111 protein-coding genes, 2 tRNA genes and 1 pseudogene (2 of these 114 only partly in view) are annotated in these 110953 nt (G+C 61.4%); 61 read left to right on the top strand and 53 right to left on the bottom strand.

Annotated elements, in window-relative coordinates; genetic code table 11:
* Positions 1–229, top strand: partial view of an aminotransferase-like domain-containing protein gene (locus tag MEFOE_RS00845; RefSeq protein ID WP_067046934.1) — the 3' portion only. Its footprint begins 944 nt before the window's first position; 229 of the gene's 1173 nt are visible here — the last part of the coding sequence; the start codon falls outside the window, past its left edge; its stop codon occupies positions 227–229.
* 5 nt (positions 230–234) lie between these two features.
* On the opposite strand, the gene MEFOE_RS00840 is transcribed toward MEFOE_RS00845, so the two are convergent.
* The 3 genes from MEFOE_RS00840 to MEFOE_RS00830 are packed head-to-tail and all read right to left on the bottom strand — an operon-like array spanning position 235 to position 2324.
* On the bottom strand, positions 235–1419 hold the full coding sequence (locus MEFOE_RS00840) for a cation:proton antiporter (RefSeq protein ID WP_067046931.1): 1185 nt from the start codon (positions 1417–1419) through the stop codon (positions 235–237).
* A gap of 42 nt (positions 1420–1461) precedes the next feature.
* Positions 1462–1704 (bottom strand): hypothetical protein, encoded by a 243-nt coding sequence (locus tag MEFOE_RS00835; RefSeq protein WP_067046927.1) that lies wholly within the window; start codon positions 1702–1704, stop codon positions 1462–1464.
* Positions 1705–1724: 20 nt separating this feature from the next.
* A complete protein-coding gene (locus MEFOE_RS00830; RefSeq protein ID WP_067046924.1) occupies positions 1725–2324 on the bottom strand; it encodes a 2'-5' RNA ligase family protein in 600 nt (199 codons plus the stop codon).
* A gap of 90 nt (positions 2325–2414) precedes the next feature.
* Between MEFOE_RS00830 and MEFOE_RS00825 the strand changes: the two genes are divergently transcribed.
* Complete coding sequence (locus tag MEFOE_RS00825; protein WP_067046921.1) at positions 2415–2675, top strand: RNA recognition motif domain-containing protein; 261 nt, start codon at positions 2415–2417, stop codon at positions 2673–2675.
* A 245-nt stretch (positions 2676–2920) separates the two neighbouring features.
* On the opposite strand, the gene MEFOE_RS00820 is transcribed toward MEFOE_RS00825, so the two are convergent.
* Positions 2921–5569: a cation-translocating P-type ATPase gene (locus MEFOE_RS00820; protein ID WP_067046918.1), complete on the bottom strand. Its 2649-nt coding sequence runs from the start codon at positions 5567–5569 to the stop codon at positions 2921–2923.
* 68 nt (positions 5570–5637) lie between these two features.
* Here MEFOE_RS00820 and MEFOE_RS00815 point away from each other — a divergent pair, with 68 nt between their 5' ends.
* Genes MEFOE_RS00815 through MEFOE_RS00795 form a run of 5 tightly spaced genes read left to right on the top strand, consistent with a single transcriptional unit; the run spans position 5638 to position 12969 of the window.
* On the top strand, positions 5638–6360 hold the full coding sequence (locus MEFOE_RS00815; protein ID WP_067046915.1) for a DUF432 domain-containing protein: 723 nt from the start codon (positions 5638–5640) through the stop codon (positions 6358–6360).
* Positions 6361–6363: 3 nt separating this feature from the next.
* A complete protein-coding gene (locus MEFOE_RS00810) occupies positions 6364–7239 on the top strand; it encodes a mechanosensitive ion channel family protein (RefSeq protein WP_083523266.1) in 876 nt (291 codons plus the stop codon).
* A gap of 20 nt (positions 7240–7259) precedes the next feature.
* Positions 7260–7757, top strand: a complete 498-nt coding sequence (locus tag MEFOE_RS00805; RefSeq protein WP_235809526.1) for a HEAT repeat domain-containing protein — start codon at positions 7260–7262, stop codon at positions 7755–7757.
* Positions 7758–7788: 31 nt separating this feature from the next.
* Positions 7789–9054 carry a HEAT repeat domain-containing protein gene (locus tag MEFOE_RS00800; protein ID WP_067046912.1) on the top strand — a complete coding sequence of 422 codons (1266 nt, stop codon included), beginning with the start codon at positions 7789–7791 and terminating at the stop codon, positions 9052–9054.
* A gap of 45 nt (positions 9055–9099) precedes the next feature.
* On the top strand, positions 9100–12969 hold the full coding sequence (locus MEFOE_RS00795; protein WP_067046910.1) for a DNA-directed DNA polymerase II large subunit: 3870 nt from the start codon (positions 9100–9102) through the stop codon (positions 12967–12969).
* Between the two features lie 87 nt (positions 12970–13056).
* Here the strand turns inward: MEFOE_RS00795 and MEFOE_RS00790 are convergent, their stop codons facing one another.
* A complete protein-coding gene (locus MEFOE_RS00790; RefSeq protein WP_067046907.1) occupies positions 13057–14343 on the bottom strand; it encodes a Fic family protein in 1287 nt (428 codons plus the stop codon).
* Between the two features lie 344 nt (positions 14344–14687).
* Between MEFOE_RS00790 and MEFOE_RS00785 the strand changes: the two genes are divergently transcribed.
* From MEFOE_RS00785 to MEFOE_RS00735, 12 genes and pseudogenes are all read left to right on the top strand, one after another.
* Positions 14688–14762: transfer RNA gene (locus MEFOE_RS00785), tRNA-Pro, on the top strand.
* Positions 14763–14946: 184 nt separating this feature from the next.
* The gene (locus tag MEFOE_RS00780) at positions 14947–15771 is read left to right on the top strand and encodes a MerR family transcriptional regulator (RefSeq protein WP_067046904.1); all 825 of its coding nucleotides are present in this window, start codon (positions 14947–14949) and stop codon (positions 15769–15771) included.
* A gap of 58 nt (positions 15772–15829) precedes the next feature.
* Positions 15830–16051 (top strand): hypothetical protein, encoded by a 222-nt coding sequence (locus MEFOE_RS00775; protein ID WP_067046899.1) that lies wholly within the window; start codon positions 15830–15832, stop codon positions 16049–16051.
* Between the two features lie 53 nt (positions 16052–16104).
* Positions 16105–16560, top strand: a complete 456-nt coding sequence (locus MEFOE_RS00770) for a GNAT family N-acetyltransferase (protein ID WP_067052811.1) — start codon at positions 16105–16107, stop codon at positions 16558–16560.
* A gap of 60 nt (positions 16561–16620) precedes the next feature.
* A complete protein-coding gene (locus MEFOE_RS00765; RefSeq protein ID WP_067046897.1) occupies positions 16621–16962 on the top strand; it encodes a cupin domain-containing protein in 342 nt (113 codons plus the stop codon).
* Between the two features lie 5 nt (positions 16963–16967).
* Positions 16968–17246 carry an aldolase gene (locus tag MEFOE_RS00760; RefSeq protein ID WP_067052809.1) on the top strand — a complete coding sequence of 93 codons (279 nt, stop codon included), beginning with the start codon at positions 16968–16970 and terminating at the stop codon, positions 17244–17246.
* Between the two features lie 30 nt (positions 17247–17276).
* Positions 17277–17426: a C-GCAxxG-C-C family (seleno)protein gene (locus tag MEFOE_RS14660; RefSeq protein ID WP_328585456.1), complete on the top strand. Its 150-nt coding sequence runs from the start codon at positions 17277–17279 to the stop codon at positions 17424–17426.
* The gene (locus MEFOE_RS00755; RefSeq protein ID WP_235809525.1) at positions 17375–17695 is read left to right on the top strand and encodes a hypothetical protein; all 321 of its coding nucleotides are present in this window, start codon (positions 17375–17377) and stop codon (positions 17693–17695) included. Before MEFOE_RS14660 ends, MEFOE_RS00755 begins: the two co-directional genes overlap by 52 nt.
* A 145-nt stretch (positions 17696–17840) precedes the next feature.
* Positions 17841–18311: a GyrI-like domain-containing protein gene (locus MEFOE_RS00750; protein ID WP_067046894.1), complete on the top strand. Its 471-nt coding sequence runs from the start codon at positions 17841–17843 to the stop codon at positions 18309–18311.
* Positions 18312–18347: 36 nt separating this feature from the next.
* Positions 18348–18650: pseudogene (locus tag MEFOE_RS14725) on the top strand (hypothetical protein); the annotation flags it as partial.
* A 321-nt stretch (positions 18651–18971) separates the two neighbouring features.
* Positions 18972–20078 (top strand): FmdE family protein, encoded by a 1107-nt coding sequence (locus tag MEFOE_RS13190; protein ID WP_235809524.1) that lies wholly within the window; start codon positions 18972–18974, stop codon positions 20076–20078.
* A gap of 114 nt (positions 20079–20192) precedes the next feature.
* A tRNA-Leu gene (locus MEFOE_RS00735) sits at positions 20193–20275 on the top strand.
* A gap of 29 nt (positions 20276–20304) precedes the next feature.
* On the opposite strand, the gene MEFOE_RS00730 is transcribed toward MEFOE_RS00735, so the two are convergent.
* The 4 genes from MEFOE_RS00730 to MEFOE_RS00715 all read right to left on the bottom strand — a co-directional run bounded on the left by MEFOE_RS00730 (position 20305) and on the right by MEFOE_RS00715 (position 24412).
* Positions 20305–21108 carry a 4Fe-4S binding protein gene (locus MEFOE_RS00730; protein WP_067046885.1) on the bottom strand — a complete coding sequence of 268 codons (804 nt, stop codon included), beginning with the start codon at positions 21106–21108 and terminating at the stop codon, positions 20305–20307.
* Between the two features lie 612 nt (positions 21109–21720).
* Positions 21721–22251, bottom strand: coding sequence for a solute carrier family 23 protein (locus MEFOE_RS00725; RefSeq protein ID WP_083523263.1), 531 nt, complete (start codon positions 22249–22251; stop codon positions 21721–21723).
* A gap of 668 nt (positions 22252–22919) precedes the next feature.
* Entirely contained in the window at positions 22920–23321 is a 402-nt protein-coding gene (locus MEFOE_RS00720) for a hypothetical protein (RefSeq protein WP_153015816.1), read from the bottom strand.
* A 392-nt stretch (positions 23322–23713) separates the two neighbouring features.
* A complete protein-coding gene (locus MEFOE_RS00715) occupies positions 23714–24412 on the bottom strand; it encodes a head GIN domain-containing protein (RefSeq protein ID WP_083523262.1) in 699 nt (232 codons plus the stop codon).
* Positions 24413–24639: 227 nt separating this feature from the next.
* On the opposite strand from MEFOE_RS00715, the gene MEFOE_RS00710 reads away from it, so the two are divergent.
* Positions 24640–25731, top strand: coding sequence for a DMT family transporter (locus MEFOE_RS00710; RefSeq protein WP_067046876.1), 1092 nt, complete (start codon positions 24640–24642; stop codon positions 25729–25731).
* A 124-nt stretch (positions 25732–25855) separates the two neighbouring features.
* Positions 25856–26167: a translation initiation factor eIF-1A gene (eif1A, locus tag MEFOE_RS00705; protein WP_067052807.1), complete on the top strand. Its 312-nt coding sequence runs from the start codon at positions 25856–25858 to the stop codon at positions 26165–26167.
* A gap of 21 nt (positions 26168–26188) precedes the next feature.
* On the opposite strand, the gene MEFOE_RS00700 is transcribed toward eif1A, so the two are convergent.
* Genes MEFOE_RS00700 through MEFOE_RS00675 form a run of 6 tightly spaced genes read right to left on the bottom strand, consistent with a single transcriptional unit; the run spans position 26189 to position 29814 of the window.
* Positions 26189–26935, bottom strand: a complete 747-nt coding sequence (locus tag MEFOE_RS00700; RefSeq protein ID WP_067046873.1) for a DUF7289 family protein — start codon at positions 26933–26935, stop codon at positions 26189–26191.
* Position 26936: 1 nt separating this feature from the next.
* Positions 26937–27377: a hypothetical protein gene (locus tag MEFOE_RS00695; protein WP_067046870.1), complete on the bottom strand. Its 441-nt coding sequence runs from the start codon at positions 27375–27377 to the stop codon at positions 26937–26939.
* Positions 27358–27726, bottom strand: coding sequence for a hypothetical protein (locus tag MEFOE_RS00690; protein WP_067046867.1), 369 nt, complete (start codon positions 27724–27726; stop codon positions 27358–27360). Before MEFOE_RS00690 ends, MEFOE_RS00695 begins: the two co-directional genes overlap by 20 nt.
* The gene (locus tag MEFOE_RS00685) at positions 27714–28214 is read right to left on the bottom strand and encodes a DUF7288 family protein (RefSeq protein ID WP_067046864.1); all 501 of its coding nucleotides are present in this window, start codon (positions 28212–28214) and stop codon (positions 27714–27716) included. Before MEFOE_RS00685 ends, MEFOE_RS00690 begins: the two co-directional genes overlap by 13 nt.
* Positions 28208–29245 carry a hypothetical protein gene (locus MEFOE_RS00680; RefSeq protein ID WP_067046862.1) on the bottom strand — a complete coding sequence of 346 codons (1038 nt, stop codon included), beginning with the start codon at positions 29243–29245 and terminating at the stop codon, positions 28208–28210. The genes MEFOE_RS00685 and MEFOE_RS00680 overlap by 7 nt, the downstream gene beginning before the upstream one ends.
* Before the next feature lie 23 nt (positions 29246–29268).
* Positions 29269–29814 (bottom strand): hypothetical protein, encoded by a 546-nt coding sequence (locus tag MEFOE_RS00675; protein ID WP_067046859.1) that lies wholly within the window; start codon positions 29812–29814, stop codon positions 29269–29271.
* Between the two features lie 250 nt (positions 29815–30064).
* Here MEFOE_RS00675 and MEFOE_RS00670 point away from each other — a divergent pair, with 250 nt between their 5' ends.
* The gene (locus tag MEFOE_RS00670; protein ID WP_067046856.1) at positions 30065–30673 is read left to right on the top strand and encodes an FmdE family protein; all 609 of its coding nucleotides are present in this window, start codon (positions 30065–30067) and stop codon (positions 30671–30673) included.
* Positions 30674–30693: 20 nt separating this feature from the next.
* Here the strand turns inward: MEFOE_RS00670 and MEFOE_RS00665 are convergent, their stop codons facing one another.
* Positions 30694–31965, bottom strand: coding sequence for a DUF1015 domain-containing protein (locus MEFOE_RS00665; protein WP_067052805.1), 1272 nt, complete (start codon positions 31963–31965; stop codon positions 30694–30696).
* 78 nt (positions 31966–32043) lie between these two features.
* Here MEFOE_RS00665 and rimI point away from each other — a divergent pair, with 78 nt between their 5' ends.
* Positions 32044–32505, top strand: a complete 462-nt coding sequence (gene rimI, locus MEFOE_RS00660; protein WP_067046853.1) for a ribosomal protein S18-alanine N-acetyltransferase — start codon at positions 32044–32046, stop codon at positions 32503–32505.
* A gap of 214 nt (positions 32506–32719) precedes the next feature.
* Here rimI and hmgA read toward each other — a convergent pair whose 3' ends face one another.
* The gene (gene hmgA, locus MEFOE_RS00655; RefSeq protein WP_067046850.1) at positions 32720–33928 is read right to left on the bottom strand and encodes a hydroxymethylglutaryl-CoA reductase (NADPH); all 1209 of its coding nucleotides are present in this window, start codon (positions 33926–33928) and stop codon (positions 32720–32722) included.
* A 31-nt stretch (positions 33929–33959) separates the two neighbouring features.
* Between hmgA and MEFOE_RS00650 the strand changes: the two genes are divergently transcribed.
* Both MEFOE_RS00650 and MEFOE_RS13555 read left to right on the top strand, forming a co-directional pair.
* Complete coding sequence (locus MEFOE_RS00650; RefSeq protein ID WP_067046847.1) at positions 33960–34886, top strand: class I SAM-dependent methyltransferase; 927 nt, start codon at positions 33960–33962, stop codon at positions 34884–34886.
* A gap of 426 nt (positions 34887–35312) precedes the next feature.
* Positions 35313–35507: a hypothetical protein gene (locus MEFOE_RS13555; protein ID WP_153015815.1), complete on the top strand. Its 195-nt coding sequence runs from the start codon at positions 35313–35315 to the stop codon at positions 35505–35507.
* A 322-nt stretch (positions 35508–35829) separates the two neighbouring features.
* Here the strand turns inward: MEFOE_RS13555 and MEFOE_RS00645 are convergent, their stop codons facing one another.
* From MEFOE_RS00645 to MEFOE_RS00630, 4 genes are read right to left on the bottom strand one after another with little or no spacing between them, the layout of a single operon-like run.
* Complete coding sequence (locus tag MEFOE_RS00645; RefSeq protein WP_067046844.1) at positions 35830–36219, bottom strand: Zn-ribbon domain-containing OB-fold protein; 390 nt, start codon at positions 36217–36219, stop codon at positions 35830–35832.
* Position 36220: 1 nt separating this feature from the next.
* A complete protein-coding gene (locus MEFOE_RS00640) occupies positions 36221–37387 on the bottom strand; it encodes a thiolase domain-containing protein (protein ID WP_067046841.1) in 1167 nt (388 codons plus the stop codon).
* A complete protein-coding gene (locus MEFOE_RS00635) occupies positions 37384–38439 on the bottom strand; it encodes a hydroxymethylglutaryl-CoA synthase (protein ID WP_067046838.1) in 1056 nt (351 codons plus the stop codon). Before MEFOE_RS00635 ends, MEFOE_RS00640 begins: the two co-directional genes overlap by 4 nt.
* Positions 38433–39143 (bottom strand): helix-turn-helix domain-containing protein, encoded by a 711-nt coding sequence (locus MEFOE_RS00630; protein WP_067046836.1) that lies wholly within the window; start codon positions 39141–39143, stop codon positions 38433–38435. Before MEFOE_RS00630 ends, MEFOE_RS00635 begins: the two co-directional genes overlap by 7 nt.
* A gap of 112 nt (positions 39144–39255) precedes the next feature.
* On the opposite strand from MEFOE_RS00630, the gene MEFOE_RS00625 reads away from it, so the two are divergent.
* The 3 genes from MEFOE_RS00625 (at position 39256) to MEFOE_RS00615 (ending at position 41381) form a co-directional block, all read left to right on the top strand.
* Complete coding sequence (locus tag MEFOE_RS00625; protein ID WP_067046833.1) at positions 39256–39924, top strand: DUF120 domain-containing protein; 669 nt, start codon at positions 39256–39258, stop codon at positions 39922–39924.
* Positions 39917–40588, top strand: a complete 672-nt coding sequence (gene ribB / locus MEFOE_RS00620) for a 3,4-dihydroxy-2-butanone-4-phosphate synthase (protein WP_067046830.1) — start codon at positions 39917–39919, stop codon at positions 40586–40588. The genes MEFOE_RS00625 and ribB overlap by 8 nt, the downstream gene beginning before the upstream one ends.
* 142 nt (positions 40589–40730) lie before the next feature.
* Positions 40731–41381, top strand: a complete 651-nt coding sequence (locus MEFOE_RS00615) for a helix-turn-helix domain-containing protein (protein ID WP_067046827.1) — start codon at positions 40731–40733, stop codon at positions 41379–41381.
* 1092 nt (positions 41382–42473) lie between these two features.
* Here the strand turns inward: MEFOE_RS00615 and MEFOE_RS00610 are convergent.
* Together MEFOE_RS00610 and MEFOE_RS00605 are read right to left on the bottom strand one after the other, a co-directional pair.
* Entirely contained in the window at positions 42474–43052 is a 579-nt protein-coding gene (locus MEFOE_RS00610; RefSeq protein WP_067046824.1) for an RPA family protein, read from the bottom strand.
* Positions 43042–44277, bottom strand: a complete 1236-nt coding sequence (locus MEFOE_RS00605; protein WP_067046823.1) for a nucleotide-binding protein — start codon at positions 44275–44277, stop codon at positions 43042–43044. Before MEFOE_RS00605 ends, MEFOE_RS00610 begins: the two co-directional genes overlap by 11 nt.
* 116 nt (positions 44278–44393) lie before the next feature.
* Between MEFOE_RS00605 and MEFOE_RS00600 the strand changes: the two genes are divergently transcribed.
* Positions 44394–44585 carry a DUF1858 domain-containing protein gene (locus MEFOE_RS00600; RefSeq protein WP_067046820.1) on the top strand — a complete coding sequence of 64 codons (192 nt, stop codon included), beginning with the start codon at positions 44394–44396 and terminating at the stop codon, positions 44583–44585.
* A gap of 2 nt (positions 44586–44587) precedes the next feature.
* Here MEFOE_RS00600 and MEFOE_RS00595 read toward each other — a convergent pair whose 3' ends face one another.
* Both MEFOE_RS00595 and nrdD read right to left on the bottom strand, forming a co-directional pair.
* Entirely contained in the window at positions 44588–45493 is a 906-nt protein-coding gene (locus MEFOE_RS00595) for an adenosylcobinamide amidohydrolase (RefSeq protein ID WP_067046817.1), read from the bottom strand.
* Positions 45490–45852 (bottom strand): anaerobic ribonucleoside-triphosphate reductase, encoded by a 363-nt coding sequence (nrdD, locus tag MEFOE_RS00590; protein WP_067046814.1) that lies wholly within the window; start codon positions 45850–45852, stop codon positions 45490–45492. The genes MEFOE_RS00595 and nrdD overlap by 4 nt, the downstream gene beginning before the upstream one ends.
* Before the next feature lie 137 nt (positions 45853–45989).
* Between nrdD and MEFOE_RS00585 the strand changes: the two genes are divergently transcribed.
* Complete coding sequence (locus MEFOE_RS00585; RefSeq protein WP_067046812.1) at positions 45990–47615, top strand: hypothetical protein; 1626 nt, start codon at positions 45990–45992, stop codon at positions 47613–47615.
* A gap of 211 nt (positions 47616–47826) precedes the next feature.
* Here the strand turns inward: MEFOE_RS00585 and pyrF are convergent, their stop codons facing one another.
* From pyrF to npdG (MEFOE_RS00565), 4 genes are all read right to left on the bottom strand, one after another.
* Complete coding sequence (gene pyrF / locus MEFOE_RS00580; RefSeq protein WP_067046809.1) at positions 47827–48462, bottom strand: orotidine-5'-phosphate decarboxylase; 636 nt, start codon at positions 48460–48462, stop codon at positions 47827–47829.
* Positions 48455–49402, bottom strand: coding sequence for a deoxyhypusine synthase (locus tag MEFOE_RS00575; RefSeq protein WP_067046806.1), 948 nt, complete (start codon positions 49400–49402; stop codon positions 48455–48457). Before MEFOE_RS00575 ends, pyrF begins: the two co-directional genes overlap by 8 nt.
* A gap of 316 nt (positions 49403–49718) precedes the next feature.
* On the bottom strand, positions 49719–50867 hold the full coding sequence (locus MEFOE_RS00570; RefSeq protein WP_067052803.1) for an iron-containing alcohol dehydrogenase: 1149 nt from the start codon (positions 50865–50867) through the stop codon (positions 49719–49721).
* Positions 50868–51317: 450 nt separating this feature from the next.
* The gene (gene npdG / locus MEFOE_RS00565; RefSeq protein ID WP_067046803.1) at positions 51318–51965 is read right to left on the bottom strand and encodes an NADPH-dependent F420 reductase; all 648 of its coding nucleotides are present in this window, start codon (positions 51963–51965) and stop codon (positions 51318–51320) included.
* 434 nt (positions 51966–52399) lie between these two features.
* On the opposite strand from npdG (MEFOE_RS00565), the gene nuoE reads away from it, so the two are divergent.
* The 5 genes from nuoE (at position 52400) to MEFOE_RS00540 (ending at position 58024) form a co-directional block, all read left to right on the top strand.
* Positions 52400–52933 (top strand): NADH-quinone oxidoreductase subunit NuoE, encoded by a 534-nt coding sequence (nuoE, locus tag MEFOE_RS00560; protein ID WP_268872598.1) that lies wholly within the window; start codon positions 52400–52402, stop codon positions 52931–52933.
* A complete protein-coding gene (locus MEFOE_RS00555) occupies positions 52914–54788 on the top strand; it encodes an NADH-ubiquinone oxidoreductase-F iron-sulfur binding region domain-containing protein (RefSeq protein ID WP_067046800.1) in 1875 nt (624 codons plus the stop codon). The genes nuoE and MEFOE_RS00555 overlap by 20 nt, the downstream gene beginning before the upstream one ends.
* Positions 54789–54790: 2 nt before the next feature.
* Complete coding sequence (locus MEFOE_RS00550; protein ID WP_067046797.1) at positions 54791–55558, top strand: 2Fe-2S iron-sulfur cluster-binding protein; 768 nt, start codon at positions 54791–54793, stop codon at positions 55556–55558.
* Positions 55559–55726: 168 nt separating this feature from the next.
* On the top strand, positions 55727–56215 hold the full coding sequence (locus MEFOE_RS00545) for a 4Fe-4S dicluster domain-containing protein (protein ID WP_067046794.1): 489 nt from the start codon (positions 55727–55729) through the stop codon (positions 56213–56215).
* A complete protein-coding gene (locus MEFOE_RS00540; RefSeq protein ID WP_067046791.1) occupies positions 56216–58024 on the top strand; it encodes an aldehyde ferredoxin oxidoreductase family protein in 1809 nt (602 codons plus the stop codon).
* A 100-nt stretch (positions 58025–58124) separates the two neighbouring features.
* Here the strand turns inward: MEFOE_RS00540 and MEFOE_RS00535 are convergent, their stop codons facing one another.
* Both MEFOE_RS00535 and npdG (MEFOE_RS00530) read right to left on the bottom strand, forming a co-directional pair.
* A complete protein-coding gene (locus MEFOE_RS00535) occupies positions 58125–59273 on the bottom strand; it encodes an iron-containing alcohol dehydrogenase (protein ID WP_067052799.1) in 1149 nt (382 codons plus the stop codon).
* Positions 59274–59588: 315 nt separating this feature from the next.
* A complete protein-coding gene (gene npdG, locus MEFOE_RS00530; protein ID WP_067046788.1) occupies positions 59589–60236 on the bottom strand; it encodes an NADPH-dependent F420 reductase in 648 nt (215 codons plus the stop codon).
* A gap of 208 nt (positions 60237–60444) precedes the next feature.
* On the opposite strand from npdG (MEFOE_RS00530), the gene MEFOE_RS00525 reads away from it, so the two are divergent.
* The 5 genes from MEFOE_RS00525 to MEFOE_RS00505 all read left to right on the top strand — a co-directional run bounded on the left by MEFOE_RS00525 (position 60445) and on the right by MEFOE_RS00505 (position 65969).
* Complete coding sequence (locus MEFOE_RS00525; protein ID WP_067046785.1) at positions 60445–60930, top strand: NADH-quinone oxidoreductase subunit NuoE family protein; 486 nt, start codon at positions 60445–60447, stop codon at positions 60928–60930.
* Positions 60914–62785, top strand: a complete 1872-nt coding sequence (locus MEFOE_RS00520) for an NADH-ubiquinone oxidoreductase-F iron-sulfur binding region domain-containing protein (RefSeq protein WP_067046782.1) — start codon at positions 60914–60916, stop codon at positions 62783–62785. Before MEFOE_RS00525 ends, MEFOE_RS00520 begins: the two co-directional genes overlap by 17 nt.
* Positions 62778–63542, top strand: coding sequence for a 2Fe-2S iron-sulfur cluster-binding protein (locus tag MEFOE_RS00515; protein WP_067046777.1), 765 nt, complete (start codon positions 62778–62780; stop codon positions 63540–63542). Before MEFOE_RS00520 ends, MEFOE_RS00515 begins: the two co-directional genes overlap by 8 nt.
* Before the next feature lie 127 nt (positions 63543–63669).
* Entirely contained in the window at positions 63670–64158 is a 489-nt protein-coding gene (locus MEFOE_RS00510; RefSeq protein WP_067046774.1) for a 4Fe-4S dicluster domain-containing protein, read from the top strand.
* On the top strand, positions 64158–65969 hold the full coding sequence (locus MEFOE_RS00505) for an aldehyde ferredoxin oxidoreductase family protein (protein ID WP_067046771.1): 1812 nt from the start codon (positions 64158–64160) through the stop codon (positions 65967–65969). Before MEFOE_RS00510 ends, MEFOE_RS00505 begins: the two co-directional genes overlap by 1 nt.
* A 107-nt stretch (positions 65970–66076) precedes the next feature.
* Here the strand turns inward: MEFOE_RS00505 and MEFOE_RS00500 are convergent, their stop codons facing one another.
* Entirely contained in the window at positions 66077–67471 is a 1395-nt protein-coding gene (locus tag MEFOE_RS00500) for an MFS transporter (RefSeq protein WP_067046768.1), read from the bottom strand.
* Positions 67472–67591: 120 nt separating this feature from the next.
* Entirely contained in the window at positions 67592–68815 is a 1224-nt protein-coding gene (locus MEFOE_RS00495; protein WP_067046765.1) for a tRNA(Ile)(2)-agmatinylcytidine synthase, read from the bottom strand.
* 52 nt (positions 68816–68867) lie between these two features.
* Between MEFOE_RS00495 and MEFOE_RS00490 the strand changes: the two genes are divergently transcribed.
* On the top strand, positions 68868–69779 hold the full coding sequence (locus MEFOE_RS00490) for a transcriptional regulator (RefSeq protein ID WP_067046761.1): 912 nt from the start codon (positions 68868–68870) through the stop codon (positions 69777–69779).
* A gap of 59 nt (positions 69780–69838) precedes the next feature.
* Positions 69839–71488 carry a thermosome subunit alpha gene (gene thsA, locus MEFOE_RS00485; protein ID WP_067046758.1) on the top strand — a complete coding sequence of 550 codons (1650 nt, stop codon included), beginning with the start codon at positions 69839–69841 and terminating at the stop codon, positions 71486–71488.
* An 865-nt stretch (positions 71489–72353) separates the two neighbouring features.
* Here thsA and MEFOE_RS00480 read toward each other — a convergent pair.
* Both MEFOE_RS00480 and MEFOE_RS00475 read right to left on the bottom strand, forming a co-directional pair.
* Complete coding sequence (locus MEFOE_RS00480; RefSeq protein WP_067046755.1) at positions 72354–72824, bottom strand: chemotaxis protein CheW; 471 nt, start codon at positions 72822–72824, stop codon at positions 72354–72356.
* Positions 72825–72835: 11 nt separating this feature from the next.
* Positions 72836–74812, bottom strand: coding sequence for a methyl-accepting chemotaxis protein (locus MEFOE_RS00475; RefSeq protein WP_067046752.1), 1977 nt, complete (start codon positions 74810–74812; stop codon positions 72836–72838).
* A 214-nt stretch (positions 74813–75026) separates the two neighbouring features.
* Here MEFOE_RS00475 and MEFOE_RS00470 point away from each other — a divergent pair, with 214 nt between their 5' ends.
* Positions 75027–75398, top strand: coding sequence for a hypothetical protein (locus MEFOE_RS00470; RefSeq protein ID WP_067046749.1), 372 nt, complete (start codon positions 75027–75029; stop codon positions 75396–75398).
* Positions 75399–75401: 3 nt separating this feature from the next.
* On the opposite strand, the gene MEFOE_RS00465 is transcribed toward MEFOE_RS00470, so the two are convergent.
* On the bottom strand, positions 75402–76826 hold the full coding sequence (locus tag MEFOE_RS00465; protein ID WP_067046746.1) for an MFS transporter: 1425 nt from the start codon (positions 76824–76826) through the stop codon (positions 75402–75404).
* 314 nt (positions 76827–77140) lie between these two features.
* Between MEFOE_RS00465 and MEFOE_RS00460 the strand changes: the two genes are divergently transcribed.
* The 10 genes from MEFOE_RS00460 (at position 77141) to MEFOE_RS13905 (ending at position 86745) form a co-directional block, all read left to right on the top strand.
* Complete coding sequence (locus tag MEFOE_RS00460) at positions 77141–77932, top strand: 2-amino-3,7-dideoxy-D-threo-hept-6-ulosonate synthase (protein ID WP_067046743.1); 792 nt, start codon at positions 77141–77143, stop codon at positions 77930–77932.
* Entirely contained in the window at positions 77929–78711 is a 783-nt protein-coding gene (locus tag MEFOE_RS00455; protein ID WP_067046740.1) for a 2-amino-3,7-dideoxy-D-threo-hept-6-ulosonate synthase, read from the top strand. The genes MEFOE_RS00460 and MEFOE_RS00455 overlap by 4 nt, the downstream gene beginning before the upstream one ends.
* Complete coding sequence (locus MEFOE_RS00450; protein WP_067046737.1) at positions 78708–79682, top strand: 3-dehydroquinate synthase II; 975 nt, start codon at positions 78708–78710, stop codon at positions 79680–79682. Before MEFOE_RS00455 ends, MEFOE_RS00450 begins: the two co-directional genes overlap by 4 nt.
* Position 79683: 1 nt before the next feature.
* Entirely contained in the window at positions 79684–80508 is an 825-nt protein-coding gene (locus MEFOE_RS00445; protein WP_067046734.1) for a prephenate dehydrogenase/arogenate dehydrogenase family protein, read from the top strand.
* Positions 80490–81299 carry a prephenate dehydratase gene (locus tag MEFOE_RS00440; protein ID WP_083523259.1) on the top strand — a complete coding sequence of 270 codons (810 nt, stop codon included), beginning with the start codon at positions 80490–80492 and terminating at the stop codon, positions 81297–81299. Before MEFOE_RS00445 ends, MEFOE_RS00440 begins: the two co-directional genes overlap by 19 nt.
* Positions 81290–82555, top strand: a complete 1266-nt coding sequence (aroA, locus tag MEFOE_RS00435; protein WP_067046732.1) for a 3-phosphoshikimate 1-carboxyvinyltransferase — start codon at positions 81290–81292, stop codon at positions 82553–82555. The genes MEFOE_RS00440 and aroA overlap by 10 nt, the downstream gene beginning before the upstream one ends.
* On the top strand, positions 82552–83901 hold the full coding sequence (locus MEFOE_RS00430) for a shikimate kinase (protein WP_067046729.1): 1350 nt from the start codon (positions 82552–82554) through the stop codon (positions 83899–83901). Before aroA ends, MEFOE_RS00430 begins: the two co-directional genes overlap by 4 nt.
* On the top strand, positions 83898–84896 hold the full coding sequence (locus tag MEFOE_RS00425; protein ID WP_067046726.1) for a chorismate synthase: 999 nt from the start codon (positions 83898–83900) through the stop codon (positions 84894–84896). The genes MEFOE_RS00430 and MEFOE_RS00425 overlap by 4 nt, the downstream gene beginning before the upstream one ends.
* Positions 84897–85500: 604 nt before the next feature.
* Complete coding sequence (locus MEFOE_RS00420; protein WP_067046723.1) at positions 85501–86460, top strand: hypothetical protein; 960 nt, start codon at positions 85501–85503, stop codon at positions 86458–86460.
* A gap of 105 nt (positions 86461–86565) precedes the next feature.
* Positions 86566–86745 carry a hypothetical protein gene (locus MEFOE_RS13905; RefSeq protein ID WP_067046720.1) on the top strand — a complete coding sequence of 60 codons (180 nt, stop codon included), beginning with the start codon at positions 86566–86568 and terminating at the stop codon, positions 86743–86745.
* Between the two features lie 49 nt (positions 86746–86794).
* Here MEFOE_RS13905 and MEFOE_RS00410 read toward each other — a convergent pair whose 3' ends face one another.
* Both MEFOE_RS00410 and MEFOE_RS00405 read right to left on the bottom strand, forming a co-directional pair.
* Positions 86795–87565, bottom strand: coding sequence for a winged helix-turn-helix transcriptional regulator (locus tag MEFOE_RS00410; protein WP_160329461.1), 771 nt, complete (start codon positions 87563–87565; stop codon positions 86795–86797).
* Positions 87566–87599: 34 nt separating this feature from the next.
* Positions 87600–88082 (bottom strand): hypothetical protein, encoded by a 483-nt coding sequence (locus MEFOE_RS00405; protein WP_067046714.1) that lies wholly within the window; start codon positions 88080–88082, stop codon positions 87600–87602.
* Positions 88083–88371: 289 nt separating this feature from the next.
* Here MEFOE_RS00405 and MEFOE_RS00400 point away from each other — a divergent pair, with 289 nt between their 5' ends.
* Together MEFOE_RS00400 and MEFOE_RS00395 are read left to right on the top strand one after the other, a co-directional pair.
* On the top strand, positions 88372–88839 hold the full coding sequence (locus MEFOE_RS00400) for a hypothetical protein (protein ID WP_153015814.1): 468 nt from the start codon (positions 88372–88374) through the stop codon (positions 88837–88839).
* Positions 88840–88894: 55 nt separating this feature from the next.
* Entirely contained in the window at positions 88895–89389 is a 495-nt protein-coding gene (locus MEFOE_RS00395; RefSeq protein ID WP_067046710.1) for a hypothetical protein, read from the top strand.
* 80 nt (positions 89390–89469) lie between these two features.
* Here MEFOE_RS00395 and MEFOE_RS00390 read toward each other — a convergent pair whose 3' ends face one another.
* Together MEFOE_RS00390 and MEFOE_RS00385 are read right to left on the bottom strand one after the other, a co-directional pair.
* Positions 89470–90105 (bottom strand): type I 3-dehydroquinate dehydratase, encoded by a 636-nt coding sequence (locus tag MEFOE_RS00390; protein ID WP_067046707.1) that lies wholly within the window; start codon positions 90103–90105, stop codon positions 89470–89472.
* 399 nt (positions 90106–90504) lie between these two features.
* Positions 90505–90846 (bottom strand): carboxymuconolactone decarboxylase family protein, encoded by a 342-nt coding sequence (locus MEFOE_RS00385; protein WP_067046704.1) that lies wholly within the window; start codon positions 90844–90846, stop codon positions 90505–90507.
* 212 nt (positions 90847–91058) lie between these two features.
* Between MEFOE_RS00385 and MEFOE_RS00380 the strand changes: the two genes are divergently transcribed.
* On the top strand, positions 91059–93512 hold the full coding sequence (locus MEFOE_RS00380) for a U32 family peptidase (RefSeq protein ID WP_083523256.1): 2454 nt from the start codon (positions 91059–91061) through the stop codon (positions 93510–93512).
* A gap of 1 nt (position 93513) precedes the next feature.
* Here the strand turns inward: MEFOE_RS00380 and MEFOE_RS00375 are convergent, their stop codons facing one another.
* A complete protein-coding gene (locus MEFOE_RS00375; protein WP_067046701.1) occupies positions 93514–93798 on the bottom strand; it encodes a chorismate mutase in 285 nt (94 codons plus the stop codon).
* A gap of 76 nt (positions 93799–93874) precedes the next feature.
* Between MEFOE_RS00375 and MEFOE_RS00370 the strand changes: the two genes are divergently transcribed.
* Positions 93875–94477, top strand: coding sequence for a zinc metalloprotease (locus MEFOE_RS00370; protein ID WP_067046697.1), 603 nt, complete (start codon positions 93875–93877; stop codon positions 94475–94477).
* Here MEFOE_RS00370 and MEFOE_RS00365 read toward each other — a convergent pair.
* The 7 genes from MEFOE_RS00365 to MEFOE_RS00335 form a co-directional block, all read right to left on the bottom strand.
* The gene (locus MEFOE_RS00365; RefSeq protein WP_067046694.1) at positions 94452–95075 is read right to left on the bottom strand and encodes a flavodoxin family protein; all 624 of its coding nucleotides are present in this window, start codon (positions 95073–95075) and stop codon (positions 94452–94454) included. The genes MEFOE_RS00370 and MEFOE_RS00365 overlap by 26 nt on opposite strands.
* Positions 95065–95682, bottom strand: coding sequence for a flavodoxin family protein (locus MEFOE_RS00360; protein WP_067046691.1), 618 nt, complete (start codon positions 95680–95682; stop codon positions 95065–95067). The genes MEFOE_RS00365 and MEFOE_RS00360 overlap by 11 nt, the downstream gene beginning before the upstream one ends.
* Positions 95683–95690: 8 nt before the next feature.
* Entirely contained in the window at positions 95691–97844 is a 2154-nt protein-coding gene (locus MEFOE_RS00355; RefSeq protein ID WP_067046689.1) for a sensor histidine kinase, read from the bottom strand.
* Between the two features lie 108 nt (positions 97845–97952).
* Positions 97953–98591 carry a peroxiredoxin gene (locus tag MEFOE_RS00350; RefSeq protein ID WP_067046686.1) on the bottom strand — a complete coding sequence of 213 codons (639 nt, stop codon included), beginning with the start codon at positions 98589–98591 and terminating at the stop codon, positions 97953–97955.
* Between the two features lie 12 nt (positions 98592–98603).
* Positions 98604–98945 carry a carboxymuconolactone decarboxylase family protein gene (locus MEFOE_RS00345; RefSeq protein ID WP_067046684.1) on the bottom strand — a complete coding sequence of 114 codons (342 nt, stop codon included), beginning with the start codon at positions 98943–98945 and terminating at the stop codon, positions 98604–98606.
* Positions 98946–98949: 4 nt separating this feature from the next.
* The gene (locus MEFOE_RS00340) at positions 98950–99075 is read right to left on the bottom strand and encodes a desulfoferrodoxin FeS4 iron-binding domain-containing protein (RefSeq protein ID WP_067046681.1); all 126 of its coding nucleotides are present in this window, start codon (positions 99073–99075) and stop codon (positions 98950–98952) included.
* Positions 99076–99092: 17 nt separating this feature from the next.
* A complete protein-coding gene (locus tag MEFOE_RS00335) occupies positions 99093–99317 on the bottom strand; it encodes a zinc ribbon-containing protein (protein WP_067046674.1) in 225 nt (74 codons plus the stop codon).
* Positions 99318–99433: 116 nt separating this feature from the next.
* Between MEFOE_RS00335 and MEFOE_RS00330 the strand changes: the two genes are divergently transcribed.
* A complete protein-coding gene (locus MEFOE_RS00330; RefSeq protein ID WP_067046671.1) occupies positions 99434–100033 on the top strand; it encodes a flavodoxin family protein in 600 nt (199 codons plus the stop codon).
* 385 nt (positions 100034–100418) lie between these two features.
* Here the strand turns inward: MEFOE_RS00330 and MEFOE_RS00325 are convergent, their stop codons facing one another.
* The gene (locus MEFOE_RS00325; RefSeq protein ID WP_067046668.1) at positions 100419–101297 is read right to left on the bottom strand and encodes a cation diffusion facilitator family transporter; all 879 of its coding nucleotides are present in this window, start codon (positions 101295–101297) and stop codon (positions 100419–100421) included.
* A 10-nt stretch (positions 101298–101307) separates the two neighbouring features.
* Positions 101308–101964, bottom strand: a complete 657-nt coding sequence (gene radC, locus MEFOE_RS00320; RefSeq protein WP_067046665.1) for a RadC family protein — start codon at positions 101962–101964, stop codon at positions 101308–101310.
* A gap of 161 nt (positions 101965–102125) precedes the next feature.
* Here radC and MEFOE_RS00315 point away from each other — a divergent pair, with 161 nt between their 5' ends.
* Both MEFOE_RS00315 and MEFOE_RS00310 read left to right on the top strand, forming a co-directional pair.
* A complete protein-coding gene (locus MEFOE_RS00315) occupies positions 102126–102626 on the top strand; it encodes a rubrerythrin family protein (RefSeq protein WP_067052793.1) in 501 nt (166 codons plus the stop codon).
* Between the two features lie 505 nt (positions 102627–103131).
* The gene (locus MEFOE_RS00310) at positions 103132–104283 is read left to right on the top strand and encodes an FAD-dependent oxidoreductase (protein ID WP_067046662.1); all 1152 of its coding nucleotides are present in this window, start codon (positions 103132–103134) and stop codon (positions 104281–104283) included.
* Positions 104284–104286: 3 nt separating this feature from the next.
* Here the strand turns inward: MEFOE_RS00310 and MEFOE_RS00305 are convergent, their stop codons facing one another.
* The 3 genes from MEFOE_RS00305 to tfrA all read right to left on the bottom strand — a co-directional run bounded on the left by MEFOE_RS00305 (position 104287) and on the right by tfrA (position 110023).
* Entirely contained in the window at positions 104287–106278 is a 1992-nt protein-coding gene (locus MEFOE_RS00305) for a cation:proton antiporter domain-containing protein (RefSeq protein ID WP_067046659.1), read from the bottom strand.
* A gap of 665 nt (positions 106279–106943) precedes the next feature.
* Positions 106944–108404, bottom strand: coding sequence for a fumarate reductase (CoM/CoB) subunit TfrB (tfrB, locus tag MEFOE_RS00300; protein WP_067046657.1), 1461 nt, complete (start codon positions 108402–108404; stop codon positions 106944–106946).
* Positions 108401–110023, bottom strand: coding sequence for a fumarate reductase (CoM/CoB) subunit TfrA (tfrA, locus tag MEFOE_RS00295; protein ID WP_067046655.1), 1623 nt, complete (start codon positions 110021–110023; stop codon positions 108401–108403). The genes tfrB and tfrA overlap by 4 nt, the downstream gene beginning before the upstream one ends.
* An 80-nt stretch (positions 110024–110103) precedes the next feature.
* Between tfrA and MEFOE_RS00290 the strand changes: the two genes are divergently transcribed.
* Positions 110104–110953 carry the 5' portion of an aspartate kinase gene (locus MEFOE_RS00290; protein WP_067046653.1) on the top strand. The gene runs 542 nt beyond the window's last position, so 850 of the gene's 1392 nt are visible here — the first part of the coding sequence; the start codon lies at positions 110104–110106; its stop codon lies off the right edge, out of view.

Genomic DNA, 110953 nt, shown 5'->3' with positions numbered 1-110953 from the left:
CCGCACCGAACCTGACGGCGGGATGTTCCTCTGGGTGACCCTCCCTCTCGGCTTCTCCTCAATGGCCCTCTTCGAGCGGGCCCTTGCGGAGCATGTTGCCATCCTGCCCGGCCTGCCCTTCTACGTGGACGGTGGCGGGGAGAACACGGTCCGCCTCAACTTTTCGAACGCCGATGAGGACGGGATCACCGAGGGGATGCACCGCCTTGCGCGGGCTCTCGAAGCATAAGGGGATCAGGCACTTTCCCCTGCTTCTCTGTATAACCAGTTCCGGTAGACGATCGGCGTCACCACCGTCGTCAGGAGACTCATCAGCACGATCGCCAGATAGATGCCCTGGTCGATGAGGTCCAGGTTGAGGCCGATGAGGGCGACGATCATCGCCACCTCGCCCCGGGGCACCATGCCGCAGCCGAGGATCAGGCTGTCCTGCCGCCCTATCCCCATGAGGCTGGCGGGAATGCCGCAGCCGACGATCTTGGTGATCACAGCCATCACTGTCAGGGCGGTGAGGAGGACGAGGATGTCCGGCGTGAGAGCCGAGAAATCGGCGAGGATACCCAGGGACACGAAGAATATCGAGGCGAAGATGACATGGAGATACTCGGCCCCCTCTTTCAGGTCGCGGGAGTTGACGATGTTGACCCCGTGGAAAGAGACCCCGGCGATAAATGCACCGATGATTGCCGATATTCCGACGGCCTCGGCACCGAGGGCATAGAGAAAGGCGAACATCATCGCCGTGATGAAGAGGAACTCGGGGTACTTCCGGGAGAAGGGAGTCCGGTCGATCCATTCGAGGAGAGGGGCGACGACCCTGATCCCGGCATATCCCGCGACGACAACGAAGACGAGATCCTTCAGGACAACTGTTGCGACAGAGGCAGGGGTAAAGGTTCCTGCGACGACGTCGACGGTGATGGAGAGAGCCATCAGGGAGAGAACGTCGTCGATGACCGCCGTGCCGATGATCGCCCGCGCCACAGCGGTGTCGAGTTTTCCCATCTCCCGCAGGACATTGGCGGTGATCGCGATGCTCGTCGCCGTCATTGCCGTCCCGACAAAGACGGCGCTCTCGAAGCCGTAGCCGAGTGCGGCGGTGAGCCAGTACCCACCGATCCAGGGGACGATGACCCCGGAAAGCCCGATCACCGCGTAGCGCAGATCAAGGATGTCCCGGAGATCGAACTCCAGGCCAATGACAAAGAGAAGGATGACGGCGCCGAGAGCGGCGAGGCTCCGCACGAAGTCGGTGTATGTGATCAGGCCGAGGACGCTCGGCCCCACGATGAGCCCGACCAGGATCTCGCCGATCACCGCGGACTGGTTGATCCTGGACGCCACCAGGTAGCCCGCGAGGGCGACGAAGAGGAGAAGACTCATCTGGAACTCGATGGTCGAGGCGATTTCGGCGGACATGGGTTCGATCTCGTTGTCGGCGTTTTTAACCCCGCCGGTTGTTCATCCCTCCCGCCATCCCGGGTTTTCCGAGAGGAATGCCCTCTCTTTCTCTTCCATCTGCTCTACCGTGAAAGACGCGGGCATATGGATGCACCGGTGTTCCCTGAAGACTCCGCAGACGAATGCCCCCTGCCTCTCGTCAGCCAGACAGGCCCCGTAGGTGTCGGCGTCGAAGTCGTGGTAGACATGTTCGAGGCCCTCACGCTCTGCGATCTCCTTCGCCTCTCTCCATGACCCTGCCATACCCTTCCCGTGCGCGGGTATTATATGTACATTTCCCGGAGCACCTGCCGGCAGGCGCCGCCGGTGCCGACGCGGCAGAGGACTGCACCCTCTGCTGTGAAACGATGGGGCAGGGTGAGTGCGGTGTCCCTTTCAGAGGCCTCGCCCCTGCCGAGGGTGATATGGGGAGAGTACCGGGCGCGCAGGAAATCGCGGGCATACGCGGCCATGGACGGTTCGTCCTCCTCTCCGTCCCTGAGGAGGAGGGCAGGTTCTTTGTCAACGGCGATTTTCCTGAGGGCTGTTGCCGCCGCGCGGTGGAGAGCGAGGAGTGGTCTGTCGATGGCGAGGTCGAATCCTGCGACCCTCTGCCCCGACCCGGTTGTCACCGTGGAGATGCCGGTGACAGTGATATCGAGGGGAAAGTGAGGTACGAGGCTCTCCAGAGAGATCCCTGCAAGGTCTCCCTCCGGCACCGCGGCCATCGCCAGGGTGATGTGGGGGATGGCGTCAGGCCCGAAACAGATGGTTCTGTCGCTTGAATGCCCGACGAGGAGACGGTTGATCCTGGCCGCCTCGTCCCTGATCCCGGCAGGGAGGACGACCGCGATATCGATGGCGAGGGGATGCGCATGGTGCATGAAGAAGGGTGGATCGCGGGGGTGATATGCCTGTCTCAGTCGGCAGAAAGATAACCATGTCCAGCATATAGCTAACCACAGGAGTTACCCATGGAAAGCAATACTCTCTATGTCGGGAATCTCAACTACGAGACAACCGAAGAACAGCTCACCGAACTCTTCTCTGAATACAGCGAACCCACCTCCGTCAGGATCATCCCGCGCAAGGGCTTTGGTTTTGTTGAGTTCTCCTCTCCCGAGGAAGCCGAGAAGGTAATGACCGCCCTGAACGGCACCGAGTTCATGGGCCGTGCCCTGCGTATGGATGAGGCGAGGCCGCGCGAGCCCCGTACCGATTCCCGCAGATACTAAGAATACTCCTTGCCGGGGACACCCCGGTCTTTTTTTCCGGGGCTAATCCCCCGGAAAAGTTATTCCTGCGACCTTCAGGTCTCGGCTCTTTCGAGATCGTGACCTTCTTCGTTCATGGCAGGAGACGTATCTTTCATTCTCCGCTCTCTCCTGTTTGTCTTCTCTTCGGGCACGGGAAGGCAGAAGAGACGGTCGCGATGGGGGAGTCTGCCGTCTCTCTCCGTCCTCATTTTCCGACCGTGTTCTCACCCGCTTTTTTCCCGCCGCGCCGCCACCCATTTCCAGCCTTCCCCTGCAGTGAGGAGGGGCAAACCGATGAGGACAAGGAGGACCCAGTCTCCGACACCGAGGGGGACGGTCCTGAAGGCCGCCTGGAGTATAGGGTGGTAGACGGCCGCCGCCTGGAGGGCGAGGCTCACCGAGACCGCTGCGACGAGGTACCTGTTGGAGAAAGGCCCTATCTTGCGGAGGGTCGATGAGAATGACCTGAAGTTGAAGACATTGATCAGTTCGAAGACCACGAAACCGGTGAAGGCGAGGGTCCGGGCTCTGTCGAGGTCGGCCTCCTGGAGGAGGGCGAAGATGAGGAGGACGACCGCACCGATCCAGCCGCCGATCAGGAGGACCGCGGCCATGGCGCGGGAGGAGAGGATCTCTGCACCCGGGTCTGCCGGCGGCCGGCGCATGATACCCCTCTCTGCCGGTTCGACCCCGAGTACGAGGGCGGTCGCGCCGTCGGTCACCAGGTTCACCCAGAGGATCTGGGCCGGCAGGAGGACGAGAGGCAGGCCGGCGACGAGCCCGCCCGCGACGGCGGCGATCTCGCCGACATTCGAGGAGAGGAGGTACCGCGTGAACTTCGCGATGTTGTCCGCCTCCCGCCGCCCCTCCTCGACCCCGGCGACGATGCTTGCGAAGTTGTCGTCCACGAGGACGATGTCGCTCGCCTCTCTGGCGACGTCTGTCCCCTTGACGCCCATCGCGATCCCGACATGCGCCTTTTTCAGGGCCGGAGCATCGTTCACGCCGTCGCCGGTCATGGCGACGATATGACCGTCCCCGGTGAGGAGGCCGATCACCCTGAGTTTATGTTCGGCGGTGACCCGTGCAAGGATATTCGCAGATTTCAGTGCAATAAGGAGGCTGGCATCGTCCATCCGGTCGATATCTGCGCCAGTCAGGGCCTCACCCTGCTCGAGCCCGACAGCCCGGCCGACCGCCGCCGCCGTAAGGGGTGCGTCTCCGGTGATCATGATCACGTCTATCCCCGCTTTTTTCGCCTGTTCCACTGCTTCTCTCGCCTCTTCGCGTGGCGGGTCCTGGATGCCCGCGGCCCCCAGGTAGACCAGGCCCTCCTCCGGGTCTTCGCCGTCGTCGAGGAGACGGTATGCCGCCGCGATCACCCTGAGGCCCTCCCCCGCCATCCTCTCGACCCCGTCCGCCAGCACCTCCCGCGTCCCCGTGTCGAGAGGCCTGACCGCCCCGTCCGCAAGCACAGCAGTGCAGCGGGCAAGGACGATCTCTGGCCCTCCCTTCATGTATGCGACCCGTCTCTCTCCTTCCCCCACAATGACGGTCATCCGTTTCCTCACCGAGGAGAAGGAGAGTTCTTCCTCGATCCCAGGGAGACCTTCGCGCCTGATCCCGGCCTTTGCCGCGGCGACGACGAGCGCCCCCTCGGTCGGACTCCCGACGATCCCGCCGTCCGGCGCGATTGACGCGTGGTTGCAGATGGCGGCGGCCCGGAGAAACGCGGAGAGCCCGGGCATTCCTGCAGGATCGACGGTCCTCTCCCCCGCGAAAAATCCTCCCATCGGGGCGTAACCGGTGCCGCTCACCCTGAGATCCTGGCCTGGCAGGGCGATCGCTGTCACCGTCATCTCGTTCTTCGTGAGAGTGCCGGTCTTGTCCGTGCCGATCACCGAGACCGCCCCGAGGGTCTCCGAAGCCGGCAGGTGACGGATGAGGCAGTTTCTCCCGAGCATCGCCCGCACCCCGATCGCCAGGGTGAGAGTCACCACCGCGGGCAGACCCTCAGGGATCACGGCGACGGCCAGGGACACCCCGGTCAGGACGACCTCGTAGGCCCCGCGCCCCTGGAGGAGGCCGGCGAGTACGACTGCCGCAGCGACGACAAGTGCGATCTGACCGATACGTGTCGAGAGGACGGCGAGCCGCCGGGCAAGAGGGGTCTCGATATCCCTGACCGCGCGGGAAAGCCCTGCGATCCGCCCGAACTCGGTCGCCATCCCGGTGGCGACGGCGACTCCCCTTCCCCGCCCGTTCACGACCGCTGTCCCCATATAGGCCATGTTCGCCCGTTCCATCAGGGGTGTCTCCTCCGGGAGGGGATGGGTGGCCTTGCCCACCGGCACCGACTCGCCGGTGAGCGGCGCCTCGTCAACCTGGAGACTTGTCGCTGAGATGAGGCGGAGATCGGCCGGCACCTTCATCCCTGTATCGAGGACGACGATGTCCCCGGGCACGACCGCCGCCGCATCGATCCCGGTCTCCCTCCCGCCCCTCACGACGACGGCCTGCAGACCGAGCATCCGCCTGAGCGCTTCCATCGCCTTCTCTGCCTGCCACTCCTGGACCGCGCCGAAGGCGGCGTTCATGAGGACGATGATCAGGATTGCGACGGCATCGACAGTCTCGCCGATAATGAGGGAGAAGACGGCGGCGGCGATGAGGATGGCAACGAGTGTGCTCCTGAACTGGCGGAGGACGATCGCCGCCGGCCCCGGCCCCTCCTCTCTGTCGAGGCGGTTCTCGCCGTAGCGTTCCAGCCGTGCACCTGCCTCTGCCGGGGACAGACCCCCATCGCACGACCCGAGGGTCAGGAGGGCCTCGGCCTGATCGCGGGCATGCCAGGGGGCAGAAGAGTCTGCCATTGCACCGCGATTCTCTCCCCCGCTATATAGAGGGATCGACCGTACCCCTTAGATACCCTTAATACCGCATGCCCGAGACATTTACCGTGTACGGCACCTACGACCTTTCCTTCAGGTACGAGAAGGACGGCCTCGATCTCTCGATCGAGCCGGAGGATGGGAAGTATCTCTACCGCCGCACCCTGAACGGGCAGACGAAGACGCGGACCATCCTTTCCTCGGGCGGTCGGCTGATCATCAACCCGGTCGAGCCCCTCAACCTCCCCAAGGAGGTCTGCCGGAGTCTTCTGGTTGAATTCGAACCCCTCTCGATAGAACCGGGCGCCGAGCAGACTATTTACCTCACCTTCCCTGTCGAGATCGGCGTTTTTGTCGCCGGCCGGGGAAATCTCGAACTCCTGGATATTTTCTCCTGGAACAAACAGAAATACACCCTGTACGGGTCGTCGGAGAAGGGGGTGATCGCGCGGTGGTGGCCGAGCACCGCCCGCTCTTCCCCTCCTGATCTCGACCCCCTGAAAGAAGGTCTCTTATCCCTTGAGATCTCCAATACGACGCGGGAATGGGTCGAAGTCTCGAAGGTCGTCCTGGACGGTTTCGGCATGAAGATCTACTATGGCGACCTTGTTTCCGTACAGGCGTGGATGCGTGTCCTCAGCACGATGGTGGCGGAGACCGGTTTTTACGACCGGTCTGCCCGCGAGGGGCAGAAGAAGGCGGTCGAACTCTTCGCGGTGCGGGGACTTGCAGGGGTCGAGCGCCAGCGTTTCCTGATGGACAGGGGGCTGTGAGCAGTGTTCGACTTCGGCCTTGACGACCCCATCTTCTTCTACCCCTCCCTCACCTGGGGACACCTCGTCTACATCGTCCTCGTCATCCTTGTTGCGGCGACGCTGGCAAAGGCGGTGACCCTCTACCTCAGGAAGACCCTCACCGACAAGATCAAGCTGAGCCAGCTCGACCTCCTTCTCAAGGCCGTCAACTACTCGGTGCTCATTATCACCGTCCTGATCATCGTCCCCTTCTTCAATATCAATCTCGGCGGCCTCCTCGTGGCCGGCGGGTTCGCCTCGATCGTCATCGGTATCGCCAGCCAGAGCGTGCTCGGGAACCTCATATCGGGTCTCTTCCTCCTTATCGAGCGGCCGATCACCATCGGTGACAACATCAATATCGGGAACGTGAGCGGGAACATCACCGACATCAACATCTTCTCGACGATCGTGAAGACCTATGACGGCGTCTATGTGCGGATCCCGAATGAAAAGGTCTTCACCTCCGAGATCACAAATTATGTGGCCCACGAGGCGCGGCGGTTCGAGTACGTCATCGGGATCCCGTACGACGACGACGCGAACGAGGCGATCCGCATCATCAGGGAGGTCGTCTGGAGTCATCCCTTCGCCCTGAAAGACCCGTCGCCCTCCATCTATGTCGACGAACTCGCCGACAGTTCGGTGAATATCAAGGTGCGTATCTGGGCGCCGGCCACCGAGTGGTGGGACGTCAGGACCGATCTCCTCTGGAAGATCAAGGAGGAACTCTCGAAGAACGGCATCGAGATGCCCTTCCCGCAGCAGGTGATCTGGTTCCAGAACGAGTTGCAGGGACGGGTCGCGCTGAGGTCGGGCGAAGGTCGGCCGCGGGCCGGCCCTGACGAGCATACCTGAGGTGCATGATGGCAGACGAGATGACAGATCTGATCCTGGCGCTTTCTTCGCAGGATCTCGATAAAAAGCACGAAGCAGAGGAACGCCTTGTGGCGATCGGGGAGGATGCGGTCCTCCCCCTGATCGAGGTGCTGATCGATGAGGACGCCGACGCCCGCTGGTACGCCGGTCGGGTCCTCGCCAGGATCGGCGCACCCGCGATCAGGCCCCTGATCCTCACGATGATCGTGGAGCAGGACACGCAGTTCAGGCGCTACGCGGCGGCGGCCCTCGGTTCGATGGGTGAGACTGCGGTAGAGCCTCTCATCGAGGCATTTTCAAGCGAAGACCGCGAACTCCGCGGCTTTATCGCCCTCGCCCTCTGCCGGATCGGTGAACCGGCGCGGGGGCCGCTGAAGCGGCTTGCCGGCGAGGGTGGCGAGGTGCAGCGGTCCTGCGCCCGCCTCACCCTCTGGAAAATGGGGGAGGAAGGGATCAACGACCTGGTCAGTTCCCTCGATGCCGGGAAGGCCACATAATTTTTTACGTCCTGCAGGCGACTCCGGTGTGATGACAGAGATCACCGGGATACGCCCTGTCCTTCTTGCCCTGGCATGTGCCGGGTCATTTGCCCTCGACGGCATTCTCCATGCAGACCCGGTAGCCGGTGCCGTGTACCCCCACCTCTTCTATCTCCCTATCGTGCTTGCAGCCCTCTGGTACGGGCGTGTCTCCGTCCCTGTCGCGGGCGCCCTTGCTCTCGTGCACGTCCTGGTCTGGTCTTTTGCGCCTGCTGCCGTCCTGCGGGCCGGGATATTCCTTGCCGTCGGTCTTCTCGCCGCCCTCATTGCCGTAATGGCCGCGGCGCCTGTCCCGGCACCTGAGGGCGGCGCCCGCGACCTTGCCCCTCTCCTCAGGAGTCGGAGTCCTGAGAGGCGGTATGGGGCTGCGGTCTCCCTCGGGCGGACCGGCGACCCCGCGGCTGTCCCTGCCCTGGAAAAAGCCCTCTCCGACCCTGATCCCGGTGTCCGCTGGATGGCGCTCGAAGCCCTCGGCGCCATCGGCAACCCGGCCCTCCCTGTCCTCACGCGCCTCCTCGGTTCCGACGACATCGACCTCCGCTGGGGCGCTGCGGTTACTCTCGGTGACATCGGGGATCCCGCGGCAGTCGAACCCCTTGCTCGCGCTCTCGAGGACGGAGACAGGTACGTGCGGACCCGGGCCGCCCTTGCCCTTGCAGCGTTGGGGGTCCCGGCCCTGCCATCGCTTGCAGCCGCGGCAGGACACCGGGACGCCGGAGTGCGGTGGGCGGCGGCCCTCGCCCTCGGAAAGATCGGGTCTCCCGACAGTATCCCGGCCCTCTCCCCTCTCGTCTCTGACACCGACCCGGCCGTCCGCTGGAAGGCGGTCGAGGCCCTCGGCGCCATTGGCGGGGAGGCCGCGGTCGGCCCCCTTGTCATGGCCCTCGATGACAGGGACGAAGAGGTCTGCGGGGTGGCGACCGCGGCCCTGACGGCGATCGGGGAACCTGCGGTCACTTCCCTCATCGACGCCCTGCGGACAAAGGGGCGCTGGTTCCGTGCGGTGTCGGCCCTCAGGGAGATGGGGACGGCGGCGGCCCCGGCCCTCTCCTCGGCCCTCTCCCGGAAGAACAGGTGGGTGCGGATCGGAGCGGCGATGGTCCTGGCGGAGGAAGGGGACAGGCAGGGGACGGACGCCCTTGTCGCCGCCCTTTCCGATGCCGACCCCGACGTGCGGGAGGCAGCGAGAGAGATCCTGGAGGTGGGGCTGAAAAAAGGTTCTGGGAGCTTTAAAGTCCATAATTCGCCCATTTAACCGGCCGGGCAAACCTCTATGTCTCCCCCCGCCCATTGTATCCTCATGGTTGCGGTCTCCCCGGCAATGGCTGAGTACTTCAAAAGACTCGAGGCGAACCTCAACGCGGCCCTGGCAGTCGCGGAGGCGGCGCGTGCAGAGGGGTACGACCCCACCACCGAGGTCGAGATCCCGCGGGCGAACGACATCGGCGACCGTGTCGAGGCCCTGATCGGGATCAAGGGCGTTGCCCAGAGGATCCGGGACCTTGAAGCCGGGATGTCCCGGGAAGAGGCCGCCCTCAAGATAGGCGACGACTTCGTGGCCAAAATGTTCGGGGAGACGACACGCGAGGAGATCGCCGACCACGCCATCAGGACGTCGATGGGTCTCCTGACCGAGGGCGTGGTGGCGGCGCCGACCGAGGGGATCGCGAAGGTCGGGATCGGCAAGAACGACGACGGCACCGAGTACCTGAAGATCTATTATGCCGGGCCTATCCGCTCTGCAGGCGGCACGGCGCAGGCCCTCTCCGTGCTCGTCGGCGACTATGTCCGCCGGGGGATCGGGATCGACCGGTACAGGCCCAGGCCCGAGGAGGTGGACAGGTACGTCGAGGAACTCCAGCAGTACAACAACATCCAGTCGATGCAGTACATGCCGAGCGAGGCCGAGATCAGGCTGATCATCGAGAACTGCCCGGTCTGCATCGACGGCGAGCCGACGGAGAGAGAGGAGGTCTCCGGCCACCGGAACCTGGAGAGGGTGGAGACGAACACGGTGCGGGGCGGCATGTGCCTGGTGGTCGCCGAGGGACTGGCCCTGAAGGCCCCGAAGGTGATGAAGAACGTCAAGAAGATGAAGATGGAGGGCTGGGACTGGATCCAGCAGATCATCGACGGCGCCGCCTCGAAGTCGTCCGATGAGGAAGAGGAACCCGGCGTCCACCCGAAGGACAAGTACATCCGCGACCTCATCGGCGGCCGCCCTGTCTTTTCGTACCCGATGAGGGCAGGGGGATTCCGCCTGCGGTACGGCCGGTCCAGGAACACCGGCTTTGCGGCCGCAGGCTTCAACCCGGCGACCCTCCATATCCTCGGCGACTATCTCGCGGTCGGCACCCAGATGAAGACCGAAAGGCCGGGAAAGGCCGCGGGCGTCGTGCCTGTGGATACGATCGAGGGCCCGACCGTTCTCCTTGCCTCGGGCGAGGTGAAACGCATCGATGACGCCGTGGAGGCAAAAAAGATCGCCCCTCGCGAGATCACCCGTATCCTGGACATCGGCGAGATCCTGATCAGTTACGGCGAGTTCCTGGAGAACAACCATCCTCTCATTCCCTCTGCCTATTGCGAGGAATGGTGGCGGCTGGAGGGCGGCACGAAGACGCCGGAGAATGAGATGGAGGCGATCGAGATGGCCCTCTCGGGCGTGCCCCTCCACCCGGCGTACACCTGGATCTGGGACGACCTCGACCCCGCGGAGGTCAGGGCCCTCGCGGAGCATGTCTCTGCCAGGGGCAGGATTGCGGACGGCGTCCTCAGGGTGAAGAACGACCCCGCGATCAAGCACACCCTTGAGATCCTCCTCATCCCCCAGACAGTGGAGGGCGACGAGGTGGTCCTGCCGACCTACCTTGTCCTCCTTGCCTGCCTGGGCCTGGGCCTCGACCTGAAGATGCGCCCGGCATGGGAGGACGCCCCCGCGGGCCCGTCCCTCCCCCTCGTTTCCCATCTCTCCGGCTTCACGATCCGGTCGAAGGCCGGGACGCGGATAGGCGGACGGATGGGCAGGCCCGGCAAGTCGAAGCCCAGGGAGATGAAACCTGCACCCCATGTTCTCTTCCCTGTCGGCGAGAACGGCGGTTCCCGGCGGTCTATCCTGGAGGCCGGGGCCTATAAGGCGCGGAGCAATGCAGACGGCGGCACCATCAAAGCCGAGGTCGGGGAGAGGCGCTGCCCGCAGTGCGGTGCGGTGACCTTCAAGAACAGGTGCGATGCCTGCGGCACCCATACGAACCCCGTCTATCGCTGCCCTCGTTGCAACAGGGAAGTCGCCGGTGCCGTCTGTCCCCAGTGCGGCGGGCCGACGGTCTGCCTCCAGGAACTGGACCTGAAGATCAGGGACGAGTACGCCACCGCATGCGCCCACCTCCAGATGCGGGAGAACAGCCTCAAACTCGTGAAGGGCGTGAAGGGCATGATCTCGCGCGACCGGACGATCGAGCCTATGGAGAAGGGGCTGATCCGGGCCACCCACGACCTGTACGTCTTCAAGGACGGGACGGTCAGGTACGACATGATCGACCTGCCGGTGACCCATTTCCGCCCGCGCGAGGTCGGCGCCACGGTTGAAAAGTTGCGGGAGATTGGCTATACTCTGGACTACAATGGCGAGGAACTCGTCTCCCCCGACCAGGTGCTGGAACTGCGCTGCCAGGACATCATGGTCTCGGCCCTCTGCGGCGACTGGCTCCTGAAGGTCTCCCGGTACATGGACGACCTGCTGGAGAAGTTCTACGGTCTGCCCCGATTCTACAACGCGGAGAAGCCCGCAGACCTCATCGGCCAGATGCTCATCGGGCTTGCCCCCCACACCTCGGCCGGGGTGCTCTGCCGCCTGATCGGGTTCACGAAGGCGAGCGTCGGCTATGGTCACCCCTTCTTCCACGCGGCAAAAAGGCGGAACTGCTTTGCAGGCGACACCCTGATCCGGGTGCTTGCGGACGGGCGGTGGCAGGAGATGCCGGTCAGGCAGTTTGTCCTCGAAAACTTCGACATCTCGCGGCCAGACCTGGACCATGCCGGCACCCACTGGTCAGAACCGAAATGTCCTTCTGCCGTGCAGGCCGTGGACACGCGGGGCGAGGTCCGTCTCCGCCGGGTGACCGCCGTCTCTGTCCACCGGGCGCCCGACCACCTGCTCAGGATCGAGACCGCCCGCGGCAGGGCCCTGGAGGTGACACCCGACCACACGATGCTCGTCTGGGAGACTGACTACCTCCGGAAGATCATGGCGATGGAGGTGCGTGTCGGCGACCGCGTGCCGGTGGCGGAGGGGGGCCGGGTGATCGCGGACACGATCTCGGCGGTGACCCCTATCAGGTGCCCTGACGAGGCGGTCTACTGCCTCACCGTTGCCGACGACCACACCCTCGCCGCAAACGGGATCTTCTGTGGCCAGTGCGACGGTGACGAGGACTGCGTGATGCTCCTCCTGGACGGGCTCATCAACTTCTCCCGCTCCTTCCTCCCCGAGACCCGAGGCGGCTCGATGGACGCCCCCCTTGTCCTCACCTCCCGCCTCGACCCCAAAGAGGTGGACAAGGAGAGTCACAACGTCGATGTCGTCGACCACTACCCCCTCGAACTCTATGAGGCGGCGCAGCGCTTTGCCCCGCCGAAGGAGCTTGAGAAACTGATCGACCACGTGGACCTCCGCCTGGGCAAACCCTCCCAGTACGAAGGTTTCCGCTTCACTCACGACACCTCGGACATCTCCGCGGGGCCTCTGGAGTCGACCTACACCGTCCTCGGCACGATGTTTGACAAGATGGAGGCCGAACTCGAACTCGGTGACAAGATCCGGGCTGTGGACGTCGATGACGTAGCCGAGCGCGTCCTGAACACCCACTTCATCCGCGACCTGATGGGCAATCTCCGGGCCTTCGCCTCCCAGACAGTGCGGTGCACGAAGTGTACCACCAAGTACCGCCGCATGCCCCTTGCCGGCAAGTGCCCGAAGTGCGGCGGCAAGGTGAACCCGACTGTCCACGAGGCCTCGGTGAAGAAGTACCTCGAAATGTCCCGGAGGATGTGCGAGAAGTACGCCATCTCCGAGTACACGAAGCAGCGTGTCGAGGTGCTGGACAAGGCGATCCTCTCGACCTTCGGGGAGGAGAAAGAGAAACAGCTGGGGCTCGCGGATTTTATGTGAGGCGATTATTTTCTCTTTTCCCCTCTCATCGCGGGGGCCTCATCGGATACAAAAATGTGGATAGGGTGCGAATCCTGGCCGCGGATCTCATCCAGAGGGGCCTGTTCCCCTGTACAGAAATACAAACTCCTTTCCCATCATCCTCTTCTCCACATATCCCTGTTCGACCAGACGCAAAAGGTCGCTCCTCGCCGTCCCATAGGCGACCCGGAAGGTCTCCCTCACCTCCTTGATGGTCACCGGCCTTTCGGGATGCTTCATCATCATCTTCAGTATATCCACCTGCCTGAGGTTCATGTTCCCGGCATGCTCGATTACCCTGAGTGCACTGGCCTGCTCCTCCTGTTTCTCCCGGATATAGGCCCTGACCTCTTCGATGGCCTTTTCGATTACGTCGAGGTTGTACCTGATGAAATATGTCAGGTCATTCCCGTCCGTCTCCGTGTACAGGTAGGCCCTCTTGTACTGCCCTCTGCTATCCTTGATTGCCCGTGAGATTGCCATGTACTCGAAGAGCCAGTAGTCCTGCTTCAGCACGTACCCGTAAAAGACGGTCCGTGCACACCGCCCGTTCCCGTCGTTGAAGGGGTGGATGTACCCTATCAGGAAGTGGAGAATGATCCCCCTGACCACCGGGTGGATGAACTCCTCCCCGTCGTTGTTTGCGAAGGCGCAGAGTTCTTCGACGAGGCCTTCGATCTCTTCGTGAGGGGGCGGGATATGGAGGACGGTCCCGCTGGAGTCGACGACTCGTATTTCGTCGTTCTCCCTGAAATGTCCCTCATAGGCAGGATCGTCGAGCGTGCCGCGGGTGATCATCGCATGGAGTTTCCTGACCCGTGCCGGTGAGAGATCCTCGCCCCTGACCCTGGAGACCTCCTTCATCGTCAGGTAGTTGTTCAGGATCATCAGTTCGCCGCGGCTTTTCGGTTTTCTCTGCTCCTGAAGCATCTGTTTTGCCACGACTCTGGTCGTCGCCGCCCCTTCGATCTGGCTTGAGGCGATCGCCTCTTCCATCAGGGAATTGACAATGTAGCGCTCCTTCTCCCCCCCTGCCGAGTCGAGCATACTTGCAAGGTTTCCTCCGGCTGTTTTATCCAGTACATGAAGTTTTTTCCAGCACTCGTCGTCAAGGATAAAGCGGAAATGACACGGCCCGAATGTGAAATGGCGTGCTCCGTTCTCTCTGAAAGCCTTCATCAGGATCCAGATATATTTCGGGTCTGCTGGTAGTGTCCTGTATTTTATCTCCTCCCAGTGGAGGTATTTTTTGTTGCAGGCGAAGACCGCGTCGATCACGGCCAGATCCCTGGCCATCTCCCAGGCTTTATGCTCGTCCTCGTCTGTATAGGTGGGCATCTGCAGTATCTTCATGGGCCGTTCCTCCTGCTATCATGATCATTTTCCATGATCCTTGATATCATTATCTATCAATATGTGACAAATTGATAGATAGTGATATGCCCCGCGCGACCCCCCGGCCATCGAATTTTGATCCCCATTGGGTTTTCTCACTGGCACCCTGACGCTCCCGCACGCCTGCACCCACTCCTGGCAGAGGGGTGCGGGGCCTCTCTTCCCGACCTGAATCCCTCCTGATCCCGGCCAGACCGGGCCCTCTCCCCACTCACGAACAGAATCCCTCAAATACTGTGAGCACACACCTATGATGCACTCTTTGAGGTGTATGGATGTGTCCTGCACCGCGGGGAGGATAGGGGATCGTAGGGTAGCCTGGTCCATCCTAGGGCGTTCGGGACGCTCTGACCTGAGTTCAAATCTCAGCGATCCCATCCATTCTCATTGATGCCCCCTCTTCTCTGGTGTCCTCTGCCGGTAGCCGTGCCCGGGCCTGTAACGATCCGTTCTTCTTCTGCCGTGCCGACGATACGCGGGAGCGGCGGCGCCGCCCTGATCCTTCCCCGGGGCAGACTGCGGCATATGATGACAGACGGCCGCCCAATCTGAGGTAACACCATGACCATCGACCAGATCCCCATCGGGACATTCTCAAGGACCGTGTACCTCACCCAGAAGGCCCTCCGCCTCTACGACAGGAAGGGCATCCTGGTGCCCGGGGCAAAGGACCCGATCACCGGTTACCGCAACTACACTATCGGCCAACTTGAGACGGCGGTGCGGATCAGGACCCTTTCCAGACTCGGCTTCTCTCTCGAAGAGATGCGGGCGGTCCTCGATGGCGACGACGGCGTGGACGTGGTGGAGAGGCGCCTTGCCGCGGTGCGGCAGGAGATGGCGCACCTCACAAAGGTCGAGGAGGTCCTGCGTGCCAGGCCCTCCCTTCAGGAGTTGTTTGCAATGTCGCTGTCCGAACCAGTCATCAAGGAGATTCCTGCAATGCGGGTGATCAGCACGCGGGAGAGAGGGAGTTATGAGGACGTCTGTCACCGGCTCATCGAGGAACTGATGGCCGCCGTGTTCAGCCCGGAAAACCGGCGGAACGGTGTGCGGATCACCGGGCCGGTGATGATGCTCTGTCACGACGGGGAGTACAGGGAGACCGACGCCGACATCGAGGTTGCGGTCCCGGTCGCCGGCCGGGTCAGCGTCGGTGAAGAGGCGGAAGTGAAAACTCTCCCGCCGGTTCAGGTCGTTTCCGTCCTCTCCACAGGGCCGTATTACAGTCTCAACCTGGCCTACGGCAGGATCCTGGAGTACGCCGGGGCGCACAGCCTCGCCCTCCGTGGGCCAGACCGTGAACTCTACTATAACAGCCCGCACGAGGTCCCGCCTGAAGAGCTCAGGACCGAGGTGCAGTACCCGGTCGTGCGGGCCGACTGAATTCCCCTTTTTCTTTCCCTCCAAAGAATTGATATGCCGCGGCCGCATGAGATGGGCCATGGAAGAGATCACCGGCGCAAAGAAGATGGCGAACGGCGTTCTCGTCGAGTACAGGCGGGGCGGCGTCTCCCAGACTGTGGGATTCCCCTATGATGATCTCATCGCCATGGAGATCAATGTCCTCGACCTCGTCGAACACCCGGGCGACTATGAGGTCGACCCCGAGGGGAAGGCGATCTTCGCAAACCCGGCGAAGTGCGAACAGCCGCCGGCAGGGTAGCGGAAAGGGCCTTCCCCTGCTACGCCCCACGCGTGGGCATGGTGGACGGAGAAATGGCTGGCGCCAGCCTCCGCAGGGCGGTCATGGCCGATGCCGGCATCATTGCCGCATACAATATTGCCATGGCAGAGGGGACCGAAGGGAAGGCCCTCGACCCGGCGACAGTAGGGGCGGGCGTCGAGGCGCTGCTCGCCGACCCGGCAAAGGGCTTCTACCTCGTTGCCGAGATGGGGGGCCGTGTCGTCGGGCAGGCAATGATCACGTATGAATGGAGCGACTGGCGGAACGGCTCTTTCTGGTGGGTCCAGAGCGTCTATGTCCATCCCGACGTCAGGCGGCAGGGGATATTCACCGGGATCTTCCGGGAGATCGAGAGGGAGGCGCGGGAACTATCCGGCGTGGTCGGCCTCCGCCTGTACGTCGATGCGGAAAACCTGCGGGCTCAGGAGACCTACCGGCACCTCGGGATGGATGAGTCGAACTACCTGATCTTCGAGAGAGAGTTTTGACGGCCCTGTCATCTGGCCGGTGACGGCAGTATTTTATCTGCATGCGTGAAAGTGCCTGATATGACTGTGGGCGACGAAAAACGTGCTGAACTGAAAGGAAAGGCTCTCCGCCTCAAGGACCTCGTCGAGTACCAGGACGGGACAGTGGCAAGTCGGATGCTCGTCAACAGGCCGGCAGGGAGCATCACCCTCTTCTCCTTCGACGAGGACGAGGGCCTTTCCGAGCACACAGCGCCGTATGACGCGGTGGTGACGATCCTCGACGGAGAGTGCGAGGTCTGGCTCGCGGGCGAGACCCACCTGATGAAGGAGGGAGATACGATCATCTTCCCGGCGAACGCCCCCCATGCCCTCTCCGCGGTGACGCGGTTCAAGATGATGCTGACCATGATCCGGGAGTGAGAGAGATGCCGGACGAAGGGAGATACTGCACCATCTGCGGCGGCGTCGTGCCCGAGGGCCCGGAGATCAGGACGGTCCTGGTCGACGGCAAGGCGACCGGGATCGATCAACTCGACCGGATCCTCTGCGATGTCCTCGACCTTCACCTCGCAGACGAGGGCCAGGTCAGGGAAGAACTCCTGACGAGGGTGAAGGCCTTCAACTATGTCCCCACAAAGAAGACCGACGCCTACGCCGATGCCTTGATGGCAGAATACAGGCAGGCATCCGCCGGGCGGAAATAAGAATCATGTCTAGATCGATCCGATCGGGCCATACAGGCATTTTCCGGCGGCCTGAACTGTGCCCAGGCGGTCGCCGGGGCGTTTGCCGATGAGTTCGGCCTGGACGAGGCCGTGGTCAGGAAACTGGTGTGCGGGTTCGGCGGCGGTTCGCCCACACGGACAGGGCCTGCGAGGCGGTGAGTGGCGCCGTCCTCGTCCTCGGCCTGGCCATCGGCACCGCCGTGCCGGGGACAGGGAGGGGAAGGAGCGATGCTACGCGCTGGCGCGGGAGTTTTTCCGCCGTTCTGCCGACCGTCACGGTTCGGTGGACTGTACCGCTTCTGGGGTACGACCTCTCGGGTCCCCGGAGCCTTGACGCGGCCAGGGAGGCCGGAGTCTTTTCCGTGCGGTGCACCCTCTATGTTCGGGATGCGGGGGAGATCCTGGAAGAGATTCTGAAGGAATTATGAGTTTGCGGGTGCAGGTGCCCGTCGGGGATGGTACCTGAAGAATTTAGAGATCCTTTTAGCGGATTCCCCGCCGTCTAAGGGCCGCACCTTCGTCCCCTGCGGCACATGTTTATCTCTCTCCTCCTCCTTTTTCCGCGCGAAGACCATGGAAGAGATCACTCTTGTCAATGTCGAACCACTGCATGTTGTCGGCATACGGAAACGCGGGAAGTACGAAGAGATTCCCGACATGATCAGGACTGTGTACGAATATGTCCTCTCGCGGGGCGCCGCATCCCCGGGTTGCCCGATCTTTGTCATGCATGAGACGAGCGAAGAGGAGGCGGTGAAGGCCGATCTCGAAGGTGCCGCCGATATCGAGATCACCGTGCCTGTTACGGAACGACTTGCCCCCGCTGGCGGCATCGCCTGCTACGAGCTTCCGGGAGGCAGGATGGCGCGTGTCGTCCACAGGGGACCGTACCAGGAGTGCGGGCCGACCTATGAGAGACTCTTTGCATGGCTTGCCGAAAATGGGCTGGAGATCACCGGCCCTATTCGGGAGGTCTACCTGAACGACCCGCGTGAGGTTCCCGAAGCGGAGATCCTCACTGAGATCTTTGTGCCGGTGGCCTGAAGACTCGGGTGCGGAAGGGTTATACCCCGGCCCTGCATGATGCCGGTGCGACGATGGTCGGGGTGTGTGCAGGATGACCGGGAGGTCGGTCTGGACGGCGTGCTATCTTGGAGGCCTCGGCCTCCTTGTCTTCCCCCTTCTGTACGCCTTCACACCTCTCCTCTCATTTGCCGACTACCGCCTCCCCGAAACCGCCGGCATCACCATCTTTGCCGCCGCCCTCCTCCTCTTCTGGCGTTCTCACGCCGACCTGGGGAGAACGTGTCGCCGGTCGTGGCCGTCGCCGGTGGGCAGAGGCTCGTCACCGGCGGGGTCTACAGGCGTATCCGCCACCCGATGTACCTGGCGCACCTCCTCTGGGCGCTCGCCCTTCCTCTCCTCCTCTGGAATGTCATGGCCGGGTGGACGATGCTCGTCGCCGTCGTTCCCCCTCGCCCTCCGCCGGATGCCGCGGGAGGAGGCGATGATGCTCGACCACTTCGGGGAGGAGTACAGGGCATACATGGCAAGGACAGGACGGCTCGTTCCCCCTCTCTGGAAATAATACGTTATGTTTATCTCGTAATACTTATAATCCCTTTTTGTAAAAATTCGTATCATTGCTCCGATCATCCCGGTCTGTCTTTTCAGGCCGTGATCGGTCCCGATCAGGTGATTTCTGTGTCAAATGTCAGATATATTCTCTTAATTACTCTCATTGTCGGACTTGTTCCTGGTACAGTGTTTGCCGGGGATGCGACGATGGACGCGATCGGTTCCCGGGCCGCAGCGGTAGCGATGGACCACCTTACCTCCGCGCAGGGCAATGAAAACATGCTGGCCATGACCGATGCCGGTGCCGTCATGTTCGGAAACCAGACCACCGAACGGTGCTTGAAGGGCGTGACCACTGTCAGCGGCTGTAGTATCGGCGACGGCAACCTCCTGATGCCGCAGAGGAGCAAGTTCTCCCCCCTGTGGTTCTTCTTCTACAGGAAGGACACTGGTGAAGCAGTCTTCCTTCAGGTGAAGCCCGAAGCAGTGGAAAAATCCCCTGAAGAGATCAAGGCGCTTCCCCCCGACAGAGTCTTCGGCATCATCGCGAAGGAACGGATAGATGCCGAATACCTCCTTGCGAACCAGAGCGCATGGACAGGAATGCTGGGTAAGAAGGTCTTTGGCGGCAATGAGTTCAGTCTCATCACGATCGCCAATATGTGGGCCGAACCCGGCACCCCTTACGACTTCCTGAGGGCGGCCTCATTCCACAATCACCTCTGTCCCGGCGTGAGCAGCGGATACCTGATCTCCCGGTACGTGGAAGAACGCCTGCCTATCGAAAGCCCTTCCCAGAGTTACAAAGTCATTGCCTGTCCTGTCTGGTGCAAGGACGACCTTTTTCCGGTGATCTGGGACGCCACCCCGGGCAAGAAGAGTCTCTTCGTCAAGGACCTGAGCGCAGCCGAGAAGGAAGCGTTGAAGAAGAGCACAGGCGGAACCGATGTTGCCGGGATCTATGTCCGCTGGGACACGACGACCAACACCGGTGACGGCCTTGTGGTGGGCTATAACTGGAGCCGGAGTAATGAACTGACCGGCACCGCCGACTGGAAGGGGGACCCGGCACTGGCAAAGCTCGTGATGGACCTGGAATTGATCACCTATCGGGACCGGCCTGAAGAGATGGTGACGACAATCCGGGAGTTCAGGTGCGAGGACCCGAACGACTTTGCCGCGCTTGCGTGTGCCGGTGTCAACCCCCTGAAGGTCCTCGGTGTGGAGGCTTAACAGTTCTCTGAAGAGTATCTTGTCCCTTCATTTTTCTTTCTCTCCTTTCCATCTTCCCGTACCCAACCGGCGATAGATATTCAAGGATGCCGAGCGAAAAATCATCTGCACCGTGCGAGAGTAGCCAAGTGGCCAACGGCGAGTGACTCAAGATCACTTCCCGCAGGGGTTCGTCGGTTCGATTCCGGCCTCTCGCATCTGTTTTTATCGGAGGCATTCGCGTCTGTCACTTCGTCCCGTACGACCGCACATGCGCCCATGCCCGACAGAGGTCAGGCCGCAGGGCAGGGTCGCGGTAGATGCCGATATTCTTCCTGCCATAGAGGGTGCGGTCCTTCCCTATCGGGCAGACGCCGACGCAGATGCCGCAGGGAGCGAGACCGCGTTTTTCAAGTATGGCGCTGTTTTCAGCACAGGCCCTTTTGTCGGTGAGGCCGGCGGGGTATCCCTCCTCGCGGAGGGCCGAGGCAGGGCACATCCGCACGCAGGCCATGCAGCGGGTGCAGAGATCCTCCTCCATGAGAGGATCGGGCGGGAGTTCGGCGGCGGTGAGGACAGATCCAAAGCGCACCCGCGGCCCGTAGTCCTGGGTCAGGAGCATGTTGTTCACTCCGAAGGTCCCGAGCCCCGCGAGGAAGGCGGCGTGGCGGTGGGAGAAGAAGGCGACCGGCTTTTCGAGGAGCACGTCGATGCCCGTGTAACCGTCTCGCGGCATAAAGACGGACGGATACCCCTGTTCGGTGAGGTATGTGGCGATCCGGTAGGTGTACTGGTCGAGGAGGGTGTTCATTGTCCGGTAGAGTTCCCTGTACCAGATCGACGGTGCGGTCTCGATGACAGGCAGGGGGACGGGCAGGCCGATCACGATCACCGACCTGGCCTCCGGAAAGATCGATTGCGGGTAAAAGGCCTCTGACATCCAGGGCTGAAAAGGTGGGTTCTCCCACCGCCCGACATCTGCCACCCCCACAAGGGGGATCTCCATCGTCGTGCACCTCTCCCGTACTGCCTGTTTTAGTCCCTCGCTCATAGGCCTCTGGATCTCTTGGTCGGCAGCTGATATGAATGCCCTCTGTTCTCTTCGCTCCCCTCCGACCTGGCAGTCCCTGAGGATCCGGGAACCGTATCGGAATCAGGCTTGCCGGGACAGAAAAAGACAAAAAATATACTCTGTAGAAACCCTTGCGTGAAAGTACTTCCTGAAGTGATAGGGGAAAAAAATCCTGTTCAGAAGTGCCTGGTCCAGGGGGGCTGCCGCCCCCCATACCCCCTGCCATTACGATAGGGGCAGGGATGGCCTCCTCCTCCAGGACTCCGACCTTTTCTTTCCGGGACCAATCCTCGCGCGGGGGTCCGGGGGCAAAATTCCCCCGGCGAATGGGAAGGGGAAGGCAGAGGATCGGCACGCACTATCAACCGACGGAGGAGGATTTTTCCAAAGCCGAAAAATATACTAATATACTCTTCACCGGGAGTGTACTGTAGCGCAAACGGAAGCATGAGATCGTGGCCCACCTGGGTGATTTTCTGGATCCCCTGAACGGCGGTGTATGGGGGGTCGCCGTCCTGAAGGAGGTGGTGACAGACGCGCTGGACGATGGGTGGAAACGGTCTCCGATCAATGTCCCGTCCGCGGGTACCCTCACCAGCCCTTCCCGAAGGTAAAGACCACGAGCGTCGTCAGGAGAGATGCCCCTGCAAGGATGAGGGCTGTCTCGACAGGCACCACCTGGACGCCCCCGTCCATGCCGAGCACCATGCTGACCGCCACCGGCGCCAGAGACAGACCGATGATGCAGATCACCGGGCCGACCACGACCGGCGGGAAGATCCTGGTGGTCACCTCTATGCCGAACACCCTGATGACAGCGCTCAACACCACATAAAAAAGACCTGCCACAGCAAGGCCACAGAAGGTGCTCGGGATGCCCCATGTCGCCCCGCCATAACTGATCGCAGGGGTGAACGCGAAGGACGATGCGAGAAAGATCGGCACCTTCATTCTCGTTACCACCTGGAAGAGCAGGGTTCCGATCCCTCCCGTAAACAGTGCGACATTCGGGTCCAGCCCTGTGAGAAGGGGGACGATGACAAGCGCACCGAAAGCGACGAAAAGGATCTGAACGCCCTGGAACATTCGTTTAATATCAGTAGTCACTCGTTCGATGTCCATAGATAGACCTCTTAATGAATGGAAATGTGTGAATGAAGAACGAGTATGCACCGGCACGACCCGTCGGACGCGGTGCTCCTAACGTCCGTCAAAAATTTTTCTGATTAACGATGAGGTCATCCCAAAACTGATCATACCCTCTGTCCTGTCGATGGAATGATCGGTATGTGGTTCTGAAAAATCCTGTTCTGGTGTCTTGTCCGGGGGGTTTCAGCGAAGACCCGATGGGTCTTCTTGGCTCCCTGCGTTCGCCACTCGAAAACCTACGGTTTTCTCACGGTCGCTATCGCTCCCTCCCCCCGACCCCCATCATTGCGATAGGGGGGGATGGCAGTCTTCTTCGATATACAGGGATTATCCTTCCCCCGTCCTATCCTATTTTCGGGGGTCCGGGGGCGTCAGTCCCCCGGCAGAGAGGTAGGGGAAGACGGTGGTTTCGCACGATTCTTCATGGAATTCGGGAAGATATCGACCCAATCATGATCTTTTCTCCCGATCCCTGCATGCAGAGATAGGGAGAATGAACGAGAGTTTTGGGATGGCCTCGATGAATATGCCTATCCATCCTCTCTCTGAAAATTGGCCGGATTCACCGCCGTGCCGGCGTATCCGGGCTGAAGACGCAGGGCGGCATCGTCTCTCAAATGATGGAATGTAACAAAAGGGTGTTATGGGGGCGGCACTCTTTTCAGCCAGGCCTCCCTCCAGTAGCAGAAGCAGGAGCGGTCGCACCCACCATATGCCGTGCCGTCACAGAGGGCCCCTTCAAGGAAGACGGTCGGTGTCATGATCCTCCTCATCTCGCCTGTCGTCTCCAGCATGATCCTCTCGACCCTTTTGAATACCCTGAACTTCTTTCCACAGAATGTATCCATGCCGCGCATGAAAAAAAGTCCTTTGTGCCTCCCATTCTCGTCGAGTGTGGCCGATATCTCTTCAAGTGGCCTGACCTCAACCCACTCGCCGGGCTGGAGGTTCAGGTTCTCGTCCTGGTATGGGACTGTTCCGGCTCTTCTCGGGCCGGTCAGGGCGAGTGTCACCCCATGGCACATATAGGGCATGTTCTTCATGAAAGGTGCCAGGAACGGATACCTGTGCGTTGCCGTAAGGATCGAATGGTTCCATCTCCGTACCAATCTTTTTTTTGTGTTCGGATCTTCGACGGAAACGGTTGCCGGGATTACGCTCCAATAGGAAAAATGACAATTTACCCCCCTTCTGGTCATTGTATCTGCTCCTCCGTGATTTTTAACGGTGAGATCGAACTGTCCAATAGTTCACGCGCTGAATAGATGATACCAATATATTATTCTTTTTATCGTTCCTGGCGGGGACATCCTGAATGCATGAATTCTCGTATGTTCATGCGACCTCCTGACAGACAGGGTGTGTCCTTCTCTGCAGCGGAAGGAGAGATCCGCCCTGAAGTGAGGGATTGCCGCCTTCCCTGCACTCAAACTCTCTATCCAGCATGAACCAGACCTCCTGACCCCGTGACCTCCTGTGTGATATGTGCCGGGCTGCCCCGGTAGGTGACTGTCCCGCTGCCCGAGACGGTCACGTCCAGCACTTCGGTTGCAAAGACTTCGGCTGTCCCTGATCCCTCTATCGTCACTGTCGATCCTCTGGTCTCAAGGTCGAATGCCGCGACTTTCCCCGACCCGCTGACGACCGCCGTATGATCTGTCGCCGTTCCCTGCAGGGTTGTGCTCCCCGAACCGACAATGGCCGATGCAAGGTCGGTCACATTCACCCGGAGGTCGATGCCCCCTGACCCGCTGACCCCGGTTTCCAGGTTCTCTGACAGGATTTCGTTTTCTCCGACGACAGATCCCGATCCGCTCACCGAGACCCGCCTGACCTCGTCTGTCGTGAGCCTGATGATGATCGGCTGTGTCGTCCTGAAACACTGGCCATTGTGGTCTATTGTTAACACGCCGTCCGTGACTCGCGTCCGCAGGAGGGGGAGGATATTCTCCTCGGCCTCGATCTGTAGAGAGGCCGTCGCATCCTGAGTCAGGTAGACTGTCCCGACTGTGGCGAGGTCCACGCTATGGAATGGTTCGACCGTTCTCGTCTCGGAAACGACATTTCCCGACCCTTCGATGCAGGGTGAGAACTGTGTACACCCTGCGATCAATACTGCCGAGAGGATAAGCATTACTGCACCATACCTGTCCACGTGTCACGCCCCCGCGTAACTCTCCCGGTCTCTCCCCATGATCGTTATCCTGTGAATAATGTTGCCCACTCTGCCCGGCGCCGGTGCGCCCTGCCAGGGTTGGAGTCTCCCTGAAGAAGAATATCCGGCCTTTTTTGGCACTTTGTGGCCGTATCGCCCGCCATCTATATGTCTCTCCCGGACAATGTATGATGATACTATTCCCTATGGTCGCCCCATCACGTCTGCCCTATCTCTATGCCCTCCTTGCCGCCCTGCTCTTCGGCTGCGGCGCCCCTGTCGCAAAGGTCCTCCTCGGTGACATCGGGCCTGTCACTCTGGCCGGCCTCTTCTATGTCGGCAGCGGGAGCGGAGTCGCCGCCTATCTCCTTGCCTGCAGGGTCCTGGGCCGTGACAGGAACGGGTCGGAAGCGGCTCTCAAGTTGAGTGATCTCCCCTGGATTATCGGGATCGTCCTCTGCGGCGGGTTTCTCGCCCCTGTCACCCTGATGCTCAGCCTGCAGTCGACACCGGCGGCGACCGCCTCCCTCCTCCTCAACTTCGAGGCGGTGGCGACCGCGGTCATTGCGGCGATCATCTTTGGCGAAGCTGTCGGGAAGCGGACCTGGGCGGCGCTCGGACTGATCACTGCCTCCTGCCTCATCCTGTCCTGGGAGTCCGGGGACGTCGCGGGTTTCTCTCTTGCAGCCTTTGGCATCCTCCTTGCCTGTACCTTCTGGGGGATGGACAACAACTTCAGCAGGAATGTATCGGCAAAGGACCCCATCCCGACCGTGGCGGTGAAGGGCCTCGGGGCAGGTCTTCTCTCCCTGACCCTCGCCCATCTCCTCGGTGAAACTCTGCCGTCACCGGGCACCTGCTTCCTCGCCATGCTGGTCGGTTTCCTCAGCTATGGTGGTCTTGTCAGCGTCCTCTTCCTCCTCTCTCTCAGGAGTGTCGGGACGGCACGGACGGGATCGATCCTTGCGGTCGCACCGTTTTTCGGGGTTGCAGCGGCGGTCGTCATCTTCGCCGCCCCGCCGGACGCGGCGTTCTACCTCGCCCTGCCGGTGATGGCGATGGGAGCGTATCTCCTCGTTACCGAGCGTCACTCCCATCTCCACCATCACGAGGCCCTTGTCCACGAGCACCGTCACAGGCACGACGACCTCCACCACGACCACGAGCACCCGCCGGGAACGCCCCCCCTGGACCGGGCCGGGTACCACTCCCATCTCCACGCGCATGTCGAGGTCAGGCACGACCACCCTCATGTCCCCGACATCCACCACCGCCACCGCCATGGAGGTGAAGAATAATGGCTTTTCCGGCTTTTCCGCTTTCATGGGCGGAAAAACCGGTTTGTAGATCCTGAAAGATACTCTTATATCCTCTCAGCAGAAAAGGTTGCAGAACACACAGGAAAAGTATGGAGTTGATTCCCTGAGTTATTTCAAAGATAAAGATAGTGGACCGGATGGGGAGATCATACGGGTCCGTCTCCCGAACAAGAGAAACAAAGAGATGTTTGCAAACGCTGAGCTGATGCTCGGCGCAAATCATATCAGAGTCAGGTGCTATGACGGCACGACGCGTGTCGGCCGGATCAAGGGCAAGATCAAGAAGAGGGTCTGGATCCGCGAGGGCGATATCCTGATCGTCACCCCCTGGGATTTCCAGGCGGACAAGTGCGATATCATCTACCGCTACACCCGGCCGCAGGTCGACTGGCTCCGCGGTCACGGATATCTCTAAAAAAAGATACTTTTCTGGTGCTCAGATTGAGAGCACCTGGATCTCGTATTTTTTGATGATCAGGCGGTCTACACCGCTCTTTGTGTACGTGCCGCCGCTACCGGTCATTTCCAGTTCCTGTCCGGTGAGGTAGTTTTCCCAGGCCTTCGAGAAGATAGGATCTGTGATATTGACTGTTACCTTTCCATCGCTCGGGCTACCATCCCCGAGGGTGCTGGACGAATTGAGTTTCAGCCTGACACTCCCCATGCCTGTTGCGGACATCGGCGATCCGTTGAGGGCGATAAGGTTGATCACCATCGTACCGCTAGATGTATCGAAGAACCACCTCGGCTCCGCGATCATCGCCGATCCGCCTGCCTGCGCCCTGATCACCGCACCGTTCTCCAGGGCGATGGTGGCGTCCTGCCCGTCTGAGGTGTAGACGAGCATGCCGGGGGAGAACTCCACAGGTGACATACCGTCTGCCGTGATGTTCAGCCTCGGCCCGGTGCCGCTGGCATTCACCATCGCAAGCGACCCGCCGCTCACCTGCAGGGCGGTCTCCTTGTACGGGACGTTCTTGAAGCAGAGGGCTTTCATGTCGTTCTGCAACACCACCATCGTCTGTTCCATGTTCCGCACGTCTGCGTTGCTCTGTTGCTGCATGAGCATCGGGTAGCCGTACAGGGTGATCAGGGCGATGCCGGTCAGCACCAGTCCGAAGATGAGGATGAATCCGATCGCCTCGGATACGCCCTCGTTGTTCTCGATTCCGAATCTTTTCATCTTACACCCCGCTTGAGTTATAGGTGAGCCTGTTGATCCCGCTGCCCGTCGTGTTCCCTGTCACGCCCATCGTCGCCCCGATGCCGGCGATGGAGATGGTGCTCCTGACGCCGCCCCTGGAGACCACGACTTTCTGGTCGCCGTCTCTCTCCGCCATCTCCACGAAATAGTCAGAGCCGGCGACGTCGTCAGGGATGTCGAAGTCGGTGGTGATCGTGCCGGTGTCGGGAGCGATCACGTAGATGTCCACGATCCTGGTCGAGATGCCGTTCCCGACATCGACGAAGGAGTGATAGGCGAGCCTGTCCGAGGGCCCCTGCATGAAGATGGCGTTTGTCGCGAAGATCGTGACGATTAGGAGGACCATCAGGATGCCGGTGATGGTGACGTACTCCACCAGGTTCGCCACGCCGTCGTCGTCGTCACACATATGCTGTTTCATTGTAGGCCGTCACCCCGTTGTTGAAATTGATCTGGACCTTTGTGTAGGTCTTTTCAGAGATCGTTTCCGTTGTGTTTACTATCTCCACGACGGCATTTTTTCGTGCAAGGGAGAGGGCTTTGATGTCCTCTTTGAGGGTATCGGTAAGTCCGCTGTCAGATGCGGCGATATCGATCACCTCGCTCCTGAGGTCCCTGATGTCGCTCTTCGGGAATTCGAGCACGCCCTCGGCCGTTGTCTGCCCGACAAGAGTCGCCTGGTTGACCACCAGGGCGAGGAAGAAGAACCCGACCGCGACGATGAAGCCCATCATCACGACCCACTGTCCGTCGTCGTCTAACCTCTCCATATGAGCACCTCCACCATCACGACCTGTTCTCTGGTCCCCATTGGTTGCGTTTGGGTATTATTCTCAGGCATATGTACAAGCCTTGCCACCCGCACCGCCTGCTCGTAGCCGGTCATCTCCTGTGTTCGCGTGAAGAAAGTCGTCTTGACATCGCTGCCGTCCCGGTAGGATACATTGGCGGAAAACTGGAGATTGTCCGTTCCTGTGTTCTTTGCGTTCAGGAGCGATCCAAACTCGGTGCTGAATCCGCTTCTGTTTCCCATGTCGATGTATCGTGTGAGATTGCTTTCCGTGGCTGTTCCTTTCACCGGCGTGTCCATCACCGTCAGCACATCGTTGCCGAGGACTTCAAGCTGCATGTCGGTGATGTGGGAGTCTCCCGGGGTGTACACGCTCGTCGTGCCGGCGACGAGGTACGCCGTCGCCAGGACGATGAAGGCCGCCGCGATCCCCTCCATCGTGTAGAGTTGCGCTGAATCGTCTACCATACCGCCACCTCCAGCACGGCAGGTTTGAGGTTGGGGATCTGGATGTTGGTGTAGTTGTACCCGTATGTTCCGTCGATGTACGTCCATGAAGCAGGGGGTATGTCTGTATTTGCGAAGGTGAAGCGCACCTCCATCATGCTCGTCTCCGAGGCTTTTCCACTGAAGAATCCCGGTTCGAGGACGAGAGAAATGTTCTCTGTGACCTTTTCGTTCGCCACCGGTCCAGAGATTTCTATGGCGTCAATCTTCAGCTGAGACTTGCCGTCCGGGATGGCGGGAGGAACCCACGTGTTCCCGCGGTAGAGGCGGACATCCTTGAGGGTGGCGCTCGTCGCCCCGGCTGCTATGTTGAACGTCTCGTCGATATGGTCGAGTCGTATCTCGATCCGGTCGCTGAAGGGGTCGATGCGGTAGGCCGGGTCACGGGCAAGTAACTCTGAAAAATTCAAACTAACTCTGAAGATCTTTTCAGTGGCAACGTCATTTATGATGTAGTTGCTCTTCACCGCTTCATCCAAGAAATCGATGGTCACAGGTTTTGATTCCTTCACCATCACCGCCCGTCTGATATATCCGTGGTCGCCCTCGGGGATCGGGTCGCCGAGTGTACGGGGAATAGAACCAGCCTCCGTCAGATTCAGGCCGATATTGAAGGAGTACGGATAGTCCGAGAAAAAGACCGTCTTCCGGTAAAAGTCGGGGTCATTCTGATAACTCGTCTCATTGAAGAAGGCGTCTATCTTCCCCATGGAGAGGACATTCGGCGTATCCCTGGATGCGGCAAGGCCCATCCTCTTCACGCGGTCCATCGCCGTCGTCTCCCCCTCCCAGCGACTGTTCCCGGTCATGGTGAACTCGTCGAACCACCACCCCGGGTCTTCGGCAAGGATCACCGAGGTCCGGTAGGCGACGCCGTCGTCGTCGATGGTGGCGCTCTGGAGGCCGGCGAGCATCCCCGGCACCATCCCCGCCGCGACGATCAGGGCGAGGAGGAAGATGGTGAAGCCGGCCAGGAAGTCGATGGAGAGCATGGCGGAGTCATTGTCGAGGGCCGTCAGATCGCCTCCCCTGTCTGTGCGTCAAAACTGAGTGTCTCGGGGGCGGGAGCGTGCGACCTGAGGGTGTACGTGCCGTTCGCGAGGGTGAGGTCTGTCAGAGGCCCGAGCCCTTTGATCGCGTCGGCATGCATCTCATAGAGGTCGCGGGGCATGAGGGCTGTGTCCATGGAGATCTCCCCGCCGTCCAGCGGGTGGTTCCAGTTCAGTCTCGACCAGGCGCCGTGCGAGTAGACGAGGAACGAGGGTTTGCCGTCCTGCCGTATGCCAAGCACCCAGGTGCTCGCGTTGCCTGCGGTCGCGACATCTGTGCCGCTCACCGTGACGACCTCCATCCCGGTGATATTCTCGAAGCCTTCCCCTGCAAGCACCTCCAGGTCCGTGAGGGCGGCATCGAGGTGTGTCTTCTCCTCTGCCGTGGAGGGTGTCACATCTCTGATACCGCCGCCTGCGGCTCCGTCTGCGGATGTAGTGGTGCAGCCAGAGACCCCTGAGAATGCGAGTATGCAGAAGATGAGGAGGGCAATGGTATGCGAGGGCTTCATAGCACGGATCCATTTTAGGGAGATTAGTATAAATAGTGTTTGAATCTGTATTGGCGCATTATCTCTTTTTGATCCGTGTTTAAGGTCTTTTTATTGGCGATACGCTCTCGCCCCCTGGCGCGGGGCAGGTCTCTGTGGTTGTCTGGAAAGTCTGTGGTGTGTCCCCTGTCCCGGCCAGGATGGAGATGATGCCTTCTGGCTGTGTCCGGGACAATAATACTTTTCTTACAAAAGGTGTCACCTTTCCATCATGCAGAACCCCACTTTCGAGGAGGCCGTCCGCTTCCACGGCCACCGCTGCCCGGGCCTTGCCTTCGGGTACCGCGCTGCCGAGATCGCGATGGAAAAGATCGGCGCCGTCCGTGCTCCCGACGAAGAACTTGTGGCGATCGTCGAGAACGACGCCTGCGGCCTGGACGGCATCCAGATCGTCACCGGGTGCACTGTCGGGAAAGGGAACCTCATCCTCCGCGACCTCGGCAAGGGTGCCTGGACCCTCATCAACCGCACGAGCGGGAAGGCGGTGCGGATCATGACCCGCCCCGACTTTTCCGTCGATGCCGTCGACCCGGAGTTTCACCCCCTGCGGGCGAAGGTCCACAGCGGGTCGGCGACGCCCGCGGAGAGAGAGGCCTACAGAGAGCACCTTGACACCGTCTGTGCCGCCATCCTGACACGCCCTGCCGACGAGGTCTTTGCGGTCAGGGACGTGGCACCCGACGTGCCTGAGAAGGCCCGGATCTTTGCGTCGTACACCTGCGCCGTCTGCGGGGAACAGGTCGCCGAATCGCGGGCGCGGGTCAAGGACGGGAAGATCGTCTGCATCCCGTGCGCTGGAAAATATACGAGAGGGTGGTGAACCCCCCTTCAAAAACTGTTTCACTCCTTCTTCCCCTCGCCGAGCGTGTGGATCACGAGCCCGGAGAGGAGTTTCGGTTCGAACCAGGTCGACTTCGGGGGCATGACCATGCCTGCGTCCGCGATCTCCATCACGGTCTCGACATCGACAGGCTGCATCGAGAAGGCGACGGCAAACTCGCCTGAGTCCACCTTCTCTTCGAGGTCGGCAAGGGGCCTGGCACCGCCGAGGTACTGGAGACGGGCGTCGCCGCGGGGGTCGGTGATCCCGAGCATCCCTTCAAGCACCCTCTTCTGGATGACGGAGACGTCAAGAGAACCGATCAGGTCGGCGGGGTTCTCGACAGGGCAGGTGATCTCGTACCAGACGCCGCCCAGGTACATGTGGAAGACATGGTGGCCATCGGCACCCCTGAGAGGCGGGACACGGAAGACGGTGTCGTCGATCTCGCCATACGGTTTCACCTCGAAGCCTTCCTTCAAGGCAGCGAGGAAGGACTCGGGCGTGTACGTGCCGAGGTCGGTGACAAGCCTTGAGTAGCCGTGGATCTTCACTCTCTTGTGGGCGAGGAGGATCGCCATGAACCGGCCGTCCTCGGCCTCATAGGTCCCGGCCTGTCGGCGGTCCCCGGCGATCGTCACCGCGGACTTGGCGCGGTGGTGACCGTCGGCGATATAGGTGGCCGGCACGCGGGCGAAGAGGCTCTCGATGTGCGCGAGGCGGACCGGATCGCGGATCCTGAAGAGTTCGTGGACATTCCCCTGCTCGGTCTTGACGACCGCATCGGGCTCGCCCTCGGGGAGGACGGACTCGATGTACCCGAAAATGTCCCCCTCGTCAGGGTACAGGACGACCACGAGGCCGGTGTTGGCGTTCGTGGCGTCGATGTGCCGGGTCCGGTCCCTTTCCTTGTCATAGCGGGTGTGCTCGTGCTTCTTGATGACGTCCTGGATGTAGTCGTCGACGTCGAGGCAGGCGACGAGCCCGAGATAGAGGTTGCCCCCCTGTTTCACCCGGTAGAGGTACATCGACGGGGCATCGTCCCGGCGGAAAATCCCCGTCTCCTGCATCTCCTGGAAGGTCTCCCTCGCCTTCTCGTAGATCTGCTCGTCGTCGGCAGGGATGTCCCTGAGGAGGGCGTCTGTCCTGCTCACGCTGAGGAAAGAGAGCGGGTTTTTCCTGATGACCTCTGCGGCCTCGTCTGTCGTCACCACGTCGTATGGCACCGAGGCAATCTTCGCGGCATATGCGCGCTCGGGCCGCAGCCCTGAAAAACGGTATACCTTTACCATGGGGATCACGTATCTTGAAGCTGCTAATACTTTCCCCCGGGTCAATATATTTCCTCGCGCACGAGGTAGATATGAACAATGTCAGAGCCCGGGTTTTTCCTGCGAAAGGCGACGGCGGGAGACCTCCCGGCCATCGTCGCCATCGAGCATGAGTCCTTCGTGGACCCCTGGAACGAGGAGACGTTCCTCCAGGCGCTTGAGTGCTGGGCCGAGACCTTCTTTGTGGCGGTCGTGGACAGGGAGGTCGCGGGCTTCATTGTCGGGGGCATCGAGGATACCGGCGAGGCGGTGTACGGCCACATCTGCAACTTTGCGGTGGCCGAGAGGTTCAGGCACCGCGGGATTGGGAGGGCGCTCGTCCGCAGTGCCGAACAGCAGTTTGCCATCGCCCTCGCCGAGGGTGTCCAGCTGGAGGTGAGATACTCCAACACCGCGGCCCAGAGGTTCTACCGGAGACGGGGATATGAACCGGTCTTCACCGTCGCCGGCTACTACTCCAATGGAGAGGATGCCATCGTGATGATGAAGTGGTTCTTCTGAGGGGCATGGCCAAGGGGGCAAAGCCCCCCGGACCCCCCACTATCAGGATAGGAATGGGGACGGCGGTGGATCGATTTCTCTGACAACCACCCTCTCCTGGGTTCGAGGCCGGACAGTGCGGAAGAGGGTTATTCATCGTTTTGTGGCCCCCCCATCATCCGGCCGGAGAGATGACAATCTCCCTCAGGACCCTCTTTTCTCCCCGAAAAAAAGATCATCCCCGGCCGAGTTGTTTGTGGGCCCGGGCCAGGTGGTTGGCGGCGAGGGCGCCGAGGAGGGAGAGTTCGCCTGCAAGGACGCCTGCGCTGACGATCTCGGCGAAAGCCTTTGCATGCGTCCCTTCCGGCTCGCCGCCGCCTCTGACGCCGAGGAGGGTGAGGCAGGCGCCCTGGGTGTCGATCCCGGTACCGCCGCCGACGGTGCCTACCTGCACGGCCGGGAGGGTGACGGCAACATAGGCCCCGCCCTCTGTCTCCTCGACGGTGGTGATCGCACTGCTCCCCTCGACCACATGGGCGGCGTCCTGCCCGCAGGCGAGGTACAGGGCGGCGATGATATTGGCGGCATGGGCGTTGAAACCGAGAGCACCGGCCCGTGCCGACCCGACGAGGTTCTTGCGGTAGTTCACCGCGGCGAGAGTCTTTGCGTCGGTCTTGAGGACCGTCTGGATCAACTCGTCGGAGAGGTGCACCCCGGCGACGACGGTCTTGCCCCTCCCCTCGATGAGGTTCATGGCCGCGGGTTTCTTGTCGACGTCCATGTTGCCGGAGAGGGCGACAAGGCGGGCCCCTGTCTCTGCCTCGACGAGGTCGGCGATCTCCGCCGTGGCGATCGTCGCCATGTTCATGCCCATCGCGTCCTTGGTGTCATAGGCGCAGCGGAGGAAGACGTTCGTGCCGACAACGTACGGCGTCACGGAGAGGAGTTTCCCGCGGGAGGTGGTCTTTTCGGCGGCAACGGCGAGGTCGGCGAGATGGGCCCCGGCCCAGTCCGCGACCCCCTTGGCATGCACGATGTCGCGGGCCGCAAAGACAGGGGCCCGGGTCATGGCGTCGGCGAGGACCCTGACGTCGGCCCCTCCCGCCTTCGTGATTGCGGAGGCGCCCCTGTTGGCCGAGGCGACGAGCGCCCCCTCTGTCGTCGCGAGGGGGAGCCAGTAGGTGCCGCTCGCATATTCCCCGTTGATCTGGAGAGGCCCGGCGACGCCGACCGGCACCTGGACGGCGCCGATCATGTTCTCGATATTTCTCTTCACCACTCTGTCGATGCCGATGGAGAAAGTGCCGAGCGCACCGAGGTCGGCCCCGCTCTCCCCCTCGATATACTCGCGCCTCACCCTGACGGCCTCTTCGGGCGGAAGTTCGGCCTCCAGGGCGTAGAGTTTGAGAGTTCCATTTTTTAGTCTTGCGAGAGCATCATCCATGAGATCAGTATCGGGATTTTTGGGGATAAAGATGCACGGTGAGGACGACGACGAGATCTGGTGCCTGCGAGTGGCAAAGAAACATGCGGAAGAGGCGAGACGGGACCTGATTGCACGTGAACTCCTGGACCGGGCCCACAGGCCGAGGGTAGAGGGGGAGGATCTCCTCCTCCCTCTCCTGGGAGAGACGGCCGGGGCTGAAAAAGGGGTCTTCGCCGCGTTCCCCGGGCGGGAGGAACTTCCCCGCCACGAACTCGTCGGCGGGATCGCGATCCTCCTTGAGGAGGACAATGAGGGGGCCGAACGGGTGCTCCATTCCCGCCCGTCTCTCCACACTGTCCTGTACCCGACGAGCCCGGTGGAGGGGGAGTTCCGGACGCGGGAGTTCGCCGTCCTCGCCGGGGAGGAGACGACGCGGACCGTCGTCACCGAGCACGGCCACCGTTTTGCGGTGGACCTTGCGCACGCCTACTTCTCGGCCCGCCTCTCCACGGAGAGGCAGCGGGTGTGGTCCGCGATGCGGGAGGGCGAGCGTGTGGTCGACATGTTCGCGGGCGTCGGGCCTTTCGCGATCTCCCTTGCCGACCAGGCCTCCCTGGTCGTCGCCGCGGACCTCAACCCCGCGGCAGTCTCTCTGCTCTGCGAGAACATCGCGATGAACAGGAAAAAGAACGTCCTGCCCATGATCGCCGACGCCGCCCACCTGCCCGGCATCTTCGGCCGGACCTTCGACAGGGTGATCATGAACCTCCCGATGGAGTCATCTCACTTCCTCTCCGCCGCCTTCGCCCTCTGCAGGCCTGGCGGCACCATCCACTTCTACGCTCTCCAGGACGAGGAGGGGAAGTACCTCGACGCGATCCGCGCCTTCCCGGTTGCCGGGGTCGTCGAGAGGCGGGTGCGGAGTTATTCGCCTGCCGAGTGGCACGCGGTGTACGATATTGTGGTCGGGGAATAATCCCCCGTTTCTGGAAAAAGGGCTCTTTAGGGGCTCTGTAGGGTCGTCGCGTAGAGCGATCACTTTACGAAGAGAACTCTGTAGATATCCTGTTCTGGAGTGCCTGTGCCGGGGGGGAAGGCAGGGGGTCAGCACCGCTCTTCAGGGAATCTGCGGAGAGATCGATCTGAGAATGAGGGTTTACCATGAGCATATCCCAAAACTCTCGTTCATTCCCCTTTCCCCGCATGCTGAACCCGGGAGAAAATCTCATGATCGGGTCGATGTCTTCCTGAATTCCCTGAAAAATCGTGCGAAACCACCGCCTTCCCCCGGACCTCTGCCGGGGGACTACCTCGAAAACCCACAGTTTTCTCGACTCCCTCCGGTCGTTCCCCCGGACCCCCGAAACAGGATAGGGTCGGGGAAGAGAGACGAGAGATCCGGATGAAGGAGATTGCCATCCCCCCCTATCGCAATGATGGGAGGGACCGGGGGGTGAAACCTCCCGGACAGGACGCCAGAACAGGATTTTTCAGAACCACATACCGATCATTCCATCGACAGGACAGAGGGTATGATCAGTTCTGGGATGACCTCCATGAAAATGATCCAGAAGATCAGTTCTCCGGGTTTTCATGAGGCTTTGACTCTCAACGAGCACCCCAAGATGGAGATGGAGAGGACAAAACCACCTTCAGAGAGGTCCGCCCTCTGCCTTCCCCGCCCTATCGCAATCCCCGGGGTGTGGGGGCAGCGCCCCCGGCGCGAGCGTGCGGGAAGGCATGTTGACCAGACGAACTCCTCAGAACAATGTTCATGCGGTATGCCTGAGGCGTGCTCCTGACTCATGCCTGATTCTACAAAGCCATAAAAGCGCATATCTGGTGGCGCCGCCGCATCGAGGACGGCGCCGATTTTTTCGGATCGGAGTTTTTTGAAAAAGAAAAGGAGGAATCGGGTCTCACATCGGCACGAACTTCGTGCCGTAGTAGATGACGCCGCTCTCGCCCTCGGTGCCGAGTTTGCGGAAGACCGACGTGACCGGCATGCCGATATAGGCCTCCTCAGGGGAGCAGACGATCTGCGCCGTCATCCTCGGCCCCTCGTCGAGTTCGACGATGGCGAGGACATATGGGGTGAGTTTCGCAAACTGGTCGCTTGCCGACCTGATCACCGAGAAGGTCACGATCTTTCCTGTGCCCTTGAAGGTGTGCTCGACGATCTTCCCCTCGCGCCGGCAGGTCGGGCAGAGGTTCCGCGGCGGGAAGAAATACCTGCCGCAGGTCTCGCAGTGTGTCCCCTCAAGGTTGTAGCGCTGCGGGATCTTTCTCCAGAAACGTGGTACCGACATTTCAGTCCCTCCCGAAGATGTGAACGGCGACCGTCGCGCCCGTGCCGCCGACATTGTGCGTCATGCCGATCTCGGCCCCGTCGATCTGCCTCTTTCCGGCCTCGCCGCGGAGTTGAAGGACCGACTCGCAGACCTGCTTGATGCCTGTCGCCCCGACAGGGTGGCCGCAGGCCTTCAGCCCGCCGCTCGTGTTCACCGGCAGTCTGCCCCCGAGGGCGGTGATCCCTTCCTCGGTGAGTTTCCCTGCCTCGCCCTTTTTGCAGAAGCCGAGGTCTTCGATGGCGCAGATCTCGGCGATGGTGAAGCAGTCGTGGACTTCCACAAAGTCGATGTCCTTGCGTTCAAGCCCTGCCATCTTGAAGGCCCGGTTGCCTGCCGCCACGCTTGCGTCCAGCGTCGAGATGTCGCGGCGGTCGTGGAGGGCGATGGTGTCGCTTGCCTGTGCTGTCGCCAGCACCTTGATCGGCGTATCGGTGAACTTCTTCGCCATCTCCAGGGGTGCGACGACCACAGCCGCGGCTCCGTCGGAGATCGGCGAGCAGTCGAAGAGACGCAGGGGGTCGGCGACGAGGGTCGAGTTCAGCACGGTGTCGATGGTGATCTCCTTCTGGAACTGTGCGATCGGGTTCCTTGCGCCATTGTAGTGGTTCTTCACAGCGACCTGCGCGAGCTGCTCCCGGGTGAGGGGGTAGCGGTGCATGTAATCGTTGGCGATCATCGCATACAGACCCGGGAAGGTCGCCCCGACAAAGCCCTCCCATTCGCGGTCTGCGGCGCCGGCAAGGGCGTCTGTGGACATGCTCGTGTCCACGTCCGTCATCTTCTCGACGCCGGCGGCGACGACGATGTTGGACATCCCGCTTGCGACCGCGGTCACCGCGTCACGGAAGGCGAGACCGCCTGATGCGCAGGCGGCCTCGACCCGCGTCGCAGGGATATGTTCTGCGGCGAGACCGGCATAGTCGGCGATCAGGGCACCGATGTGTTCCTGCTCGATGAACCGGCCAGCACTCATGTTTCCGACGTACATGGCGTCGATCTGTTCGCCTGCAAGGTTGGCGTCCTCGATCGCCATGACGCCTGCCTCGACAATGAGGTTCCTGAAGGAACGGTCCCACCATTCGCCGAATTTGGTGCATCCGATCCCGATAACTGCTACGTCTCTCATTTTTGCACCATGATCTTACCCTTGTGTTTGGCGTAATGTGCGTAGTCAAGATAGATCGGGTTGGCCAGGAGTTGCTCCACAGAGGGGGCCGCCGCCCTGTCGAAGACTGCGGTGTCCGTAATCCTGTCAGTGACGGTGATGTCGAAGGCGTCGCTCCCTGCTCCCGAGCCGAAGGAGGTCACGAAGATGCGGTCGCCGGGCTTTGCGATATCGAGGGTGGCGGCAAGCCCGACCATCGAAGCGCCAGAGTAGGTGTTGCCAAGGCGCGGCACCACCAGGCCGGGTGCGATCTGCTCCCTGGTGAAGCCGAGCATGCCGGCGACTCTCTGGGGGAACTTCGCGTTCGGCTGGTGGAAGACGGCATAGTCATAGTCAGAGGGCTTTGTCCCTCTCTGTTCGAGCATCATCCGGGCCGCACCCTGGACATGCTTGAAGTAGCCGGGGTCGCCGGTGAACCGTCCGCCGTGGCGGGGGTACGCCTGCCCCTCGCGCCGCCAGAAGTCGGGGGTGTCGGTCGTGAACGAGCAGGTGTGGTTGATCTCCGCGATGGGGTCGTCCTTGCCGATGATCATTGTGGCCCCGCCTGCGGCGGCCGTGTACTCCAGGGCGTCGCCGGGCGCGCCCTGCGCCACGTCGGCGCCGACGGCGACGCCGTACCTGACCATGTCGCTCCCGACGAGGCCCATGCAGGTCTGCATGCCTGCCGTGCCGGCCTTGCATGCAAACTCGTAGTCGGCCGCGGTCATTACCGGGGTCGCCTGGATGGCAGCCCCCACCGTCGCGGCCGTTGGCTTGACGGCATAGGGGTGGGACTCTGACCCGACGTAGATGGCGCCGATGGCGTCGCGGTCGACGTCTCTCCTGCGGAGTGCGTTGCGTGTCGCCTCGACGGCGATCGTGGCGGTGTCCTCGTCCATGTCAGGGACCGATTTTTCCCTGACGCCGAGGCCACCGGAGATGTCTTTGGGGTTGTCGCCCCAGACCCGGGCGATCTCCTCGACTTTGATCCGGAAGCGGGGGATATATGCCCCGTACGTAATGATGCCTACCATTCCTTTTCCCTCAAGGTGTTGACAATAGATTCGACGTCCATCGATGTGCACAGGACGGTTATCCGGTCCCGTTCAGCAAGACGGGGAACGAGCGGGTGAACCTGCTCTACCTCCAGTCCCTGGAGGATGACGCAGCGCGGCTTGAAGGGGGTCACCCGGATCGCCACGAAGGGAGATTTCCCGGTCGAGACATTCGTGAAAATGAGTGCACGCTCCGTGCTCCACCCGTAGATCCTGTTGAACTCATTTGCAGAGAGTTGCAGGATCGCATTGAGGCTGTTGACCACGGTATACCCGAAGATCGAGAGGTCGAGGGTGCCGCAGAGCGTGCGGGCGCCGATGGCCTTCGCGAGGTCGGTCAACTGGACTGCGGAGGCGTAGTCGTGGATGTCGTAGATGACATCCTCGTCGATGTTGGTGAAGAGAATTCTCGAAAACCGCTGGATATGTCTGCCGCCGTTCTCCTCGTCGATTGCGAGGATTGTGTCGACGATCTTGCCGACGACGGCGGTTCCGGGGCTTTTTCGCCTTCCTCCCTCGTAGTCGGAGATGACCGAAGGAGAGACGCCGAGCCTCTCTGAGAGTACCCCCTGGGGGATGTCGAAACTCATGCGCCATTTTTTCAGCGCTTTCCCCGGTGAGTCCGAGAGCGTAATCTCACCTGCCATCTTCTCAGCAAGCTGCTTACGCAGTTCGGAGTTCATGGTTGTAGATATCAATCACGCACATTAAAAAATTAACGAATCGCACATCGACAATCTACGACATTTTCCGATTGACAACTCATATATAGGATGCATCTCAATTGTGGTGTGTATGATGGATGCAGGAGATCTGCAGTGCTTAAAGGTCGTTGCGCTCATGGGCGGCCTGAGGAGCTCGGCCTGGATGTCCTCGCAGTCTCTGGCGAATGCCCTGAACATCAGTCCGCAGACGGCTTCCCGTCGCCTGAAGTCACTCGAAGCAACCGGACTGATCACGCGCACCGTCAGGCCTGACGGTCAGTACGTCGCCGTCGCCCCTGCAGGCGAGGAGGAATTGCGGCACGAGTTCTCGGCGTACACGCGGATATTTTCGCCGGAGGGAGGGTACTATATCCTCAAAGGGACAGTGATCAGCGGCCTTGGCGAGGGACGGTACTATATCGACCACCCCCAGTACCGTGAGCAATTCCTCGAAAAACTTGGATTTGATGCCTATCCCGGCACGCTCAATGTTCGCCTGGACCCTGAAAGTGTCCGGGTGAAGCGTCGCCTGGAAGGACTGGTCTGGATCGGGATCGAGGGCTTCGAGGCCGACGGCAGATCTTTTGGAAACGCACGATGTCTCCCGTGTAGAATCGGGGACTGCCCGGGTGCGATCATCGAACCCGGACGGAGTCACTACCCGGAAGAGATTATCGAGATCATCTCGCCGGCCCCTTTGCGCGAGACATTCGGACTGCATGACAACGATAGTGTACAGGTAGAGGTTACCCATGATTGAAGACGCATGTGCCGCCCTGAAGGCGGGCAAATTTATCCTGCTCTATGACTTTGACGACCGTGAACGCGAGACCGACCTTGTTATCTGCGCCGAGGCCGTCACCCCGCACGACGTGCTGACGATGCGGAAAGATGGCGGTGGCCTCATCTGTACCGCCGTTCACCCGGAAGCTGCAAAGAGGCTCGGCCTCCCCTTCGCCTCCGATCTGCTTCACGACTTCGAGGCCGTCGAACACCTCGGCGACATCCCGTACGACCGTAAGAACCACTCGTCCTTCTCGATCTGGGTGAACCACCGGAGCACCTATACCGGCATCCCTGACCGCGACCGTGCGACGACCATCAATGCCATCGCCGACCAGGTACACAAGTCCCTCAACGGCGGCGGGCACGACTTCAAGGCAGAGTTCAGGACTCCCGGCCACGTTGCCCTCCTCCGGGCCGCCGAAGGGTTGCTCGATGTCCGCAGGGGCCAGACCGAGCTTTCGATCGCCCTCGCCGCTATGGCCGGGGTGACCCCGGCCCTTGTCGTCTGTGAGATGCTTGATGACGAGACCGGTCTTGCCCTTTCCAAGGAGGATGCACGGGCCTATGCCCGTGATCACGGTCTGGTTTTCATCGAGGGAAAAGAGGTTCTCGAACAGTGGGAAGAGAGATCTGCCTGATCGCCGCGTTTTTGCTTGTTTGCCTGATTGGGCCTGAAAACGGGGATGCTCCCCCCTCACCATTTTGAAATTGTTCCAAAGTTGTGGCAGGTCTTGATCGAAAAACGTAAAAACTATATGTTCTCGAATTTGAATATTTCATATGAAAAAGGATGCCGTAGCCTACCTTACCACGCGGAAAAGGGGCGACCCGGAGCATCAAAAAGAGATCATTGATGAATTTTGCAAATATCGGTTTACCGTTAATAAATTCTTCAGTGACCATCGAATGACCGGCACTGCTCCCAGGATGCGCGAAGGCTATCAGCAGATGCTTGAATATGCACGGGAAAACAGGGTTGAACACCTTCTTTTTCCCGACCTCCCCGCTCTTGCAAAAAATCTGGAGTTCGAGGTTGAGGAGTTGAGGGCCCTTGTCGAAGAAGGTTTTGTCCCCTACTTTGCGAAGGATGACTTTTTCGGCTACCCCGACGACCCCGCACTCAGGATCATGGCTGTCAGGAATTTTGTCGAGTACATGACCCCCTGCATGGAGACGCTGAAGAAAGCGGCCCGCACTCCGGTACGTCCGGAGTCCGGATCTCGGGGCACTATCGGTCGGCCACGTGCCCTGAACGACGGACAGATCGAGGCACTGATCACCGTCCGTCGTTCCGGCACGAGTATCTCCCAGATCTGCCGGATGTTCAGCGTGAGCAGGAGCACGGTATCCAAGATCCTCGCAGAATATCCTGAACTCAAGGGCGAGTGGAAGGGGAAGCGCTCTCCGGCCGAAGGTGCCGAGAGCGAGTAATACTTTTTTTCGAGCGTCACCTTTCCGTGCGAGAATGGGAAGGCACTCTCCACCGTCGGGTCTGGGGCTCTGTCTTCCCTGATTCAATTCTTTCCGGACGACTGAAGGACGTTGAGAAAATTGGCTCTGTAGAACCGCTGATGAGACGAAGTTTGAGGCGGTTCGTTGAAAACTACCCTGGTGGTTTTCATGGAGGTCATCCCAAAACTGATCCGAACCTTCATGCACGCCGATGAAAGGACTCACATTCGGTTCTGAAAAATCCCGTTCTGGCGTCTTGTCCGGGGGGTTTCAGCGAAGACCCGATGGGTCTTCTTGGCTCCCTGCGTTCGCCACTCGAAAATCAGAGATTTTCTCACGGTCGCTATCGCTCCCTCCCCCCGATCCCCCATCATTGCGATAGGGGGTGGAGGGCAATCTCCTTCATCAGGATCTCTCTTCCCCAACCCTATCCTGTTTCGGGGGTCCGGGGGAACGACCGGAGGGAGTCGAGAAAACTGTGGGTTTTCGAGGTAGTCCCCCGGCAGAGAGGTAGGGGAAGGCGGCGGTTTCGCACGATTCTTCAGGGAATTCAGGAAGATATCGACCAGAACATGATATTCTCTCCCGGTCCCTGCATGCAGAGATGGGGGGAATGAACGAGAGTTTTGGGATATGCTCATGGTAAACCCTCATACTGAGGGTATCTCCAGAGTCCAGATCGGGGCAATTTCCAATCCCTTTCCCTCCTCCTCTCCGGCACCAGGGGGGCCGGGAAAGGGAGGTCATTACCTGCAATCATACCGGGGCCCTGGGGGCGTTGAGTCCTGCCGGATTTCATCCTGTTCTGCCCACGGCCCCTGCTATGCCCGGATCTCCGGATCTCCCCGATATGGCCTCGAACGGTGGGTAGGATCCCCTGATTGGAGGCATATGCGGGCGTATCTAACCCGATTTGTGCCCCGAGGGACCATACCCTCCTGACATGCAGGCACCCCAGGCACAGAATCCGGGGATTTCTAAAAACTCAATAGATTCTTTTTTCTTCAGTCCGGCCAGGATCCCGGGTTGGCCCCCGGCGCCTCTCCGGGTGTAAAGGGTCGAAAAAAGGGTTCAGATGGTGATCTGGGCAAGCGCCTCGTAGGCCATCCGGCGGTACACGTCGAGATTTGTGGCGTAGTGCTCCCCGGCAAGCTTCGAGTCTTCGGTCGTCCCGAAGGTTTCGAGCCTCTTCAGGGTTCTCTCGGCAGCGTCAAGAACCCAGCAGTTCCTCATCTCCTTGTCGACGACCGTCACCGACTCGGCCCGCACCGAGACGAAGACCCGGCCGTCTGGCGCCTCGTAGACACTCGGCTTTCCGACGACTGCAACGAATGCCGGAGGATCGATCTTCGAGACCTGCGTCATCGCCTCCTGCTGGAAGGAACTGGCGGAGACGAAGAAGGTCCCTGTCGGGTCGGAGACGCGGATCTGGTAGAAGATGTTCTGGTCGCCCCGCTTTTCCTTCTGGGTCATCGACCCGATGATCAAGACCCTGTTGCACCTCTCCCCTGTCGGGAGGAGGACATAGGTCGGGCTCTTCTCGTCCTCTCCGTCCTTGAAATGGTAATGTGCCTCGCGCAGTTCGGCCGCGAAGACCCTGCGTGCCGGCTCGCGCTGGTAGCGCGGCGTGAAACGACTTTCACTCTGCATGTGACTCGCCTCCGATCTGGTTGAGAAGTTCTGTATGCCGGTCTGTATCAAAGGAGAGGGGCCTGCACTCCCTTACAAGGAGAGTGTCGCCGAGGTCGCTCCCTGAACAGGCGAAGTAGCGGCCCATCACGGCATCCCTGATCTTGTAGAAAACGTCGTCCAGTCCGAGGGGGCTTTCCTGGGCGATCGTTACCGCCTCGTCGAGAGAAAGCCCGGTGACCGCCTCGACGACATCCTTCTGCATGAGGATATTGTGTGCCGTCGTCCCGTCGTCGAGCACCCCCTTGATCCTGATATCATATCTGAAGTTGTCCTGGACCTCGTGGACAGGGCAGTAGTTCCGCTTCGAGAGGACGCGGTTGCACCCCTCCACAGGGCAGCGCTTGACAAGGCCCGATCCCGGACCTACATTCACGATAGCCCCTGTGACGGTGGCCGCGCCGGTTCCGACGGTGATCTCGGCCTCTTCGTCAGGGAAACACTTTGCGCCGTTGAGGGTGATGGAAAGCCGCCCCTGGTACTCGTCCACAGCTGCGTAGAAGATGTTATAGACCATCCCCGGTTCGAGCCGCTCCATGCCCTCCTCTTTCCAGATGGTGAACTTGATCGTGCCCGACTCGTCGCCGACGATGCCGGTCTGGAGGATCCGCTCGTGCCGCGCTTCCCATTCCTGGACCATCTTCACCTTCACGCTGGCGACGCCCGGCCGCATGTCGGAGATCCTGACCATTTGCGGCATGATCGGGACCTCCTTCTCGATCGCCGTGATCGTCGTCCCGCTGTGGAAGTTCAGTTTCGGCGTGCCGCGGTACTCGTCCACGACCGCGGACTCGATCCTGTACCACTGCCCCTCTTCCATCTGGGGCGCCTTTGCCCTTTCCCAGGCCGTGAACTGGATCGCGCCCGTAGCGTCGGCGATGGTCCCGCTCTGGCTGATCGCGGCTGAGGCCGGCTTTGCGACACCGACGATCTTCCCCTCTACAGTCGCCCATTCGCCAGGAAGAAGAGACCCGATCTCGCGCATCTCTGAGGACGTGGCCGGCATGGACGCGAGGTTGTGATCGCGTGCGAGGTTCTCGGAGACAGTCTTCTCGGCCTCGGTGAGGTTGACGCCGAAGTCCTCGACGAGGGTTCGGAGTTTCTTTTCCACCTCTGCGGGGTCGATTTTGACCTTCTGCGACTCGAACTTTCGGGAGATTCTTTGTGCTGCTTCGGATAGATCCATCTACATCTCCAGATGAGCATCGTCACCGCTCGATATAAAATGTGAGGGGCGGAGGGTGAAAGTTGATACTGGCTTCCTGTTGCACTTTTAAGTACTGGAGCGACCAACCTCTGGGTATGGCGATCACCGCTGACAGTACGATCCTGGAACTCCTCCAGGCAAAGCCCGAAGCTGCGGAAGTCCTGATGCGTTTCGGCATGGGGTGCCTTGGCTGTGCCATCGGCAGAGGCGAGAGTATCCGGCAGGCCGCGGACGCTCATGGCATCCCGCTCGAAGAACTCGTTGCCGCGCTCGGCATCCAGGAGTAAAATTATTTTTCCGGCTTCCCTCTGAGGGAAGTCCGGTATTTTTTCAGTTCTCCGAGCGAAGCCTCGGGGTTCCGCCGCAGGTACGCCGCGACCGCGGGCTCGTGGAGGAGGGTGCAGCGGCTGCAACTCCAGACAGTCCCGCATGACGAACTTTCGACCTCATCGCCGAGGTCCATGTCCCCGCAGGGGTAGAACGGGCAGTAACAGAAGTCGCAGGCCTGACCCGGGAAGTGACAGGGATAATAGGGACACCCTTCAGGCCGCCACTCGACCCAGTGGTCCCCCCCGTACCGGGAAAAAATGAAAAATGATGGTTTATCCCGTGTGACCTTCCCCTGCTGGCGGGCAAGCGCCTCCTGGACTCCCTGGAGAACGGCGGCATAGACCCGCCTGCCGATCCCGGTAAAGGTGCCTGCATAGGTGTGGGCCACCTCCCCCTCGCAGGCAACTGCCACCGCATCGGTGGTCGTGCCGGTGAAGTCGTACCCCATCACCCTGAGCGCCTGCGCCTTTGCCTCCGTGGCGGTGATGATCGTCTCCAGGAGGGCGCCGTCGGTGAGGCCCTCCCGCGAGGTGACGATGATATTGATCGTGTGGGGGTGCCCGGGGTCAGGGTCGGGGTTCGGGTTCGTGACGCCCGCCGTGACGAAAGCCGTGATAAAGTCGTACTGCAGGACACAGAGGTACTGCATCGGGACAGCGGTCAGGAGGCCGAAAAAGTCGCCGCCGATCCCGGCCGAGGCCGCGATCTCCTGAAGATAGCGCGGGGGATCGGCATGGTCGAAATTTTCCGGGACCGTGTGATTGAAGATCGTCGACACTCCCCTGACCCCGCCGCCGATCCCGGTGCTCGCCGCCCGGAAGAACCCCCGCACAAAGAGGGTGTCACGGGTGTGGTAATATCTCATGCAACGGTGTACCTGACTCTGTCTTTGAGTTCCTGCTGTTTTCCGGCATTCCAGCCGGAGACGTCCTGAAGGTATCCGGTGACCCGGCTGATCTGGGTGACGTCATGGGAGCCGCATTCCGGGCAGACCGGGGCACCGCACAGCGGGCAGTACTCGATCCCCGAGACGATCTCGTGAGCACAGTGGGTGTGGTCGAGGGGGCACATGATCTCAAGCTGGGTCTCGCCGCAGACCGGGCAGGGATCGGTTCCGACCACATGGTTGCAGGTGTGGCACTTGTACCTGCGCTCTTCGACCGGGATGTCAGATAACTTCCTGTATTTTTTTGCCAGCGCCAGTTGCTCGTCGCTCCATTGCATGCTTAATCCTTCCTGCTGAAATTATTAAAGGGTACTTCTTTCGGCCGGTTGCCGGCGGGAACCCATGAAAAGACCCGTCTTACTTCCCTTATCCCGAATCGTAAGATATTATAACCTAATCCTGTTACCTTATACCGATGCATTCAGTAAATTCCCTTGTCTCCCATTTTTCAGGGGAGAATGGGGGTGGCAGGAGTTGTACACGATACTTCCTGCTCGCCGTCCTCCTTCTTCTCCTGGGGTGTGGTGTCACGGCCTCTGCCGCCGTATTTTTTCATGAGGAGAACGGATCGGGCGTCCCTGGCCTGCCATCCCTGCTGGGGCCGGCTTCAGGAAACGAGGAACCTGCCCCTGTGCTGGCCGCGGCCGTTGAAGAGATGGATCCCCTCTCCCTGTATGCCGCACAGGCCCGGGAGGCCGTGGACGAGATCTCGGGTTCTCTTGCGTCTGCCGGGAATAATACAGGCGTGACCGATGTTACGGCCTTTCCCCTCATCACCGACCCTGACCTTGCCGATACCGGCTATCTGGGGCGTCCGATGGGTGTGAAGGTCGTGGTAGTCTGCCCGGCCGAAGGCGACCGCCTCCAGAATACTCTCTGGTGGTACGAGAAGGACGCGACGGCGATTGTCCGGGCTCTCTATTCGGGGGAGATAAAGGACAGACTCGGCTTTGTCACCGTCGTCTTCAGGAAAGTTGACGGGAAGGCCACCTCCCTCAAATTTGTCCTGAATGCGGCCGATTCTTCCCTGGCTATCTCAGGTAATGATACCGCCTATATCCGGAATATTGACTGGTCAGGTGTGGAGATCGCGAAGGGTGTGTCGATTGCCGGCTATGAACCGCCGGGATCTGCGGCACGGGGGCCTGTGAAGGCCGGGAATGGTGGATCGACACGGGCCATCCCTCTGGATGTCCTGAAGGCCGAGGTTGCCGACGGCACGAACACAATGAACGTGAAGATAGATGAGATATCCCGCGCAGCAGACAGGAACGACTATGCTGCCGTTGCCCGGTTCTCTGATGAACTTATTGGCATTGCCCGGACGCGGGAAAAGGATCTTCGGTCCTGCACCGTCCCTTCTGGATGTGCCCCTGCCTTCAGTGAATACGGTGCCGGGCTCGGGACGTATCAGGAGGCGGGGTCTCTCCTCTGGTACGGTGCGACCTTCAGTGATGCCGACGCGTTTGCCCGCGGGAATGAGTGCCTTGTCCAGGGCCAGGCCAGGATCGGCAGTGCCCTGGAAAAACTTTCCCTATCTGCCCCGGCGCTCGGAGTCCAGGTGATCGCCGCGCAGTCTCTATACCCTGATGCCCTCGCTCCCCTGGGCCGGTACAAGTTCAAGGACGCTTCCGAGGGGAACACGATCTCGGTGAAGGTCGGCCCGGTCACGCAGATGGACCGGTACACCACAGAGATGGGTGATACAGTGACCGAGCACCTGCCGCCGTACGGGAAGGAGTTCCTCTGTGTGCTCGTGGAGATCAACCACCTTGGATACGGTGGAAAGGGGAGCCAGACATTCAGGACGCCGAAAGCATCAGGTTTTACTCTCCTTCTCGGTGGCGACAAGTATGTCCCGAAACAGCCTGAAGCATATATCGAGTGTGTCGGTTCTGTTTACTCTGATGTGACTCTCAAAAGGAAAGACCGTACCATCGGCTATCTCGTCTATGAGATCCCGATCGCCTCTGACCCTGCGTCTGGATATCTTCAGGCAAACCTCGGCAAGGGTGGTTCTCCCATCTGGAGACTGGGCTGACCATTTCCTCAAAAAATACTATTCTTTTTTGACATTTTTCGCACACCCGGCCGTCGCCGGGCGCCGGGAGCGGGAGAAGTGTTCTGCCCGGGTGGTACGAATTGATGGCAAAAGTAATGGTGGTCAGGCAGGGCCGGGCCCTGCCTGCCGCCTCAGAGGACTCATAGGGTTCGTCAGCGCCGGATGGTCCGGCTCGGAACGGTCGTTCTCATCATCGGCGGTAGGGTGCGTAGGTCCGGGCGGCCGCCGCCGGGTCTGCCGCCCCGTAGATGGCCCGGCCGACGATCATGCCGTCGACGAGGGGTGCGACCTCCGCGGGGTCGCCGCCCTGCGCCCCGATGCCCGGGGAGAGGATCTTCTTTTTTCCGATGAGGGCGCGGAGGGCCTTCACCCTTTCGGGGCGGGTCGCCGGGGCGATGATGCCGTCGGCGCCGGTCTGTGCGACGACCTCGCAGAGATGCTCGGGCACGCCCTCGGAGAAGAAAGTGAGCGCGCCGGGGTGGCTCATCTCGGCGACGACATAGCACTCCCCGTCGTGGGCATGGGCGGTGTCGACACAGGCGGCGACAGAGTCCGGGCCCGGAAAGCCCTGGGCGATCACCGCGGAGAAACCGGCAGCGAAGATCTGGTCGCAGATGAGGGTGTTGGTATTCGGGATGTCTGCGACCTTGAAGTCAGCGATGAGGGGCAGCCCGAGGCCCGCGAGGTCGCGGGCGATCCCGAGGCCGGCCGCGAGGACGAGGGGGTAACCGATCTTGATCGCATCGACTTCCCTTGCGCAGGCCGCTGCGATGGTGAGCGCAGATGCCCGGTTGGTGACGTCGAGGGAGAGGACGAGGTCAGTCATGTTCCAGCCTCTCCAGGACCGCCGCGGCGATGAGGGGGAGGTTGATCGTCGCATCGCCATAGACGGTGATTGCGGCCGCGTCTTCGTTGATCTTGCCCCAGGACTGCGCTTCGGAGAGTGTGGCGCCGGAGAGGCCGCCGAGGTCCGGGCGGTCGCCGGTGAGCTGGATCGCGTAGTCGAAGCCCGAGGGGGTGATCATCTTGTTCTGGAAGATGAAGTTCTTCGGGACGCCGCCGCCGACAAGGAACGCGCCGGCGTGTTCTGCTGCATAGCAGCGGTCGATGATGTCGTGCATGTCGCCGAAGGTGTCGACGACGATGTGGTGGCTCTGGTTGTAGAACCAGAACTGCATGCCGAGCATCGAGTCCTGGACCGCGGGGCAGAAGACGGGGACGTCGTTCTTTGCCGCGGTTGCGAGGATGCCGTGGTCGAGGTGCTCGCCGATGTGGCGGAGAAGGCCCGAGATGGTGATCACCGATTTATCGGGGATATTGGAGAGGCAGTCCTGCATGAACTCCTCGAATCGTATGAAGGCCTCGTCAGGGAGGAAGATGTCATAGATGCGGTTGATCTCCTCTTCTCTCAGTTTGATGTCATCGCAGGTCGAGGTGCCGTGGTAGTGGTGGCAACCGATCGCTTCGATGGTATCGTGGGTGAGGTTTGCCCCGGTCGAAACGAGGATGTCGATGTGCCCTTTCTCGATGAGCTCGCTGACGATCCCGCCCATGCCGGCAGGGACCATCGCCCCGGCGAGCCCGAAGTACTTTGTCGCCTTCTCGTCGCGGAGCATTTTTTCGTATATGTCGACCGCTTTTGCGAGTGCTCCGCCGTTATAGGCTCCTGCTCCGCCGATTGCGCGGACAAGTTCGTTTGCTGTCATCCCTGCCGAAAGCCTGACCTGTCTGACAGGATCGCCGCATTCATCCCAGTTGCATTCCATAGGACACCAGATTCCTTATGATCTTGTCCTGCAATCCATTAACAGTTTTGACCCGGGACAATGTCATGAAAAGAGGCTGTGAGGTGGATTCAAAAAAATATGGGGTTATATTTCCGATCCCCCACGTTTCTGCGGTGTCGGGCGGCGACGTCCCGCATTGTGCAGTATCTATATGGGGAGTCCGGGGAGGTGAAGCCCCTTTCCCCCTATGATGTATGTCCTTCCTGTACAGGGCCGGGTCCGTGCCGGCCCCTGGTGTCCATGCTGGTGCCTCTCAGGTACGAACTGAAGATGGTGGTGGTGAGGCGTGCGTGCCTTACATCGCAGACCGGTAGATCGCGATGATCTCGTCTTTTGTGGCCCGACGCGGGTTGGTCAGGCCGCAGATGTCCTTCATGGCATTGTCTGCCAGGGTCGGGATGTCCTTCTCCTGTGCGCCGAGTTCCTTCACCCCTGCCGGGATCCCGACGTCGACCGAAAGTGTCTTGATGGCGTCAATGGCCTTGTTTGCTGCCTCAATGGTGGAGAGTCCTTCGACGTTCTCACCGAGTGCCTTGGCGATGTCGACGAAGCGGTCGGGTGCTGCAATGAGGTTGAACTTCTCGACGTGCGGCAGGAGAACGGCGTTGCAGACACCATGCGGCAGGTTGTAGAAGCCGCCGAGCTGGTGGGCCATTGCGTGGACATAACCGAGGCTTGCGTTGTTGAAGGCGATGCCTGCGAGGTACTCGGCATGGGCCATCATGTCGCGGGCGACCATGTCGTCGCCGTTTGCGACGGCCGGGCGGAGCCACTTACTGATGAGCTGGATAGCCATCAGGGCTGCGGCATCTGTGGTCGGTGTTGCGATGGTAGAGACATAGGCCTCGACCGCGTGGGTGAGGGCGTCCATGCCGGTGGCGGCGGTGAGTGCGGGCGGCATGCTTTTCATCAGTTCGGGGTCGTTGATCGCGACATTGGCGGTCGTCTTCCAGTCGACGAGGGCCATCTTGACGTGCCGGCGGGTGTCGGTGATGACGGCGAAGTTGGTCATCTCAGAGGCGGTACCCGCGGTGGTGTTGACGGTGATGAAGGGCGGCAGGGCTTTGGGAACCTTTCCGGCGCCTTCGTAGTCGTAGATCTCTCCGCCGTTGGTGGCGACGATGCCGATGCCCTTGGCGCAGTCCATCGGGGATCCCCCGCCGACAGCGACGATCATGTCACAGGCTTCCTTCTTGTAGACTGCGGCGCCCTCGTGGACCGAGATGTCGGTCGGGTTTGGCTCGGCGCCTGCGAAGATGGCGAAGTCGACGCCGGCTTCCTTGAGGTAGGCGCCGATGTCCTCGGCGAGTGCCTTGCCGTGGCGACCTTTCCCTGAAACGATCAGAGCCTTCTTGGCGTTGAGCATCTTTGCCCAGGTACCGATCTCTTTCACTGCTCCAGCGCCCATGAGGGCGACTGCCGGGTTCAGATATGTGTAAACCATATTTACCACTCCATGGGGGCCCTCCTTCAGGAGTGCCCTATGCATGAACCCTTATGTTTGGTTGATATAAAGGGGGAAGATTTAATTCCAGGTCTATACGCTTTTATATTGTTTATTTATAATTATTAATCCTTGATTTTTCAATAGAATTGTATAATGGGGTCTGATTATTGATGTTGTGCCAGATATGCCAGATTTAAATCATAATGGATGTTCATGAAAATATCTCGTGTGCTGCCGCATTTCCCATGATAAATCATTATCGATGCCCCATTTCGGCATGAAAATGTCAGAATTATGGTGGGTGTGTGAGTGATGTCCTGCGCTCCCCCTCTCCCTGTCCAGCGCCTCCCGGGACTGGTGGGGAGGATCCGGTATGCTGGTGGCATTTTTCTGCCGGAAAAAAGATCCTTTTTTGCTGTGCGAGAGAGAGCGACAAAAAAGAGAGGATTATTTGAAGTAGACGCCAACATCCCGCTTTTTACTGAAGCGTGCGATGTTGATGACGAGAGGTGTGATCGCCTCGACGTACGGGGAGACGGCGAGGGGCCCGGCATCCAGTGCCTTCAACTCGGAGATCGAGTTGACGAGTTCCATGACCACCGCCTTGGCATCGGCATGGTCGGAACAGACACAGACCGTGTAGTCGAGGGGTTCGGAGAGTTTCTGCCACTTGCCGGCCGGGATGTTGTTGAAGGCGGCGACCACCTTTGACTGCGGCAGAAGTTTCTGGAGCTGCTGGGCGGCCGAACCCTCTGCTGGAGGGTTGTACTTGAAGAAGTCGGTCTTGACCATCGGGTTCATCAGGCTGATGATCGTCTTGCCCTCGAGGCCCTGGAGGGACTCGATCGTCCTCTCCAGGTTCTCTGCCGGGATCGAGAACACGACGACATCGGCCTGGTCGACGACGCCCTGGTTCGTGGTCGGGACGAGATCGAAGGGGAGACCGAGAACTTTGAGTGCGTAACTGCACATCTCGCAGGCCGCCTGCGCCTTCTCCTCAAGCCTGGACCCGATATAGACCGTATGGTTCTGGGAGAGCCGCAATGCCATGCCCTGTCCGATGCCACCGGTACCACCGATGATTCCTACTTTCATGGTCGGTGCGTATCCTATCGTTTGTAATTAATATTTTCTATCAGCAATTTTTCCAATATGGCTAAATATATCGTAAAAATTGTGAAGGATTCATTTTAAATCGAATCGGGTCTTTTATCGGCAATCGGGAGTGAAATATCTCTGCGATTCAATCCGAATTACTTATATCTCCGTACTCCTGGTCCCCGCTCGCCTGACCCTCTCTGTCAGGCCATGTCTCTGGAATTGCGCCTATATTGGGCTTGAATCCGCTGCGCTCCCCCTTCCGGGGGTGTTTGTGTGGTCCCTCCTTGGAGGTCTCGGCGAAAAACATCTGTTCGTTGTTTTAATTTTTTTATTTATTAAATAAATGTAATATTTCATTCTTACTGTTTAATCATGAAAAATGCTGGAATATGGGGTTAAATCAACAGGCCTAAATACTTGGGCATTTTTTGAGTAATTATACCCATTTCATACTGATACACGGAGGGTTTGAAACGACAGAGACACAGGAACATATACCGGCGGTGCAGCAGATCGTCGGGGCCTACCCCCGGGAACCCAGGCATCTGCTTGCGGCGTTGCAGGATATTCAGGCTCACTACAGTTATATCTCGGTCGAATCGATGCGGTCGGTTGCTGAACATCTCAGTGTCCCTGAAAGCCGTGTCTTCAGCGTCGCCACATTCTACAAGGCCCTGAGCCTCGTTCCCCAGGGGAAGAAGGTCGTCAAGGTCTGCAACGGGACCGCGTGCCATCTGCGTGGGGCTCCCGGCCTTGTCGGGGCACTGGAAAAGGCGCTTGGTATCAAGAACGGTGAGACAACCCCTGACGGGATCTTTACCATCCAGACCGTGAACTGCCTTGGCGCGTGTGCGATGGCGCCGGTCATCATGATCAACGACCGGGTCTATGGGAAGGTGACCCTCTCCCAGATCCCGGAAATCCTTGAGGAGGAGAGGAAAGATGCACTTCACAACGATTAAAGACCTTGACGATCATCGTGTCCACCTCGTCGCCGGGGAACCTGACATCCCTCATGTCTGGGTCTGCGCAGGGCCGGGTTGCCTTGCGAACGGGAGCATGAACGTCTACCGCACCTTCCTCGCCTGTGCAGAGGAGAAGGGGCTGATGGTGGATGTGGACCTGAAGGCCGAGGCGACCGGATGCCAGGGCTTCTGCGAACGCGGGCCGCTGGTCATCCTGAGGCTGAAAAAAGATGGCGACGAGATCTTCTACCAGCATGTCCGGGAGAAGGACGTCCCCGAGATCCTGGAAAAAACTGTACTGAGCGGTGAACTCGTCCAGAAACTCCTGTACCGCGACCCCGCAAGGAAGCAGACCGTCGTTTCGCCCGGCGGCATTCCGTTCTACTCTCACCAGAGACATGTCGTCCTCAAAAATCTCGGGCGGACCAATCCGCTCTCCCTCGACGACGCGATCATGGCCGGTGCCTATGCCGGGCTTGCAAAGGCACTGTCGATGGCCCCGGCCGATGTCGTGCAGGCCGTGAAGGACTCGGGCCTCCGCGGCCGCGGCGGCGGCGGTTTCCCCACGGGGGTGAAGTGGGAGTCGGCGGCCGTCGTCGACGCTCCGCAGAAGTTCGTCGTCGTGAATGGCGACGAGGGTGATCCCGGCGCCTTCATGGACCGTGCAGTCATGGAGGGCGACCCCCACACGATGCTCGAAGGCCTTGCCATTGGCGGTTATGCGATCGGCGCCACACGGGGCATCATCTATGTGAGGAACGAGTACCCCATCGCCGTCGACCACCTGCGCCTTGCCATTGAGCAGGCACACGAAGCCGGTCTCCTCGGAAAAGACATTTTCGGCAGCAGTTTTGACTTCGAGATCGAGATCGTACGGGGCGGGGGGGCCTTCGTCTGCGGTGAATCCACGGCCCTGATGACCTCGATCGAGGGGCGTGCCGGCGTGCCGCGGGTGAAGTACATCCGCTCCACAGAGAAGGGCCTCTGGGACCTCCCCGCAGTCCTCAACAATGTCGAGACATGGGCGAATATCCCGCAGATCATCGTCAACGGTGCCGGGTGGTTCAAGAGCATGGGCACGCCGAAGAGCACGGGCACGAAGGTCTTCTCCCTTGTCGGCAAGGTGAAGAACAGCGGCCTTGTCGAGGTCCCGATGGGCACGACCCTGCGCACCATGATCTTCGACATCGGCGGCGGCGTCATGAACGACCGAGAGTTCAAGGCAGTGCAGACAGGCGGCCCATCGGGCGGTTGTCTGCCGGTAAGCGAACTCGACCGTCCTGTGGACTTTGACCAGCTCAAAGCTGCAGGCTCGATGATGGGTTCTGGCGGCATGATCGTGATGGACGACCACACCTGCATGGTGAATGTCGCCCAGTACTTCATCGACTTTCTGGTCGAGGAGTCGTGCGGCAAGTGCACGCCCTGCCGCGAGGGCCTCAAAGAGATGCAGACTCTCCTTCACGGCCTTACCTCGGGGAGGGCAAAACCCGGAGATGTCGCTCTTCTGAAGGAGATCGCGGAGAATGTGCGGGACACGGCGCTCTGCGGCCTCGGGAAGACCGCGGCAAACCCGGTCATCTCGACGATGCACTGGTTCCCCGAAGAGTACGAAGAGCACGAGACAGAAGGGTTCTGCCGTGCCGGGGTCTGCAGCGGCCTTTATGCGCTGGAGATCGACCCTGAGGTCTGCACCGGCTGCACCCTCTGCGAGAAGGTCTGCCCTGTCGGGGCAGCCTCAGGCGAGAAGAAACGGCCTCATGTCATCGACAAAAAGGCCTGTGTCACCTGTGGTTCGTGCCTGGACGTGTGTCGTTTCAAGGCGATCAAGGTTGTGCGGAGGAGTGAGTAATCATGGTTGAAGTGACGATCGACGGGCAGAAAATCGAGGTTGAGATGGGGACGACCGCCCTTGAGGCGGCGAAGTCCCTCGGGATCGAGATCCCGACTCTCTGTTACCATCCGGGTCTGCCGCCCGACGGCAACTGCCGCCTCTGTCAGGTCGAGATCATTGACAGGGGGAGGAAGAGCCTTGCCATTTCGTGCATGTACCCGATCAGAGGGCCGGTCGAAATTCTCACCGACACGCCATCGGTCAGGAAGGCAAGGAAATTCGTCATCCGCCTCCTCCTTGCCCGCTCACCCCGGTCTCCGACCATGCAGAAACTTGCGAAGGAGTACGGCGTCGAACTTCCTGACGAACGTTTCGTGCAGAAAGGAGAGGTCGACCTCTGCATCAGGTGCGGCCGCTGCGTCCGCGCCTGTGCCGAACTTGGTAACGAGTGCATCGACTTTGTCTCCCGCGGCTGGGAGAAAGAGGTAAAGCCACCTTTCGGAGAACCTTCGAAGACCTGTATCGGCTGTGGTGCCTGTGCTGAGGTCTGCCCGACGGGTGCGGTCCTGGTGACAGAGGAGGGGGGCACACGCACGATCTGGGGGCGGACCTTCGATCTCGTCGCCTGCGAGATCTGCGGGGCGCGTTTTGCAACGAAGGAGCAGATTGCGGCGGCAAAACCAGAGGTGGAGTCGGTGGACGCAAGACTTCTCTGCCCCGCGTGTCGGCGCCGTGTTGAGGCACAGGCAATTGCCGGCACGGCGGGAGCGCATGGCGATGGCCAGTGAGGGGTTAATGAAACTCCCTCACCTATTCGGGTAATCCGAGCATACCCGATTAACACAATCAACACTATTTATCATTAAAAATTGAAAATACCTCTCAAAAACATGTTTTTAATGTCGGAATGTTTAAGTATCATATAATTATATGGTCAATCGAAGGAGTGTACAAGAATGGAAACAAATGAGAACCTGCTCCTGATCACCCCGGAGAGGTGCATCAGTTGCGGGACCTGTGAACTGGCCTGTTCTTTTGGGCATGAAGGGGAGTTCCGCCCTTCATCCTCCCGAATATCCGTCCTCCGATTTGAAGCCGGCGTGACCATCCCCATGACCTGCCTGCAGTGCGACAAACCTGCCTGTGTCGCCGCCTGCAAGACTGCCGCCCTCCAGAAGGACACGAAGACCGGGCTCGTCGGCGTCAATGCTGCGAAGTGCATCGGCTGCCGGATGTGCGTGATGGCCTGTCCCTTCGGCAACATCACGTACAGCGCCACGGCCAGGCAGCCGCTGAAGTGCGACCAGTGTGGCGGCACGCCGATGTGCGCCGAGTTCTGCCCGGCAAAGGCGATCGAGTACCTGCCTGCCGACACGGCGACGGTCCAGAGGAAGAAGGCTTTCTCGGCGAAGATCGCCGCGGGCATCTCAGAGGTGAAGGTGTAAATGTACGGCTGGATTGGAAGAGTGCTCAGGGTCAACCTGGCCGAGGGCACCATCAAAAAGGAGGCCCTGAAGAAGGACGCCGCCGAGAACTACATCGGTGGCCGGGGCCTTGGCGAAAAGTACTTCATGGACGAGGTCGACCCGAAGGTGGACGCCCTCTCGCCCGCGAACAAACTGATCTTTGCGACCGGACCCCTGACAGGCACGATGGGCATCTCGACAGGGCGCTACGATGTCGTCGCCAAGGGACCGCTGAACGACACCCTCGCCTCCTCGAACTCGGGCGGCTATTTTGGCCCGCAGATCAAATATGCCGGATACGACCTGATCATCTTCGAGGGGAAGGCCGAAAAACCGGTCTATCTCTGGATCAACAACGACCGCGTCGAACTCCGCGACGCCTCGCACCTCTGGGGGAAGACTGTCTACGAGACTGACGACGCCGTGAAGGCCGAAACCGACCCCGACGCGGAGGTCGCCTGTATCGGCCCGGCAGGCGAGAAACTCGTCCTCTACTCCTGTATCATGAACGACAAGCACCGTGCGGCCGGGCGGACCGGCATCGGTGCGGTGATGGGCTCGAAGAACCTGAAGGCGATCGCCGTCCGCGGCACAGGCGGGATCAAGGTCGCCGACAAAGAAGGCTTCCTTACGGCGGTGCGTGCTGCACGGAAGAAGATCAACGACAACCCGGTCACATCCGCGGGCCTGCCGACCTACGGTTCGAACATCCTGGTCAATATCATCAACGAGTCCGGGGCGCTCCCGACCCGGAACTGGCGCGAGGCCTATGATCCCAATGCCGACAGGATCTCCGGCGAGACCCTCACCAAGAACCATCTCCTCCACAACAAGGGTTGTTCGGCCTGTGTCATCGGGTGCGGACGTGTTGCCCGGGCCCGGGGCAAATACAAGGAGATCGGCGAAGGACCTGAATACGAATCAGCCTGGTGTTTCGGATCCGACTGCGGCATCGACGATATGGACGCCGTGCTGAAGGCGAACTTCCTCTGCAACGAACTTGGGCTGGACACCATTACGATGGGCTCGACGATCGCCTGTGCGATGGAACTCGTCGACATCGGTGCCCTGGACCCGGCAAAGGCCGGCTACGACCTCAAATTCGGCAACGCCGATGCGATGGTCGAGCTGACCCGCGCTACCGCCTATCGTGAGGGCTTCGGCGACGAACTCGCCGCGGGCTCATTCAGGCTGGCCACGAAGTACGGTCACCCCGAACTCTCGATGACCGTCAAGAAGCAGGAGATGCCAGCCTACGACCCGCGTGCGATTCAGGGCATCGGCCTGGAATACGCCACCTCGAACCGCGGCGGCTGCCATGTGCGGGGCTACACCATATCACCCGAGATCCTCGGCCTCCCGATGAAGATGGACCCCTCGGTCATCGAGGGCAAGCCCGAGATCCTGAAGGTCTTCCAGGACCTCACCGGTGCCCTCTCCGCCTCAGGCACCTGTCTCTTTGCATCCTTTGCGATCGGCGCCGACGAGATCGCCGCAGAACTGAAGGCGGCGACAGGCATCGACTACACGCCCGGGAAGATCATGGATATCGGCGAGCGGATCTACAACCTGGAGCGGATGTTCATCGTGAAGAACGGCTACTCCGGGAAGGACGACAACCTCCCCCCGAGGCTCCTCAACGACCCGATCCCGGCAGGGCCGGCAAAGGGCGGTGTCAACCACCTTGGCGAGATGTTGCCGCACTACTACGAGATCCGCGGCTGGGACGCAGACGGCATCCCGAAAAAGGAAAAACTGGAAGAGCTCGGCCTGGCCGACCTGGCCTGAACTCTTTTTTTTATCTGCGAAACTTTTTCTCGTCCGTATTTTTCCGCCCGGGATGGTGCAATTCCTCCCGTCCTCTCCCGGCCTCAGGGTGTGCCTCGTCTCACATCGCCTCTTTATAAATCGCCATGACGTCTTCTTTGGTCGCTTTCCGTGGGTTGGTCAGGTTGCAGATGTCCTTCATCGCGTTCTCGGCCAGGGTCGGGATGTCCTTCTCCTGTGCGCCGAGTTGCTTCACGCCTGCCGGGATGCCGATGTCCGCGGAGAGCGTCCGTATGGCGTCGATGGCCTTGTTTGCTGCCTCGATGGTGGAGAGCCCCTCGACGTTCTCGCCGAGCGCCTTGGCGATGTCGACGAAGCGGTCGGGTGCTGCGATGAGGTTGAACTTCTCGACGTGCGGCAGGAGGATGGCGTTGCAGACGCCGTGCGGCAGGTTGTAGAAGCCGCCGAGCTGGTGCGCCATCGAGTGGACGTAGCCGAGGCTGGCATTGTTGAAGGCGATGCCTGCGAGGTATTCGGCGTGTGCCATCATGTCGCGGGCATGGATATCGTCGCCGTTTGCGACGGCCGGCCTGAGATACTTGCCGATGAGCTGGATCGCGGCAATGGCGGCTGCGTCCGTCGTCGGCGTGGCGATGGTGGAGACATAGGCCTCGACCGCGTGGGTGAGGGCGTCCATGCCGGTGGCGGCGGTGAGTGCGGGCGGCATGCTGACCATCAGTTCGGGGTCGTTGATCGCGACCTTCGGGGTCATCTTCCAGTCGACGAGGGCCATCTTGATGTGCCGGCGGGTGTCGGTGATGACAGCGAAGTTGGTCATCTCCGAGGCGGTGCCCGCGGTGGTGTTGATGGCGATGAAGGGCGGCAGGGCTTTGGGGACCTTTCCGCCGCCTTCGTAGTCGTATATCTCTCCGCCGTTGGTGACGATGATCCCGATGCCCTTGGCGCAGTCTATCGGGGACCCGCCGCCGGTGGCGACGATCATGTCACAGCCCTCTTTCTTGTACATCTCGGCGCCCTTGTGGACGGCGTTGTCGGTCGGGTTCGGCTCGGCGCCCGGATAGATCACGAAATTGACGCCTGCCCCCTTGAGAAGGGCGCCTACCTCCTCTGCGAGTTCTTTGCCGTGTTTCCCGATCCCGCAGACAATGAATGCCTTCTTTGCCCCAAGCATCTTTGCCCAGGTTCCGATATCTTTTACCGCTCCGGCACCCATGAGGGCGACCGGCGGGTTCAGATAGGTGGATGTCATCTCTTTTTCCCCCCTCACAGGCACCCCGCGGGGTGCCCTGCGATTGGTGACCAAATGTCTCCACAAATATATCATTTTGTTGGTTGGCGGGTAATTTTGCAGAATTTCCCATTATGTTATGGGCATAAATCTCCGTATGATCGGTTATTGGAATATTGTGACTATTTTTTTTAATTTGGCCTGTTTTCGTGGTTTAATTCTGTGGGGTGCCCCTGAATCTGTGGGTAGTTCGTGCTGTCTGGAGGAACCGGCGCCCGATTCTCTGGCTTTTCCTGGGTCGATGGCCTGTCTGAAAAAAAGGGTTGATGAATGCCTTTACCTGAAATAGACGCCGACATCTCGCATCTTGCTGAAGCGTGCAATGTTGATGACGAGGGGTGTGATCGCCTCGATGTACGGGGATACGGCGAGGGGCCCCGCGTCCAGTGCCTTCAACTTCGAGATCGAATTGACGAGTTCTATGACCACCGCCTTGGCGTCGGCATGATCGGAACAGACGCAGACCGTGTAGTCGAGGGGTTCGGAGAGTTTCTGCCACTTGCCGGCCGGGATGTTGTTGAAGGCGGCGACCACCTTCGACTGCGGCAGAAGTTTCTGGAGCTGCTGGGCGGCCGAACCCTCGGCCGGCGGGTTGTACTTGAAGAAGTCGGTCTTGACCATCGGGTTCATCAGGCTGATGATGACCTTCCCCTCAAGTCCCTTGACCGATTCGATGGTCTTTTCAAGGTTCTCGGTCGGGATCGAGAAGACGACGACCTCAGCCAGGTCAACCGCCCCCTGGTTTGTCGTCGGGACGAGGTCGAAGGGGAGGCCGAGCACTTTGAGTGCGTAACTGCACATTTCACAGGCCGCCTGCGCCTTCTCCTCAAGCCTGGACCCGATATAGACGGTGTGATTCTGCGAAAGGCGCAGCGCCATCCCCTGCCCTATGCCACCGGTGCCACCAATGATTCCTACGTTCATGGTCGGTGCATATCCTCTCCGAACTTTTAATATTTTGTGCAGGAGATATTTTCAATGACCGTCAGAATTTACCCGTGCGTGTGTTCATCGGGATAAATGAGATATCTCATTATTTTTCGACAGTCGTGCCGGCAGGATCTCCCGTCCCCGTCTCTCGAAACTTTTTTGTCTCTGGAACTCTGTTCACCCCCTGTCACGGGGGGTTGATATGGCAGAAACCGAGGAGCATTTAGCATCAGTGCAGAAGATCGTCGGGGTCTATCCGAGGGAGGCCAGGTATCTGCTCGCGGCGCTGCAGGATATCCAGGCGCATGAGCGGTACCTGTCCATCGAATCGATGAAAACGGTCGCCGACTATCTCGGCGTCCCTGAAAGCCAGGTCTTCAGTGTCGCCACATTCTATAAGGCCCTGAGCCTTGTCCCGCAGGGGAAGAAAGTCATCAAGGTCTGCACCGGGACGGCATGTCACCTGAGGGGTGCGCCCGGCGTCGTGAAGGCCGTCGAGGGGGCGCTTGGCATCAAGAACTGTGAGACCACCGCCGACGGCCTCTTTACCATCCAGACCGTCAACTGCGTCGGTGCCTGCGCGATGGCGCCGGTCGTCATGGTGAACGAGAAGGTGTACGGGAAACTCGGGCCGGCCGAGGTACCCGGCATGATCGAAACGGAGCGGAAGGATGAGACTGACGAGTAGCCAGGCACTGGAGACCTACCGCGCCTCCCTTCCGCAGAAGGGGGGAAGCGCCGCCGGGTGGGTGCAGGTCTGCGCGGGCACCGGGTGCCTTGCCTTCGGCAGCGCCGGTGTGCGCCAGGCCTTCGAAGATGAGGCGGAGAAACGCGGCCTGAAACTCGGTGTCACCTTCATGGCCGATACCACCGGCTGTCACGGTTTCTGCGAGAGAGGGCCTCTCGTGGTCGTCCAGCCCGGACACGTCTTCTACCAGCAGGTGAAGGTGAAGGACGTCCCCGAAATATTTGATCGGACGATCGAGAAGGGAGAGGTCGTGGACCGCCTGCTGTATCGCGATCCTGTCACGAAGAACCGCTACCAGACCGCGGAGAAGATCCCCTTCTATGCTCACCAGAAGCGGGTCGTCCTGCGGAACACGGGGCACGTCAACCCCTTCGAGATCGACGACTACATCAGGGTCGGCGGCTATGCCGGTCTTGCAAAGGCTCTCTCGATGGCGCCGGCCGATGTCGTGCAGGCCGTGAAGGACTCGGGCCTCCGCGGCCGGGGCGGCGGCGGTTTTCCGACCGGCGTGAAGTGGGAGTCGGCGGCCGTTGTCGAGGCGGAGAAAAAATATGTCGTTGCGAACGGCGACGAAGGCGACCCCGGCGCCTTCATGGACAGGAGCCTCATGGAGGGCGACCCGCACAGCGTCGTCGAGGGGATGATCATCGGCGGCTATGCGATTGAAGGCGATGCCGGCGTCATCTATGTGAGGAATGAGTATCCGCTCGCGGTCAGGCACCTCTCGCGGGCGATCGAGCAGGCGCGGGAGTACGGCCTCCTCGGCAAGGACATTCTCGGCAGTGGATTTAACTTCGATATCGAGATCTTCCGGGGCGGGGGGGCCTTCGTCTGCGGTGAGTCCACGGCCCTGATGACCTCAATCGAGGGGCGTGCCGGCGTGCCGCGGGTGAAGTACATCCGCTCCACAGAGAAGGGCCTCTGGGACGTCCCGACCGTCCTCAACAATGTTGAGACCTGGGGGAATGTGCCGGAGATCGTCCTCCGCGGCGCCGAGTGGTACAGGAGCATGGGCACGCCGAAGAGCACGGGCACGAAGGTCTTCTCCCTTGTCGGCAAGGTGAAGAACTCTGGCCTTGTCGAGGTCCCGATGGGCACGACCCTGCGCACGATGATCTTCGATATCGGCGGCGGCGTCATGAATGACCGCGCCTTCAAGGCCGTGCAGACAGGCGGGCCGTCAGGGGGATGCCTCCCTGAAGAAAAACTCGACCTGCCGGTGGACTTCGACGAACTGGTGAAGGCCGGGTCGATGATGGGTTCTGGCGGCATGATCGTGATGGACGACCACACCTGCATGGTGAATGTCGCCCAGTACTTCATCGATTTCCTGGTCGAGGAGTCGTGCGGCAAGTGCACGCCCTGCCGCGAGGGCCTGAAGGCGATGCAGACTCTCCTCCACGGCCTTACCTCGGGGACGGCACGGGCCGGCGACACCGCACTCCTGAAGGGGATCGCGGAGAATGTGCGGGACACGGCGCTCTGCGGCCTCGGGAAGACCGCGGCAAACCCGGTCATCTCGACGATGCACTGGTTCCCCGAAGAGTACGAGGAGCACGAGACGGAGGGGTTCTGCCGTGCCGGGGTCTGCAGCGGCCTTTATGCGCTGGAGATCGACCCCGAGTTCTGCACGGGCTGCACCCTCTGCGCAAAGGTCTGCCCTGTCAATGCGGCAACAGGCGAGAAGAAACAGACCCACCACATCGATATGGGAACCTGCATCACCTGTGGTTCGTGTCTGGACGCCTGCCGCTTCAGGGCGATCAAGGTCGTGAGGAGGGAGAAACATGATTGACGTCACGATAGACGGCAGGAAGGCCGCGGTCGAAGAGGGGACGACCGCCCTTGAAGCGGCGAAGGCCCTCGGGATCGAGGTGCCGACCCTCTGCTACCATGAGGGTCTGCCGGCTGACGGCAACTGCCGCCTCTGCCAGGTCGAGGTCGTCGACCGCGGGAGGAGGAGCCTCGTCATATCGTGCATGTACCCGATCAGGGGGCCGGTCGAGATCCTCACCGATACCGAGGACGTGAGGAGGGCGAGAAGCTTCGTCATCCAGCTCCTCCTCGCCCGTTCCCCGAAGTCCCCGGTCCTCCAGAAACTTGCGGAGACGTACGGCGTCGAACCTCTCGACGAGCGTTTCGTGCAGAAAGGGGAGGTTGACCTCTGCATCAGGTGCGGCAGATGCGTCCGGGCCTGCGCCCTGCTCGGCACCGACTGCATCGACTTCGTCTCCCGCGGCTGGGAGAAGGAGGTGGACACCCCCTTCAGGGAACCCTCTATGGACTGCACCGGCTGCGGTGCCTGTGCCGAGGTCTGCCCCACAGGTGCGATCCTGGTGACAGAGAAGGAAGACACACGCACGATCTGGGGGCGGACCTTCGAGCTCGTCGCCTGCGAGATGTGCGGGGAACGCTTTGCGACGAAGGAGCAGATTGCGGCAGGAAAGCCGGAGTTCGAGCTGAAAGAAGGAAGAATACTCTGCCCGCGGTGCCGGCGGATCGCGGAGGCGAGGGGGGCCGGAACAGGCCTCGGGACGAAGGAGAAAGACTGATGGGGTGTCGCCCCGATCTCCGCAATATTTCAGGTTTCTGGCGATTCGCCTGTAAAATGCGGATGTCTGACGTGAAAATTCTTAAACCAGAATTGCATACACATCCCGATCATAAGGGGGGAAGAAGATGGAAAAGACTGAAAACTTGCTGCTGATCACCCCGGAGCGGTGTATCGGCTGCGGAACGTGCGAACTCGCATGCTCGATCGGGCACGAAGGCGAGTTCAGACCCGCGGTCTCGCGGATCTCTGTCCACCGGTTCGAGGCCGGTGTGAACGTGCCGATGGCCTGCCTGCAGTGCGACAAACCCGCCTGCGTGGCGGCCTGTACCACCGGGGCCCTGGAGAAGGACGCCCTGACCGGGCTTGTCGGCGTCAATGCTGCGAAGTGCATCGGCTGCCGGATGTGCGTGATGGCCTGCCCCTTCGGCAACATCTCCTATAGCATGGCAGAGAAACAGCCCTTGAAATGTGACCAGTGTGGCGGCAAACCGCTGTGCGCCGAGTTCTGCCCGACGAACGCGATCGAATACCTGCCCGCAGACACGGCGACAGTCCAGAGGAAGAAGGCCTTCTCGGCAAAGATCGCCGCGGGCATCGCGGAGGTGGAGATATAATGCACGGATGGATCGGCACGGTGCTCAGGGTCAACCTGACCGAGGGCACCGTCACGAAGGAGGCCCTGAAGAAGGACGCCGCCGAGAACTACATCGGGGGCCGGGGCCTTGGCGAGAAGTATTTCATGGACGAGGTCGACCCGAAGGTGGACGCCCTCTCGCCCGCGAACAAACTTATCTTTGCGACCGGACCACTGACGGGCACGATGGGCATCTCGACAGGGCGCTACGATGTCGTCGCCAAGGGACCGCTGAACGACACCCTCGCTTCCTCGAACTCAGGCGGGTATTTCGGGGCTGAGGTAAAGTATGCCGGATACGACCTGATCATCTTCGAGGGCAAGGCGGCAAAACCGGTGTACCTCTGGATCAACAACGGTCATGTCGAGATCCGCGACGCCTCGCACCTCTGGGGGAAGACGGTGTACGAGACCGACGACGCCATCAGGGCCGCGACCGACCTCGAGGCCGAGGTCGCCTGTATCGGCCCGGCCGGCGAGAAACTCGTCCGGTTCGGCTGCATCATGAACGACAAGCACCGTGCGGCCGGGCGGACCGGCATCGGTGCGGTGATGGGCTCGAAGAACCTGAAGGCGATCGCTATCCGCGGCACAGGCGGGATCAAGGTCGCCGACAGAGATGAGTATCTCAAAATTGTCAGGGCGGCCCGCAAAAAGATCGCTGAAAATCCGGTCACCTCCGCGGGTCTGCCGACCTACGGGTCAAACATTCTGGTCAACATCATCAACCAGACCGGGGCCTTCCCGACGCGGAACTGGCAGGAGGCCTACACGGAGGAGGCAGACAAAATCTCGGGCGAGACCCTCACCGGTGCGCACCTCCTCCACGGCAAGGGCTGCGGGAGTTGCGTCGTCGGCTGCGGCCGGGTCGCGAAGGCGAGGGGGAAGTACAACGAGGTCGGCGAGGGGCCCGAGTACGAGACCGCCTGGGCCTTCGGCGCCGACTGCGGGATCTTCGACATGGACGCTGTGCTGAAGGCGAACTTCCTCTGTAACGAACTCGGGCTGGACACCATCTCGATGGGCTCGACGGTCGCCTGTGCGATGGAACTCTACGAGATCGGGGCTGTCGACCAGAAGAAGACCGGCTATGACCTGCGGTTTGGCAATGCCGATGCGATGGTCGCCCTGACTCGCGCAACCGCCTACAGGGAGGGCTTCGGGAACGATCTTGCCGAGGGCTCTTTCAGGCTTGCCACGAAGTACGGTCATCCCGAACTCTCGATGACCGTCAAGAAGCAGGAGATGCCTGCCTACGACCCGCGTGCCGTGCAGGGCATCGGCCTGGAGTACGCCACCTCGAACCGCGGCGGCTGCCATGTACGGGGCTACACCATCTCGCCCGAGGTGCTCGGCCTGCCCATGAAGATGGACCCCTCTGTCATCGAAGGGAAGCCCGAGATCCTCAAGATCTTCCAGGACCTCACAGGTGCCCTCTCCGCCTCGGGGACCTGCCTGTTCTCGTCTTTTGCGATCGGCGCCGACGAGATCGCGGCCGAACTGAAGGCGGCGACAGGCGTCGACTACACCACCGAGAAGGTGATGCAGATCGGGGAGAGGATCTGGAATCTGGAGAGGATGTTCAACATCAAAAACGGCTACTCGGAGAAGGACGACACCCTGCCGCCGAGGCTCCTCAACGACCCGATCCCGACCGGGCCGGCCAAGGGGCAGGTCAGCAGGCTTCCCGAGATGCTCCCGAAGTACTATGAGATCCGCGGCTGGGACAAACACGGCGTACCGAAAAAGGAGAAACTCACCGAACTGGGGCTGAGCCACCTGGCCTCCTGATCTTTTTCTTTTTTTGGACCGGCGAACCGCCCCTGATGGGAGCTCTCTGAATATCTTGCAGGTTTTTTGATGAGGTGGACTGGCAGTTGCCTTTTTCTGCATCCTCTTCAATCCCTGCCTGAACAGGAGAAGAACGCCGGCTTTTCCCGGGTACTTCTCTCAGTATTCCGTGATTCCACGACCGTTCCCTGGACAATGCCTGCCTGGACGAGGACAAGCACCGCAATGGCTCCGCCTATGGCAAATATTGTGGCGAACGCTGTCCCCGCGGGTGCACCACTATGGCCGACAAGGGCGATGCCGGTTATCAGGGGGCCGAGGGTGCCGCCGACGCTCTGGAGGGTGTGGATGAGGGCCGAGGCCGTCGTCAACGTATCCCGCGGAGCGGCGGCGACGACGACGATATTGTCGACAGTCAGGAGGACCGACATCCCTGCAGAGATGGCTGTCCACACCAGGACCAGGACAGGCACCGAGAGGGGGAAGACAATGAGTGCGCCGCACCCGATAGCGATCTCCAGGGCACCGATGGCGAACGCGAACTGAAAACCCTTTTTCTGCACGATTTTGCCTGCAACCACACCGGAGATCATGTCGGCCACTGTCCCCGGGACCATGATGAGGCCGACTGAGAAGGCGGTGAGGCCGAGTCCTGCCGGACTCTCTATGATGTAGGGCATCGACTGGAGGAGGAGGAAGAAGAGGAGCATCACGACCATGTCGTTGATGCAGACGGTTCTGACCGGGGATTTAAGGAAGAATCCGGCATTGAAGATGGGGTCGTCGGCCTGCCCTTCCCTGTGCAGGAAGAGGATGAGAGCGCCGAGAGCAAGAGCGAAGAGTGCCGCCACTGTCGGTCCGGGGAGTCCGGAGGGGTCCCAGAGGGAGAGGGCGATCATCCCGCCGAGGATGGCGAGAGAGAAGAGGGCCGTGCCTGCAAGGTCGACGCCGCGCCCCCCTCTCACAGGAGAAGGTCTGACAATAATCGCGGCCGCGAGGACGAGGAGCACGGCCACCGGTGCCATCCCGTGGTAGCAGGTCTGCCAGCTGTACTGCTCGACGATATAGGCGCCGGCGAGCACACCGGCAAAAGTCCCGGCGCCGTCTGTCGCGGCGACAAGCCCGATCGCGGACGGGACCAGACGTTCGGGGACCTGTTCTGCGATGAGAGCACAGGCGATAGGGCCGACTGCAAGTCCGGCGCCCTGAAGGGCCCTGCAACAGAGAAGAGAGAGCATGTCCTCTGCAAAGCCGCCGCCGATTGCCCCTGCGGCATAGATCGAGAGGCAGATGATAAGGAGGCGCTTTTTTCCGTACCTGTCGCCGAGGACGCCGATGGCCGGGATTGTCATCGCCCCGACGATCATCATGGCCGGGAGTATCCAGGCGGTGAAGACAGAAGATACGCCGAATTCGGCTTCAATAACCGGAAATGCGGCGATAAGCATTGCCTCGCCTGCCATGACCACCATGGCGGCGGTACAGAGGAGGGCGAGGAGCATCCATGGATAAGGGGGTGTATTCTTGTTTTTATGGTTAAATAACATGTTTTGCGGGGTTTTAGTGTTCAACAGTCCCTTTATACTGGGGCCTGAAACCACATAGTGCTTCCCCGCGCCGCCCTATGCCTGCACGTCCCCCCGCACGAGCGGTCTGGAGAGGTGCCTCCGCGCCGTCGGCGGCACCTCGAACCACCCCGTCTGTATGGCCCGCGGTCTCGTGGAGATCTCCGGTTCCTGTGATCTCGCCCCGCAGGTCCGGCACTTATATCCCTTTTCTTTTCCGGCAGATGTCATCCGCGTGCCGCAGTCCGGGCAGATCGGTGACCTGACCATCGTGTCCTCTGCAAGGGCGTCGATGTGAATTTTTTCAAGGTTGAGGGTCCCGTTCTTGTAACTCCCGCAGACGAGGAGTGTGTCACCGGGCACAAGTGCCCGCACGATATCCCTGAACCCCTTCGTCGGTTCAAAGGCCATGCAGGTGAGACGCCGGTCCTCCTCTTCCATGACGAGCATGACATGCCCGCCTTCGCCGGTCACCGGCCTTTCCACAACTCTCCCGGGGACGCGGTATGACCTCCCCTCCAGCAGGGACCCGATCCTCCCGTTGACCAGGTGGGCGTCCGTGCCCTGGTTCGTTACCCACACCTGCTCGATTTCGGTCTCTTCCGCCCGGATCAGGGCCCGCGCCCGCGTCACCCATTCCGGGCTCTCGCCGCGGATACCGAAGAGGGCCGGGTCAGGAGTGTGGGGGACGCAGACGACGACATCCTGTGTCCGGTCCACCGAATCCCAGGTGTGCGGCCAGGTCGCCGCCTCGGCAGCAAAGACCGACGCCCTCTCGACGTCACGCGGCGTCCCCCAGGACGCCGCGCGCCGGTACGCCAGGAGTTCCCATGTCCTGTCTGGGAGGACGCTTGCGACCGCCGCGGTCGCCCCGATGAGGCCCCGCCCGTTTTTCCAGCCGCGGTACAGCGCCCCCTCCCTATCGAGGATGGCCCGCGCCTCCTCGATAGTGCAGAAGTCCTGCGCCGCTTTCCAGTAGAAGGCCGGGTCAGGGCGGTGCTCTGCCACGACAAGACCGGGGTTGGTGTTTGTGCAGGAGAAGTCCGCGAGATCCTCGACAAGCCCCGACGCGAGGGAGAATGCCTCGTCCCTGTCGCCTTCGACCTCAATGCAGACCGCCGCGTTTCCCCGCGTCTTGAAGGGTGCGTTCGGGTTGAGCCTGACCAGCCTTGTCTCGAAGACTCTCATTCCGGCCTGACCGAGGGCCCTGATCAGCCGCGCCCCCAGGTAGGTGGTGCACATGCCTGCAGGCGAGTCGGTGTCGTCAATCCCTATGAACATGAAGCGATTATTTATTAGGATGTCGTACTATATCCACCTTTAACGAGTACCTATGTCACAGGAACGTCTCCTCGATATGGTCATCAGCGTCATGCTGACGGCAGGCTATGAGGTCTCCGAGCGGTGCAGCCTCCGCCCTCGCTCTTTCGACCTTATTGCAGGAAAAAGGGGCGTCCTTCTTGTCATCAAAGTTGTCTCCCACATCGATTCTGTGTCGGAGGAGATCTCCTGTGATCTCGACGCCATCGCCCGCCACCTCGGCGCCTCTCCCCTCATTATCGGTGAGAGAGCACGTGACGCCGACCTTGAACGCGGCACCGTCTATGTGCGCTACGGCATCTACGCGATCAGCCCGGCGACCCTGTACGACTTCCTGGTGGAGAGCGTGCCCCCCCTCATCTATGCCCAGCCCGGCGGGCTGTACGTGAACATCAACGGGGACATGCTCAAGGGTCTCAGGGAGAGGAGCCAGCTCTCCCTCGGAGACCTCGCCCGCCACCTCGGCGTCTCCCGCCGGACGATCAGCAAGTACGAAGATGGTATGTCCACGACCCTGGACGTCGCGATCCAGCTTGAGGAACTCTTCGACGAGGCCGTGGTCGAGGCGATCGATCTTCTCTCCTATATCCCTGCTCCACCGGAGGCCCGGGACCCGGCGACCGCATCGGTCCCTGCTGATTTCGAGCGGATGGGCATCGAGATCCACCAGATGCGCCGCGCCCCTTTCCAGGCGCTCGCCGTCATCCAGGAAGAACGGATCCTGACCTGTTTCGGCACGGCCCAGAAGACGGTCAAGCGCGCTGCCCTCATCGGGAACATATCCCAGGTCGCCGGAGCCTATGCGATGTGCGTCATTTCAGACTATACGAAGAAAAAGAGGATCGGTAGGACCCTTGTTATCGGAGAAGAGCAGTTACGCACTCTTGAAGACGGTTCCGACCTCATCGAGATGATCCACCAGTAACAAATTATATATAGAACTACAAACCAACTATTCTAGCGCTACACTATATGGTGATTCACATGTCGCAGCAGATGGGAGGACAACCAATCCTTATTCTTAAAGAGGGAAGTTCCCGCACCCGCGGGAGGGACGCGCAGAGCATCAACATCGCCGCAGCCAAGGCCGTTGCCGGCGCTGTCAGGACGACTCTTGGTCCGAAGGGCATGGATAAGATGCTCGTCGACACCATCGGCGATGTCGTCATCACGAACGATGGCGTGACCATCCTCAAGGAAATGGACATCGAGCACCCGGCCGCCAAGATGATGGTCGAGGTCGCAAAGACTCAGGACGACGAGGTCGGCGACGGTACCACCACCGCAGTCGTCGTGGCCGGCGAGCTTCTCAAGCGCGCCGAGGACCTCCTCGAGCAGGACGTCCACCCGACGGTCATTGCCCACGGTTACCGGATGGCGGCCGAGAAGGCGATCGAGATCGTCAGAGAACTTGCCATCGACGTCAAGCCCGGCGACTCCGAGATCCTGATGAAGATCGCTGGTACCGCCATGACGGGCAAGGGCGCAGAGGCCGCAAAGGACAAGCTCTGTGACCTCGTTGTCAGGGCCGTCACCATGGTCGCCGACGAAGACGGCACCATCGACCTCGACTACGTGAAGGTTGAGAAGAAGGTCGGCGGTTCCATCGAGGACTCCAAGATCGTCGAGGGCGTGCTCATCGACAAGGAGCGCGTCCACCCGGCGATGCCGAAGAAGGTCGAAGACGCAAAGATCCTCCTCCTCAACGCCGCGGTCGAGTTCAAGAAGACCGAAGTCGACGCCGAGATCAACATCACGAGCCCCGACCAGCTCCAGATGTTCCTCGACGAGGAAGAGCGGATGATCCGGAACATCGTCGACAAGATCGTCGCCTCCGGTGCAAACGTCCTCTTCTGCCAGAAGGGCATTGACGACATCGCCCAGCACTACCTTGCGAAGGCCGGTGTCTTTGCCGCTCGCCGCGTGAAGAAGTCCGACATGGAGAAGCTCTCCCGTGCAACCGGTGCGAACCTTGTCTCCTCCATCGACGCCATCACCCCCGATGAACTCGGCTTTGCCGGTATCGTCGAGGAGAGGAAGGTCTCTGGTGAGGACATGACCTTCGTCGAGAAGTGCAAGAACCCGAAGGCGGTCTCCATCATCATCAAGGGCGGCACCGAGCACGTCGTCGACGAGCTTGACCGCGCTATGGAAGATGCCCTCCGTGTCGTCGAAGTCGCTCTTCGCGACAAGAAGTTCGTCGCTGGCGGCGGCTCCCCCGAGGTCGAACTCTCCCTGCGGCTCCGCGAGTACGCCGCGACCGTCGGTGGCCGGGCCCAGCTCGCCATTGAGTCCTTTGCGAACGCCCTCGAGATCATCCCGAGGACCCTTGCCGAGAACGCCGGTCTCGATCCGATCGACATCCTTGTCGAACTCCGTGCGGCCCATGAGAAGGGCCAGAAGACCGCGGGCCTCGATGTCTACTCCGGCAAGGCCGGCGACATGCTCAAAATGGGCGTCGTCGAGCCCCTGCGCGTGAAGACCCAGGCACTCAACTCAGCCGCCGAGGCGGCCGTCATGATCCTCAGGATCGACGACGTCATCGCCTCCTCCAAGTCTGCCGGCCCCTCCCCTGAGGAAATGGCAGCCATGGGCGGCGGCATGGGTGGAATGGGCGGCATGCCCCCGATGTAAACCTGAATTTTTATCCCTGGCCAAAAAAGGCCACCTTTTTTTCGTGAGGTCATCCCAAAACTGATCCGAACCTTCATTCACGCCGATGAAAGGACTCACATTCGGTTCTGAAAACTCCTGTTCTGGCGTCTTGTCCGGGGGGTTTCACGCCCCCGATCCCTCCATCATTGCGATAGGGGGTGGAGGGCAATCTCCTTCATCAGGATCTCTGGTCTCTCTTCCCCGACCCTATCCTGTTTCGGGGGTCCGGGGGCGTCAGTCTCCCGGCAGAGATCTGAGGGAAGGCGGTGGTTTCGCACGATCCTTCATGAAATTCGGGAAGACATCGACCCGATCATGATCTTTTCTCCCGAGTTTCCATGCACGGATGGAGGGAGTGAACCAGAGTTTTGGGATATGCTCCGTGTGAATAGACCGTTGAAATAGCCGTTCCCGGTAGTCGGAACGAGCCAGCCCGGATCTCCGGGGGCTTTTGCCAGACGTTTCTGCGACCTCTGTCTGAAGGGTTGACGCAGACGTGTCCTGAAGATCTCCAGGATTTCCAGATCTCGGGACTCCTGTCTCGGGAGAGTCCGGGCCCGGAGGGGTCCATGGGAAAAAAAGATCCGGATCAGCAGGGCTATGGTGTCGATGAGATGACGAATTCCGGGGGTCGCTCTGGCAGGTGTGGGGGATCAGAAAGAAGATGCGTCGTACCCCGTGGGCGGCGATGGGAGGGTGCAGGTTGCAGCCTCTATCGTTGAGGGCGTGTGAAGGGTTCCTATTTTTCGAGATGCAGTTTTTCAGGAGAGTTCCCTCTCTTTCGATCGCTCCATTTGGAATGTGTTCCGCCACCGGGCATGGTCCGGTTTTAAAAAAGGAGAGGTCAGGCCCCGTGCCCGTTTATCTGTTCGAGCACCTTTGCCATGTCGACCCAGATGATCAGGTTCTTGACAGCCTCGTCCTCTGCCGTCCTGTCTGTCACCTTGATGATCCCCTTCACGTAGGCATCGCGTGCAAGGGACTCGTCCATTTTCTCGACCTCATCCTCGGAGACCTGCATCACTGCGAGGACATCGTCGACGATGATCCCGACATTTGACCCGCCTGCGGCCTCGGCGACGAGGATGATGATCTTCTGGTGTTCTTGCTTCTCACCCTCGGGGATGCCGAGGATGGTCGAGAGGTTCAGGACGGTCGTGATCTCTCCTCTCAGGTTGATGATCCCGGCGATGTGCGGGGGGGCCCGCGGCACCGGTGTGATCGGCACCATCTCGACGATCTCGCGGGCGAGCGCGATGTCGAGGGCATAGCGTTCCCCGGTAAACTCGAATTCCACTACATCCACGTTTGCCACGTTTCTTCACCTTATGCCAGCTTGAAGCCGTCGAGTGCGCCTTTCATCTCTGCCGCCATGGTGGCGACCTCCTGTGCGCCGCTGCCGACCTCCTCGGCCGAGGCCGAGACCTCCTCGGCAAGCGCGGCCATGTCTTCGATCCGGGACATCGTCTCCTTGGTCATGCCGGTCGTCCGGTCCATCCTCTCCATCACCTTGTTCGTGGATGTCGCCTGGTCCTCGGTCGCCTTGGCGATCTCGGAGACGCTCCCGTGCGCCTCGTTGGAGGCGGCGATGATACGGTTCAGTGCCCCGATCGTCCGGTCCACGCTCTCAATCCCGCCCTGGATCTCGTCGAAGGCGGCCTGGAGATCTTTTGCAGTCTTCTCGCTCTTGGTCTGGATGGAGGAGATGAGGTCTTCGATGTGGTTGGTGGCGGTCTTCGACTCACCGGCGAGGTTTCTGACCTCGCCTGCGACGACGGCAAAGCCCCGCCCATGTTCGCCTGCCCGTGCCGCTTCGATCGCGGCGTTCAGGGCGAGAAGGTTCGTCTGGTTGGAGATGTCGTTGATGAGTTTCACGATCTTGGAGATCTCGCGCATCTCCTCGTTCAGCCGCGAGAACTCTTCGACTCCCTCCTTTGTGATCCTCTCGACCGCCTGCATCTTGGTGGTCGCCTCACGGCCGAGGCCCTCTGCCTCGTCGCCGATCTGCACTGCGGACTCGGTCGTTGCGAGTACCTCCTGGGAGGTGCTTGCGATCTCCTCGATCGAGGCGGAGAGGTCTGACATCGCCCTGGCGACCTCTTCGAGATTTTCGAGCTGAGTTTTTGCGCCCTCTGAGGTCTGCTGGCTCTTGGAGGCCACCTGCTCGATCGCCCGTGCAATCTCCTCGGCACTCCTGCTTGTCTCCTCGGTGTTGGCCGTGACCTTCTCGCCGACACCGGCGATCTGCTGCAGGACTGCCCTGACTCCCTCGCGGGAGTTCCGGTAGTTGAGTTTGAGGTCGCGGATCGGGTCGTTCTCCTCGATCGAGACCCTGGCCGTGAGGTCGCCCTTCGCCATCTCATTCATTGCATGCTTCAGTTCCTCGGCACTTTCGGCAAGGAGGCGTGCCCTCTCCTTGGCCTCCAGTTCCTTGTTGATAAGCTGCGTGTTGTCCTGGTAGATGTAGTAGTTGACGTCGATCTCCCCGTTCTCGTCGAGGATGGGTACCTGGAAGAGGCGGAGGTACGACTTTGTCGTGTCTTCCCAGGTGATCTCCATGTCAGAGATGGCGAGTTTCCTGGTCTCGAAGGAGGCATAGAAGTCGTCCCCGGACGTCTTGATATTGAAGTCATAGAGTTTCTTCGCCATCAGTTCGTCGTAGGTGCCGTGCCAGGCCTTCTCGTACTGCTTGTTGAGGTCGAGGCGGTGCTTGTCGCCGGCAAGGACGGCGATCGCCTGCGGGTTGTCTTTCACGAAGGCGTCGGCGCGGCGCTGGAGGGCATGGACCGTCTTCAACTCTGCCGTCTGCTCGGTGAGGTCCTGGTAGATGTAGTAGTTGACGTCGATCTCCCCGTTCTCATCGAGGATGGGTACCTGGAAAAGGCGGAGGTATGACTTTGTATTGTCTTCCCAGGTGATCTCCATGTCTGAGACGGCGAGTTTCTTCGTCTCGAAGGAGGCGTAGAAGTCGTCTCCCGAGGTCTTGATATTGAAGTCGTAGAGTTTCTTTGCCATCAGTTCGTCGTAGGTGCCGCGCCATGCCTTCTCGTACTGCTTGTTGAGGTCGAGGCGGTGCTTGTCGCCGGCAAGGACGGCGATCGCCTGCGGGTTGTCTTTTACGAAGGCGTCGGCCCGTCTCTTCAGTTTTTCTGCCTCTTCCATCTTTATGATGGCACGGTTCACCATTTTTCCCAGAGGTTTGAACTCGTCAGGCACCTGGTCGATGTCGACGCGGGCCGAAAAATCCCCGTCGAGTGCGCGTTCCAGGATTGCCTCAATCTTGTCCTGTTTTCCGTTTGCCATTCTCTGAATCCCTCTTCTGTTATAATTCTGATGTATAGTTGCTTTAATGAATTAATTTATATTCCTTTCTCTTTTAGTTTTCAGAACCATTATTGATATTTTTATATTGTCTGGTTTAAAATTTGTTATATTTAATATGGGGCAATTATGAAAGGTTATTTTTCAAAATGGGGTGGCCGGTAAGTATTATAGGTTCGTCCCCCGAGGGGAAGGCATGGGCGAGCGGTTCATCTTCACAACACACCGGACCATCTGCTACCACTGCCACGAGGACGCCGACCAGGTGATCAAGGCGGTCTCTTCGCAGGCACAGGTGGCGTGCGCACACTGCGGTGCGACCCGGATTTTTCTCCCGCGTCTGGAGGACGTCAGTGCCGAGGGCACGTACACTCCGATCAGCTGCTATGACATCTGGCACCTGGAGGCGATCGCTCCCTGCAAGCACTGCGGTGCAGAGGGGCCGCACGACCTGATCGTCGGCTGCAACCAGTTCACCACCCGGTGCCACGCCTGCGGGTATACGCACTTCTACAAATTCAATATCGAGTACGTCGCACAGTGCCCGATCGAGAAAAAAGAGGGGTGACTTTCATACTCTCTGCCTGTCTCTCGCCATGAGGGAGAGAGCGGCGGCGATTGCGCAGGCCGCCGCCCCGGCAAAGAAGGCGGCATGGAAGCCAGGGATGAGCATTGCGGCCGCGATCTCGGTGTGCGGGGTCTCGGGGTTGTGGGCGAAGGCGCTGACGATCGCCTGGACGAAGACGGTCCCGAAGACGGCGACCCCGAGGACGTCGCCGATGTTTTTCGCGGTCTGCATCACGCTCGAAGCGACACCCTCCTCCCCTTTCGGGCTCTGGCCGAGGACCTGGTTCATGTTCGGCGGGAAGTACAGGCCGCTCGTCACCCCGAGGAGGGCAAGGCCGATGACGATGACGAAGATACTGCTCTCCATCGTGAGGGAGGCGTACAGGAGAAAGACTGCGGCGGTCAGAGCCGCCGCCCCGGTGGTGAGGCGGCGTGTCCCCTGCCTGTCTGAGATTCTGCCCGCGAGGGGGCCGAAGATCATCAGGGTGACCGCAGGGACAGTGAGGACGATGCCGGCGACAGCGGTGGAGAGGCCTTTCACCCCTTCCAGGTAGAAGGGGAAGATGAAGGTGGCGCCCGCGAAGGCGAGCATGACCAGGGCGCCGGCGACGGTCCCTGCCGAGAAGGCGCTGTTCCTGAAGAGGGCGAGGTTGAGGAGAGGGTCCTCGCAGGTGCACTCCCGCCGGACGAAGGCGACCCAGAAGATGACCGAGAGGAGGAAGGAACCGAGGATGAACGGTGAGGTCCACCCCATCTTCAGCCCCATGTTGAGAGGGTAGATGAGGAAGAAGAGGGCGGCGACGATGAAGGCGGTGCCCGGGATGTCGAATGAACCGCTGGTCCCGCGGGGTTCGGTTTCCGGGAGGAGTTTTCTGCCGAGGACGATTGCCATGACCCCGACCGGAATGTTCACGAAGAAGATCCAGTGCCAGGAGATGAACTCTGTCAGCAGGCCGCCGAGCACCGGGCCGATCGCGATGGCGACCGAGACGGCGGTGGCCAGGGTGCCGAGGGCCCGGCCGCGGACTGTCTGCGGGAGGTACAGGGCGATCATCGCCGGGCCGACGGCCTCGAGTGCGGCGGCTCCGAGGCCCTGAATGAGGCGGAAACCGATGAGGTGGCCGAGGGTCATGGAGAGACCGCAGAGGAGGGATCCGATGGTGAAAACAGCGAAGCCTCCGATGTACACCTTCCTGAACCCGTGCCTGTCGCCGAGTTTCCCGAAGATGAGGAGGAGGCAGGCGATGACGAGGCCGTAGCCCATCACCACCCAGGAGACGTCGCCGATGTCCTCGTGGAAGTAGGCGGCGATGGACGGGAGGGAGATGTTCACGATGCTGGTGTCGAGGGCGCCCATGAATGCTGCAAGGGCGATGATGAAAATGATCAGGCGTTGCTGATGGGCAGTGGGGGCCGGCGGGGTCTGCATGTATGGTCATCAGAAAATCGAAGGGAGATTATTTGAACCGGTCGATTTTTTCGTGTGCCAGACCCTCTCCCGGTGGGTCGATCCGGCCCCACCTACATTATTAAATACCGTCGATGACTATTCTAGAGATAATGTGTGGTGAATGTTTTTTCGCCAGTGAATGTCTTTATCTTCACTAGCCCTCGCGAAACCACGCACACAGACATTTCTCTGACCGTCTCCCCCGGAGCGGCGGCGCTGCACGGCGTCTCTTTTAGCTATTTTTATCTCTTCTAAAACCCCGCAGTCACAGGAATCTGCGGAGGTGCGTGTTCATGAGAGGAAAACAGATTAGGTTGGAACGTATTATGGATCGTAACACCGGCAGGACGATCATCGTCCCGATGGACCATGGTGTTACGGCCGGGCCCATGCCAGGGCTCATCGATATGGGACGGACCGTCGACCTCGTCGCCGAAGGCGGCGCAAACGCAGTGCTCGGCCACCTCGGCCTTCCCCTGTACGGCCACCGCCGGTGGGGGAGGGACATCGGGTTGATCCTCCACCTCTCGGCCTCGACGTCTGCGGGGCCGGACCCGAACGAGAAGGTGATCGTCAACACGGTCACGAACGCCCTGAAGATGGGTGCGGACGCGGTCTCGGTACACATCAATATCGGGGCTGCCTCTGAGGCAAAGATGCTCGCCGACCTCGGGAGGGTCGCGGTCGAGTGCATGGAGTGGGGGATGCCTCTCCTCGCGATGATGTACCCCCGCGGGCCGAAGATAGACGACGAGAAGAGCGTCGAGATGGTGAGTCTTGCCGCCCGCGCCGGCGCCGAACTCGGGGCCGACATCATCAAGACGGTGTACACCGGCGACCCCGACACCTTCAAGGAGGTGACCCTGGGGTGCCCGGTGCCGGTCGTCGTGGCCGGCGGGTCGAAGACGGACGACGCCGCGACTCTCGCCCTCATCGAGGGGGCGATGGAGGGCGGGGCCGCCGGGATCTCGATAGGGAGGAACGCCTTCCAGCACCCGCACCCCGACCGCTTTGTCCGGGCGGCGGCGGCGATCGTGCACGGCGGCAAGAGCGCGGAAGAAGCGATGGAGATGATGAAGGAATGATTGGAAAGGCGATCAGGCTGGAGAGGATCATGGACCGGAACACCGGGAGGACTGTCATCGTCCCGATGGACCACGGTTTCACGATGGGGCAGATCGAGGGGCTGAAGAAGATGCCCGAGGCGGTTTCCGCTGTCTCCGAGGGCGGGGCGAATGCGATCGTGATGCACAAGGGGATGGTGAAGGCCGGTCACCGCGGCAAGGGCCGGGACATCGGGCTCATCGTCCACCTCTCTGCCTCGACCTCCCTGAACCCGGACCCCGACGACAAAGTGCTCGTCTGCACCGTCGAGGAGGCGGTCGCCCTCGGGGCCGACGCGGTCTCCATCCACATCAACCTCGGGGCGGTGCACGAGTCCAGGATGATCGAGGCCGCGGGCATGGTCTCGAAGGAGTGCATCCGCTGGGGTATGCCTCTCCTGGTGATGATCTACCCGCGGGGCAAGGGGATCGACCCGCGCTCGCCGTCGGCCGTCGGCCACTGCGTGCGTGTCGCGGAGGAGATCGGCGCCGACCTGATCAAGACGAGTTACACCGGCGACCCCGCCTCCTTCGCGGAGATCTGCGCCGCCTGCTCTGTCCCTGTCCTCATCGCGGGCGGTGAGAAGGCCGGCGACCTCGCCACCCTGACGGCGATCCGGGACGCGGTCGGTGCCGGGGCGGCAGGCGTCGCCATCGGGAGGAACGCTTTCCAGCGCGACGACCCGGCAGCCTTTGTCAGGGCGCTCTGCAAGGTCGTCCACGGCGGCGCCGATCCGAAGGACGCCCTGGAGGGGAGATGAAACGGTTCTGGGTTGACGTGCGGCCGTGGCGAAAGGAGATCGCCACGGCGGCGATCGAGGCCGGGGCCGATGCCCTGGTGGTGGAGAAGGCCGGCGATGCCCGCGCCCTCGGGCGGATCGCCGCGGTCGCCCCTGACGGCGACCTGGTGCCGGGCACAGACGTCGTCTTCGCTGCGGCGACGCCCGACTCGCCGCTCCCGCAGGCTAAAGGCGCCCGCCTTGTCGTCTCCACTCCCGACTGGACGGTGATCCCCCTTGAAAACCTGGTCGCCGCCTCAGAGGAGGTCTTTGCCATCGTCAGGAATGCCGACGAGGCGAAGCTCGCCCTCGGCATCCTCGAAAAAGGTGTCGCCGGCGTCGTGCTCAAGACCGACGATGCCGCGGAGGTCGGCAGGGTGGCGGCCGTCGTGCAGGCGGCGATGCCAGCCCTCGCCCTCTCTCCCTTCACGGTCACGCGGGTGCGCCCCATCGGGATGGGCGACCGCGCCTGCATCGACACCTGCTCCCTCCTTGCCGAGGGGCAGGGAATGCTCGTCGGCAACACCTCCTCGGGATTCCTCCTCGTGCTTGCCGAGACGGCCGAGAACCCGTATGTCTCGCCGCGGCCCTTCCGGGTGAACGCGGGTGCGGTCCACGCCTACCTCCTCGGCCCTGACGGGAAGACCGCCTACCTCTCCGAGGTGCGTGCCGGGGACGCCGTCCTCGTCGCCGACGGTGCCGGCGCCACGGCCGGGGCCGCGGTCGGGCGGGTGAAGACCGAGCGCCGCCCCCTCCTCCTCGTTGAATCGGAGGGAAAGGGCGGGGAGAAGGCCGGGCTCGTCCTCCAGAACGCGGAGACTGTACGGTTGATGGGGCCTGACGGCCCGGTCTCGGTCGCCGCCCTGAAGGAGGGCGACCGTATCCTCGGTCTCTCCCTCTCCGGCGGCCGGCACTTCGGCATGGCCGTCGAAGAGACGATCACGGAGACCTGAGATGCGCATCGGGATCATCGGCGGAACGGGTGGGATGGGCACTCTCTTCTCCCGGATCTTCTCAGACGCCGGCCACGAGGTGCTCGTCTCGGGGAGGGCGACCCCTCTCTCGAACGCCGACCTGGCACGGGCCTCCGAGGTCGTCATCGTCTCCGTCCCGATCAGGAGCACCGTCCCGGTGATCCGGGAGATCGCCCCTCTCCTCTCCAGGGACCAGCTCCTCTGCGACGTCACCTCCCTCAAGGCGGCGCCCGTGGCGGCGATGCTGGAGACGAAGGCCGGCGTCCTCGGCCTCCACCCGATGTTCGGGCCGTCCGTGTCCTCCCTCCAGAACCAGACTGTCGTCGCCTGCCCGGCGCGGGTCGCGCCTGAACGGGCTGACGCGGTTCTTGGGGTCTTCAGGGGGGCAGGGGCGAAGGTGACGACGATGGACCCCCTGGAGCACGACAGACTGATGGCTGTTGTCCAGGGCCTCACCCACTTCACCACTCTCTCCCTTGCCGGGGCGATGCGGCGCCTCTCCGTGGACCTCCCGGCCCTCCTCTCTGTCACGAGTCCGGTTTACCAGATCGAGATGGCGGTGATCGGGCGGATACTCGGGCAGGACCCGGGCCTGTACGGCCCGATTCTCGGGGAGAACCCTGCCGTCCCCGAAGTCCTCGACGCCTTCGGGGCCGCCGCGGCCGAAGTCCGCGGGGCGGTGGAGTCCGGTGACGACGAAGTGTTCGCCCGCCTCTTCCGTGAGGACGCCGCCTTCTTTGCCGACTACATCCCGCGTGCGACCGAAGACTCGGAGGCGCTGATACGATGCCTGGCGGAAAAGTGAGGCTTGCGGCCCTCGGGCCCGAGGGCACCTTCTCCCATGCCCTTGCCCGATGTCTCGCCGAGGAGGTCGTGCTCCTGCCGACCATCGGTGCCGTCTTCGCGCATGTCGCCGCAGGAAAGGGCGACGGCCTCGTCCCTATCGAGAACAGCGAGGCCGGAGGTGTCGGCCCCGCCCTCGACGGCCTGCTGAGGAATCCCGTCTTCATCACAGCGGAGGTGTACGTGCCGATCAGGTTCCACCTCGCCTCTTTCGTCAAAATCACGGAGGTCGACACCATCTACGCCCACCCGCAGGCCCATGAACAGTGCTCGGCCCGTGTCGACGCCCTCGGCGTGCCTGTGGTCCACACCCCCTCGAACGCGGCGAGTGCCAGGGCTGTGCGTCCGGGCACGGCCGCGGCGGCGGTCACCACCGCCGAGGCCGCCGCACTGTGCGGGATCCCTATCGTCGCTGAAAATGTGCAGGACGCGGAGGACAACACCACCCGCTTCGTCGTCATCTCGACAGAGCCGTACCGGGGTCCTGGTGCCGGAAAATGTTCCGTCCTCCTCGACCCGAAGGCAGACCGGGCCGGCCTCCTCGCCGACCTGCTCGCAGTCTTCGCACGCCTGAGGATCAACCTGACCCGGATCGAGTCCAGGCCTTCAAAGAGGGGGATGGGACGGTACGTCTTCTTCATCGACGGCGAGTCCGGCCCGGCATGGACCGGGGCTGTTGCCGAACTCTCTTCCCTTGCCGTCGTGAAGGAGTTCGGGTGCTACCCGCGCCTGGAGGCGGCAGGATGGAGATGACCCTCTCCCGCCGCCGGGGCGTCGACGTCACCGTCACGGCCCCGCCCTCGAAGAGTATCACCCACCGCGCCCTCGTCACCGCCACCCTCGCGGAGGGGGAGTCCCGCATCATCGGATCCCTCAGGTCGGGAGACACCGTCAGGACGCGGGATGGCCTCGCCGCCCTCGGCATCATAACTACCGACGACGGCGACGACCTCCTCGTCCGCGGCTGTGGAGGCGTCCTCCCCCTTGCCGGCCCCGCCATGGTGGACGCCGGAGACTCGGGGACGAGTCTCCGTTTCCTCGCCGGCCTCGCCACCCTCTCCCCCTGGCCTGTCACCCTCACCGGGAGTCTGCGTATGCAGGAGAGGCCTGTCGGCCCCCTCGGCGACGCCATTGCCGCCCTCGGCGGCAGGGTTGCCTACGAGAAGACGCCGGGTTGTCCGCCCGTGACGGTCACGGGGCCCGTGCGGGGTGGCGCCGCGGCGATACGGGGCGACGTCTCCAGCCAGTTTATCTCGGCCCTCCTCATCGCCTCCCCCTGCTATGCGGAGGGCCTCGACCTCTCTCTCACCACCCCTCCGGTCTCGGCGTCGTACCTCGATCTCACGGCCGCGGTGATGGGGGCCTTCGGTGTCCCTGTGGAGGAGGAGGGGGAGGACCGTTTCATCGTCAGGCCCGGCCTGTACGGGAGTCGTCCCTATTCGGTCGAGGGCGACTGGTCCTCGGCCTCGTACTTCTTTGCCATCGCCGCCGTCTGCGGTGGGCGGGTGACGGTGAAGAACCTCGACCCCGCCTCCCTCCAGGGCGACCGCCTCTTTCTCGACGCCCTTGTGAGGATGGGCTGCCGGGTCCGTGCCGACGGAGACGCTGTCGTCCTTGAATCTGACGGCGACCTCGACGGGACCGCGATCGACATGGCCTCCTCCCCCGACACTGTTCAGACCCTCGCGGCAGTGGCGGCATTTGCCCGCGGGCCGACGACGATCACCGGCATCGCTCACCTGAGGTACAAGGAGAGCGACAGGATCGCGGCGGTCGTGCGGGTGTTGCGGGGCCTCGGCGGCCGCGTCGCCGTCGCGGAGGACGCCCTGACCATCACCCCCGCTCCCCTGCGGGGCGGCGTCGTGGACCCGGCGAACGACCACAGGACAGCGATGAGCGCGGCCGTGATCGGCCTCGGCGCTGGAAACGTGAAGATCCTCCATGCTGAATGCGTGGACAAGTCCTTCCCCGGTTTCTGGGATACTCTGCAGGGGGCGGGGCTGCTGTGAAGGTCGTCCTGATAGGCTACCGCGGCACGGGCAAGACGACGGTCGGAAAGATGGTGGCGCGGAGACTCTCTCTCCCCTTCCTGGACACCGACGCCCTGGTCGAGGAGATGACCGGGATCTCGATCCCGACGATCTTCGCCTCTGCCGGGGAGGCGGCCTTCCGCCCCCTGGAGAGGGAGGTGATCGCCAGCCTCGCCGATTTCCGCGGCGTCATCGCCACGGGCGGCGGTGCTGTCCTCGACCCGGAGAATGTCCGCGCCCTCAGGACGGGGGGGACCGTCGTCCTCCTGGAAGCGGACCCGGAGGAGGTCGTCACGCGGATCGCGGGCTCGGACCGCCCCTCCCTCACCGGCCTTCAGCCTGAGGAGGAGGTGCAATCCCTCCTCCGGACGCGGCGGCCCTTCTACCTCGCGGCCGCGGACATCTGTGTCAGGACGGGGGGCCGCAGGCCTGACGGGGTCGCAGACGAGATCATCGCCAGATGTGCCGGGCGGCCAGGCCCCGTCTCCCTCCCCGCGGGCTTCTCCCTCCCGTCCGGCGAGGCCGAACGTCTCGCCACTCTCGGCCCGGCGACAGGCCTGTACGGGATCGCCGGCCACCCGGCTCTCCACAGCAGGAGTCCCCTGCTGTACAATGCCCTCTTTGCAAGGTACGGCATGGACGCCGCGTACACCTTCTTCGACCACCCCGACTTCGGGGCGGTCCTCAATGCCGCCCGCCTCCTCGGCGTCCGCGGCCTCTCGGTCACCATCCCGCACAAGGAGGCGGCCCTCGCTGCCTCGGACGAGGCCGACAGGCACGCGGCGGCGATCGGCGCCGCCAACACCCTCATCCTCTGCGGGGACCATGTCCGGGTCTCGAACACCGACTGGGTCGGCGTGCGCCGCCCCCTCGAAGGGGTCGCGGCGGAGAGGGCCGTCGTCCTCGGTGCGGGCGGTGCGGCCGCCGCAGCGGTCTATGCCCTCCTGAGTCTGGGATACGGGGTGACGGTTCTTGCCCGCGACGCCGGGAAGGCAGAGGCCCTTGCCGCCCGCTTCGGCTGCGAGGCCGGGGCTATCCGCGACATCGACCGCGTCCGCCCCGAGGTCGTCGTCCACGCCACGCCAGTCGGCATGGCCGGCGACCCCCGCTCCCTCCTGGCGCCCGAAGACCTGCGACCCGGCACGACGGTCTTCGACCTCGTCTATACCCCGAAGGAGACCCCTCTTCTCAGGACGGCGGCGGCCCGCGGCTGCCGCACCATCCCGGGGACCGAGATGTTTGTGTACCAGGCCTGCGAACAGTTCCTCCATATGACCGGGATCAGGGTGGATGATCTGACCATGTGGGAGGTGCTCGGCGAATGAACACCTTCGGGCGGTTCTTCAGGGTGACGACCTTCGGGGAGAGCCACGGCCCCGCGATCGGCGCCGTCGTCGACGGCGTCCCGCCGGGCCTCCCCCTCTCCGCGGGAGATATTCAGCCGATGCTCGACCGCCGCCGTCCCGGCGGCCCCCTCGCATCGCCGCGGAAGGAGCCCGACGCCGTCGAGATCCTCTCCGGCGTCTTCGAGGGGAGGACCACCGGCACGCCCATCGCCCTGCTGATCCGGAACAGGGACGTGCGGAGCGGCGACTACGACGCCCTCCGCGATGTCTTCCGCCCCGGCCACGCAGACTATACGTACCTGCAGAAGTACGGCCTCCGTGACCACCGGGGCGGCGGTCGGAGTTCGGGACGGGAGACGGCGGCGCGGGTCGCGGCCGGCGCGGTGGCGGTTGCAGTCCTGAAGACACACGGGACCGCGGTCGCCGGGTCGGTCCGCGAGGTGCACGGGAAGACCGACCCCGCCGAGATGGAGGCCGAGGTGCGGGCGGCGCAGGCCCGCGGCGACTCTGTCGGTGGCATTGTCGAGGTCCGGGCCTCGGGCGTCCCGCCCGGCCTCGGGAGTCCGGTCTTCGACAAACTCGACGCCGCCATCGCCGGGGCATTGATGGGGATCGGGGCGGTGAAGGGTGTCGAGATCGGCGAAGGTTTTGCCGCAGCACGTTTCTATGGTTCGGAGAACAACGATGCCATGGACGCCTCGGGCTTCCTCTCCAACCATGCCGGCGGCGTCCTCGGCGGCATCTCGACAGGCCAGGAGATCGTCGTCCGCCTGGCGGTGAAACCGACGCCCTCTATCGCCCTCCCCCAGAGGACCGTGGACATCCATGGAGAGGAGAGGGAGATCATCATCGCCGGACGGCACGACCCCTGCATCGCCTTCCGTCTCGTCCCGGTCGCGGAGGCGATGCTCGCCCTGGTGCTTGTGGATGCGGTGCTGGAGCAGGAGATGTATGGCGGGCAGGCCCCGGAATAATCTTTTTTTGACCATCTCTTCTCGCTCCACCCCCGGATTGAGGTGACGCCCGGTAGATTCGTCTGTTATTCGGCCATATGCTCATGGAATTTTCTAAATGATCCTAAATTATACGGGTAAATCTCAATATTGGAATTTATAGCCACATTATGAGGTCATCCCAAAACTGATCATACCCTCTCTCCTGTCGATGGAATGATCGGTATGTGGTTCTGAAAAATCCTGTTCTGGCGTCTTGTCCGGGGGGTTTCATCCCCCGGTCCCCCCATCATTGCGATAGGGGGTGGAGGGCAATCTCCTTCATCAAGATCTCTGGTCTCTCTTCCCCGACCCTATCCTGTTTAGGGGGTTCGGGGGCTGGGAACGGAGTGAGCACAAGAAAATCTCTGATTTTCGGCGTCAGTCCCCCGGTAGAGATCTGGGGGAAGGCGGTGGTTTCGCACGATTTTTCATGGTATTCGGGAAGACATCGACCCGATCATGATCTTTTCTCCCGAGTTCAGCATGCGGGGAAAGGGGAATGAACGAGAGTTTTGGGATATGCTCTATGTTTAAATCGGTTTAACTAGCATATCTGCGACATGTCTTTGATGGAGTCTGCGGTATGACCCGCCAGAATCTTCTCGTCGGATTGATCGTCGGCGCTCTCGCCCTGATCATCATTGCGGCAGCGCTTGTGACCCTATTCCCCTCCGGTGAGACGAAATCGGCATCCGGGGAGACGGGACCTGCGTCCGTGGAATTCTCGCAGGACGACATGAAGGCCCTTGCAGGGGATATTGCGGCCAGGATCGACGGCGACGCCATGGCGGCGCTTCAGCCGGGAGATGAAAACACGACGGCGTTCATCGCCATCCGCGACCAGCTCGATGCCGTCCGGGCGTCCAACCCCAACATCGTCTACGTCTGTACGATGCGAAAAACCGAGAATGCCACCGAGTACGTTGTGGATGCAAACTACGGCAGCAATAGTTATGCGACTGCGATCGGCGATGTGTACGTCCCGACGGAGAATGACACCGTGTTTCTCTCCGGCTTTATGGAACCCTCCGCTGAAACGTACCCCGGCATCTCCGGGTACGCTCCTGTCAAGAACTCCAGCGGTACCGTCGTCGGGCTGGTGGGTATCGACACGTGGAGCGCGGTCGCGCCGGCCGACATGAAGGCCCTTGCCGCGGATACTGCGGCCCGTATCGACGGCGACGCCATGGCGGCGCTTCAGCCGGGAGATGAAAACACAACGGCGTTCATCGCCATCCGGGACCAGCTCGATGCCGTCCGGGCGTCCAACAACAACATCACCTACGCCTATACGATGCGGAAAGCGGGGGATGCCATCGAGTATGTCGTGGATGTAGAATATGGCAGCAGCAAGTATGCAGCTGCGATCGGCGATCCGTACACCCTGAGTTCGGCGGACGCCGTCATCCTCACCGGCTTCGTGAAGCCCTGCGCCGGGATGTACACAGAAACCGTTGCGTACGCGCCCATCAAAAACTCCAGCGGCGCCTTCGTCGGTCTGGTGGGCGTCGATGCGATGGTCGCCGCCATGCAGGATGTTTGAAGACCATTGCAGCGGTGAGTGCGGTAGGGAGATGAAAATTCTCCGGCTTCCTCACCCCCCTCTCTTTTTCTGTCCCGTGGGGGATCGGGCGAGCGGGAGAAAGTGATGGTGACGGCGATCTTCGGGATGTCGCCGTACGACCTGAGGTTCCGCTCGATTGCCCCGAGGTCGTCGGGAGAGGGCATGTACCTGATATGCGCCGAGGCGGTGCTCGCCCTGGTGCTCGTCGATGCGGTGCTGGAGCAGGCGGTATATGCTGGCCTTGCCGGACGGATCTCCGGATAATCGGATCATCTTATTTTCCGGGTGTGACCGGCGCCTGGCTCCGGGATGGTCAGGCAGATGCCCTGCCAGAATCCCGGGTAATGGCCTGGTCATTGACTTCTTTTGTGAGAATGTCCGGGATGCCAGGCATGAGGCGGTAGTATGTACTCCGACCGTTTCTGGACGATCCGACAATACCGTCGGAATCGAGTCTTTTCATATGCCAGGATGCCGCCGGCCGGGATATGCCGATCGAATCCGCGATCTCGGACTGCGAGAGGCCGGGCGTGTCGAGAAGAAGAAAAAGGATCTCTTTCTCCGTCGAGTTCTGCATGTGGAGGAGAGTGCACTCTTTATCTCCGGTGTTGTCCTCGACCTGGATGAAGAAACCGACATTGCCCCTGTTCTGTACTTTTTTGATCATCCCTCCCGCTTGCAGGCGGGAGAGGTGATATGTCACCGTCCCGCGGCTGATCCCGGTTATCCCTGCTATCCGCGAGGCGGAGATGCCCGGCTGGTCCCTGATGCACGCATGGATCTTTTTCCTGTTCTCCGGGACCGTGCGGGGGGCGATACGGTAACCCAGGTATGCCAGGAGACCGGAAGAATAGATCAGGTCGGCAGGGAAGGCGAGGAGGGGGCAATATATCATAATAAAAACGGCAAGAGTCTGCGTGGGAGGGCCCTGCCAGATCGGCATGAACTCTTCGTCATCTACATTGATCATATCGCTGGGTAGTTCTGCTGGCTCTGGTTCAACGGTGATCTTTGCCGTTGCCGGATTCAGGAAGAGGAGCAGGACGAGCATGCCTGTAAAGAAGATAGTGGGTGTTTTTTGCATCACGCAACCATCGCGGATGATCAGAGGTGTCTCGTCAGGAATATAATACATTCAGGGTGTATGCATCTCCTTCTTCGGGCACGGAATCGCCGATCACATAAAAGTACCATGTTCCAGCAGGCAATGATGGCGAATCTGAGAGGCCCATCGAGATCTTTTCGTCGATCGTCCCGTCGGAACTGTCCTCGTACTGTCCGAGAATGCTCTTGTCGGGGGTACAGATGATGAGGGAGACCGAGTCCGTGCCGGCGTGGGAATGGCCGCTCCAGTCAAGACGGACGCTAACCCTTTTCATACCTGAGGGGATGTTCTTGGTTATAAGATCTTTTTCATCTGGATAGATCCGCCCGCCGATCGACCGGATGGCGTTGTCGAGTCCGGCTATGTCGTACCGGTCGTCGTCGGGGGAGACGATGATCCGGTCGGCGTATCCTGCATCGCCGGTTGCTGCCGCACAGGGGACGAAGAGGAGCGCGGCGGCAATCAGGAGGCTGAGGACAATTCTTTCTGCATGCATGTTTGCACCGTGATCGACTCTGCGTCCGGAGACTTAACCTTTATGAGCAGATCGTTTAACTGTCCGTTCGATTGTTAAATGATCTGCTCATAAGCCTGATATATATCATTGAATATACTATTGGCCGTGGATACCAGAATGGGTGTCCCGAGAGAGGCCGGGCACCCGAATCTGCATGCATGCCCGGCCTCTTGCATCGGCCCGAAGGCGATCGGATTGCCCGGTGTCATCGGGGATGGCCGTTGCTGTCCGTCGCTCTTCCCGGTAGATGAAAAAAGAGGTGTTGAACATGAAAAAAAACTATGGTTTTGGCTTTGCACTGGCGGCACTGCTGCTTGCAGGCATCATATGTCTGGCGAGCGCTGTGCCTGGAGACTCAGATGACATTGGGATTCTGTCCACAATATCTCTGGGGAGTATGTATACGGACGGCACCGGCGATACGGCAAGCGTGTCTGTTGTGGGTTCTGTTACTGCTCCGGCCGGACAAAACACCTTCACAGCGACGTACAGAAATGTTAATGACGTAGATAATGATGGACAGGGAGCAATCTATCGTCTGAAAGTCTACGACGCGAATGGTGTGCCGCACACGGCCGAGAAAAAGGTTGACTGGGCAACCAGCGGTACAATCAGTGTGAGTTTCAATTCACAGGGGAGTGGCGATGCTCAGTATGAACTGTGGTGCGAGACGCACGACTGGTTCGATACGACAAAGGCAACAGCAACCGACTACGGTGATCTCGACTACGTCTGAATGGCGGTGCATCCCTTGAGGATGCACTCTTTTTGAAAGAGAGGAGTGATCTTGTGTGAATAAGAAAATCATGTGGTGCAGCATCGCCCTGATTCTCGTCCTTGCCGGTGCCCTAGCATATGTGATGTCGTACGCCTGGGAGGACGTTATCGTGGATGCCACTGATTCAGGGGGCAGGGTCGTCTTTCTGGACAATGACTCCCAAGGTACCTTCACCCTCGGCGGTACTTATGCCGATTTCAGGGGAAATAGAGTTTTTTCAAACTCTGTTTCTTCAATCGATACCGGAATAGGAGGAAGCAGTACCTTCACCACCTCCTGGAAAATGGGTGGGAAAAATGAACTCGGCAGCGCAAAGACGGCCGTCTTTACCCTTACGGTCTGGGATCCCGCAGGGGTGCCGCACAGCATCACCCGGGAGTCACGAGAGGTCTCTTCAGGAACACTGAGCGTATCCTTTTCCCCTCATGAACCCGGAGAGGGCCGGTTTTTACTCACATCGACTATTTATGAGAGCAGGATGAATTTTTCGACTCTCTTCTTCAGATGATATGATGGGTCTGTACCTTCGATTCATCCGCTTGTCTATCGCCCTCTCGGGGCTCTTGAAGATATGATCCCCAAACAAGTTCACCTGTAGGCGAGCAACTCCTGCAACTGCTCCAGTACCCTGATGTCGTACTGCCCCTCGGCCGTCGGGGTGCCGATGTGGCAGTAGACCGTCTCCGACCCGAAGAAGGGGAGGAAGGTGCGGGCGTACCTGAACTCCCCGCCCATCACGGTCGTGATGATGGGCTTCTCCGCATCGAGGGTGAAGGAGAGGAGGTCGAGGAGGTCGTGCGCGGACGCCGGAGTGACGGCGATCTTCGGGATGTCGCCGTACGACCTGAGGTCCCGCTCGATGGCCCGCAGGTCGTCGGGAGAGGGCATGTACCTGATATGCGCCGAGGCGATGACCATGGTGTGCTGGTAGCGGATCATCGGGGCAAACTTTCTGAACTTCCGCTCCACGTCCACGTAGTCCACGAGATCGAGGAAGGGCTGGATGGTCGAGAACCATTGTTCCGGGTCGCCGGTGAATCTGCCGCCCTCTTCCCTGCTCCTGAGGGTGGCGATGATGGGGGCCGCGCAGTCACCGCTACAACCGGCCATCGCCGACGAAAGGTCCTCTCCCATGAGATCGAGCCTGAGTTCGATGAAATCAGCGCCGAGTGCCACCGCTTTCGGGATCTCGTCAGGACTCGTCAGCGAGACGACGATCTTCATACTCTCAGGTATCACATCGTCACCTGTTATATGTCTGTCTCTCCGGCCCTGCGCGGGGTCCGGGGGTGGCGACGGAAAATGTTTTTTGGCCCTGGAGATTATCCTCTGCTCTGGTTGATGTGCCCTTCCTGATATTCGGGTGCGGGGGAAGAACACCGCCTTCCCCGTAGTGGTCGCCGGGGGCTCCTCGAAGACTTCGTCTTCTCGTTGCCCCCGGACCCCCCATTGTGATTGGCCCCGGGAAGAGCGAACAGGACATTCAGAGGAGAGAACGTGTCATATCCCTGCCTATCCTGAGCCGGGTGCGAGCGGAGTGAGCACAAAAAAATCTCTGATTTTCGGCGTAGTCCCCCGGCACAGGTCCGCCAGAATCGGAATCCTACAGAGACTTTTCCTGGTTTATTCTGCCCCGTATTCCTCGCAGGCGTCGAGGACGTAGCGCATGAACGCCATGCCCGGTCCGCCGGCCATCGCCGCAGCCATCAGGGCGCCCTCCATGATCTCGGCCTTCGATGCCCCGGCCTCGATCGCCAGTTTGGTGTGGAGGGTGATGCAGAAGGGGGAGTGGTCCGCGACCGCGAGGGCGATGAGGATGATCTCCTTGAACTTCGACGGGAGGGCGCCGTCCTTGCAGACCTGGTGGACGAAGGCGAGGAAGGTTTTCCAGACCTCGGGGTTAGACTCCTCGATCTCCCTGTTCGTCTGGAGGACCTGCGTCAGATACGTGTTTGCATCGGTCATGTATCCTATGCGTCTGGGCCTCCTCACCGATAAGAATTCGGAAATGTTTTCGGAGTGCTTATCTTTCTCCCTCCTGGAGGAAGGGAACGAAGCCGGGACAGGCATCTCTTTTGCCTCCTCCTGTTAACTCTGAAAATGCTATATCCCGGCCGCCCCCATCTCTTCCCACGAATCCTGTACAGATCCCCGAACTCCTCGCCCCTGCTGGCTCGATGGAGGCGTTGAAGGCAGCCGTCGCCGCGGGAGCCGACGCCGTGTACCTCGGCGGGACGCGTTTCTCGGCCCGGCGTTTCGCGGCGAACTTCGACGACGATGCCCTGCGGGAGGCCGTGGACTACGCCCATATCCGAGGCGTCGCCGTGCACGTGACCGTCAACACCCTGGTCCACGACGCCGAACTCCCGGCCCTTGCCGACTATCTCCTCTTTCTCTATGAGACCGGCGTCGACGCCGTCCTGGTCCAGGACATCGGGCTCCTCCGTCTTGCCCGCGCTCTCGTCCCCGGCCTTGTCGTCCATGCCTCGACGCAGATGACGGTCACCACAGCGGAGGGCGTCAGGTGGGCCGCAGAGGCGGGGTGCTCCCGCGTCGTCCTCGCCCGCGAGGTGAGTCTCGCCGAGATCGAGGCGATGCGACCTGTCCTTGAGGAGACAGGGTGCGAACTGGAGGTCTTCCTCCACGGTGCGCTCTGCTACGCCTACTCTGGCCAGTGCCTCCTCTCCTCGGTGATCGGCGGCCGGAGCGGGAACAGGGGGGCGTGCGCCCAGCCCTGCCGGAAACCCTATGCCCTGATGAAGGGGGAGTACGACCGGTACGGCAGGCCGGTGCGGATGAAACCCGTCCGCCTCCCCCACCGCTACCTCCTCTCGACAAAGGATATCTGCCTGTATCCGGTCCTCGACCGCGTCGTCGCGGCGCCCGTCTCCTCCCTGAAGATCGAGGGGAGGATGAAGGCGCCGGCCTATGTGGCGGTCGTCACCGCCATTTACCGCCGCGCCCTCGACGCCATCGCAGAAGGCCGCTGGACTCCCTCGCCCCATGACGAAGAGGCCCTCGCCTTCGCCTTCACCCGCGGCTTCACGACCGGGTACCTCTGCGGCGAGAGGCACCGCGGCGTGATCGGCCCGGAGCGCCCGGACAACCGGGGCGTTCGGATCGGCAGGGTCGTCGCCTTCTCGAATGCCAGGATGGAGGCGACGGTCGCCCTTTCCGGGTCGCTTGCCCCGGAGAACGGGGACGGCATCGCGGTCTCCTCCCCTGAAGGGGAGTTCGGCTGCCTGGTGCGGGGGACACCGAAGAGCGGGAGGGACGGCGTGCTGGTCAGACTGCCGCAACCTGCGCCGATAGGTGCGGTCGTCTCCATCACCCGCCGCGCCGCCTTCGAGTCATGGGCAGACGAGGTCATGCGGCAGGAGAGGCAGGCTGTCAGGGTCGACGCCTCTGTCAACTGGGAGGAGGACGGCACGCCGGTCATCGAGGCCGTTTGCACGCCGATCAGGGGTTCCCCGGTGCGGGTCGCCGTGCGGGGCGACGGGCCGATGGGGGCGGCCAGGACGCGGCCGCTGACCGCGGACCAGATCGCGGAGCAACTCCGCCGCACCGGCGGGACGCCCTACGTCGTCGGCGACCTCGACCTCGCCTACCCTGGCGGGCTCTTTGCCCCTCCCTCGTACCTCAACGCCCTGCGGCGGAGCCTCCTTGAGGCGGTCGGAGAGGCCCTCTGCGAGGTGGAACGGCCGCCTGCCGACGAGATCGCCGCCGCCCGTGCGCGGCTTTCCACCCTCCTCCCCGCTCTGAAGGCCGGAGGGAAGACTGCGGCAGAAAAAAAGCTGGTCCTCTCCGTCTACACGGACATAGCCGCAGGCGTCGAGGCCGCCGCGGCCGCCGGTGCGGGACGGATCTATTTCGAGCCCGCGGAGTGCACTGCGGAGACGCTTGCCTCTGCCGTCAGGGCTGCGGCCGGCGTCCCCCTCATCTGGAAGTGGCCGAAGATCGTGCGGCGCACTTTCCTTGACGTCGCCCTCCCCCTCCTCGACCAGGCCGCGGCGGCCGGCGTCGCCGGCGTCATGGTCGAAGGGCACGGCTGTGCCCCTGCGGTCAGGACGGCCCTGCCCGACATCCCCCTGTACGGGGCATCGGGCCTCAACATCTGGAACGCCGAGGCCGCCGCCGCCCACGACGACTTCGCACTCCTCACACTCTCCCCTGAACTCTCGGGAGACGATATCAGGGCCCTTGTCGCCCGCCTCCCCGCCGGGGCCCCTGCGGTCGAAGTCCTCGTGCAGGGCGTCGCCGAGGCGATGGTCACCGAGGACTGCCCCCCTGCAACCGCCCTCGGCTGCCCTGCCGGGTGCGGGGGCGCCGCCTTCGGCATCAGGGACGAGAAGGGGATGACCTTCCCCCTCTGGCCCGCCGGGGAGTGCCGGACCTCCATCGGCAACGCTGTCGAGACCTGCCTCCTCGACCGCCTCTCTGCCCTCCTCGCCGCCGGTGTCGGCGGTATCGCCGTCGACGCCCGTCGGCGCGGGCCGGCCTATGCCAGGGAGATGTCCGGCATCTACCGCGAGGCCCTCGACGGCCGCGTCACCGCGGACCTGAAGGCTCGTGCGAAGGCCCTCTCCCTGGGCGGGATCACCGCCGGGGCCTTCGTCCACGGCACAGAATGATTCAGGGGAGGTTCCCCTCCCCCGTACACTCCCGCTGCCTCTCCTCGCTCATCTCGACGAGGATCTCGAAGATCGTCCGCACCTGCACCGGGTTGATGTTCTTTTCCACTGCCTCGTTGAAGACCCGTTCGAGCAGCGCCCGTCTCCTCCCCTCGTCCCTGACCGGGGCCCCGGCAAGGTACTTCTCGTGAGCCATCCGCCCGGCGATCGCCTGCCTTTCGGCGATAAGGTCGATGATCCGGGAATCCACGGCATCCACCTCTTTCCTGATCTCCTCGATTGTCATGCCTGTTGGATTGCTGTCCTGGTTCAAAACCGTGCCGACCCACAGGGATATACCTCCGGAAGGCGCACGATCCTCTATGCTCGAAAGAATCCCGCGGCGGGAACGGCGTGACCTCCTCATCGCCTGGGTCGCCATCGCCGTCGCCTTCAGCCTCCTCTATGTCAGGGGCGGGATCGCGCTCTCCAGCTTCCTGCTCTACTTCGTCGTCTCCCTCCTCACCGTCGGAGTCGGCTTCGTCCTCCACGAACTCGCCCACAAGTTCGCGGCCATGCACTTCGGCTACTGGGCAGAGTTCGAGAAGGACAACACCATGCTCGTCGTTGCTGTCGTCCTCGCGGCCCTCGTCGGCGTCGTCTTCGCCGCACCCGGCGCCACCATGATCTACGGCTCCACCACGAAAAGGGAGAACGGGATCATCTCGGCGGCCGGGCCGGTAACGAATCTCGCCCTCTGCGGCGTTTTCTTCGGCGTCTTTCTCGCGGGGGGCGCTCTCGAAAACATGCTCCTCTGGCTGATCGGCATCATGGGCGTCCAGATCAACGCGATGCTCGCAGCCTTCAACATGCTGCCGGTGAGCGTCCTCGACGGAAGAAAAGTTCTGGATTGGGATATGCGGGTCTTTGCGGTGCTCTTCGTCGCCGCCTTCGCCGCCCTCATCGCCGCATTGACGTACCTGTAGAGATCAGGGAAAGCACCTCGGCGACAACCTCCTCCCCCTTCTTTTTTGCATCGGCAAGAGCGGTCGGGTGCCCCCTGATCCCGCCGTACTCGTCCATGTTGTTTGCGATGATATTGTCGTAATATTCAAATCCGGTCCCGTTGAAAAAGGCCGTTACCATCGGGTACGCCGAATCGAAGACATTGTCCCAGCTCTGCCCGGCCGTCGATATGAAGACCCCCTTGTGCCGCCTGATATGCTCGTCAGGGAAGAACAGCGTCTTCAAGACAAACTTCTGCGCCCAGAGGAATTGCCCGCGGTCGATGAGTCCCTTCATCTCGGCCGTGATCCCCATCGAGTAGATCGGCGAGGCGAGGGCGAGGACGTCGGCCTCCAGGATCTGCTCGAAAAGCCAGGTCAGGTCGTCCTTCACGATGCAGTCCCCTTTCTTGTGGCAGGCATTGCAGCCGCGGCACGCCGTGTACGAGAGTTCTCTCAGCACCACCTTCCTGACCTCCGCACCTGCCTCCCCGGCCCCGTCGAGGAAGGCGTCGAGGAGTGTCTCGGTGTTCCCGTGCCTGTGCGGGCTTCCCGAGATGCCGAGGACCTTAACTGTCATCGCCAAATCGCTCCTTCAGTTCCTGCATGAGATTCCTGCCGAGGGCCTCCGCGTCGGCCCTCGCCGTCGGGTGGCCCTCGATCTCGCCGGCATAATCGACACCGTTCACCATCAGATAGGAGATGTCGCTGTCCCTGATCTCCATCACGTGGTAGAAACACTTCACGCTCGGGACCGCCGCATCGAAGACATGATCCCATTTCTGCCCGGCCGTCGAGAGAAAGACGCCGAGCCGTTTTCCCTTCCGTTCGGGCGGGACGACCGGGAGTTTGAGGACATATTTCCTCGACCTGAAGACCTGCGCACGGTCGATGAGGGCCTTCACCTGCGAGCAGATCCCCATGCAGTAGATCGGGGCGGCGAGGACGACGCAATCGGCGTCGAGGAGTTTTTCGCCGAGCCAGTCGAGGTCGTCCCTCTGGACACATTTGTTCAGGGTCTCGCAGGCATTGCAGCCGCGGCAGGGGTTGACGTCCACCTCGTCAAGGGCGACCTTCTCGACGTCGGCCCCTTCCGCCTCCATGGCGGCGACCAACCAGTCGAGGAGTGTCTCCGAGTTCCCGTGTCGGCGGGGGCTCCCGGCGATTGCAAGGATATGAATTGCCATCGCATCTCCTATCGTCCGGCGTCACAAAAAGGTTGGCGGTCCGGCGCCGTCTTCGCATATCTGTATCGCCCTTTCGGGACGGCGATCTCAAAGCGCACCCCTTCGCCCGGCACACCCGTCTCCCGGATCGCAAGACCGGTGAGGGAGAGGATCTCGCGCGAGAGGAAGAGCCCGAGACCACTGTGCTTCCCGGCCCCGCGCCTGAATATCTCCTCCTTATCCACAGCAGGCACGCCGATGCCGTTGTCCTCATAGATGAGGGTGATCCCACTCTCCGCCATCGCAACGCCGAAACGGATCCTCGTTGCGTCTTCGCCATGCACGGCGGTGTTATCCACCAGGTTGTAGAAGACCCGTTCGAGGAGGGGGTCGGCGAGGATATGGAGTGCCGGATCAATCTCCGCCTCGAAGGCGATCCCCCGGGGAGAGCGCTGGGTAAAGGCATGTCTGATCCCCTCCCCGACCGCCTGCCAGGTCGGTCCCCTGACCCCGAGTTCCTGGTAATCACGCGTGAACTCGGCGAGACGCCTGAGCCTTTCCGAGGTCTCGACGAGCCTCCCGAGATAGGGAAAAGCGGTGTCGCCGAGCCCGGACAGTTCGAGGTAGCCCTGGAGGACGGTGATCTGGTTGAGGAGGTCGTGGCGGATGATGGAGTTGAGGAGGTTGAGCTTCCGGTTCGCCTCCTGTGCGGCGCACTCCATCGCCTTCCTCTCTGTGATGTCGACGCCGTAGAGGTTTGCATATCCCCCCTCAGCCACCGGGACGCAGGTGAGCGTGTAGTCGGTCCCGTCCGCCGCCGCGTCCCTGCTCCTCTTTCGTCCGGTCTCCAGCGTCTCGGCGACGATCTCCTGCCATGATTCCGGGATGATGCCGTCCACCCCGGTTCCCCACGTCTCAAGAAGGATCTTGCTCGCCCCGTTGGCATAGAGGACCCGGCCGGTCCCGCTCACCCTGATGACCGGACCCGGGTTCTCCTCCGGAAACTTTGCAAGGTTCCTGATCTCCTCTTCGGCCTGTATCCGTTTGGTGATGTCATAGGCCGCGCCCTGGACCCCTGTCGGACGACCGTCAGGGCCGGGGACAGGCTGGGCCTGGAGGTGCAGCCACCGGCCCTCTCCGTCCTTTCTGAGGATCCTGATGTCGGCCGCCGCCGGCATGCCGGTTGTGAGAGCGCCCTGAAAACACACCGCATAGGCCTCCCTGTCTGCCGGCTGGATGATGGTGTCTCCCTTCTCTGTCCGGGCAAGGATCTCTCCGGCAGAATACCCGGTGACCCCCTCGACGTTGCCGTGGAGAAAGACCGGGTTCAGGTCGGCGTCTGTCCTGAAGGCGATGCCCGGAAAGTTCTGGAGGAAGAGCCGGTACCGTTCTTCGCTCTCGCGCAGGGCCGCCTCCATCACCTTCCTGTCGGTGATGTCCCGTGAGATCCCGGCGGTCCCGGCCGCCCGGCCGGCGCCGTCCGCGACGGGTGTCTTGATCGTTTCCACCCACCTTTCAGAGCCGTCGGCCCTCCTGAGCGGCTCCACGATAGAGATCCTCCTCCCGGAGGTCATCACCATCTCGTCTTCCGCCTGGTGCTTTGCCGCGATATCGGGCGGCCAGACCGCGGCATCGGTCTTGCCGATGACCTCCCCGGCAGCCCGGCCTGTGGAGGTTTCAAATGCCCGGTTGACAGCGACGAAACGACCATCCCCGTCCTTGAGCCAGGCGATGTCGGGTATGTTGTCCAGGATCGCCTTCTGTTGCAGTTCGCGTTGCCTGAGGTCTTCCTGGAGTTCCACCTGCCTGGTGATGTCGGCGATGAACCCTTCGAGGGCTACAAGGCGGCCTTTCTCGTCAAAAACACCTCTGCCCTGCTCCCAGACCCATCTTTCCCTCCCGCTGGCCGTCTTAACGCGGTAGGTCGCCCTGAAGGGGCCGCCCGTCCTGACGGCCTCCTGGATCTCTTTCCAGACATGGTCCCTGTCCTCCTTATGGATCAGGCTGCCGTACATGACGTCGCCGCCCGTGAGGTCGGCGGGAGGGTAACCGAGAAGGTCATACGCGCCTTCGCTCACGAACTCCATCGGGTAGGCGGGATCGTTCCTGCACCGGTACACCATGCCGGGAAGGTTGCTCATCAGGGTGGCGAGTTGCCGCCTCGGTTCGGATATGCCCTCCATATCATTCTCAATGACAGGCGCTATCTGGTATTAGTGTTCTGATCCGTTCGCCCGTGGCCGGAGGTGTGGAAGAAGACAGGACGGTTTTTGTCCTGTCCAGAAAAAAAGTCAGATCGTCTTGAAGCAGAGATACCAGTCCTTGCACTCGTAACCCTCGCTGGCCCGCTTCTCCATCTCCGCGGCGGTCTTTGGCGGCGGAACGACGACTTTTTCGCCCGGCTGCCAGTTTGCCGGCGTCGAGACCTTGTGTCGGTCGGTCGTCTGGAGGGCCTTCACCAGCCTCACGATCTCGGGAATGTACCGGCCGTTCGTGAGCGGGTAGTAGATCATCGCCCGCATCGTCCCCTCCGGGTCGATGAAGAAGACGGTCCTGACCGTTGCCGTGCTGCTGGAACCCGAATGGATCATGCCGAACTTCTTTGCGACGCTCATGTCGAGATCGGCGATGACCGGGAAGGGGATCTTCACGCCCATCTTCTCCTCGATGTTCTTCACCCAGGCGAGGTGCGAGTGGACGCTGTCGATGGAGAGTCCGATCAACTTCACGTTCAGGGCTTCGAGTTCGGGGTTTGCCTGCGCAAGAGCGACGAACTCGGTGGTGCAGACCGGCGTGAAGTCTGCAGGGTGGGAGAAGAGGACGACCCATTTCCCCCGGAGTTCGGAGAGTTTGAGGGGCCCCTGTGTCGTGACCGCCTCGAAGTCGGGTGCTGCCTCGCCGATGATGGGAAGGCAGGGTGCATCTTCCATCTCTGCTCCCCCCTATCCCATGAACTCCTCGAGGGCCGTCTTGCCGTAGACGTACGCAGGCATGCCGGCAAGGAGGAATGCGACCCTGAGGCCCTCCTCGATCTGCTCCTTCTTGACCCCGAGGCTCTTCGCCCCTGCCATCTGGGCCCTGACCGCGTGACGGTCCCTGAGTGCGGCGGCGATGGCAATGGCAAGCACTTTCTTCGTCTGCTTCGAGAGTGCGCCGTCGGCCCAGACCATCTGGTCGAGGCCCATCACCTTCTCGTAGAGATCAGGTTCGACAGTCTTCAGTTCGGCGAAGATCTTCGGGACCTTCCCGATCTTCTCTTCCAGTTCCTTCAGTTTTTGCTCCATATTCTTACTCCCGGAGGACCATCGGTTCGCCGCAGCAGACCAGTTCTCCTCCGCCTACTTCTTTCACTTCAACGACGTTGCCGCAGATCTCGCACATGAAGACCTGCCCCACTTCCTCCACATTGACCATCGTCCTCGCCCCCGGATCTACGTCTTCCGTTTCGGCGGGTGAACGGCGTCTTCCGGCGTCTTGATGTCGGGCCTGATATGGGTCATCGGGAAGCACTGGTAGTTCTCGCAGGCGCAACTCGGGCACTTGACCAGGTCTCTCTCTGCCTCGGTCACTTTCAGTTCACGACCGCAGTCGATGCAGACATAGGTTCCGGGCCCGACCTTCTGGCCTGCTTTCACGTCTCTTGGTTTTTCTGCCATCACTGTTTCACCAGCGATGTATTATAATCACGTTTTATATATTCTTTGCTCATTTTCTGGTCCCGCCTTCCCGGGTCGGGCATAACTATATAGAGCGGCATGCCGAGGTCGATTGCATGGCGAAAAAGATCATCGCACTCCTTGGAAGCCCGGTGCGGGGAGGAAACACCGCGTACCTCTTCAATAAGGCGGTGGAGGGTGCGGAGGAAGCGGGGTGCGAGGTCGAGAAGGTGATGGTGCCGTACCTCAATTTTCAGCCCTGCATGGAGATCCTCCACTGCATGGCCCATGAGGACTGCCAGATGCAGGACGACCTGACACCATATTACCGGAAGTTCAGGGAGATGGACGGCCTGATCATCGCCACCCCGATCATGACGATGGGCATCCCGGGAAAGTTGAAGTCCTTCATGGACCGCTTTCAGGTCTTTTATATGGCGAAGTACATGCGAAAAGAGCCTTTCATCTCGAAAGAGCGCCGGAAAGAGAGAAAAACTCTCTTCATCTGCATCTCCGGCATGAACCGGCCCGACAACTTCGACGGCGCCCTCCAGGCGACCCGGACCTTCTGCGAGATCATCGACTGCCCGTACTGGGAGGGGGTCTTCCAGAAGGACATGGACCATGTGCGGGACATCAGGATGCGGCCCGAGGTCGTCGCGGCCGCCTACGAGAAGGGGAAGGAGCTCTGCCGGGTGGTCGGGAAGAGGGAGTGATGTCGAGGCTCTGAAAATCAAAGATTTTCTCGACTCCCTTCAATCATTCCCCCGGATCGGAATGCAGATCCACTGCCTTCCCCATACAGTCTGCCGGGGGTTTCATCGAAGACCTAATGGTCTTCTCAAGCTCGCTGACGCTCACAACCCCCGGACCCCCAAAATTAGGATTGGACCGGGGAAGATAGAGCAGAGGTTCTGAGGAGGGAACTTGTCGCCCTGTCCCAATCCGGAAAAGGGGACGAGCGTCAGCGATTTCGAGAAATATGGGAAAATCGAAGATTTTTCTGTTCTGGCAAATCTCTGATTTGCCGTTGGCCGTAGGTTTTCGAGGGATTCCTCCGGTAAAGGCCACCCAGACCCGGAATACTATCGAGCCACACCCTCAGATCTTCTCCCTCCCGTCTTTCTCCCCCGGTTCGATATGGACGATCACCTCCTTCATGCCGGGGACGCCACCCCTGATCGCGGCCTCCGCCTCCTCCGCGATCCTGTGCGCCTCCTCGACGGTCATGCCGGGGTCGACGGTGATATGGATGTCGGCCATCATTTCGCCGGGAGCGCCCCGGCACCTGAACTCGTGCGACCCGAGGACGCCCGGGATTGCGGCGACGATCTCCCTGACATTCTCCTCGCATTGCACGGTGGCGGCGTCGGTGAGGACCATACCGGCCTCCCGTATGATGGAGAGGCCCATCCTGCCGATGAGCGCCCCGATGGCAAGGGCGATAAAGGGGTCGGCCAGGGGGTAGCCGAGGTACACGACGACGAAACCCCCGAGGACGGAGAGGGAGACGAAGACGTCGCTCTTCGTGTGCTCCGAATCGGCGATGAGAAAATTGCTCCCGAGTTCCTCGCCCACCCGCCTTTCGTAGACGGCGACGAAGATGTTGATGACAGTCGTGGCGACCATCACCCCGACTGTCAGGGCGGTGATGTGGGGGACGGTGCCGGTGGTGAGGCGGACGACGCCCTCGCTGATCACCCAGTATGCAGTCAGGAGGAGCATCCCGCCGACGAGGAGTGTCCCGAAAGTCTCGAACTTTGCGTGGCCGTACGGGTGGTCCCTGTCGGGCGGGCGGGCGGCGATGCCGGTGGCGGCAAGGCCGATGATGTTCGAGGCCGAGTCGAAGGAGGAGTGGAGGGCGTCGGCGACCATGGACATCGAACCGGCCATGAGGCCGAAGACCGCCTTCGCGACGGCTACGATAATGTTCAGGGCGAGGATGAGCCAGAGAGTCCGCCTGACCCGGTCGTACTCCATCCTCTCCCCCTCAGAGGAGCCCCGCCTCCCGCATAGAGAGGTGGCCCTTCTTTGTGACGATGAGGTGGTCGAGTACCCTGATGCCGAGGATCTCGGCGGCGGCCACGAGTTGTTTCGTCATGGTGATGTCCTCCCTGCTCGGCTGGAGGCTTCCCGAGGGGTGGTTGTGCACGAAGATCACCGAGGTCGCCCGGTCGGTGATCACATCCGCGAAGACCTCCCGCGGGTGGACGGGGCTGTAATTGATGAGCCCTTTCGTGACCTCCCTGTTGCCGACGACCTCGCCGGCGCCGTTCAAGGAGATACAGATAAAATACTCCTGCTGCCTGTCGGCGAGGTACTTCACGAGGGGGAGGACGTCGGCCGGGCAGGCGACCCGCGTCTCCGCCGGGAGGAAGCGGCGCCGGGCAAGTTCGAAGGCGGCGGTGATCTGGCAGGCCCTGGCCTCGCCGACGCCCGGCACCCTGACAAGGGCGTCGTACGCCGGGACGCACGAGTCCGCGATCACCCCCTCGATCTCACGGGCGACCTCCAGCACGTCGCGCCCGGCCACACCGCTCCCGATGATCGCGGCGATGAGTTCGCGGTCGGTGAGGGCCGTCGCACCCTTCGCCGCGATCTTCTCCCGTGGCCGCTCGCGGGCGGGCACCTCCCGCATCTGTTTCATCAGGGGGTGATCCGCCCTCGCAGTATATAAATCTTCGAATACTCTCCTCTTCTGGATCGGTGTCATATGGGTGCTTGAATGGACAGATGTGCTCCTTTATGCCCGGCCCGGCGGGGAGGGGCGGGAATATTTTTTTATGGATGCCTGTCGAAGTGATGGTCATGGCAACACTGGAGAATATCAAGGCAGCATTTGCCGGCGAGTCGCAGGCGAACCGCAAGTACCTTTCCTTCTCGGAGAAGGCGGACAAAGAAGGTTTCAAGAACGTGGCACGCCTGTACCGCGCCGCATCGCAGGCCGAGGCGATCCACGCGAAGCGCGAACTCTCCGTGATGGGCGGGATCAAAAAGACGGCCGAGAACCTCCAGGAGAGCATCGAAGGGGAGACCGACGAGTTCACCGAGATGTATCCGGCTTTCGTCGAAGAGGCGAAGACAGAGGGCAAGCCCGAGGCCGTCGCTATCTTCACCCACGCGATGAAGGCCGAGCAGGTCCATGCAGGCCTCTATACGAAGGCCCTTGAGGCCGTCCTCGCCGGGAAGGACTTCGAGGGCGCCGAGGTCTTCCTCTGCCCCTGGTGCGGGAACATCGAGATCGGGAAAGCGCCGGAGAAGTGCCCGATCTGCGGTGAGGCCGGGAAGAACTTCATCAAGGTTGAATAAACCTCTCTTTTTTTCTGGAAAACCGCCCGTGAAACATTCGTTCCCGGCGGTTTTTGAAAAACGTCGGGAATAGTGGATCGGATACATCATACAGAGATTGTAAAGCGGAGACTGCGGCCCCCTGTCTTTTGCACCGTTGCACCCCTTTTCTCTCCTTCGCGCCGGTTTTGCACCGGGGAAATCCGTCGCCGGCAGCCGCCGATCCGGCAACTGGGCCGTGCACGCCGGGTGCTCGCCGACGTTTGCACCACCCCGCGTTTCACAGACCGGCACACACCACCCCCGCGGGCGTGCCGTATGTTCTCCGGATCGTGTGCAAATTATCCCGGGTACCTGTACACACTTCTCATACTGTACTCTGTACGCACATACCTGTCAGGAACGGTCCCCTTCTGCCGCCGCATCGTTTCCACCACCCCGGTGCAAATCTGGCGCGAAGGTGGAAGGGTCGCCATCGATCCCCGACCTGCACAACCCTTTTATCCCGGCCTTCCAACCCCCCCTTATGCCGGAGGTGAAAGTCTACTCCACGAAGCAGTGCCCGTACTGCCGGATGGTCAAGGCCTTCCTGGAGAAACACGGGATAGAATACGAGACTATCGACGTCGGCGAGGACGAGGAGGCGGTACGGGAACTTTTCCGGGTCTCGAAGCAACTCGGCGTGCCGGTGACGGTGGTGGGGGAGGACGTGATCGTCGGCTTCGACGCCCCGCGCCTCAACGCCCTCTTCGGGACCGAGAAAAAGGACGAACTCTACGATGTTGTCATCCTGGGTGCCGGCCCCGCCGGCCTCACCGCCGGGGTGTACACGACGCGGAAACTCCTCTCCACCCTGATAATCTCGGAGAACATCGGTGGACAGGCGATGGAGAGCTGGGCGGTCGAGAACTATATGGGCTACCGGGTGGTCTCGGGCGAGGACCTGATGGCAAAGTTCGAGGAGCAGGCGCGGGGCCTGAACATCAGCCTCGAACTCGACCGGGCTATCGGCGTCAGGAGGGAGGACGACCGCTTCGTCGTCACCACCTATGGCGACCGGACTGTCAGGGCGAGGAGCATCATCGTCGCTACCGGCCGCAGCTCCCGCCGCCTCGGTGTCGAGGGTGAAGAGAGGTTCTGGGGCCGGGGCGTCTCGGTCTGCTCCACCTGCGACGGCCCCCTCTTCAGGGGCAAAGCCGTCGCCGTCGTCGGCGGCGGCAACTCCGCGGTGACCGCAGCGCTCGAAATGGCGAAGATCGCGCGGACGGTTCACCTCATCGTCAGGAGCACCCTGAAGGCCGACGCCGTCTATCTCGACCTCCTGAAGACAAAGGAGAACGTGGCCGTCCACCAACCCTATGTCGTCTCCGGTCTTGTCGGCGAGACAGTGCTCACCGGCATGCGGGTCCGGCAGAAGGAGACGGGAGCCGAGGAGGAGATCGCCGTCGACGGCGTCTTCGCCGAGATCGGCCACGAACCAAATGTCGGGGCCGTCCGGGACCTTGTCCGGACCAATGCCGGCAGCGAGATCATCGTCGACGAAAACTGCCACACAAGTGTGCCCGGCATCTTTGCGGCCGGGGACGTCACCTCCATCCGGGGAAAACAGATCATCATCGCCGCGGGCGAGGGTGCGAAGGCGGCCCTGGAGGCGCACGCGTACCTCCTCTCCCGGTGACCCTCACTCCCCTTTTTTCTCCCTGAAGAGGTGGTCGACAGCGGCGATCCTGTCTTCCGGGCCGATGACGACACAGACGTCGCCTGCAAGGATTGTCGTCTCCCCGTCGGGGGCGGCGATCACCCGCGTCCCCCGGCGGACTGCAAGCATGGTGACGCCGTGCTTCCGCCGGAGGTCGGCCTCTGCGAGGGTCATGCCCGCGATGGGCGCCCCCTCTCCGACCCGCAGGCTCTCCACCTCGGCACCCGGTTGGTAGAACCCGATGTCGTGGAGGCCGGGCTGTACGGCCTCCGCCGACCGGAAGAGCACGTAGCCGTCGGCCCGCACATCCGCAGTGAACCGCTCGATCTCGTCCCTCGGGACAAGATAGGCGGTGAGGATGCGGGTGAAGATCTCGATCGATGTGACGTACTCCTCGGGGATCACCTCGTCGGCGCCGAGGCCGGCGAGTTCGTCGATGTCGCCGACATACCGGGTGCGGGCGATGATCCGCAGGTGCGGGTTTGCCCGGCGGGCGGCGGCGATGATCCGCCGTGTCGCCGAGGGGTCGGAGATGACGACGACAAGCACCTTTGCCGTCCTGATGCCGGCGTGGCCGAGGACCGCTCTCCGTGTGGCGTCACCGTAGTGGATCGGTTCTCCTTTCGCCCTCTCCAGTCTCACCGTCTCCGGGTTCGTCTCGATGACCACGTACGGGATCTTCGCCGCCTGCGCCGCCCTGGCGACATTTTTCCCGCCGATCCCGAACCCGACGATGATGATGTGGTCGTTCATCTCGGGCTCCTTCGCGAACATTTCCCTGATCGTGCCCCGCCTGATCCGCTCGGGAAGGTCGAGGCGCATCGCCCTGTCGGCGACCTTCGGCGCTGCGGAGAAGACGAAGGGTGTGGCGATCATCGTGACGACCGCCATCGCCAGGAAGGCCTGGTACAGTGTCCCGTCGATGAGCCCTGCGCTGAGGCCGGCACTGGAGAGAACAAAAGAGAACTCGCCGATCTGGCTGATCGCAAGACCCGTGAGGACGGCCGTGCGGAGGGAGTGACCGATGGCGAGGGTGACACCGCCGGCGACGAGGGCCTTGGCGACGATGACGCCCGCGGTGATGATGAGGATGATCACGGGGTTGGCCAGGAAGAAACCGGCGTCGAGGAGCATGCCGACCGAGACGAAGAAGAAACTCGTGAAGACCTCTTTGAAGGGGATGACGGCACCGATGGCGTCCTGGGAGTACTCGGACTCGGAGATGATCAGCCCGGCCAGGAAGGCACCCAGGGCGAGGGAGAGGCCGGCGCTCTGGGTGAGCCAGGCGGTGAAGAGGCAGATGACCAGGATAGAGAGGAGGAAGATCTCCGGGCTCCGCAGGCGGGCGACATGGTAGAGGGCGATCGGGACAAGCCATTTCGCCGATACAATAACAAACCCGATGATCCCGACGGAGGTGGCGAGGAAGAGGGGGACAGACGTCCATCCCACCCCTTCGGTCCCGGCGAGCATCGGGACAAGGAGCATCATCGGGATGATCGCGAGGTCCTGGAAGATGAGGATCCCGAGGGCTGTCCTCCCATGCGGGCTTTCGACCTCTGAGCGCCCCTGCAACAGGGAGAGGACGATCGCCGTCGAGGAGAGGGAGAGGAGAAAACCGAGGAAAACGGCCTGTGCCGGGGGGATGCCGGCGACCCATGCGCCGACGGCCACCGCCGTGACGGTCAGGAGCACCTGGAGGGTGCCGCCGACGAGCACGGCCCGCCGTATCCGCAGGAGTTCGGTGAATGAGAACTCCATCCCTATGGTGAAGAGGAGGAGGACCACCCCGATCTCGGCGAGGGCCTCGACGGTTTCGGTCTCCTGCACGAGTCCCAGGGCATAGGGTCCGGCGACCATCCCCGCAAGGAGGAACCCGACGATGCCGGGCACCTTCAGGCGTGAAGTGACGAAGATGATCGCGATGGAGAGGGCGAAGATGACGACAATGTTGCTGAGGATGGTGGCATCCATGGGGGTCTCCTGATCCCTCCTGATCGGCGGGTCGTGATAATATAGTGTTGGTCGGGATCTGTCTTGCAGTGATCTCCGACGAAAAAATGGGGCTCTGGAGAATCAGGCATGAACCCCTGGCTCAAGCATACGTGATGAAAATTTCTCGTTGCAGTTCTCCTGAGTGCGGAGGGATACTTGATTCCTCTCCTTGCAACAGGGCACCTGAAGGATACTGTTCAATTGCCGCCCCTCGGCTATCTTCATCCGTGGGGGGTCCGGGGGGCAACGCCCCCGGTGCGAGACGGCGGTGAAGACTCTGCGGTCGGGGCGGCACGCCTGATCATCACCCCTTCCCACATCTTCACGCCGGGGGCGCTGCCCCCGGATCCCCGGGACGAAGATAGGGGCGGGAAGGCAGAGGGCCCGATCGTTCTGAGGGCGGTTTTGTTCTCCGTATATCAGGTATGAGAGAAATTTGTGTGTTCAAATTCTCATCCATAACTCCAGAATTGAACGTCTGGATCATTTTCATGGTAAATCCTCGGGAGGCTATCTCTGCGCGTGCTGGCCGCCCCGGCCCTATCCTGATTCGGGGGTCGGGGGCGTCATTCCCCCTGTTCCGATATGTCAAAACAGGATTTCTAAACGCCAGAAATGGTATTTTTGTTGGTCCGGGCGCAGGTCTACGCCTTTTTCTGCTCCTTTCGATCCTTCTCCTCGTACCCCTCGCGTAGCAGGGTCATGAGGTCTTTCACCGGGAGTTTCGTATTTTCCGAAATATGGAACTCACAGAAGGGGCAGCATGAGACGACGATCTCGGCCCCACTCTTCTCGAAGGCCTCGCCCCGCATCTTCCCGAGTGCGGCCGCCTCCTCCGGCATACCGGCGCGGACCCCGCCGCCCGACCCGCAGCACTGGTTCGGTGTCTCGACAAAGCGGTCGACAACCAATTTCAGGAGTTCCCGCGGCTGGTCGCGGACGTCCTGCCCTCGCAGGAGGTGGCAGGGGTCGTGGTAGGTCGCGGTGAGGGGGAGTTTTGCCGGGTCCTCGATCCCGTACTCTGTCAACACCTCGGTGGCGTCCATCACCCTGAACGGGGTTTTGTAATCATGCTTCAGGGTCGACCCGCACCCGGCGCACATCGTCATCACGGTGTCGATATCCCGGGTCCTGAATGCCTCGATATTCCGCCTCTTCAGGTGGTCGAGGAAGGTGGTCTGGCCTGTCCTGATCAGGGGCGACCCACAGCAGACCTGCTCGTGCGGGATGACAACCCTGATGCCGTTCCTTCTCATCACTTCGAGCATGTCGAGAGCGGTCTCGGGGAGACGGCCGTTGTACATGCAGCCCACAAAGAACCCGACAGTCGCCCGCACCTCGCCGTACGGCTCGGTCACCTCGGGCACCTGTTCGAGGAGGGTCTTCTTTGTCCTGGTGACGCTCCGGCCGGTCTGCCTGACAAGTTCGGCCACCTCGGCGTGTCTTGGCAGGGTCAGGCCCTGCCTGTTTGCGATCTCCCGCAGTTTTTCGATCGCCTTTCCCGGGATCTTGATCTCCTTCGGGCAGACCTTCCAGCACTTCTGGCAACTTGTGCAGCAGAAGAGCCCCTTTTCGACGGCCTCAGGGATGCGGTCGCCGGCGTCTCTCGGGTCGAGAGCGAGGCGGAGTTCCTGCCGCATCGCCGTCGGCCCGGCAAAGTCCGTCACCTTCAGGGCCGGACAGACCGAGACGCAGGACATGCACTCGATGCACTCCCGCAGGGGCTTGATCGCATTGATTTCCTCCTTTGTCGGGAAACCCCCGCACCCGCCCGGGATGAGGAAGGAGAGGCGGCCGAGGTACGGCGCGAGGTCCACCTCCAGGTCCTTCACCACAGGGAGGTCGAGAGGTGCGATGACCATCCCGTCCCGTGCCTCGGTAAGGCAGGCAAGGGCGGGGTCGCCGTCCACGCGGACCGCACAACTGCCGCACTGGCCCGAACCGCAACACCAGCGATAGGCAAGGGAGGGGTCCTGTGCGTGGACGGCATGGAGAGCATGGAGAACCCGCGCCCCCTCGTGCACCTCGACAGAGTATTCCTCGAAATGCGGTTCTTTCTCGGACTCGGGATCGAAACGCGCGATTGTAAAGGTGATGCTCTTCATCCCCTCATCTCCTCGATGGAAGCGCCGGCACGGCTGATGTGCGTGTGACCGAAAGGAGAGGTCTGTGCGTCCCAGGTCTGGGCGACGTCGGTCCTCCAGTGAGCGCCGCGGCTCTCCGGGCGCAGGAGGGCCGACCTGCAGATGAGCATCGAGGTCGTGCAGAGGTTCTGCACCCCGCAGCACTCGATGAGGTTCCGCGGTGTCGCCGCCCTGAGAGGCAACGCGGCGAGTTCTTCGACGGTTGCCAGGGTCCGCTTCAGCCCGGCACTGTCCCGCCTGATCCCGGCGCCGTTCCACATCGCCTGCTGGAGGCGCCCCTTCACGCCGTCAGGGGACTCGGTGCCCTCGAAGAACGCGGCGATACGCCGCTCCTGCGCCTCGACCTGCGCCGGGTCGATCCGTGCGACACGTTTCGGCGCCTTCCCCGCGGCCTCGCCTGCCCGCTTCCCGAAGACCTGGGTGTCGGCCAGGGCGTTGCCGCCGAGGCGGTTTGCCCCGTGGACCCCGCCCACCGTTTCGCCGCAGGCAAAGAGGCCGGGGGGGCTTGTCTGCCCCTCAGGGGTGATGCGAAGGCCGCCCATGATGTGGTGGGCCGTCGGGGCGACCTCCATCGGTTCTTTCCTGATGTCCACGCCGAACCTGAGGAACTGTGCCAGCATCACGGGCAGGCGCTCCTCGATCGTCTCTGCCGGGAGGTGGGTGACGTCGAGCCAGACGCCGCCGTTCGTCGTCCCCCGTCCCTCCAGCACTTCGGTGGCGATCGCCCGGGCGACGACGTCCCTGGTGGAGAGTTCCATCCTCTTCTCGTCATAATATGCCATGAAGCGCTCGCCCGACGTGTTGATGAGGCGCCCGCCCTCGCCCCGCACCGCCTCGGTGACCAGGCGACCGCGGGCGTCGTACGGGTACACGGCGCCTGTCGGGTGGAACTGGACCATCTCCATGTCGATGAGTTCGGCCCCGGCCCGGTACCCCAGGGCGAAACCGTCCCCCGTCCCTGTCCCGGAGTTCGTGGAGACGTCATAGGCTCTCGCCCCCCCGCCTGCGGCAAGGACGACGGCGTCCGCCCTGATAGGAACGATCTCGCCTTTTTTGTCGAGGACGAGGGCTCCGCAGACCCTCTCCCCGTCCTTCAGGAGATCTATGGCGGCGGTCTCCTCGATCCGCTCGACCCCGCTCCCGCGGAGACGCTCCATCAGCGTCGCCATGATCTCGTGCCCTGTCCTGTCGCCTGCATAGCAGGTCCGCGGGATACTCTGCCCGCCGAAAGATCGCTGGGCCACCTCGCCGTCCGCGGAGGCGTCGAAGACGGCGCCCCAGGAGACGAGGTCGGCAAGGCGCGCGGGGGCGTCGGCGGCAAGAGCCTCGACCAGGGCCGGGTCGTTGAGGTACGCCCCTCCCCTGAGGGTGTCCTCCGCATGCACCGAGCAGGCATCACCTTCCCGCAAAACGGCGTTGTACCCGCCCTCCGCCATCGTCGTGCACCCCCCCTTTCCGGTGATGCTCTTCGAGAGGAGGACCGTCTCGCCATACCGGTCGGCTTCGATCGCCGCCCTCACTCCGGCGCCGCCACTCCCGATGACAAGGGTATGGCAGTCGATACTATCCAGCGCGCGCATCCTATTATACCGTGGGAAGTGTCAGTACATAAATACCATTGTGTGGGACCAGTGAGAGTGAGCCATAAATGAGGCTTGTAATGAAATTTGGCGGCACCTCGGTCGGCGATGCCGGGGCGATCGGGCGGACTGTCGACATCCTCGCCCGCTACCATGCCGAAGGGCATGAGGTGGCGGTCGTCGTATCGGCGATGTCGGGCGTCACCGATCAACTCCATGCGATCGCTGCCGAGGCCGAATCATCTGTAGAAGAGCCCCCGATTGCCGCATTTATCCAGGCTCTCCGGGCGAAACATCTCAAGACGCTCGAAGCCGCCGCTCCCGGCCAGGCCGAAGAGGTGGGGGCTGTCATCAACGAGCGCCTTGTCAACCTCGAACACATCCTTACGGCGGTTCACGCCCTCCATGAACTCACCCAGCGTTCGAAGGACTATATCGTCAGCTATGGCGAGCGTCTTTCGGCGCTCATCCTCTCGGCCGCGATCAGGGAGCGGGGCATTCCCTCCACCGCCCTTGACGGCTGCGAAGCCGGGATCCTGACGACGAGCAAGCACGGCGACGCTCTTGTCCTGCCGCAGAGCGACCCCCGTATTCACAGCCGGGTCGTCCCCCTGCTCATGGACGGCATGCCGGTGATCACCGGCTACATGGGCTGCACCCCCGAAGGCATCGTCACCACTCTCGGCCGCAGCGGTTCAGACTACTCGGCTGCGATCGTCGGCCGCGCCATCGACGCCGACGAGATCTGGATCTGGACCGACGTCGACGGCGTGATGACCTCCGACCCGAAGATCATTGCAGATGTCCGTGTCCTGCCCTATGTCAGCTACCGCGAAGCGATGGAACTCTCGTACTTCGGGGCGAAGGTCCTCCACCCGAAGACGATCGAACCCGCGATGGAGAAGGACACCATCGTCCGGGTGAAGAATA

Origin of the sequence: Methanofollis ethanolicus, from assembly GCF_001571385.1 — an archaeon.
GTDB lineage: Archaea > Halobacteriota > Methanomicrobia > Methanomicrobiales > Methanofollaceae > Methanofollis > Methanofollis ethanolicus.
The sequence above is the reverse complement of the archived record's forward strand: the minus strand, read 5'-3'. Positions and strand labels throughout refer to the sequence as shown.

What these genes read in the sequence shown, in the direction of transcription:
- radC (WP_067046665.1), bottom strand. Translation starts at nt 101,964, where the DNA reads ATGAAACAGATGCGGGAGGTGCCCGCCCGCGAGCGGCCACGGGAGAAG.
- MEFOE_RS00450 (WP_067046737.1), top strand. Translation starts at nt 78,708, where the DNA reads ATGAAACGGTTCTGGGTTGACGTGCGGCCGTGGCGAAAGGAGATCGCC.
- MEFOE_RS00405 (WP_067046714.1), bottom strand. Translation starts at nt 88,082, where the DNA reads ATGCATGCAGAAAGAATTGTCCTCAGCCTCCTGATTGCCGCCGCGCTC.
- MEFOE_RS00640 (WP_067046841.1), bottom strand. Translation starts at nt 37,387, where the DNA reads ATGAGAGACGTAGCAGTTATCGGGATCGGATGCACCAAATTCGGCGAA.
- MEFOE_RS00445 (WP_067046734.1), top strand. Translation starts at nt 79,684, where the DNA reads ATGCGCATCGGGATCATCGGCGGAACGGGTGGGATGGGCACTCTCTTC.
- MEFOE_RS00835 (WP_067046927.1), bottom strand. Translation starts at nt 1,704, where the DNA reads ATGGCAGGGTCATGGAGAGAGGCGAAGGAGATCGCAGAGCGTGAGGGC.
- MEFOE_RS00830 (WP_067046924.1), bottom strand. Translation starts at nt 2,324, where the DNA reads ATGCACCATGCGCATCCCCTCGCCATCGATATCGCGGTCGTCCTCCCT.
- MEFOE_RS00805 (WP_235809526.1), top strand. Translation starts at nt 7,260, where the DNA reads ATGACAGATCTGATCCTGGCGCTTTCTTCGCAGGATCTCGATAAAAAG.
- hmgA (WP_067046850.1), bottom strand. Translation starts at nt 33,928, where the DNA reads ATGGATGATGCTCTCGCAAGACTAAAAAATGGAACTCTCAAACTCTAC.
- MEFOE_RS00420 (WP_067046723.1), top strand. Translation starts at nt 85,501, where the DNA reads ATGACCCGCCAGAATCTTCTCGTCGGATTGATCGTCGGCGCTCTCGCC.
- MEFOE_RS00550 (WP_067046797.1), top strand. Translation starts at nt 54,791, where the DNA reads ATGGTTGAAGTGACGATCGACGGGCAGAAAATCGAGGTTGAGATGGGG.
- MEFOE_RS00765 (WP_067046897.1), top strand. Translation starts at nt 16,621, where the DNA reads ATGACTGTGGGCGACGAAAAACGTGCTGAACTGAAAGGAAAGGCTCTC.
- MEFOE_RS00760 (WP_067052809.1), top strand. Translation starts at nt 16,968, where the DNA reads ATGCCGGACGAAGGGAGATACTGCACCATCTGCGGCGGCGTCGTGCCC.
- nrdD (WP_067046814.1), bottom strand. Translation starts at nt 45,852, where the DNA reads ATGCAATGGAGCGACGAGCAACTGGCGCTGGCAAAAAAATACAGGAAG.
- MEFOE_RS00385 (WP_067046704.1), bottom strand. Translation starts at nt 90,846, where the DNA reads ATGACCGATGCAAACACGTATCTGACGCAGGTCCTCCAGACGAACAGG.
- npdG (WP_067046803.1), bottom strand. Translation starts at nt 51,965, where the DNA reads ATGAAAGTAGGAATCATCGGTGGTACCGGTGGCATCGGACAGGGCATG.
- MEFOE_RS00475 (WP_067046752.1), bottom strand. Translation starts at nt 74,812, where the DNA reads ATGGCAAACGGAAAACAGGACAAGATTGAGGCAATCCTGGAACGCGCA.
- MEFOE_RS00730 (WP_067046885.1), bottom strand. Translation starts at nt 21,108, where the DNA reads ATGAGCGAGGGACTAAAACAGGCAGTACGGGAGAGGTGCACGACGATG.
- MEFOE_RS00720 (WP_153015816.1), bottom strand. Translation starts at nt 23,321, where the DNA reads ATGAAGAACATGCCCTATATGTGCCATGGGGTGACACTCGCCCTGACC.
- MEFOE_RS00345 (WP_067046684.1), bottom strand. Translation starts at nt 98,945, where the DNA reads ATGGAGCAAAAACTGAAGGAACTGGAAGAGAAGATCGGGAAGGTCCCG.
- MEFOE_RS00625 (WP_067046833.1), top strand. Translation starts at nt 39,256, where the DNA reads ATGATGGATGCAGGAGATCTGCAGTGCTTAAAGGTCGTTGCGCTCATG.
- npdG (WP_067046788.1), bottom strand. Translation starts at nt 60,236, where the DNA reads ATGAACGTAGGAATCATTGGTGGCACCGGTGGCATAGGGCAGGGGATG.
- MEFOE_RS00585 (WP_067046812.1), top strand. Translation starts at nt 45,990, where the DNA reads ATGCATTCAGTAAATTCCCTTGTCTCCCATTTTTCAGGGGAGAATGGG.
- MEFOE_RS00360 (WP_067046691.1), bottom strand. Translation starts at nt 95,682, where the DNA reads ATGGCAATTCATATCCTTGCAATCGCCGGGAGCCCCCGCCGACACGGG.
- MEFOE_RS00840 (WP_067046931.1), bottom strand. Translation starts at nt 1,419, where the DNA reads ATGTCCGCCGAAATCGCCTCGACCATCGAGTTCCAGATGAGTCTTCTC.
- MEFOE_RS00555 (WP_067046800.1), top strand. Translation starts at nt 52,914, where the DNA reads ATGCACTTCACAACGATTAAAGACCTTGACGATCATCGTGTCCACCTC.
- MEFOE_RS00440 (WP_083523259.1), top strand. Translation starts at nt 80,490, where the DNA reads ATGCCTGGCGGAAAAGTGAGGCTTGCGGCCCTCGGGCCCGAGGGCACC.
- MEFOE_RS00650 (WP_067046847.1), top strand. Translation starts at nt 33,960, where the DNA reads ATGCACGGTGAGGACGACGACGAGATCTGGTGCCTGCGAGTGGCAAAG.
- MEFOE_RS00680 (WP_067046862.1), bottom strand. Translation starts at nt 29,245, where the DNA reads ATGCTCTCCATCGACTTCCTGGCCGGCTTCACCATCTTCCTCCTCGCC.
- MEFOE_RS00465 (WP_067046746.1), bottom strand. Translation starts at nt 76,826, where the DNA reads ATGCAGACCCCGCCGGCCCCCACTGCCCATCAGCAACGCCTGATCATT.
- MEFOE_RS00795 (WP_067046910.1), top strand. Translation starts at nt 9,100, where the DNA reads ATGGTTGCGGTCTCCCCGGCAATGGCTGAGTACTTCAAAAGACTCGAG.
- pyrF (WP_067046809.1), bottom strand. Translation starts at nt 48,462, where the DNA reads ATGACTGACCTCGTCCTCTCCCTCGACGTCACCAACCGGGCATCTGCG.
- MEFOE_RS00390 (WP_067046707.1), bottom strand. Translation starts at nt 90,105, where the DNA reads ATGAAGATCGTCGTCTCGCTGACGAGTCCTGACGAGATCCCGAAAGCG.
- MEFOE_RS00315 (WP_067052793.1), top strand. Translation starts at nt 102,126, where the DNA reads ATGGCAACACTGGAGAATATCAAGGCAGCATTTGCCGGCGAGTCGCAG.
- MEFOE_RS00460 (WP_067046743.1), top strand. Translation starts at nt 77,141, where the DNA reads ATGAGAGGAAAACAGATTAGGTTGGAACGTATTATGGATCGTAACACC.
- MEFOE_RS00690 (WP_067046867.1), bottom strand. Translation starts at nt 27,726, where the DNA reads ATGGAGAGGTTAGACGACGACGGACAGTGGGTCGTGATGATGGGCTTC.
- MEFOE_RS00455 (WP_067046740.1), top strand. Translation starts at nt 77,929, where the DNA reads ATGATTGGAAAGGCGATCAGGCTGGAGAGGATCATGGACCGGAACACC.
- MEFOE_RS00410 (WP_160329461.1), bottom strand. Translation starts at nt 87,565, where the DNA reads ATGCAAAAAACACCCACTATCTTCTTTACAGGCATGCTCGTCCTGCTC.
- MEFOE_RS00715 (WP_083523262.1), bottom strand. Translation starts at nt 24,412, where the DNA reads ATGCTTATCCTCTCGGCAGTATTGATCGCAGGGTGTACACAGTTCTCA.
- MEFOE_RS13905 (WP_067046720.1), top strand. Translation starts at nt 86,566, where the DNA reads ATGGTGACGGCGATCTTCGGGATGTCGCCGTACGACCTGAGGTTCCGC.
- MEFOE_RS00800 (WP_067046912.1), top strand. Translation starts at nt 7,789, where the DNA reads ATGACAGAGATCACCGGGATACGCCCTGTCCTTCTTGCCCTGGCATGT.
- MEFOE_RS00335 (WP_067046674.1), bottom strand. Translation starts at nt 99,317, where the DNA reads ATGGCAGAAAAACCAAGAGACGTGAAAGCAGGCCAGAAGGTCGGGCCC.
- MEFOE_RS00790 (WP_067046907.1), bottom strand. Translation starts at nt 14,343, where the DNA reads ATGAAGATACTGCAGATGCCCACCTATACAGACGAGGACGAGCATAAA.
- MEFOE_RS00675 (WP_067046859.1), bottom strand. Translation starts at nt 29,814, where the DNA reads ATGAAGCCCTCGCATACCATTGCCCTCCTCATCTTCTGCATACTCGCA.
- MEFOE_RS00470 (WP_067046749.1), top strand. Translation starts at nt 75,027, where the DNA reads ATGGGCGAGCGGTTCATCTTCACAACACACCGGACCATCTGCTACCAC.
- MEFOE_RS00305 (WP_067046659.1), bottom strand. Translation starts at nt 106,278, where the DNA reads ATGGATGCCACCATCCTCAGCAACATTGTCGTCATCTTCGCCCTCTCC.
- MEFOE_RS00340 (WP_067046681.1), bottom strand. Translation starts at nt 99,075, where the DNA reads ATGGTCAATGTGGAGGAAGTGGGGCAGGTCTTCATGTGCGAGATCTGC.
- MEFOE_RS00770 (WP_067052811.1), top strand. Translation starts at nt 16,105, where the DNA reads ATGGCTGGCGCCAGCCTCCGCAGGGCGGTCATGGCCGATGCCGGCATC.
- MEFOE_RS00670 (WP_067046856.1), top strand. Translation starts at nt 30,065, where the DNA reads ATGCAGAACCCCACTTTCGAGGAGGCCGTCCGCTTCCACGGCCACCGC.
- MEFOE_RS00615 (WP_067046827.1), top strand. Translation starts at nt 40,731, where the DNA reads ATGAAAAAGGATGCCGTAGCCTACCTTACCACGCGGAAAAGGGGCGAC.
- MEFOE_RS00330 (WP_067046671.1), top strand. Translation starts at nt 99,434, where the DNA reads ATGGCGAAAAAGATCATCGCACTCCTTGGAAGCCCGGTGCGGGGAGGA.
- MEFOE_RS00425 (WP_067046726.1), top strand. Translation starts at nt 83,898, where the DNA reads ATGAACACCTTCGGGCGGTTCTTCAGGGTGACGACCTTCGGGGAGAGC.
- MEFOE_RS00400 (WP_153015814.1), top strand. Translation starts at nt 88,372, where the DNA reads ATGAAAAAAAACTATGGTTTTGGCTTTGCACTGGCGGCACTGCTGCTT.
- MEFOE_RS00685 (WP_067046864.1), bottom strand. Translation starts at nt 28,214, where the DNA reads ATGGTAGACGATTCAGCGCAACTCTACACGATGGAGGGGATCGCGGCG.
- MEFOE_RS00570 (WP_067052803.1), bottom strand. Translation starts at nt 50,867, where the DNA reads ATGGTTTACACATATCTGAACCCGGCAGTCGCCCTCATGGGCGCTGGA.
- MEFOE_RS00505 (WP_067046771.1), top strand. Translation starts at nt 64,158, where the DNA reads ATGCACGGATGGATCGGCACGGTGCTCAGGGTCAACCTGACCGAGGGC.
- tfrB (WP_067046657.1), bottom strand. Translation starts at nt 108,404, where the DNA reads ATGAAGAGCATCACCTTTACAATCGCGCGTTTCGATCCCGAGTCCGAG.
- MEFOE_RS00495 (WP_067046765.1), bottom strand. Translation starts at nt 68,815, where the DNA reads ATGTTCATAGGGATTGACGACACCGACTCGCCTGCAGGCATGTGCACC.
- MEFOE_RS00695 (WP_067046870.1), bottom strand. Translation starts at nt 27,377, where the DNA reads ATGAAACAGCATATGTGTGACGACGACGACGGCGTGGCGAACCTGGTG.
- MEFOE_RS00365 (WP_067046694.1), bottom strand. Translation starts at nt 95,075, where the DNA reads ATGACAGTTAAGGTCCTCGGCATCTCGGGAAGCCCGCACAGGCACGGG.
- MEFOE_RS00775 (WP_067046899.1), top strand. Translation starts at nt 15,830, where the DNA reads ATGGAAGAGATCACCGGCGCAAAGAAGATGGCGAACGGCGTTCTCGTC.
- MEFOE_RS00540 (WP_067046791.1), top strand. Translation starts at nt 56,216, where the DNA reads ATGTACGGCTGGATTGGAAGAGTGCTCAGGGTCAACCTGGCCGAGGGC.
- MEFOE_RS00370 (WP_067046697.1), top strand. Translation starts at nt 93,875, where the DNA reads ATGCTCGAAAGAATCCCGCGGCGGGAACGGCGTGACCTCCTCATCGCC.
- aroA (WP_067046732.1), top strand. Translation starts at nt 81,290, where the DNA reads ATGGAGATGACCCTCTCCCGCCGCCGGGGCGTCGACGTCACCGTCACG.
- rimI (WP_067046853.1), top strand. Translation starts at nt 32,044, where the DNA reads ATGTCAGAGCCCGGGTTTTTCCTGCGAAAGGCGACGGCGGGAGACCTC.
- MEFOE_RS00535 (WP_067052799.1), bottom strand. Translation starts at nt 59,273, where the DNA reads ATGACATCCACCTATCTGAACCCGCCGGTCGCCCTCATGGGTGCCGGA.
- MEFOE_RS00820 (WP_067046918.1), bottom strand. Translation starts at nt 5,569, where the DNA reads ATGGCAGACTCTTCTGCCCCCTGGCATGCCCGCGATCAGGCCGAGGCC.
- MEFOE_RS00595 (WP_067046817.1), bottom strand. Translation starts at nt 45,493, where the DNA reads ATGAGATATTACCACACCCGTGACACCCTCTTTGTGCGGGGGTTCTTC.
- MEFOE_RS00665 (WP_067052805.1), bottom strand. Translation starts at nt 31,965, where the DNA reads ATGGTAAAGGTATACCGTTTTTCAGGGCTGCGGCCCGAGCGCGCATAT.
- MEFOE_RS00380 (WP_083523256.1), top strand. Translation starts at nt 91,059, where the DNA reads ATGGAGGCGTTGAAGGCAGCCGTCGCCGCGGGAGCCGACGCCGTGTAC.
- MEFOE_RS00355 (WP_067046689.1), bottom strand. Translation starts at nt 97,844, where the DNA reads ATGGAGGGCATATCCGAACCGAGGCGGCAACTCGCCACCCTGATGAGC.
- tfrA (WP_067046655.1), bottom strand. Translation starts at nt 110,023, where the DNA reads ATGCGCGCGCTGGATAGTATCGACTGCCATACCCTTGTCATCGGGAGT.
- MEFOE_RS00350 (WP_067046686.1), bottom strand. Translation starts at nt 98,591, where the DNA reads ATGGAAGATGCACCCTGCCTTCCCATCATCGGCGAGGCAGCACCCGAC.
- MEFOE_RS00375 (WP_067046701.1), bottom strand. Translation starts at nt 93,798, where the DNA reads ATGACAATCGAGGAGATCAGGAAAGAGGTGGATGCCGTGGATTCCCGG.
- MEFOE_RS00600 (WP_067046820.1), top strand. Translation starts at nt 44,394, where the DNA reads ATGGCGATCACCGCTGACAGTACGATCCTGGAACTCCTCCAGGCAAAG.
- MEFOE_RS00545 (WP_067046794.1), top strand. Translation starts at nt 55,727, where the DNA reads ATGGAAACAAATGAGAACCTGCTCCTGATCACCCCGGAGAGGTGCATC.
- MEFOE_RS00725 (WP_083523263.1), bottom strand. Translation starts at nt 22,251, where the DNA reads ATGGACATCGAACGAGTGACTACTGATATTAAACGAATGTTCCAGGGC.
- ribB (WP_067046830.1), top strand. Translation starts at nt 39,917, where the DNA reads ATGATTGAAGACGCATGTGCCGCCCTGAAGGCGGGCAAATTTATCCTG.
- MEFOE_RS00635 (WP_067046838.1), bottom strand. Translation starts at nt 38,439, where the DNA reads ATGGTAGGCATCATTACGTACGGGGCATATATCCCCCGCTTCCGGATC.
- MEFOE_RS00510 (WP_067046774.1), top strand. Translation starts at nt 63,670, where the DNA reads ATGGAAAAGACTGAAAACTTGCTGCTGATCACCCCGGAGCGGTGTATC.
- MEFOE_RS00710 (WP_067046876.1), top strand. Translation starts at nt 24,640, where the DNA reads ATGGTCGCCCCATCACGTCTGCCCTATCTCTATGCCCTCCTTGCCGCC.
- MEFOE_RS00525 (WP_067046785.1), top strand. Translation starts at nt 60,445, where the DNA reads ATGGCAGAAACCGAGGAGCATTTAGCATCAGTGCAGAAGATCGTCGGG.
- MEFOE_RS00490 (WP_067046761.1), top strand. Translation starts at nt 68,868, where the DNA reads ATGTCACAGGAACGTCTCCTCGATATGGTCATCAGCGTCATGCTGACG.
- MEFOE_RS00750 (WP_067046894.1), top strand. Translation starts at nt 17,841, where the DNA reads ATGGAAGAGATCACTCTTGTCAATGTCGAACCACTGCATGTTGTCGGC.
- MEFOE_RS00815 (WP_067046915.1), top strand. Translation starts at nt 5,638, where the DNA reads ATGCCCGAGACATTTACCGTGTACGGCACCTACGACCTTTCCTTCAGG.
- MEFOE_RS00575 (WP_067046806.1), bottom strand. Translation starts at nt 49,402, where the DNA reads ATGGAATGCAACTGGGATGAATGCGGCGATCCTGTCAGACAGGTCAGG.
- MEFOE_RS00605 (WP_067046823.1), bottom strand. Translation starts at nt 44,277, where the DNA reads ATGGATCTATCCGAAGCAGCACAAAGAATCTCCCGAAAGTTCGAGTCG.
- MEFOE_RS00310 (WP_067046662.1), top strand. Translation starts at nt 103,132, where the DNA reads ATGCCGGAGGTGAAAGTCTACTCCACGAAGCAGTGCCCGTACTGCCGG.
- thsA (WP_067046758.1), top strand. Translation starts at nt 69,839, where the DNA reads ATGTCGCAGCAGATGGGAGGACAACCAATCCTTATTCTTAAAGAGGGA.
- MEFOE_RS00630 (WP_067046836.1), bottom strand. Translation starts at nt 39,143, where the DNA reads ATGAACTCCGAACTGCGTAAGCAGCTTGCTGAGAAGATGGCAGGTGAG.
- MEFOE_RS00645 (WP_067046844.1), bottom strand. Translation starts at nt 36,219, where the DNA reads ATGTCGGTACCACGTTTCTGGAGAAAGATCCCGCAGCGCTACAACCTT.
- MEFOE_RS00825 (WP_067046921.1), top strand. Translation starts at nt 2,415, where the DNA reads ATGGAAAGCAATACTCTCTATGTCGGGAATCTCAACTACGAGACAACC.
- MEFOE_RS00780 (WP_067046904.1), top strand. Translation starts at nt 14,947, where the DNA reads ATGACCATCGACCAGATCCCCATCGGGACATTCTCAAGGACCGTGTAC.
- MEFOE_RS13555 (WP_153015815.1), top strand. Translation starts at nt 35,313, where the DNA reads ATGAAGGAGATTGCCATCCCCCCCTATCGCAATGATGGGAGGGACCGG.
- MEFOE_RS00610 (WP_067046824.1), bottom strand. Translation starts at nt 43,052, where the DNA reads ATGCAGAGTGAAAGTCGTTTCACGCCGCGCTACCAGCGCGAGCCGGCA.
- MEFOE_RS00700 (WP_067046873.1), bottom strand. Translation starts at nt 26,935, where the DNA reads ATGAAAAGATTCGGAATCGAGAACAACGAGGGCGTATCCGAGGCGATC.
- MEFOE_RS00325 (WP_067046668.1), bottom strand. Translation starts at nt 101,297, where the DNA reads ATGGAGTACGACCGGGTCAGGCGGACTCTCTGGCTCATCCTCGCCCTG.
- MEFOE_RS00515 (WP_067046777.1), top strand. Translation starts at nt 62,778, where the DNA reads ATGATTGACGTCACGATAGACGGCAGGAAGGCCGCGGTCGAAGAGGGG.
- MEFOE_RS00520 (WP_067046782.1), top strand. Translation starts at nt 60,914, where the DNA reads ATGAGACTGACGAGTAGCCAGGCACTGGAGACCTACCGCGCCTCCCTT.
- MEFOE_RS00500 (WP_067046768.1), bottom strand. Translation starts at nt 67,471, where the DNA reads ATGCTCCTCGCCCTCCTCTGTACCGCCGCCATGGTGGTCATGGCAGGC.